This window comes from Sporosarcina cyprini, from assembly GCF_022048975.1.
Classification (GTDB): domain Bacteria; phylum Bacillota; class Bacilli; order Bacillales_A; family Planococcaceae; genus Sporosarcina; species Sporosarcina cyprini.
Genome location: NZ_JAKMHX010000019.1, coordinates 1 through 83,078 on the forward strand (window position 1 = coordinate 1; position 83,078 = coordinate 83,078).

Sequence of the window (83,078 nt, forward strand, 5' to 3'; positions counted from 1 at the left end):
AGAGTAAGAATCAGCAGAAAATCATTCAACGACATATCTGGCAGGATTACCTGGATGTAGCGGAAGAATTGAGACATCACCATGAGATCAAAGAGATATACGGGAAGCGCAAAGAGACGATTGAACGTGTCTTTGCAGACGCCAAAGAAAAGCATGGCATGCGATGGACAACCCTCCGGGGTCTCAAAAAATTGTCCATGCAGGCGATGCTGACTTTTGCTGCCTTAAATCTTAAGAAGTTGGCCAGCTGGACATGGAAAGCACCAGCCGTGGCGTAATTAAAAGGAAAATAGAACAGTGCTAGGACGCATTCTCGCAAAAAAACACTAAAAAAACACGAAAAGGGTTGGAAATCAATTTGATTTCCAACCCTTTTGTCTACAGTCTGAAGCGCCATCCAAATAAATGGATGGCGCTTCTCTATGTTTATTTTTTATTCAATCTGGAAACCTGCAGAATACGGAAACCGTTCTTCTCCAGCTTTTCACGAAGTTTGGCGACTTCCTCATCGCTTCGTGTATCTTCTAGAGTAATGACAACGCGGCGTGCGAGGGCGGAACCATTATCGAGTGTCAGCAAGCCTTCGATATTGTCGTCACGCAGGGTTTTCGTCAGACGGTTGATCATTCCTTTTGCCTCTGTTGAAGCGAGGGTGATGTTAATGCCGCCTGTTTTTAATCCAAACGCATCTTCCAGTACGCTTTCGACTTTATTGTGTGTTAAAATGCCAAATAGCTTCCCGTCTTTTACGACACTGATAAATGGCAATGCCTTAATTTGCAAAAGTGCATTTAAGAAGGACTCGTCTTCTGTAATAAAGATATCCGCATGCTTAACGAGAGAATCGATGGATGATTGCTCATCCCCTTTCTCTTCGTACAGGTATTCGATCAAGTCCACTTTGTATAGCATTCCTTTGTAGGCATCCTGCCGGTCTACAACTGGTATGCAACGGTACCCCGTCTCATTAATTTTTTTCAATGCATCTTTTACAGTCTCTTCAATAGAAACCGTTGCCACTGCTAAACGTTCCAGCGTCAAGTCTCGAATATGCATCGTCATTCCCCCTTATCTACAGTCATTTCAGTTAAATCAAAATATTGATTAAAATTTATTATAAGTGAGAGCTTGATTCTTTGACAAGTGAATTTATACTATTTGTATAGGTTCAGAGGAAAAGGAGTTATCCAAATGGAAACATTGCATCATGCGGCCCTCCTAGATGTCATGGGGGATTTGTTCGCAGACGAGATTTCCATCGTCGTGGCGAATACGAAGGAATATGTCTATTATCGGCCGAGTAAGCGAGTCGATTTAAAAATAAAACCGGGCGATCCGGTAAAAGAAGGTACGATTGCGTACAAGGCGCTTCACGAGGATCAGCGGGTATCCGAGTTTATCCAGCGGGATGTCTTCGGAGTCCCTTACCAGGGGATGGCGGTGCCGTTCCATCAGGAAGGCCAGCTGGCCGGGTGCGTTGTTGCGATTTATCCGGCGTTTACGGAAGGGAAGTCCGTCGTTACAATCCGGACGCAAGATGGCTGGGTCCCTGTTCCGTTCGCTGATGTGCATTATATTGAAGTGAAGGACCGAAAAACATATGTCATTGCGGATCAGCTGACAGGTACGCATAAGAATTCCCTTCAAAACTTCGAGTTCAGTTTGCCGCGTGATTTGTTTGTCCGCTGCCACCGTTCCTTCATTGTGAATGTCCATCACATAAAAGAGATCTATCCCGATACCCATTCTACGTTTGTGCTTGGAATGGCGAACGGGGCAAAGATTCCGGTCAGTCAATCCTATTCCAGCTACTTCCGGAAAATGCTCGGGTTTTAAAAATCCTTAACCCTCCTGCGGCGGTTTTTGAAACGAATACCTACTCAATCCGCCTGCAGGCCATCAAAACAAAAATCTTCTGCTTGACCCTGAAATTGTCCCTTTTCGTCTTCATATTTCCTTAAATGCGCTCCATTCCACTATCGTGAAAGCGGTTGCGGTACGATAGATTTACGATTATCTAAAAGTTACGAAAAGGGGCAAGGCGGTATGGGGCAGCAAATGGATCGGATTCGAATCGATGAATTGAAAAACTTGGTCGTGTCCCCCGAAGAGGCAGCATCATGGATTTCGGACGGGATGACGCTTGGGCTCAGCGGGTTTACACGGGCAGGTGATGCCAAGGCAGTTCCAATGGCGTTAGTAAAACGGGCGGAAACAGAAACATTTAAAGTAAATGTCTACACAGGAGCTTCCCTTGGTTCGGATATTGATAAGCTTTTTGCGGAAGCGGGAATTGTACATAAGCGGTTGCCTTTCCAAGCGGAGCCGGCAATGCGCAGGAGCATTAACGAAGGGGATGTGCTATTCTGCGATCATCATTTATCGCATACGGCTGAATGGATTCGTTCCAATGTTATTGACTCGATTGACTTCGCGATATTGGAAGCGGTTGCAATTACGGAGGACGGAATGGTGATACCATCAACGTCCGTCGGCAATTCTTATTCGTTCGCCAAGCATGCAAAGTCAGTTATCATTGAAATCAATTTAGCGCATGCTGCGGAATTGGAAGGCGTCCACGACCTGTACGATCCGGGCAAGCAAGGCGAACGTCAGCCGATTCCGTTGGCTAAAACAGATGACCGGATCGGTTCAATTGGGATTCCTGTAGCGCTGGAAAAAATCAAAGGCATCGTCTTTACGAATCAGCAGGATTCCCCTTCGCTCATCACGCAGCCTGACGAAGAGACGCAAATGATGGCGGGACATCTTCTCGAATTCCTCCGTTCAGAAATAAAGGCGGGACGATTGACGAATAAGCTGGCACCTTTGCAATCCGGTATTGGGTCACAGGCGAATGCGGTACTTCATGGGATGCTGCACTCTGAATTCGAGGAGCTGGAAGTCTACTCCGAAGTGTTGCAGGATGCTGTATTCGACTTGATAGACGCCGGAAAAGTCCGTTTTGCGTCATGTGCTTCCATTACATTGTCACAAGAGAAGATGGAACAGGTTTTCTCTAATTTTGAAAACTATCGAGACAAACTTGTCATGCGGCCACAGGAAATTTCCAACCATCCGGAAATTATTCGCCGGCTTGGCTTGATCTCGATCAATACAGCGCTTGAACTTGATATTTATGGGAATGTCAATTCAACACATGTGACCGGAACGAAAATGATGAATGGCATCGGTGGCTCCGGCGACTTTGCACGAAATGCCAGACTTGCAATCTTTGTGACGAAGTCAGTCGCTAAAGGCGGCGATATCTCGAGTATCGTGCCGTTCGTTTCACATGTCGACCATACGGAGCATGATGTTGATGTCATCGTAACAGAACACGGCTATGCTGATTTACGTGGGCTTGCCCCGCGGGAGCGAGTCGGGTTGATCATCGAGAACTGTGCGCATCCCGACTATCGTGAACCCCTTTGGGCATATTACGAGGAAGCGCTCGGGCGTGGCGGGCATACGCCGCATGTCCTTGAAAAGGCATTCTCCTGGCATTTGAATCTTATGGAACATGGCACGATGCGTTCGAAAGTGGAAGAAACAGCACAATGAGTGCCTTCAGGTGAAAGCCTGTTGACATATTACCTACCTGTAGATGAAAAGGAGTCCCGTTCGCGGGACTCCTTTTTGCGTGTGCATTCACGATCTCACATCAGTTTTGAAATAAACATCGTAGCGATGCCAAAGTAAATGAGCAATGACAGGATATCGTTGATGGTTGTGATCAACGGTCCGGATGCCACTGCGGGGTCCACTTTGAATTTATTTAAAATAAGTGGAATGACGGTTCCAGCGAGTGTACCGATGATCAGCGTAGCGACGAGGGAAGAACCGACGACGAGGCCGAGAGTGAAGCTGCCTTGCCAAATATAAGCGATGACAGAAATGACGGCACCGCAGACGACCCCGAGAAGAACGCCGACAATCAGTTCTCGGAAGACCAGTTTCAATCCCCTCTTCAAATCCATGTCATCAGAGGCGAGTCCCCGTACCACGACAGCGAGCGACTGGGTTCCTGTATTCCCGGTCATTCCTGCAATCATGGGCATGAAAAAGGCCAATGCGACGACTGCTTCTAATGTATCTTCAAATTTAGAAATGATACTTCCAGAGACGAGGCCAATGAACAATAGAAGTATGAGCCAAGGCAAGCGGCGATACGCAGCGATGAATGGAGGTGTATTAAAATCGATTGACTTACCTGAGGCAAACAGCATCTCGATGTCTTCATTCGCTTCCCGAACGACAATATCAAGTACATCGTCCGCTGTAATAATGCCGACGAGAACGTTTTGATCGTTCACTACCGGAAGGGAAACAAAATCATATCTCCCAATCATTTTTGCAACATCCCGCTGCTGGGTCGTCTCGTGTACACTCATTACATCTGATGTCATGATGTCCTTCACGCAGTCGTCCGGTTTGGCGAGCAATAAATCCCGGTAGGATAAGACGCCGGCCAGTTTTTTATCGTCAGTAATAATATAGACGTAGTTTAAATAGTGGGCGAACTCCTTGAAGTTCTTTAGTTTATCGATGGTCTTTCCCACGGAATAAGATTGATGCACCCAAACATAGCGGCTCGTCATGATTCTTCCGGCCGAACGTTTCGGATACTTCATCATCTTTCGTATATCTCGTTTTTCCTCTTGTCGCAATTCTGCAATCAGATGCTCGATTTCCTTATCGGGCAGGTCAGACAGCAGATAGGACAAATCCTCGCTCTTCATCAAATCGAGCAAATCGTACGAACGTTTCGGGCCAATTATTTTCAGCACATCCAGTTGCTCATTCTTTGTTAAATATCGAAGCAGCGTAACCACATTTTCCGTGCTAATGATTTCAAGAAATAGCGGACGCCGCTTTTTCGGGAGACAGCGGTATTGGGCCGCAACCTCAAACGGAGGCAGCTCTTCAATTGCTTTTTTGAATTTGTCTTTGTTTCCTTCTCTCAGCAGCTGAATGAGCGCTCGTGAGATTTCATCCCGGTTCCCATTCACTGGCATTTGCTCCACCTCACTTTTACTATTCACTCAATGAAACTCTTACAAGCCCTTCTTCCCTAAATATCTGCGAAGAAAACAATCTCAAAAATTATATGTTTAGTCAGAGAACAATAGGGAAAGTGAGTTAGTGACCTAAAAAACGGTGAAATGCCGGAACAAAAAGGGGAGACTCATCATGAGTAAAATGAAGAATTGGGTAGTTATCTTAGCCGCGGTCATGCTGGTGCTGACGGCGTGCGGAACAAAAAAAGAGGATAAGGGGAGCGCAACTACGACAGAAGAAGGCTATGAGCTCGTACATAAAGGGAAGTTGACATATGCCGCAAGTGGACTTTATAAACCTTTTAACTTTGAAGAGAATGGGGAACTGACGGGCTTTGACGTAGAGATCGGTAAAGCGATCGCTGAAAAAATGGGATTGGAGCCGAATCCGGTAACAAATCCATTTGAGACAATCCTGCAAGGCTTGGTCGCCAAAAAATATGATGCCATCATCGGGTCGATGGCCTACACCAAAAAGCGGGCGGAACAAGCCGCATTTACAGAGCCTTACTATTATTCAGGAGGCATGATCTGGGTATCTGCAGACAACACTGACATCACGTCTCCGGAAGACTTGAAAGGTAAGAAGATTGGCGTCGTCGCGCAATCGACTTATGAAGAACCGGCTAAAACTCTTTCCGATGATATTCAATATTACAGCAGTGATGTTGTCGCATTGAAAGACTTAACGGTAAAAGACCGCCTGGATGCCGTCATTACCTCTGACATCGTCGGATTTGAAGCGAAGGATAATGGGTTTGCTATTAAAGAAGTCGGCAATCCGCTTTGGGTCGAACAGCCATCCATTGCCGTTCGCAAAGATAATGATAAATTACGTGATGAAATTGATAAAGCATTGAAGGAAATCATCGATGATGGTACGTACGAAGAGATTTCCCAAAAATGGTTCAAGCGAAATCTGTTGGAACTTGACTTGCAGGATGCGGAACTACTTGAATAACAAAAGACTTGTGAATGGAAAGAGGGTGTGACCCGTGCCAGAAACATTAGTAACTATATATGAAGTATTCATGCGGACGTACGAAGGCTTCTTGAAAGCGGCACTCGTCACGTTAAAATTAACAGCTGTTGCATTAGTATTGGGAACTGTTTTAGGGATTTTATTCGCATTAATGAAAATATCAAAATCGAAAATTTTGCAGGCAATTGCCAATATCTATATTTCGGTCATTCGGGGAACCCCGCTGATCGTTCAGATCATGTTTTTGTACTATGGGATCACATCGATCATCGTCCTATCTAATTTTTGGGCGGGGGCCATCGCGCTTGGCGTCCATAACGGGGCTTACATCGCTGAAATTTTCAGGGGAGCCATCCAAGGAATTGACCGGGGGCAGAGGGAAGCAAGTTTGGCACTTGGCATGAATCGGAGCCAAGCGATGCAGCGGATCATTTTCCCGCAAGCATTGCGCCGTGCCATTCCACCACTTGGCAATCAATTCATTATTACGCTGAAGGATTCATCCCTCGTCTATGTCATTGGCGTTACGGAGCTGTTCGGATTGGCGAACCGCGAAGCGGCATCATCCTTCATGCCATTTGAGACATTCATGGTTGTCGGACTCTACTATCTCGTCCTCGTTCTCATCTTTACCGGATTGCTCCGACTGTACGAGAACAAATTGAATGTCGAGAAATCGTGAAGGAGGGAACAACATGATTAAGACAGAGAATCTCCATAAAAGATTCGGCAAATTGGAAGTGCTGAAAGGAATTGATCTGACGATACACCCAGGCGAAGTGGTCGTACTGGTCGGCGTCAGCGGCTCGGGGAAAAGTACGTTGCTTCGCTGCCTGAACTTCCTTGAAAAGGCGCAAGAGGGCAACATCTTCATCGATGGCCGGAAAATCGACCGGAAGAAGGATAACTTGCCAAAGGTACGCGAGGAAGTCGGAATGGTTTTTCAACATTTCAACCTGTTTCCGCATAAAACCGTACTCGAAAATATTATAGAAGCGCCGATGATCGTCAAAAAGATGGACAAGTCCAAAGCAGAACAGCTTGCGCGCGAACTGCTTGAAAAAGTAGGCTTGTCTGACAAGGCGGATGTCTACCCGAACAAGCTGTCAGGCGGTCAAAAACAACGGGTTGCGATTGCCAGAGCTCTGGCAATGGAACCGAAAGCGCTCTTGTTCGACGAACCGACATCGGCACTCGACCCTGAACTCGTAGGGGAAGTTTTACAAGTCATGCAGGACCTTGCAAATGAAGGCATGACAATGGTCGTCGTGACACATGAAATGAAATTCGCCCGAGAGGTCGCCAGCCGCGTCATCATGCTCGACAAAGGGTGTATCATCGAGGACGCAGATCCCGAAACGTTCTTCAATCACTCATCGAATGAACGGACACGGCAGTTTTTAGAGATGGTAGATGTGAAATAGAGCTATCATATCGGATAAAGAGAGAAGCAGCTTTCCTTTTACATGGGGAGGCTGCTTTTTTGTCAAAGAAGGGTTTCCTGTTTGAATAGAGAAATAAGAGGCAGTAGAAAGGGGGGTAAATCAATAATTTACAGTCAACTTTCTGAAGTGTGAATGCCAGGAGGAGGTGGGTGTGTTCCTATTTGTAAGGCAATAAAGCTATTATGAAAAAGCTATGAAACATCTACTGCCTGCAAAGGGGAGACGGGTACTGACTATTGCGATGAACGCTAACGGTAGTGATATTGAGATCGATCTGTTTATCCTGATTCAAAATGAAAAGGGAGGTGGCTGTCATGAAAACAGTCGTAAAACGAATTGAAACGGTCTACTTGCCTGTCCAAAACCCTGCTGCATCAGCGGAATGGTATCAAACCAACTTGAACCTAACTATTTCAGCACCAACTGCACCGGATGCCGTACAAGCCCGGCTTTCGCTGGAATCTGGCCAATCCCTATTTTTAATAAAGGCCAAAGAACCAATCCATGCTAACTTCACAGAAATTGGTGGACAGGAACAATGTATCCTCACCATGGAAGTGAAGTCACTTTATGAACTGCACAAGCAATTATCGGAGAATGGAGTCAATGTAACAGAGATACAAAATCTGCAGGAATGCGGATCAAACTTTTATTTATACGATTTAGATGGCAATAAACTGGACATTTGGAGCGGTTGGCCAGAAGGCTGAATGATAGGAACAAGCCGCAAAATGTAGTTGAACGAATTTGTGGCTTGTTCTAGAACCAAGTTCATTTAATCTCATTCACCCATTCAGGCACATTACTAATATTGGTCCTAGAGGAATTGACCAAAAAAGCTAACTCGGTATCGGAATAAAAACCGTTTCTAATAAAGAGTTGATAATAATGCCGATCATCCTTCCATTCCACTAGATTTCGAGTAACGAGTGCTTCCACTCCATCATCTAAACGAATGGTCTTAACATCTTCTAGTCCCGAGTCTTCCAAAGAATAGTCGAAAGGTTCCTTACTGATACGATAATAATACATTGCGAACACAAGCATCTTGTCATATTCCCAATTAGCCCCTTTACGGATATCCATTTTAATATCGTCCCGATACTCAACATAATGCGTAAACTGCACCGGTTCCCCATCCGAATATGTCACTTCTCCAAAAGTGCATTGAACAAGATACGGCTCATCTTTTGTCAACGGCACATACTTTCCAAACTCCTTCATCGCTTTTTCCGTCTGTTTAAAACGCTTGTATTCACTTTTATCAACCGCTTCATTACTTACATTTTGACTCACTTCAAAATTACTATTAGGTAGCGGCTGAGTGACGAATAAAAAGGAATTGTAATAGGGGGCATTCCGCATACATGAATTGGTAGAGGAAAAATAATAGATACCCAGCGAACTGCACAAGAGGACGAGAACAATGACCCACTTTTTATGTTTTCTCATAGCGGCCCTTCTTTTCTAATTAATTTACAGTTAGCTAGATTATTTCATTTAATTGGAATAGAGTCCAGGGTTTCTTGTAAAATTAATCACCTTATTTCTACTAGTATGAAAAATGTTAGAGTTTCTCTTCACTTCCTTCCATTTACATGGTAACCTATTGTTAATTATAACCAAAGGTGATTATTATGACGGTAGGAGCATTAATTAAACTTGAACGTCTAAAACAAAATTTGAAGCTTGAGGTGTTGGCGAAAGGGATTTGCTCGACATCCCATTTAAGCAGAATAGAGAATGGAAAAGTACAAGTAAGTGATGATATTAAATCTCTCTTGGAGGCTCGGTTAGGGTTAGTACTAACAGAGGAAAAACATGAAATTAGGGGCATGACAGATTTTGAGAATCGTTGTGCGCGAGCAGTGAATTTTCGAGATGGTGAGAGTGCTTCTATATTAATTTGTGAAATGTCTGAGGTGCTGAGGAATGGTCAATTTGATTTTCATACACGCATAAACTTGGAATTATTGATTTTACGAATGCAATTTGTTGTAAGAAACGGCAATGACATTTTGCATAGCCTATCTGCTTATTTTAATTTGCAACCTGAATTGACTCCTGTTCAAATGTTCCGTATTTATCAAATGCGGGGAATGGCATTGTATACGAATGGTCAATTTCAAGAATGTTTAGAAGTATATGCGGAAGCAACGTTAAGAATGGAGAGATTGCAATTATCATCGTATGAACGTGCGGATTTTGCTTATGCCCAATCAGTGGCATTTATTGCAAATGGGGATCCATATAATGCGTTAGAACAGGCAATGGTAGCTCTCCATTATTTTCAATCCATCATGGCGATAAGGAGAGTTGTAGAATGCCATATTGTTTGCGGCATTGCTCATAAAAAGAATGGAGAGCCTTTAAAAGCGCTTGACACGTTCGAACTCGCTGAACAGATTTGTCTAGAAAATGGTCAGAGATCATTCTTAGGAATTGTACACCAAAACATAGGGGATGTTTTTTCGGAAGTTGGAGAGACAGAGAGAGCTATTTATCATTTTAAAGAAGCCATCAACTATAAGGAGAAGCCGCTTGAATTAATGTATACTATCCTATCATTAATTATTGAATATGAGCGAAGAAAGGAGTATGAGAACACCTCTCGTTGGCTGAACAAAGGTTATCATCTACTATCTAAATTGAGCAAGAAAAAGAGAGAGTATTATGAAACACATTTCAATGTTTTTCATGCCTTATGTAATAATGATGTACAGGCATTGGAACATGCATTAAAGACGGCTATTGATGTCTTTATGAGAAGGTGTAATGAAGCTGAATGGAAAGATTACGCGAAACGACTTGCAAAATTTTATGCTGGTAAGGGGAAGTATAAAAAAGCAGTTTACTATTACGAATTAATTCTAGATGGGAGTTGAATTAAATGAAAAAATGGTTATGGGCAATGCTTATTGTTTTGCTTTGTTTTAGTGGAAATACTGAGTTGAATGCGAGTAGTGAGAGGGAAGAATTGCCCGAAGTACTAGGAGGTAGCAACGGGGAAGGAAGGTAAACATATATTTGTACAATCTTCTCTAGAATTCATTACTAAAACCAGAAGTTCTTCAAGATATTTGTGCAAAAAAAAGATATAGATTTATGCGGTTTTATATGGAATGATTGAATTATAGGAATTATCGGCCGATATTCCGTGTTTTTTCACTGGAAAAACCATATAAAACGGAGGGAATAGCTTTATGAAGAAATTTAAAGTGATTAGTTTAAGTCTAATACTTGCTTTAGGATTTGGTTTTTCGACACAGGGATCAAATGTACAAGCTGCTGAAAATCTTGAACCAGTAGTTTCTCCAGCAGCAGATGAAATTTTTGTTAGTAGAACAGTGCCATTTACTTATTCCAAATCCATGTGGGTAACTGAAACACGAAACGGAAAAACTTATTCGGGATATATTTATAATCGTGGGTTTGCAGATAGTTCTGGGAACTATTCATTTTTCTCTGGATATATTTCTGTAGGTCCTTATGCACCTGTGGAAACAAAATTAGAAGATTAAACAGTGACTCTTTCACATTAATATCTATCTCCTTTAAGTAGACCTCAGCGCTCTGAAGGGATTACTTAAAGGAGATTTTTGTAATTGATAGAGACTAGATAGAAAAATATTAATTTAAATGGTCTTGGGGGTATAGGATGAAGGGAGTTATCGACTTTTTTATAAAGGGAATTATAAAAAGTAAATATATCTATATGCTACCACTTGCAATTATTTTATTCATAGTATCTTTCCAGGCAATTAACGGCATGCAATCTGAGAGTACCCAAAAAGAGCTACAGGAAACTTTTGAGAGTCGGAAAGAAACTGTCAATTTTTTAATTGGCAAAACACTAAATAAGAAACGAAATATCGGCCTGCCTGAAGAGCAACAGAATGCATTAGATAGTCTATTGCTTCAAGAGGAATATCTTAAAAAGATAGTAGATAAACTATCTGATAATGATTTAAACATTTCCTTCGAAAATCTAGCGTACTTAAAGGAATATGAAGAATATGTAAACTATAATTTTATTAACTACAATAATGTTTCTATATTGCAGGTTGAACAAAAAAAAGTAGAAATTTTAAAGGATAAGGAGTTACCTTTTACAGAACAAAAAACACCATCTACAACAGCATTATTTGCAAAGCAAGTTTTCTTTCTCTTATTCAGTCCAATAACCGCCTTCTTATTCCTACTCATCTTTAGCTACAAGTATGTAGCGGATAAACAGAATCGAATATTTGATTTCTTAAAGATCCACTCCTTATCAAACACCACTATCTATTATGGTTACTTATTTCCGTTTCTCCTTATCATATTAGGTTACATAGCTGTGGCAAGTATCTTATCTTTATTGCCGGCATTGTTGACTGGAAATATTGATACCATCCATTTTCCGATCGAAGTTATTAACGGAGCAGAAACAATATTGGTGCCTGTTTGGAAGTGGTTACTGTACCTCCCGATCGCTTGGGGGATTTTTGTTTCATTGCTGGCAGTGCTGGCACTCTGCCTTTTTAAGATGCGATTTCCGCTTGGTGCGGTATTTGCGGCGGTTGGATTGTCACTTACCGTTGCTTATATTGTACAAGCGCAATTGGGATTTTTTATGTGGAACCCAATTCATTTAATCGTTTCGTTCGAGAGCAATTTGCTGCCAGCTCATGGTTTTATAGCCTTTTTACTAGGTATGTTCGTCTTACTCCTTATTCTTCTGGCTGTTTCTTATCCGATTTTCAAAAGTAGGCGACTGGCTTTACGCATAAAGGCATCTTCTTCAACGAAGAAACAATACCAACCGAAAGGCAAGTTGAAGCTTTTACAATTTGAGCATATTAAGAAGAAACGAAAAGGTCATCTGCTTTTTTCATTGATTCTACTGATCGGTATTATGGGTGGAAACTTTATTATTGTGAATCAACAATATGACAAGCTGCCTGTTACCTATTTGAAAGTCATTGAGGACTTGCAGAATATCCTGATTGAACAGCAACTGCATTGGAAAGTCCTTTCAGACGAGTTTGATACAGAAAGAGAAATCAGGTTACAAGAATCCGATGAGGAAGAAACGGAGCTTGAGGAAGAGAATCCTTATGTAGAAATGATTGATAGTTATGTCTATGAATATAACGTGCTGGAAGAGTTAAAGAAAGATATTCATTCCCCCGACTTTTCCGATACGTATCGTGAAACAATGAATAGGCTAAACACATATACATCCTATAAAGAGCTCGATCGTTCCTTCTGGACTGTAACGGTAATGGCTTCCGAAGAACAACGGCATATTTTAGAAGAGAAAGGCATCACACCGTGGCCGATTGGAGATCAGTGGATTTCTCACTTTCAGGATCCTAGCGTTGCAACGGACTTCGATCGTTACAAGTTGTTGAAAGCCTCACAGGAGCGGAACACAAAATATGATAATAGCGGCTTATTTACGTTTTATAAGTTATTCGATTGGAATGTGATGTGGCTTGCGCTTGGCGGGTTTATTCTCTTGCTGTGGACGAGTCTGTCAGAAGAACAGCGACCCACTCCGTCCATTCATTTCTTAAAAACGAAGCCGATTTTATTACGATCCATTTATCTGAATAAGTGGATTTACAATATGATGATCGCTTATGGATTGCTTCTAATAAGCGCCGGGAGCATTTTTTTAATCAGTTCTCTTATTGGTGGAACCGGAGAATCCCAATACCCGATATTGGTTTATGCCAATTCGGGAAATGATAATAGTTTTACTCTTACATTGCAAACAAGTGAGGGTGGGGAAGGCGGAAATTCAACTGATGGTATGTTTTATTCAAACCAAGATAATGTTAATTTTTCCTTCGAAAGTTTGCTCGTGCTTATATTGAAAAGTGGAATCCTTGTCATGGGTCAAGTCTTTTTCCTAAATGGTTTATTTACGTTGGTGGGAAGATGGCTGAAAAATCATTACGCCACGATCATTATTACGTTGCTAGTAAGTTTTCTCGGCTACTTTGTGGCCAATCAATATATAGCTACTCCTTTCATGTATGTAAATCCATTCGTGTACTTCGATACATGGAACATTGTCGATGGCTGGAAGTCGATTGTGGCAAGCTCGACGCAGGTAAACTTCATCAACGGATGCATTAGTCTATTCGCCACTGGGCTTCTTTTGTTCATTGTAGGATGGGTATCAGGAAGGAAGAGGAGGATGAGTTCATGACCGTTTTACAAGTCGACCAACTTACCAAAACGTATGGGAAGCGGAATGTTTTACAAGCCATTACGTTTGAAATGAAGGCAGGGGAGGTCATTGGACTCGTTGGCCCAAATGGAGCGGGAAAGTCCACTTTAATGCGCTCCATCCTCGCATTAGAAGACGTGGAGCGTGGATCAGTCGCAGTCCAAGGCATCTCAAATCAAAACCCGGATTTTTTTAAATATGTTTCTTTTCTACCGAGTGATAACTATCTATATATGCATTTGACGGGTTACGACCATTTGGTTTTTGTGGCAAACATCTATGGATTGGATAAGAAGAAAATCGATGAGGTTGTAGATACAATTGGGATTCGCACCTATGTCAATCAGCCCGTTAAATCTTATTCTTACGGCATGAGACAGCATCTGCTAATTGCGCTGAGCATCTTAACGAAGCCACTCGTCATTTTGATGGATGAACCTTTCAATGGATTGGATCCGACAAGTACCATTGAATTAAAAGAATTGATCCGCAATCTGCAAGCCAAAGGGATCAGTATTCTTGTGTCAACTCACAATTTGGATATCTTGGAGGATCTGACAAGTACAATCTGGTTCATTAAAGACGGAAAACTGTACAAAACCGACATGGAGCTGGATGTGAACGAGCCATATGAAATTGAAGTAAACATTTCTGATGAAACGAAATTGGCTGAAATGATGGCGGAAAGCGGACTACCCTATCAATTGCTCCATAACAGAATCCTGACAGACCCTGAAGAGAATATGGAGAATTACCTGGAGTGGCTCTTAAGGAATGGAGTGGGCATTCAATCCGTTAATCGAAGTAAGCGTAATTTGGAAGAGATGTATAAACAATTCTATGGTGTCAAACCGACAGTATAACTGAACGTTGGGAATCTATCCACTCGCATATTCAATAAAGGAAAAGGGTGATTACTAGTGATTGTAGCGATAAAGAACCTCTCTAAACAATACAAAAAGCAGCAAGTGTTGCGGGATATTTCCCTGACAATCGATTCTCCCGGCATTTGGGCGCTCGTTGGACCGAACGGTGTTGGAAAGACGACATTCTTGAATATCGTGACGAACTTAATCCCTGCCACTTCCGGAAGCGTGGAGCTGGTCGGTAAGTCGAATAAGAATTATAAGGTTTTCAAGGAGGTCTCGTTTCTCCAGGACAATACAGTCTTGTTCGACTATCTGACTGGCTATGATCATTTGAAATATGTTTGTGATATGCATCGAATACCGGCTAAACGTATCCGGGAAGTGGCAAGTTACGTTGGTATGGAAAATTATTTACGCAAAACAGTGGGAAATTATTCACTTGGAATGAAACAGCATCTCTTGCTTGCGATGGCTATTATTAACGAGCCGAAGTTGCTGTTGCTCGATGAACCACTGAATGGTCTGGATCCTACGAGTGCGATTATGATGAGGAGAATTCTGCTAGAGCTGGCTGATAAGGGAACGACCATCATCTTATCTTCTCATAATCTATCGGAAGTCGATCGGGTCACGAAACAAATCCTTTTTCTGAAAGATGGAAAGCTCATTGAGGAAAACATGGATCAATACGAGCAAGTGTATTACCAAGTTACAGTTAAGAAGAAATCCCCTCTGAAGGAACTGCTCACAGAAAAGGCTTTTGTTTTCGATGAGACGGAATCTGGTTTTCGGATACTTCTAGGTTCACATGAATTTCAATCCCTCCTGGATCTTTTTCAACAGTCGGATGTCGATGTGCTTGATATGCAGAAGGAGATTACTGGATCAGAAAAGCGGTATGAAGAAGTATTTGAAGTGGGATCGCTATGAGACAGCTGTTATTCGAGATGAAGAAAATGACCCGGACGAGACTCCTATTCTTCCTTGCAGCAGGAACACTTCTATTAATTGGCGCGATATTCATCCGCAACGTTCTTCAACAGGACATGGTAACTGCTGAAAAAGTTGAGTCATTCTCAAATCATCTGCAAGACGTAAGTAGTCAAAACAGAACGGATCTTATGATGATGGAGGACGAGCCGAGTGAAGAGCTGGAGCTCCGATTAAATAAGGGTCTTGATCTTCAAGACAAGCTGAATGAGCTGATCGATTCTATTAGTAAGGGTCTATGGGAAGACGAACTGCAAGGGGAAATTGAAGTGTCTCGAAGTGCAATGGCTTATAAAGATGCACGAGGGAGATACACGATGAGCCACGCCGATCTGGAGGATACGATCAGGCTTAACGAACAGCTGTTGGCGCTCGGTTTGCCAAAGGAGGATCCTGACCGTTCTAACCAACCGCCATTATTCATGAAGCAGATGATGGTTCTTGTCCTCAATCCGGTTGGCTATACCGTGCTTTTTCTATTGCTGGGCATATCGATTACGCGAGAGTTTGAAGACCGGAATATGCGAATGGTGTACGCGTTCCCCGTGCCTAGATGGAGGCTTGTACTCGTCAAGTTTATCTCTTTGCTGCTGGTGGCTATGTCCTGGCTCGTCTATTTCTTACTTCTTTCCTATCTGCTTCCTAACCTCGTGATGGAAACGAGAGAACAGATCTTTGATTATCCATTATTGCTTACATCAGGGGAATTAATGCGTGTAGGCTCCTATATTAATGAAGCGGTTCTCTACAGTGCTGGTACCCTGTTTTTTGCTACAGCCATGGTGACTTTGATCGGTTTCGGATTCAGGCAGACGATTGTTTCAAGTGTCATCATTACAGCACTCTTTACAGGAGGATGGATGCTGGCGCGTAATGGAATGGATGTATTCCTAAATCCCTTTACATATGTAAGTGGAAATCAGGTAATTCTTTCACAGCCAGCCTTTTATCCTGGCGGTATACTTGTTCTGCTTATTGTTTCGATTGTCCTCTTGTTTGCTGCGATGTGGAGTAATCAAAGGCGGGGGGTTGCAAAATGAGACAATTCACGTTTGAGCTTAAAAAGCTGATGAAGAAAAAGTCGATTTGGATAGCGACATCCTTGTCGTTGCTCTCGATTCTCACTTTTTCGTATTATCATTTCTCGGTAGCTGATAGTATGCGCGCGGGGAATATAAAGAAAAAGGAAACTACGATTAGCCAATATCATTTGTATATAGAGGATGCGGAAGCTGAAAAAGCCGCTGCTGAAAAACAGGGCGATGAAGAGGCGGCAGCTGCTTTGGAAGGCCATATAGAAAGGTTCAAACAATCTATCGAAAATCAGGAACGTTTTATTGTTGATTATACAAACAGGAATTGGGAACCAATTCTTGCTGAAGTGATCGTCGATTTAGATGTCTTTCTTACCGACAGGGGGAGTCTCGGTGTCGAGGATCAGCTCGTTCAGTCATTCACATTGCGGGCGACAATGGAGGAGCTGCAATGGCTGGAGAAAAATAGAGTTGATCCAGTTGTACAAACAACATCATTCTTTTTACTGCATCCAACCATTTACGATCAATTCACCGGAAGAGCACAAACTGCGTGGGAACAGCTAACGGCTCGTTATGGTGACACCGGGTTTACCTATTTTTATAGCCTGGTCCCGAAGTTCCTCATACCTATCATCATATTGTTCGGCTGTTTCCTTTTTGCAAACAGCGTCTCATCAGAAAATGGCAAGAAGAAAAGGAGCATGCAGCTTCACTTCGTCCAGCCGGTGCCAAGGACCACCATTTTTCTAACGAAATACTTTAGCGGTTTGATAATAACAATCGCTTTTGTTGGCATGATGCTTGGCGCTATCATTCTAAGTGGTGAGTTTGGCAATGGAATAGGCAGCGCAAAGTATCCTGTTCTCATTTATGAAGGAGGAGAGCCTAACCCGTACGGCAGTGAATATAACGCACTCAATCCGGATAAAGATCAGTTTCACTTCATCCCGGTCAGCAAATATGTAAAGGAAGTCCTCTTATTGGGCGTTATTCTGACATTCGTCGTCTACTCCCTGTACTTCCTACTTGCGCTCGCTATCCGTAACCCAATCATTACAGCCCTTGTGACAGGGGCTATCCTATTTGGTGGTATGAAAGTAATCCCTACAGTCGCTTATAATCCATTTACGTATGTGGACATGCACCGTGTGCTGAATGGTGAGCTTGCTGCAATTGCTTTCAATCCCGACATTAGTTTGCAAAGTGGTGCGGTAGCATTAGGCATCTTGGGCTGCTTCTTGTTCCTGATGGGTCTCCTTGGATTTTATGCTAAGAGCAAAAGAGTAGCCGCGTAATGAAAAGGCAGCTTCCTGTAGAGGGGCTGCCTTTTTGTGCAAACAATATACTGGAAGCTATCACTTCTGACAAATTGACTCGTATGTCTCCATAATAAAGTCCTTATAACGAGTGTGCGGCATGCTTGAAATATTCTCAACCGCTATTGAAATCAATCGTTTCGCATCCGTTTCATTCCCAAGGGCGACATGACATAGCGCCGCATATGCATCCTTCTCGTATAGGATAGACAAGTCGAAAGGATGATGTGCATAATCAGGGATGCTCACTCTATTTAAACAAGCGAGAGCCTCTTCGTATCTTCCAAGTCCATACAGCGCTTTTCCTTTCTCCTCCATGAAAGAATAGGTCGTATGCCGCTCGTCGACGCCATACTCGGCTTGGTGTGCTTGGACAAGCTCCAGCGCTTTTGCATATGCTTTTTTGTAAGAAGTTAAGTAGTGGATAGTAATGTAATTGATAAAAGGGATTGCGTCTCGATCATCAGCAAGTTCCCCGTACAAAAGAATTTTCTCCTCATAATACTCCATGGAGGCTTTCTCCTCTTTCATTAGCGCATTGAAGATCGCCAGCTGATACAGGTGGGGAAGGCGATAGAAGATCTGCAGTCCTCTTGAAAATTCAATCCCTTCGTTCATGGCCCGCATTGCTTCCTCGGCGTTCCCGACAGCGAATTGAAGAAGTGCCTCTACATAATCAAAATCCAGGCGGGTAAGGGGCTCCGCAAGACCATTCCGCTCTTCCATTTTCAATCGTTCGTCCAATAACTTTGCTAAGGCCATCTCGTATTTATGTTCCCTAAACGTCACCATCGCCTGGAAAATGCCGATGGCTGCCAGGCGGCTTGTTAGATTCAGTTGATCATACAGGTTAGCAGCCTTCTCCATCCATGCTTTCCAGCCGTCCTTCTTTTCGTAATAAAGGGATTGGCTATAGATCTCCAACAGTCTTGAGGCTTCGTATCCATTATGTAATCTGTCTACATACGGTTCGACCAAACCGATAATTTGCCAGTGTTTATCTTCCTCCGTACTATGGAGAAGTTTCTCTACTCTCTTCACTACATCCCGCAATTCCTGCGTACTCACTTCTTCCAATAGCTCGGACACTTCCACACCAAGCCGCCCTGCGATATATGAAAGGCTTTCCATCGAGGGCTTTGCCTTATTGTTCTCAATATAGCTGAGCATTGCCTTTGTCAATTTATCTCCAGCCAACGCCTCCAATGTCAATTTCCGCTGTTTTCGCAGCGACCGGATTCGATCACCTAAAGTACTCAAAGTTAATTCTCCTCTCCTCCGTCTATATAGTTAAATTATATTTAACTTTCGCTTGTAATGGAAGAGGGAACATGCTATTCTTTTGTTAAATTAAATTTAACTTTTGAAAGGAGGGTATTTCGTTGTCTGGTTAATTAATTTGAAATAATGGGGGCTTGAAAATTCAAAAGGGGGGGCTTGGGGAAATGAGGAAGAACTATTTTATTTATATACTGAGCACAGTTGTCGTTTCGTTGGGGGGATCAGTGTACACGTTTGCGATTTCATATTTCATTTTGCAGGAAACGGGGTCAGCACTTTATTTTTCAATTAACACTGCCATTTTAAGTATTGGCGCGATACTTGCTTTGCCTCTATCGGGCGTACTCGTCGACAGTAAAGACCGGAAAACGATTGTCATTACCTTTGAGGCGCTTTCCGCTCTAACCCTGTTGTTCTTGTCCGTTTATATTGGTGTGTTCGGTTTCCATATTTATGTGCTCTTTCTCATCACGGCTATTCGATCGATTATCACCCCGGTTATCGGAAATGCGTTCGACGCAAGCTTGACCCAGCTTTTTGATAAGGAAAACATCCAAAAGACGTTAGGAAAAATTGGGACTTACAGAACGACGATTGGACTGCTGGGACCGATTTTGGCAGGAGTCATCTACGGCTTTCTGTCCTTGCAAGAGATGATTGTCATATTTTTAATCATGCAGCTAATCTCTTTGTTTTCGAATGTCTTTTTGAAATTTGATAAACAAACATATGAAGTCGAACAAGAAGGGGCAGCAAATTGGTTCAAGCGTTTTGGAAATAGAATCACGTTTGGCTATCACTACATTAAGAAAGCAGAGGTTCTGAAAAAAATAGTGATCTTATCAGTAATTATCAACTTTGTCGGTGTCGCCAGTTTTAGTGTATTGCCAGAAACCATTATGATTAAAGAGCTGAAATTTACCCCTTATCAGGTTGGAATTGTAGGTGCCATTTTTGGATTCGGCGCGTTAACCGGGAGCCTTCTCTTATCGAAAGTGAAAATTCATAATCCGCTTAACGTGATCAAATATGCTTTCCTCATCGTAGCGATCTTTTTACTCTCCTTTACACTTCCAGTTTATTATGAGATCAAGACGGCCTTGGCAATGGTATATACGGCATTTGTGGGGTTCATGATGGCAGGGGTCTTTCAATTTATCTCCATTCCTTTGTCGTCCTACATGCAAAAGACCGTTCCGGATGAATATAAAGGCAGGGTTTTTTCCATGAATAGCGCCTTATCCATGGTTCTCATTCCGATAGGCACGATTCTTTATGGACTTTTATATGAAAAAGGTGTCTATTTCCCTGTGAATTTATTTTCCGCTATCGTCATTTTAGTGACTGTAGTTGTTACGTTAAGCAAGCCTGTTATCGAGAGGAGTATGAAGGAATATCAAGAAAGTTGATAAGCTGTCATTGGAGTCAAACTCGTATCCGTCGAGTCTGTCTCTTTTTATTTATGGTCAATGTAATCAAGAGAGGGAACCCTCGGAATCTTATTTTCTTGTATACTCAAAGGAAGAGAATTCAGAAAACCGTATCATTGGAGGTCACCATGTTTATCGGAACTATTTTTATTCAAGTGATTGTGCCCATTTTACTTCTTGTTGTAATTGGCGCAGGTTTACAACGGAAGTTTTCATTCAACTTACGCGGCATTTCTAATTTGATAACATACTGTTTAATGCCGGCTGCTGTTTTTATTAACTTGTATGAGACAGAGATTGATGGCCAAGTACTGCTTGAAATTATCGGTTACCTTGTGGTGTTTAGCGTGTTGCTCATTTTGGTTACTGGCTTCCTGAGCAAGATATTGCGATTAGAAAAAGGAGAAGCGGCCATTTTTAAAAACAGCATTTCGTTAATTAACTCAGGAAATTATGGAATACCAGTCAGCCAGCTACTCTTTCAAGCGACCCCTCTTGGCATATCCATTCAAATTATCGTCATGGTGTTCCAAAATATTTTAACGTATACATATGGTCTCTATAATTTGATCGCTGCAACGAAATCGGGATGGGAAATTATCAAGTCTTTATTGAAAATGCCGGTCCTTCACGCAATGCTTCTCGGCGGGTTGCTGAATGGGCTGCATGTACCCATTCCAGGTTTTCTTTGGACTCCAATCTCTCATCTGTCAGATGCGTTTTTGGCGATTGCTCTCATTTTGTTGGGAGCCCAGTTGGCACAGATTCAAATCCGCACAATATTTAATCGGACCATTATCGTTAGCAGTATTGGGAGGCTGGTCATTGGGCCGGCTGTTTCATTGTTGCTGATTTTTCTCATCGGATTGGATGGCATTGTAGCCCAATCCCTTTTTATAGCAAGTTCATTCCCTACATCCCGTAATAGCTCGAGCCTTGCATTGGAATATGATGTATGTCCGGATTTAGCTGCACAGACTGTTCTTTTTTCAACTATATTAAGTGGGATTACGGTTACTTTTATAGTGTATATATCAACGATTTTATTTGTGTAATCTAACTAATACTTCTTTTAAATGATGAATTATCTAAAAATTCCACCCGTTAACTTCAAAATTATGGTAGGATGGTAGTAACTGATTTGTAAGGGGGATGGAAATGATTTTATCAGTAAAAGATGTGTACAAATCATACGGCAAGGAACAGGTGTTAAAGGGGATCACTTTTGAACTTGCAGAGCCTCAAATTATCGCGCTCGTCGGACCGAATGGGTCGGGGAAATCGACGTTGCTCAATATTATTACAAACTTATTGCCGGCAGACAAAGGGGAAGTGACTGTCTTAGGAAAGAACAACCGGGATCCAAACATCTTCCGTGAGATTTCCTTTATGCAGGACAATACAGTGCTGTATGACTATTTGACGGGTTACGATCATCTGCAGTTCATTTGCGATGTGCAGGGACTTAAAAAGAAACAGCTGCTCAAAACCGCAGAACGGATTGGCATCACAAGTTATTTAAATAAGAAAGTGAAGAACTATTCGCTTGGGATGAAGCAGCATCTTTTGCTGGCAATGGCTGTTGTCAATCAACCGAAATTGATGATTCTCGATGAACCGTTGAATGGCCTGGATCCGACGAGTGCCATCAGAGTCCGGGAGTTGTTGCTGGCGTTGCGTGAGGAGGGAACGACGATTCTATTATCCTCGCATAACTTGGCGGAAATCGATCGAGTAACTTCATCCATTTTGTTCTTGAAGAAGGGGAATTTGATTCAAGAAGATATGTCCGCCTTTGAACAGATCCGCTATCAGATCCAGGTCGATAAGCCGGAAGAGGCGGAACGAGCGTTGCTGGCAGCAGCTATTCCTTTTGAAAACATCAGTGGGAGGTTGCATGTCTATCAAGCTGATGCTGAACTAGATCGGGTGTTGCGCTTATTCGGGTTCCAAGGTGTCACGATAGTCGATATCGACAAGAAAGTGTTCGGTTCCGAGGAACGATACCGGAAAATCTTCACGGAAGAGACGAAGGCCAATGAGCTTGTTGAAGTTTGAGCTGAAGAAGATTTGGCGGCAGAAGAAGCTTATTTGGTTGCTGTTAGTCGTTTTGTTGTGTGCTGGGTGGGTCTTTTATCAAAACTTGTTAGAGCAGGATTTAATGGTCAGAGAAGCGGAAGAAAAAATTTTTCCGATTGTCATGGAGACCGATCAATTATATGCAAAGTTGAGACCGCTTGACCGGGAGAACAGCTTGACGGAAGAACAAAGGGATCAGTTTACTAGTTTGAACAATATGGCGAATGCTATCTTTCATTGGAAAAGCGCGCTTTATGAAAAGCGCTGGGGAGATATTCCTGAGCAGGAGAAGGAGTTTCTGGCGAATTTAGAGACATTCGAGGGGGCTGGCGGCTCCTTTAGTAAGTTGCAAGGTCTGGAACGAGAGAAGGCTATCATGAAAAATGAATATCTGATTGAGCATCAATTGCCGTATGCTAACGAAACATACCCAATTTCTCCGCTCCTGCAACTAAATAAACTGGCAACGCTATTGCTAGGACCTGCCGGGCTGTTGCTGCTTCTACTCTTGTTCGGAAGCGCTTACACGATTGAAAAAGAGCAACAGACTGTACTCACGGTACGAACGCAGCCGGTATTGAGAAGATCATTCCTTTTTTCCAAGTATGCCGGTCTCCTATGGGTCACATTTCTTTACGTGGTGATTGTATTCCTAATAGGGTGGACAGTTCCGTCATTGTTTGCTGACTCATTCAATGATTGGAATTATCCCGTATTCCTGGAAACAGGCGACGCCTTCACCATAATCCCAGCATGGCAATATGCGGGGAGTCTCGCATTGTTGTTCATCGGGGCAAGTGCTTTTCTTTTCGCGTTCTTGCTCATAATGGGCACGCAGCTGAGAAGTTCATTTTCAACTGTGATGTTAACCGGCTTCTTAACGATGCTTGGTGTTGTATTGACAGAAACTGTGAACATGCTCCAAGTACCTTGGAACCCGTTTCAGTTATTTCGCGGCAACCGTTTTTTACCTGAGTATCCTGACCATCCATTGTGGATCTATGCTATATCTGCATTGCTTTGGTGCGCTTTGCTCATTTCAATTGCCATTTTCCTCCGGGAGGGAACACGAGGATTGTTTAAAGCGGCGGAAGAACTAAAGCCTTTCAGGAAAGGAAGGCCGCATCATCTCCTTTCTGCTCTGACAATGAGTGCGTTTGAATGGCGGAAATCCAAACGCAGAGGTTTGCTGGGCCAGATAATGGTTGTGCTCGCCATAGCGGTTGTCGCCGGCTATGTATTCCTTGCAGAGCAGGTGAAGGAGAAGGAGAGCGAAACGATTAGCAAGATCGCTAACACTCCGCTTCAAACTGAAAACGAACTGATACCATTTTTCGAGGAGAGGATTAGGGAGACAGAGAAGTCAATTGAGGAAGCGAATCAAAATGGAGAGAACGGCGAGCTCATCTATGGACATAATATCGATTTATACAATGATATGATTGCAGAGGCGCGTGAAAAAGCGGCGCTTGCAGCCACGGCAGCTGCCGCTTATAAGGAAGAAAAGTGGGCGCCGATGTATGACTATCAGCTATTCGAGGATCAACGAAGGCTGGAGATGGTGGCAGAATCTAAGAAAGGCGTCCAAATTCCCGAGACCTTTTTCGGTTACGAAGCGGCTATCCTTCAAAAGGAATGGATGAAGGAACACAACATCAAGCCGGTTTTTCCGAGTTCGTACATTACGAACATCCATGAACAATGGAAGCCAGAGGACCGAAAAGCGAAGGAATGGAGTAGAAAGTTGTACCGCAATATGGATCACAGCGGCTTATTCTCGCTTTACATGGTGTTCCGGGATTATCTGTTTTTCATTCCAATGTGTCTTCTGATCTTACTCGTTGGCTCAGGATTCTCCGGCGAACGAGGGAAACGGCCAACACTGCATTTGCTGGAAACAATGCCGGTCAGGCGGCGTTCCCTTTTCCTTGGGAAAACAATTCATGCCTCAGTTGTCGCTATGGGCAGCGCTATGGTCGTTTTCCTATTCGTTGTACTCGTCGGAACGTTATTCAACCGGTTCGGTGACTGGATGTACCCAGTCCTCCGCTACCATAGTAATTACGAAAAGCAGTCGTTTGATTTCACCGGCAACCGGGCATTCGAGGGCGGCTATACATTCATGCCGCTTGGTGAGTATTTGCTGAAGGCCTTATTGCTCTATGTATGTGCCACCCTGTTTCTCATCGCACTTGCCAATGTAATTGGTCTGGTTGCACGTCAGCCGCTTGTTGTATATGCTTTGACGGGCTTGATCAGCCTGGCTGGATACTTGGCGAGCTGGAAGCTGGGCGATTTTGCCCAATTTTCTCCGTTTTTGTACTTGAATGTACCGAAAATCGTAAACGGGGAGATCCTGACGTTATTGAATAACACGGCAATCAGTGTCAATATGGCCTGCGCGATGCTGCTTGGAGCCACAGTCATCTTGTTGGTGGTGACTTATGTGGGGATAAGCTTTGAGAAGAGGGGCTTGAAAAAGAGAAAACACTCTGTGGCCGAAGCCTAAGACATAGTGTGTAGCCTGAGCAAAGCAAGTTGATATTTTCGACAATGAATCAGAACTAACGTGCTTGGTATATAAAAGGAGACGCCTCAGTTGGTAACGAGGACGTCTCTTTTTGTCGTTATGATTGTGAAAGAAATTACCGTTTTGGCTCATATTCAAGCATAGAAAACAATTCCCTAAGTTCCTTCTCCGTCAAATCGCGCCATGTTCCGACAGGCAAGTTGCCGAGATGGATGTTCATAATCCGAGTGCGTTGAAGGCGCCGCACATGATAGCCGAGTGCCGAGCACATGCGGCGGATCTGCCGGTTGAGACCTTGCGTCAAGGTAATATTGAATTTCCGCGGCCCCAGCTGTTTGACTTTACAAGGTTTTGTCGTCGTGCCGAGGATATCCACTCCCGTTTCCATCTGGCGAATGAATTCTTTTGTGATGGGACGGTCGACCGTAACGATATACTCTTTCTCGTGTCCATGCTCCTCGCGCAATATTTCATTCACGATGTCGCCGTCGTTCGTCAGGAGCAAGAGGCCGTCTGAATCTTTGTCGAGACGCCCGATATGAAAGACGCGGAGCGGGTGATTGACGAAGTCGACGACATTCCCTTCTACATGGCGTTCTGTCGTACTCGTAATGCCGACGGGTTTGTTAAGCGCGATATAGACGAGCTGCTCTTCGGTTTGGACCGGCTTCCCATCCACCTTGACATCATCCCCCGGTTCCACGCGGCTGCCGAGTTCAGCCGGTTGGCCGTTGATAGTGACACGGCCGTCTTCTATCCATTTATCCGCACCGCGTCGGGAAACGATGCCGGCTTCGCTTAAAAATTTGTTGATTCGCATATGATTTGTCACCTGATTTCGAAATTCTTTCCCTTATTGTATCGCTTCGCTCCTTTCCACGCAAAGTTGATGGAATCAATAAAAGGTCCTGTCCTTCTACTCCCTGTGCTAACATCATATATTATCAAAAGGTTGACAATTGAAAGAAAGAATAGTAAAGTGATTACAACTTTTTTGTTCGGAACGGGTAGAGGAGCCGGGAGCGGCGCCGCCCTAGGACAGAAGAGATGAGTGGAGAAGAGCATAGCTGAGAAATTGTTGAATAAGAGGAGTAGCGCTGAAACCGTGTGTACAGAGAGTCAGTGGATGGTGGGAACTGATCCACGGCCGGCGTGAATGGACTTATGAGAGCCGTCTGGAGTTTTTTCGGATGGACGTCATTCCCACGTTACGGGAAGTGTCGTACTGACACGCCAAGCGGGAGCCAATAATGGCTTCAATAAGAGGTGGCAACGCGGGTAACCCGTCCTCTGCAACTGGACTTTTCTGTCCAGGTGCAGAGGATTTTTTATTTGATTGAAGCACCGCGAAAGCGTGTCGGGCCACTATAAGTCGTCTTATGCAACACCGTTCTTGCTGTTCTTTCCAGAATGAGATGAGGAGAGATGTGTATGGAGAAGACGAGTATACGCATTACGGAGAAGAAGATCGAAGGAGATTCCTTAACGCCGATCTTGATTTTCAGGCGGTTGCACGGGACGCAGCGTTTTTTATTGGAGAGTTCATCCCAGCATGAAGGATCAGGAAGGTATTCCTTTATTGGCGTCAACCCAATTAAAGCGTATCGCGGAAAAGCGGGGAAAGTGGAGGAGTTTGTGTATCAAACGGGTGTGTCCTATACGCATGAGGGAGAGTTGTTTACATTATTGAAACGGCTCATGCCGAGGATTGCCGAAGCAGGACCGTATCCGTTCATGGGAGGGGCCGTTGGGTACGTCGGCTACGGGGCAGCGAAAGTGAATGATGAGGTGACAGATGAAACCGGATTGCCTGATGCTAATTTCAATATTTACGATACTGTCATCATTTTCGACCATCTGCTAAATGAAGTGACACTATTGCATACCAGAATTCATCCTGAAACGGGAAATACGCCCGACCTGGAAGCATTGGCCGACAAAATTACAAACGGGCCAGTAGAAGAAGAGAAACCGGTAGCTCTGTCCGAATTTCGAAGCAATCAAACCAAGCAAACCTTTGAAGCGAATGTCGAGGAGGCACAGCGCTTCATTGCCGAAGGAACAGCGGAGCAGATTGTCCTTTCGAGACGGATGGAAGCTGACATAGAAGGCGATCCATTTGTTCTTTACCGCAAGTTACGCAAGCGAAATCCCTCACCGTATATGTATTACATGGAGTTTGAGGATCATACAGTAATCGGAACTTCTCCAGAAAGTCTGGTCCGCGTATCAGGTGACACCGTCATGACAAATCCAATTGCGGGCACGCGCCGGCGCGGAAAGAACCAAGCTGAAGATATTGCGCTTGAAGAGGAGCTGCGAAACGATCCGAAAGAACTGTCCGAACACCAAATGCTTGTCGAGTTAAGCAAAAGGGAGATGACGGCTGTTTGCGAAGCGGAAACGGTACACGTTTCAAGCTGCATGGAAACAGTACGCTATGAGCACGTCATGCACCTCGTCTCCGAAGTAGAAGGAACCTTATTACCAGGCTTGCATGCGCTCGATGCACTGCAAACAACGTTGCCTGCCGGTACCGTGACCGGCTCGCCGAAGCAGATGGCGATGGATATTATTGCACAACTGGAACCTGATTCCCGCGGCATCTACGGCGGCGCCATTGGCTATATCGGGCTGAACGGCAACATTGATTTCGCTCTCACCATCCGCACAATGCTGATCCAAGACGGAAAAGCCATCGTGCAAGCCGGGGCCGGAATCGTTAAAGAATCAGTGCCGGCACTGGAGTACAAGGAGACAGAGAATAAAGCAAGGTCTTTGCTGATGAATGGACTGGATTGAATGAACGCCAGAATATCAGGCTGAGCGCCAGAAAACCGGGTTGAACGCCAGAAAGCTAGGTCGAACGCCAGAATATCAGGCTGAACGCCAGAATATCGGAATGAACGCCAGAAAGCCAGGCTGAACGCCAGAAAATCGGGCTGAACGCCAGAAAGTCGGGCTGAACGCCAGAAAGTCGGGCTGAACGCCAGAATATCGGGGTGAACGCCAGAAAAACCGTTCCGCACGGCAAATCCAGTCAACCACGCGCCGCATAAAACGGCGAGCGGAATGAAAGAGCGGAGGAGAGATGAGTTATGAAACAGTTTACGAGAAAAGTTGAGGAAGGCCGCCATTTGCTCTATGAAGAAATGGAAGCAGTGGCCAACGAAATGTTTACAGAAGAGGTTGATCCGGACGAGATGGCAGCATTCCTTACGGCGCTTGCCAAGAAAGGGGAGACGGCGTCGGAAGTGGCGGCGCTTGCTTCGGTGATGTCTTCGCATGCCAGTCCGTTCCCAGTCCGGGAAGATCGTTATTTGGATAATTGCGGGACGGGGGGCGACGGATCGAACAGTTTTAATATAAGCACGGCGTCCGCCTTTGTCCTCGCGGGCGCTGGCGTGAAGGTGGCGAAGCATGGAAATCGGAAAGTATCGAGTCAGTCTGGGAGCCATGATGTACTTGATGCGCTCGGGATTCATTCGCACTTGAAGGTGTCCGATATGGGGAAGCTGTTGGAGGAAGAGGGACTCTCCTTTCTGTTTGCTCCGACAGTCCATCCGAAAATGAAACAAATCGGTGCGGTTCGGCGCCGTATTGGGAAGCCGACAATTTTCAATTTGGTCGGTCCTCTGACAAATCCGATTCGCATTAAGTCGCAATTCACCGGCATTAACCGTCCGGATTTTGTGATGGAATATGCTTCCGTTCTTCGGATGCTCGGCAGGGAGCGCGCCATTGTTGTTTCAGGTCCGGGAGGTTTGGATGAGGCTTCGCTTGCTGGACAAAATTCATTTGTCTTGCTCGATAAGGGGGATTTGATTCCTTTCAGCCTGACGCCTGAGGATGTCGGTTTATCGTATTCGCCGCCATCCGCCATACAGGGAGGCAGCCCGAAGGAAAACGCGGAAATGATCCGGTCCATTTTGAAGGGGGAGCGAGGTCCCCGTTTTGATACGGTTGTCCTGAATGCCGGGATTGGCATCTTCGCAAACGGATTCGTGCCGACCATCAAAGCAGGAATTGATGTGGCGAAAGACAGTATTCTTTCAGGCCGCGCGCAACTGAAACTGGAGGCTGTCATCGAATATAGTGAGCAAATCGAGCGGGAGGTTGTAGCCCAATGACCATCTTAGAAACGATTTTGCAGGAGAAACGGCTGGAAGTGAAGCGCATGCTGCTCGATGAACCGAAGGCTTGCGAACAAAATAGGCCAGCACGGCCCTCACTATTCCAAACCTTGAAAAATGCGGATGACTTGCAGGTCATTGCAGAAATCAAACGTGCATCCCCTTCCAAAGGGTTGATTGCGGAAGGGGCAAATCCTGTACTGCAAGCACAGCAGTATGAACAGGCTGGGGCAGCGTGCATTTCCGTCCTGACAGACGGGCCGTTTTTTAAAGGATCCTTCGACGACTTATCAGATGTTGCAAACCATGTGGAAATCCCGATTCTTTGCAAGGATTTTATGATTCATGAAGTACAGATTGACCGGTCAAAACAGGCGGGTGCCTCTGTCATCCTTCTTATTGTGGCGGCGCTCGACGACATGACACTAAAAAGGCTGTACGACTATGCCACGGAACTCGGATTGGAGGTTCTCGTGGAGGTCCATGATCCAAGCGAGCTGCAAAGAGCGCTTTCAATTGATGCCAAGTTGATTGGCGTGAATAACCGGGACTTGCGTACGTTCCATGTGGATCTTGAAAAAACAGAAGAAGTGGCCGCTCATTTTCCTTTTGACGAGAATCGGGTGTTAATTAGCGAAAGTGGAATTGCCGGAGAAGAGGATGCGATTCGGGTGGCAAATGTGGGAGCGAGCGCAGTCCTGGTCGGAGAGACGCTTATGCGGAGTTCGTCTGTACAGGATTCGGTTCGAAGCTTGCGAGTGAAAAAGGCGGGAACGCCATTATGACCAAGGTGAAGATTTGCGGTCTTTTGGAGCCTGAACATGTGCAGGCCGCTGTTCAAGCGGGAGCGGACGCAATCGGTTTTGTATTTGCGCCGAGCCGGAGGCGGATTTCCGTACAACATGCAAAGCAACTGGCACAAAACGTTCCTGAAGGTGTGATGAAAATTGGTGTATTCGTCAATCCAAGCCCGGATGAAGTCAGGCAGGCCTTTCAGGAAGTGTCGCTTGATTTTATTCAATATCATGGAAATGAATCTCTGGAGTTCATTCAAAATATAGGACTTCCTTCTATTAAAGTAATATCTATGCGTAGTAAGAAAGACAAAGAACTTATAAAGTTATGCAATACTCAATATGTCCTTGTGGATACGCCGGGCATTGAATTTAACGGTGGCACAGGGCAGGTATTTGACTGGAGTCTACTGGAAGGTGATCTGCCTAGGAACCAAATGATCCTGGCAGGCGGTTTGACGAGCGAAAATGTACAGGAAGCCATTCGAAAGGTTCGTCCGGCAATGGTCGATGTGTCGAGCGGTGTCGAACGGAATAACCGAAAAGACGAATCATTGATCCGGGCGTTCATCCGTGCGGTCAAAGAAGAGGAGAGATGAGCATGGTACAGATGAGCAGTTCAGCGAAACAGAAAGGAAGATACGGGAAGTTTGGGGGACAATACGTCCCGGAAACGTTAATGTCTGCGCTACTTGAGCTGGAAGCAGCATATGAGGAGGCCAGCCAGGATCCAGAGTTCACCGAGGAACTGGATTATTATTTGCGAGATTTTGTCGGAAGAGAAACACCCCTCTATTTCGCGGAGCGTCTAACGAAGAAGATTGGCGGAGCGAAGATTTACTTGAAGCGAGAAGATCTGAATCATACGGGTGCGCATAAAATTAACAATTCGATCGGCCAGGCGTTACTTGCGATGCGGATGGGAAAACGAAAAATCGTAGCGGAAACCGGTGCAGGACAGCATGGCGTGGCGACAGCAACAGCATGTGCGTTGTTCGGTCTCGATTGTATCATCTTCATGGGCAAAGAAGATGTGCGACGGCAGGAACTGAATGTATTTCGAATGGAACTGCTGGGGGCAAAAGTGGTCCCGGTGGAGAAAGGTTCCGGTACGTTAAAGGATGCTGTTAATGAAGCACTGCGGTATTGGGTGGCCCATGTCGAAGACACGCATTACATTCTAGGTTCCGCACTCGGCCCCCATCCGTTCCCGCGCATTGTCCGCGACTTTCAACGGGTAATCGGAGTGGAGACGAGAAGGCAGATCCTTGAAAAAGAAGGTCGCCTCCCCGACGCGGTTGTCGCCTGTATCGGCGGGGGAAGCAATGCGATCGGTATGTTCCATCCTTTTGTGGAGGATGAAAAGGTGGCCCTTTACGGGGTGGAGGCAGCAGGAAGCGGCATCGGAACGGGGCTTCATGCAGCAGCAATAGCTGGCGGCAAAGAAGGTGTTTTGCATGGGGCGTATATGTATATCCTCCAAGATGAAGACGGATTTATCCAAGAGGCACATTCGATTTCCGCCGGACTGGATTATCCTGCAGTCGGTCCAGAGCATTGCCATTTGTATGACATCGGGCGGGCGGTCTATACATCTGTGACAGACGAAGGCGCTCTCGCCGGATTGCGGCTGCTTTCTGAAACGGAAGGAATCATCCCGGCGTTGGAAAGCGCGCATGCCATCCAGTATGTTGCCGAATTGGCGAAAGGTATGGGGCCGGATGAAGTCGTCGTGGTCTGTTTATCAGGCCGCGGAGACAAAGACGTTCAAACGGTGCGAGATGCTTTAGGGGGTGGCGCAAGATGAATCAAGTCGAAAAAAGTATCCGATCTTGTGTCGAACAGGGAAGAAAAGCGTTTGTCCCGTATATAATGGCGGGAGATGGCGGCCTTGGTTCCTTGCGTGATAAGGTTTTATTCCTCCAAGAAGCAGGAGCGACCGCAATTGAAATCGGCATTCCGTTTTCCGATCCTGTTGCGGATGGGGAGACGATTCAACAAGCAGGAGAGCGGGCTCTGGCTGAAGGGGTGACGCTGCGTGCTGTGTTGCAGTCTCTTCAATCCTTTAAAGAAGAGGTTAAACCGGAAATGCCTCTGCTGATCATGAGCTATTTAAATCCGATACTGGCTTATGGGATAGATGCATTTGTGCAAAGTCTTCGGGAAAGTTGCGTCAGTGGCTTGATTATCCCGGATTTGCCTCTGGAGGAAAGCGGGCACATAAAAGAATTGCTCACCGAGAATGGAATCGCCTTGATACAGCTTGTTTCGCTGACTAGCGATCAAAAAAGGATGGCGGCGATAGCTGAGCAATCGTCAGGATTCATCTATGCTGTTACGGTAAATGGAATTACGGGAGCACGGGAAGGATTTGATGAATCACTGGCTGCTCATCTAAAAAGCCTAAAGTCGATCAGCCCTGTTCCGGTTCTGGCAGGTTTCGGTATTTCGACCCCAGCTCATGTGGAACAATTAAGCATTCATACAGATGGTGTAATTGTTGGAAGCGCCATAGTCGATGCCTTCCATAACGGCTATACAGCAAGGATCAGCGAGCTTATCGAGGCTTCGAAACTGAAAATGATGGCAGATCATTGAAACTTTTTAGGTCCCTCTCTCGTACTTATTAGAAAGGAGAGGTGCGGAATGAGGACAGAAATGATCTTGCAGGAAGTGGAGACGACGTATGAGAAAGTGAAATCGCTGGCTGGCTGGAGTGTCGATAAAAACGTAGTATTGACCATCACATCTTATTATGTGACAGCGGGTACAGAATTTGATGCTTTCACTTTCAATCGGGCGATGGATGAACTGAAGTCAAGGACGGGGTGGTTTTCCCCGTTGCGAGGAAATCTTCTTCCGATGATGGCGGCGTTTTTGTCCCATTCCAAATCGACTGAACAGGCGGCTGAGCGATTGTTTGAAAAACAAAAGGTGCTGCGAAGCCATGGTTTTAAGAATTCGATTCATTCCTACTTGGCCGCTTTGCTAATGTCTGACAATCCGGCCGATGATGAAACGGATGCGCGCCGCGCAAAGGCTTTATTCGATGCCATGAAGAAACAGCACTTCCTTTTAACTTCCGACGATGATTATGCCTACGCCATGCTGCTGGGAAGAAAAGACGAAGATCCGGTAGAGCATGCGCAATCTATGCGAGACTACTACGACGCATTCCGAAAGAAAGGCTTCCGCTCTGGCAATGAACTGCAATGGCTCTCCCAAGTGATGACCTACATGGACATCGAGTTCTCCGCTGAACGTGTCGAAAGGGCAGAGGAAATCTCTATCCTGTTAAAAGACAGAACGAAAGTGAAGCCTGTCCATTATCCGATGATTGGATTTTTGACAGTGTTCCAAATGGATGATGAAGGAGTCATGCAAATCATTAATCTTGCGAAACAGCTGGAGCAATCCAAACTGTTCAGATGGAACCGTGAAATGGCACTTTCAATTGCGATTGGATATATCATGCATCAGCTGACTGAAAGTGCTGATCAGATCAGTGTCAGTCTTGCCACTTCAGTCGAAATGATCTTACGAGCCCAGCAAGCCGTCATGGCGGCAACGGTTGGAGCGGTGGCAGCATCCTCGGCGGCCTCTTCGAGCCAAAGCTAACATTGCTTAAAAGTGAAGAATGATTATGTTAATAAAATAAATTTAGAATATGCTGGTAAAATACAAGGCCAGATACCAAGTAAACTCGAAAGAAATAAGCAGGAAATAATCTAGAAAATACTATATCTGATTTCTATTTTTGGGACTTCGTTATACAACAGTAACGAAGTCTCTTTTCTGTGTTACTAAGAAAAAGCAAAAAAAGGCCGAAAAAAATTGTATACCCGCTTCCATTTAGAAAACGCTTACATATCAAGGTTTGTAATGTGATTGTAACATTTGAAAAGGTTCAATGTTTTGATATTCTAAAAAAATAGTATTGTCAGGACAAGGATTGTGTAGTATATTGAGTCCAATAACTTTTATCAAAATCTGAAAATTAGTTATTCATACATGTGTCAAAATAGTAAGGAGGAAGTTTTCTTGAAGAACCCGGTCTTGGAAATCAATGATCTCCGTACCTCGTTTAATATTAAAGGCAATTATTATGCGGCGGTAGACGGAGTTTCCTTAACAGTCCACGAGAATGAAGTCGTAGCCATCGTAGGGGAATCGGGTTGTGGGAAAAGTGCCCTGGCAAATTCAATTATGGGATTGCACAACTTGAAAAACACGAAACTGGAAGGCGAGATTAATTTCGGAAGTCAGAACCTTCTGGAGTTGCCTCTAGCAAAATTCAATAAAATACGAGGCAAAGATCTAGCGATGATCTTCCAAGATCCTATGACGGCGTTGAATCCGCTTGCAACAATCGGCAGGCAGATCGAAGAGCCGATGGATTATCATTTAAAACTCTCGTCTTCTGAGAAAAAGAACCGTACTTTAGAGTTACTAAGACGAGTCGGCATTAAAAACGAACAACGCGTCTATGAGCAATATCCTCATGAATTGTCGGGTGGGATGAGACAAAGGGTCGTCATCGCTATCGCACTTTCGTGTGATCCCGTTCTATTACTTGCGGATGAGCCAACGACAGCTTTGGACGTTACCATTCAAGCCCAAATCATGGATTTGATGAAAGAACTTCAAAACCAGATGAAGACGGGCATCATCCTCATCACGCATGACCTTGGGGTTGTGGCGGAGATGGCGGACCGTGTTGTAGTTATGTACGCAGGCGAAGTCGTGGAAATGGCAGATGTTAAAGATCTGTTCGAAAACCCATTGCATCCCTATACAAGATCTCTATTGAATTCGATTCCTTCGAATTTAGAAGCGAAAGAGAAACTGCATGTAATTGACGGAATTGTTCCATCTCTTCAAAATCTTGATCGTACCGGATGCCGGTTTGCTCCACGGATCGCTTGGATCCCTGAAGAAGCCCATGAAGAAAGACCGGAAATGCATGAAGCAGAGCCAAATCATTTTGTTCGTTGCTCATGCTACAAAACGTTCTACTTTCCGGAGGACAGAGTAGGAGAGAAAGAATATGTCGCTACTGAAAGTTAATGATCTAAAAATCTATTATCCGATTCGAGGCGGATTTTTCCGCCGTGTTGTGGACCATGTAAGAGCAGTGGATGGAATTAGTTTTGAACTACAGCCAGGTGAGACGTACGGCTTGGTTGGGGAATCCGGTTGTGGAAAAACGACATCCGGACGTGCCATTATCGGACTTAATAATGTCACTTCAGGTGAAATGCTATTTGAAGGAAAAGATTTGGCGAAAATGGGCCGCATGGAAAGACGGAAACATACGAAAGATATTCAAATGATCTTCCAGGACCCATATTCATCCTTAAATGGACGTAAAAACGTATTAAATATTATAGCGGAACCGCTTCGCAACTTTGAAAGACTATCGCCGAAGGAAGAATTGCTGCGTGTGCAGGAACTTGTGGCCAGAGTTGGGTTGAACCCTGAATCTATTTACAAATATCCTCACCAATTTTCAGGCGGGCAGCGTCAGCGGATAGGAATTGCTCGTGCATTGGCACTGAAGCCAAAGCTGATCATAGCGGATGAGCCGGTTTCCGCATTGGACGTTTCCGTTCAAGCGCAAGTGCTGAACTTCATGCAGGAGATCCAAGAGGATTTTGGTCTGACGTATCTTTTCATCTCGCATGACCTTGGAATTATCCAGCATATGTGCGACCGGATTGGTATCATGTACCGGGGGCGTTTTGTTGAAGAAGGAACAGCTTCTGAAATTTATAACAATCCAATGCATGTTTATACGAAGCGCTTGATAGCCGCTATTCCTGAAATGGATCCAGAAAAGCGTTTTGAAAAAATGCACTTGAGACAATCCATTAATCAGGAATACCAAAACGACTATAACAATTACTTTGATAAAGATGGACGGATGTTCGATTTGAAGAAAATTTCAGAATCGCATTCCGTTGCCATGCAGTAAGGGGGATAATGTAAATGTTACAATTTATTCTGCGTCGAACATTGATCATGATCCCACAAATCATCCTAGTCAGTATCATCGTATTCATGCTGGCGAAAGCTATGCCTGGGGATGCTCTCACGGGGGCTTTCCAAGGAAATCCGGATGTATCGCAAGAACAGATCCAGCAAATAAGGGAAAAACTAGGATTGAATGATCCTTGGTATCAGCAATACGGCCGCTGGCTAGCAAATGCAGTGCAAGGCGATTTTGGACAGTCCTACGTCCATAAACAACCAGTTACGCATTTACTGGCAGGTAAAGTGGAAAACACATTGCTGTTATCTTTTTTCACCTTGATTGTCATATATATAATCGCCATTCCGCTTGGTATTATCGCGGGACGATGGACAGATTCTTGGGCGGATAAGGTGATTGTCACTTATAACTATATTGGATTTGCCACGCCGGTATTTGTATTTGCGTTGCTTATGATCTACTTCTTCAGTTTTGTATTGGGCTGGCTCCCATATGGAAGCAGTGTAGATATTAAAATTGAAGTTGGTACATGGGACTACTTTGTCAGCAGGGCGAGACATTTAATTTTGCCTGTCCTTTCTGGGTCACTTATCGCTACTTATGTTACGATTCAATATTTACGAAACGATATTATTGATCAAAAATTAAAGGACTATGTTAAAACAGCTCGTGCAAAAGGGGTGCCGGAAGGAAAGGTCTATACCCGTCATATTTTGCGTAATTCACTGTTGCCGATTGCAGCATTCCTTGGACTTGAAATTACAGGGTTAATCGGTGGTTCTATCTTTATTGAATCTATTTTCAGTTATCCTGGCCTTGGATACCTTTTCATTCAATCCATTCAAACGCGTGACTTCACTGTCGTTACAGCACTTGTATTAATTTCTTCGACTGCTGTTATCGTCGGGACAATGCTATCCGATATTATTTTGAGCATTGTCGATCCGCGTATTCGAATTGAGTAGATGAAAAGAAAGAAAAGGAGGGATAACGATGAAAGAAACAGTCGTCTTAGACGAAAAGCAATTAATTGCACAAGAAAAAGCAAATAATCCATCATTATTGAAGACGATATGGCGGGAAATTATACACGATAAAATGGCTTTAGGTTCCTTAATATTATTGGCGATCATCCTAATTACAGCTTATTCGTCTCCACTTTTTATTGATGAGGTTGCCAACAAACGGGTGAACTTCTTCAACGTTTGGAAGGCGCCTTCCGCAGAGCATTGGCTCGGTACCGATGACGGCGGTCGGGATGTATTCGGACAGCTGATGCTTGGTACGAGAAACTCATTTACGATTGGTATTTGTGTAACGGTACTGGCGGGATTATTTGGTCTCACATACGGTTTAATTTCAGGATTTTATGGCGGTAAAATTGATAATATCATGATGCGGATTTTAGATTTCCTTATGGTTCTTCCTTCCCTTATGTTCATTATCGTATTCGTCACTATTGTCCCTAACTATACAGTATTCACATTTATACTAATTATGGGTGCATTCGCCTGGTTCGGAAAAGCAAGGTTGATCCGTGCAAGGGCAATGCAGGAAAGGGAGCTTGATTATATCAATGCTTCCAGGACGATGGGCACACCAAGTTTGAAGATCATGTTCTTTGAAATGTTCCCTAACTTGAGTTCACTCGTCATCGTTAATATGACACTTACGCTTGCAAGCAATATCGGTTTGGAAACTGGTCTGACATTCCTAGGTTTTGGATTGCCGACTGGTACGGCGTCGCTCGGAACGCTCATTTCGTACGCACGGACTCCGGATATTGTGCAAAATAAGTGGTGGGTTTGGTTACCTGCAGCATTACTGATCCTAGTAATGATGTTGTGTATAAATTATGTCGGCCAAGCGGTTAAACGCGCGTCCGATGCAAGGCAAAGATTAGCCTAAAAAACAAGGGGAGGTAATACAGATGGCAAAAAAGCAATTTTTGCTACTTGCTAGTCTGATGCTTGTACTCAGCGTATTTTTAGCTGCATGTTCAGGCAAAGACGACGAGAAAACTGGCGAAAAAGAGCCAGCAAAAGGCAATGACAATGGTTCCGAACAAACTGAAGGAGACGACACGGATGCGGAGGACGCAAGCAAAGGTCTAGATTTCCCATTCCAAGTTTCCAACAAAGCTGAGCCAATGGAAGACGGAGAAATGACTGTGGCTATGGTTACAGACACTCCGTTTGAAGGTACACTTAACCGTGTATTCTATTCTGGCGTATATGACGGTGAAATTTTAAGCTACTTTGACGAAGGCCTATTAGATACTGATGGTGACTATCTAATCACTAACAACGGTGCTGCAGAGTACGAAATCTCTGATGATAACAAAACGATTACTATCAAAATTAGAGACAACGTGAAATGGCATGATGGCGAGCCAGTTAAAGCTAGCGACTTGCTTTATGCATACCAAATTCTTGGCCATCCAGACTACACAGGTACTCGCTACAATTTCATGATTGAAAACGTAGAAGGCATGCCTGCATACCATGCTGGTGAAACAAAAGAAATCTCTGGTATTAAAGTTTCTGACGATGAGAAAGAAATTTCTATTACGTACACACAAGCAACTCCATCCCTACTTTCAGGAATCTGGGCAGTTCCAGTACCTAGACACCATGTCGGCGATCTTATGACAGGTGAAGTAACTATGGAACAGCTTGAGTCTTCTGATAAAATCCGTGTAAACCCAATCGGTTTTGGTCCTTACAAAGTGGCTAAAATTGTCCCTGGTGAATCAGTTCTTTACGAACGCTATGATGAATACTGGAGAGGGAAACCTGCTCTTAAAACATTGGTACTTAAAGTTGTAAACTCCGCTTCTATTCTTGAAGCATTGAAAAAAGGCGATGTTGATCTAGCTTCCATCCCTACAGATCAATATGAAAACGCTAAAGGCATCGATAACATCGAACTTCTAGCTGACGTTGACCTTGCTTACACTTATATCGGTTTCAAGCTTGGTAAGTGGGATAAAGAAAAGAAAGAAAACGTTACAGATCCAAACTCCAAATTGGCTGACAAGCGTGTACGTCAAGCTATGTGGTATGCAATGGATAACGAAACAGTCGGTAAAGAACTTTACCACGGTCTTCGTTTCCCTGCGACAACTTTGATCATTCCTGTATTTGAGAACTTCCATGATTCCAGCATTGAAGCACCTTCTTATGATCCTGAAAAAGCGAAAGCTCTTCTTGACGAAGCAGGCTTTAAAGATGTTGATGGTGATGGATTCCGTGAAGATGCAAACGGTAAAGAATTTGTATTGAACTTCGCTTCCATGTCTGGTGGCGAAATCGCTGAGCCACTTGCTCAATTCTATATTCAAAACTGGGAAGACGTTGGTATTAAAGTACAACTTACTGACGGCCGTCTACATGAGTTCAACTCCTTCTACGACATGGTAGAAGCAGATGATCCGAAAATCGATATCTACCAAGCGGCTTGGGGAACTGGTTCCGATCCAGACCCAGAAGGTCTCTATGGAAGAACAGCAGCATATAACTACACTCGTTACACAAGCGAAAAGAACGATGAGCTTCTTAAAGCTGGTACATCTGAAGAAGCATTTGACTCAGAAAAACGTAAAAAAATCTATAAAGAGTGGCAAGAGTTAATGGTTGAGGATGCACCGGTTGCTCCTACACTATACCGCTACTACCTAATGGGTGTTAACAAGCGTGTTGTTAACTACTCTATCGATCCAGGCTCTGACCTAGAATTGTACCAAATGGGTGTAAGTGAATAATAACTGATTCCCAACCTATCTTGAGAATCATTTAAAAGCCGCTATCCAGGCAACTGGGTAGCGGTTTTTTTATAAAAAAAATTTTTACAGTATTGAAATTTTCTTAAAAATTTGATACAGTGAAACATACCTACTAATCAATTAATATGATTTATAGTGATATTCTGACAGCAGGGGGAATGCAGGTTGAAGTTGTATGTTTCGGTAGATATGGAAGGGATTACAGGGTTGCCTGATTACACGTTTGTTGATTCGAGCAGGCATAATTATGAGCGGGCGCGGCGTATTATGACAGAGGAAGCCAATGCGATCATCCGGGCTGCTGTTGGGAACGGAGCCAAAGAGGTTCTGGTCAATGATAGCCATTCGAAGATGAATAATTTATTGGTGGAGGAATTGCATCCAGACGCTGATTTAATTACTGGGGATTTGAAAGCGCTTTCGATGGTGCAGAGTTTGGATGAGACATTTGACGGTGCGATTTTTGCAGGCTACCATGCACGGGCTGGACAACCGGGTGTCATGAGCCATTCGATGACGTTTGGCGTTCGCAATATGTATATCAATGATGTTGCGATTGGGGAGCTCGGATTGAATGCATATGTGGCAGGGCATTTTGGCGTACCGGTCATCCTCGTTGCGGGAGATGATTGTGCATGCCGGGAAGCCGAAGCACTTATTCCAGGTGTAGTAACGGCTGCCGTCAAGCAGTCCATCAGCCGCTCGGCAGTAAAGACGCTGCATCCGACGAAGGCACGTGCATTGTTGGAGGAGAAGACAGCGGAGGCAATTGGAAAACGATCGTCTATTCAGCCGCTTGTTCCACCGAAGCAGCCGACTTTGCGCATTGAGTTTACGAATTACGGACAGGCGGAATGGGCTGCATTGATGCCAGGCTGTGAGATTGAACCGGGAACAACCGTTGTGAAGTTTGAAGCCAAGGACATTTTGGAGGCGTATCGCGCAATGCTAGTCATGGTGGAACTGGCCATGCAAACCAAGTTCTGTTAAGGGGGAATGCCGCATGGCCATTTACATAGTGAAACGATTCTTCATGATGATTGCGACCATCCTCATCATTGCGACATTGACGTTTTTCTTAATGCATTCAATTCCTGGTTCGCCATTTGATGAAGAACGGACATCGAATCCGACCATCCAAGCGAACTTGGAGAAGTATTATAAATTAGACCAACCGACGCATATTCAGTATCTCTACTATTTAAAAGCGATCGTGACATTTGATTTCGGTCCTTCGATCAAGAAACCGAATGAGTCCGTCAATACACAGCTGGCCCGGGGATTCCCGATTTCTTTTGAACTGGGGATGGTGACGATACTCGTCGCCGTGCTGTCCGGAATCACATTAGGAACATTTGCCGCATTACGGCATAACGGCATTATTGATTATGGAGCGATGACATTCGCAGTCATCGGGATATCCGTACCAAATTTTGTATTAGCGACTCTTTTAATTCAGCAATTTGCAGTTAATTTACAGTGGCTGCCCCCAGCGACTTGGAGCAGTCCGAAGCATATGATATTACCGACATTGGCGCTGGCCACGGGCCCAACCGCCATTATCGCGAGGCTGACCCGGTCCAGTATGCTGGAAGTGCTGACGCAAGATTATATGAAAATGGCCCGCGCGAAAGGGTTGTCACCGTTTCGTATCGTATTCCGTCACGCCTTGCGCAATGCGCTTATGCCGATTGTCACGATCATGGGAACGATGCTTGCGGGCATTTTGACAGGAACATTTGTCATCGAGCGGATTTTCGCCATTCCGGGGATGGGGAAGTACTTCGTTGAAAGTATCAATAACCGTGATTATCCTGTCATTATGGGTTCGACGGTCTTCTATAGTGCCTTTCTCGTATTCATGCTCTTCCTCGTCGATATCGTGTACGGATTTCTGGATCCGCGCATTAAACTTCATCGGAAGGAGGGCGATGCCTAATGGTCAGCCATCAACCGCCACAAGCACAAGATGATTGGTTCAAACCGGTAGCAAAGGATGCGGAGAAGGCGGAATCAGTTGTCCGCCCTTCGTTATCTTATTGGCAAGACGCATGGCGCCGATTACGGCAAAATAAGCTGGCGATGAGCGGGTTATTCTTTCTTGTCTTGCTTGCTCTGTTTGCAATATTTGCGCCCATGCTATCGCCGCATGATATTACAACGACACAATATGCGAAACAGAATATGCCGCCTTCTTCAGAGCATTGGTTTGGGACAGATGATAAAGGATGGGATGTCTTTACCCGTACATGGTACGGCGCCAGGGTTTCTCTCTTTGTCGGGGTAGCAGCGGCCTTAATCGATTTCTTTATCGGCATTATTTATGGAGGCATCAGCGGCTATAAAGGCGGCCGTACCGATTCGGTCATGATGCGTATTATTGAAGTGCTTTACGGGCTGCCACACTTACTTGTCGTAATCCTGTTAATGGTCATTATGGGTTCAAGTTTGACGACCATTATTGTGGCGCTTACGATTACCGGCTGGGTTGGTATGGCGCGAATTGTCAGGGGACAAGTATTGCAAATTAAAAACTATGAATTTGTCACAGCTTCCAAGTCGTTTGGAGCCAGGACGCCGCGGATTATACGGCGCAATTTATTGCCGAATACGATGGGGCCGATTATCGTTCAAATGACTTTGACAGTACCAAGTGCCATCTTCGCGGAAGCGTTCCTCAGTTTCCTCGGACTTGGGATCTCGGCACCGTTCGCGAGCTGGGGCGTCATGGCGAACGATGCGTTGCCGGTCATTTTGTCCGGTCACTGGTGGAGATTATTCTTCCCTGCGTTTTTCATTTCAATGACGATGTTTGCATTTAACGTCCTCGGAGACGGTATGCAAGATGCACTCGATCCGAAACTGAGGAGGTGAATGGTTTGAATGAACAACAATTGGCGAATGCCAATGCACTTGTGAAAGAGCGACAAGAGGAAGTACCGTCTTTGCCAAAAGCGGTGATGACAGAGAAAAAAGTGGGACAGAAGCGCAAGCGTCAGCCGGATTATTCCGAAAAGGTGCTAGCTGTAGAGGATCTGCATGTTTCATTCAAGACATTCGGCGGTGAGGTCCAAGCGCTTCGTGGTGTTTCGTTTGATTTGTATAAAGGGGAAACGCTTGCTGTGGTCGGAGAATCCGGCTGCGGGAAAAGTGTGACGGCTAATACGATTATGGGTTTGATTCCCCAGCCGCCCGGCCGAATCAAAAGCGGGCGGATCTTGTTTAAAAACAAGGATTTGACGAAGTTGGACAAGGCGGCCATGCGGAAGGTGCAAGGCGTCGATATTTCGATGATATTCCAAGATCCGATGACTGCACTGAATCCCACTTTGAAAATTGGGGAACAGCTCACAGAAGGATTGCGTACACACCAAAACGTGAGCAAGGCGGAAGCGAGAAAGAAAGCGGTTGAATTGCTGGAAATCGTCGGCATTCCAAATCCGGAGGAACGATTGAAGCAATATCCACACCAATTTTCAGGGGGGATGCGGCAACGGATTGTCATTGCAATCGCATTGATCTGTGAACCGGAATTGTTAATTGCGGATGAACCGACAACTGCGCTAGACGTAACCATCCAAGCGCAAATCCTCGAATTATTCGATGAGATTCAGGCGAGGACAGGTGTTTCCATCATCTTGATCACACATGATCTCGGAGTTGTGGCGAAAATTGCAGATCGGATCGCCGTCATGTATGCCGGTAAAGTTATTGAAATCGGTGATAAACGGGAAGTGTTCTACTCTCCGCAGCATCCTTATACGAAAGGGCTGCTGGCCTCTGTCCCACGGCTTGACTTGAAAGAGGAGGAGCTGCAGCCGATTGAAGGAACGCCGCCGGATTTATTTGCACCGCCGATCGGTTGTCCGTTTGCCGCAAGATGTCCGTTCGCTATGGAAGTGTGCGAACGAGTATATCCCGGAACGACAGAGCTGTCGGAAACGCATAAAGTGGATTGCTGGTTGCAGGATGAACGGGCCAAACATGTTTTTCAAATGTAATGGTAGTACGCACGAAAGTGCTTGAATATGCTTAGACATACAAAAGGGGGGCTTTTGAAATGAAAAAGTGGTTAATGTTTTTGGCGATGGCCATGCTTGCGCTTGTTCTGGCGGCTTGTACGGCGAACAAGGAAGCGGGCAAGGAGCCAGAGAAGACGGATGGAAATACGTCTTCGACAGATGAAGGGAAAGACGGTTCAGGGGAAGAAGCATCTTCTGGCGACAAGGTTTTGTATTTGAACAACGGGCAAGAGCCGACATCTTTTGACCCATCCATTGGTTTTGATGCGGTGTCATGGAGTGCATTAAATAATATCATGGAAGGTTTAACACGTTTGGATGAAAATCACAAAGCCGTGGAAGCAACAGCTGAAAAAATTGATATCTCGGAAGATGGATTAACGTATACATTCCATATCCGTGATAATGCAAAATGGTCGAATGGAGATCCAGTCGTAGCGGGAGATTTCGTCTTTGCTTGGAAGCATATGTTGGATCAGGAAACAGCTTCACCAGCAGCGTTCCTTGCTTATTTCATTGAAGGAGCGGAAGCTTACAACAATGGCGAAGGATCTGCGGACGATATCGCGATCAAAGCTGAAGATGACAAAACATTTGTTGTAAAATTGTCTGCACCAAACGAAGCATTCTTGAACATTATTACGAATCCAAGTTTCTTCCCGATCAATGAAAAGGTTGCTACGGAAAATCCAGAGTGGCATACGAATGCAGCTACCTTCGTTGGCAACGGGCCATTCAAATTAACTTCATGGGATCACGATGTCAGCTTCGAATTCGAAAAGAATGAGAACTACTGGGATGCGGATGCTGTGAAATTGGATAAAGTTCACTGGGCAATGGTCAATGATTCCAACACAGAATATCAAATGTATCAATCTGGAGAGCTAGACTTATCTGGTGTTCCATCTGAACTAGCTGAGCAATTGAAAGACAGTGATGAGTTGGTAGTGGAAGACCAAGCAGGTTTGTACTTCTATCGCTTCAATACATCAATGGAGCCATTCACAAATGCGAAGATCCGCCGTGCATTCGCAATGGCAGTTGACCAAGAAGAAATCGTTCAATACGTAACGAAAAATGGTGAAAAACCAGCACACGGTTTTGTTGCATATGGTTTTATCGGTCCAGATGGCAAAGAATTCCGTGATACAGTAGGCGATCTTGTTTCCTATAATCCAGATGAAGCGAAAAAGCTTTTGGAAGAAGGAATGAAAGAGGAAGGCTATACAGAGCTTCCGAAAGTAACATTGACATACTCTACAAGTGAATCACACCAAAACATTGCGATCGCTCTACAGTCTAAATTCAAGGAAGTTTTGGGTGCAGACGTTGAATTGCAAAACGTTGAAGCAAAAGTATTCGCTTCAGAACAAAAAGAATTCAAATACCAATTGTCCCGTTCTTCATTCTTGCATGACTATGCAGATCCTGTGAACGCGCTTGAAAGCTTTATCACAGGTTCTTCTATGAACCGTACGACATGGTCTAATGCTGAGTATGACAAGTTAATCGAAGATATTAAAAACGAAACAGATGAAAACAAACGATGGGAATTATTGCAGGACGCGGATCGTCTTCTAATGGAAGAAATGCCGGTATTCCCACTATACTTCTACAACCAGACAACACTTGAAAAACCGGGCGTTTCCGGTATTCTGCGCCACCCAGTCGGCTACCTCGACTTGAAGTACGCGGATAAGAACTAATGCACAGTCGCGGTGTCCGTCATGGCGCCGCGATTTTGCCTTTTTTACTAAGGCTATTGTTGGGGATGGATGGGAATTAAGCTTACTCACTTTACGCGACTTTATGTACCGAGAGCAACAATTATAATGCCCGGCTGAATGGTAAGAGTAATCGCTGTACCTCCTGTATTTATTTCCGGGGAAATGTTGTTCGTCGGTCTTTAGATCTATGAAAGCAGGAACGGGTAGGAAAACATTCGATTAACAAGTTCATTTGATAGTAAAGCAAAGGAGATGGGATGATGAGAATTCGGCCAGAGAGGCTTCGGCGAGGAGATTTGGTGGGTATTGTGTCGCCATCTAGTCCGCCCAATCAGGAGAGTCTGCAACGTTCGCTCGCATTTTTGGATCATCTTGGCTTGCGGGTGAAGTTTGGCAAGCATGTGAATGATGTCTACGGTTATTTGGCAGGGTCGGATGATGATCGCATGGCCGATTTGCAGGATATGTTCGCAGATCCTGAAGTGAAAGGCATCATTTGCGCAGGCGGTGGATATGGATCCGCTCGGTACACAGATCGTCTGGATCTTCAATTGATCCGCGAAAATCCAAAGGTGTTCTGGGGGTTCAGCGATATTACGTTCCTCCATACGGCGATAGGCCTGTATTCTGATTTGGTGACTTTCCACGGTCCGATGCTCGCTTCTTGTGTCGGAAAGGATTCATTTCATCCGTTGTCTGCAAAAATGTTCGAGCAATTATTCGAGCCGATGGAGCTCCATTATACAGAGGAAATTTCGCCACTGGAGGCACTTCATCCAGGCGTTGCACAAGGTGAATTGGTTGGCGGCAATCTATCGCTTCTCTCCAATACAATCGGAACAAAGTTTGAAATTGATACGGCTGGCAAATTGCTCTTTATAGAAGATATCGGTGAAGAACCGTACCGCGTTGATGGTATGCTCAATCAATTGCGCATGGCCGGGAAGCTGTCGGATGCGGCAGGTATTGTTATTGGTGACTTTGCCGATGCCGAACCGAAAAAGGAGAAACCTTCCCTCTCGCTTGATGAAGTATTCCGCCATTACTTAGGTGGCTTAGGCAAGCCAGTTGTAAAAGGATTCAAAATCGGTCACTGTGAGCCGCATTTTGCGATTCCGCTCGGCACACTTGCAAAATTGGATGCCGACGCCAAAACATTAACTATTCTTCCGGGGGTGGAATAGGCATGAAGATTCAATCCATCGAAACATTTCCCGTCGCCGTTCCACTGACAAAGCCTTTTAAAACAGCTTTGCGCACTGTGACGACGGCACATTCTATCTTTGTGAAAGTAACTTGTGATAATGGCTCGGTCGGCTATGGGGAAGCCCCGCCGACCCATGTCATCACGGGCGATTCCACTGGGAGTGTTACATATGCCATTCAAGAAGTGATTGCCCCGCAGCTGATCGGGCAGGATATTCGCCAACGGGAGGAATTGTTCCTTAAATTGAAAAAGGCAATCGTGCGGAATACAAGTGCGAAGGCTGCCGTCGACATGGCTATTCATGATCTGCTTGGCCAGCTGGCGAATATGCCGCTCTATCAGTTGCTCGGCGGCTTTCGAAATGAAATTGAAACCGATTTTACAGTAAGTGTCAATGATCCAACCGAAATGGCAGAGGATGCTGCGGGGTACGTGGCAGACGGTTTTACTGTCTTGAAGGTGAAAGTTGGGATCGGTGATATTGCCGAGGATATCGAAAGGATCCGTGCTATTCGGGAGCGTGTTGGCCAGAAAGTGAAAATTAGGCTTGATGCCAATCAAGGATGGAAGCCGAAAGAAGCGGTACAGGCAATCGGCAGGATGGAAGACGCGGGGCTTGCAATCGAATTGATTGAACAACCGGTGCTGGCGGATGACGTGGAGGGGCTGCGTTATGTGACGGCGCACACACTGACGCCTATTATGGCGGATGAAAGTGTATTTACAGCAAAAGACGCGCTTCGAGTGTTGCAATTGGGCGCCGCCGATTTAATTAATATCAAGCTGATGAAGTCGGGTGGCATTCAGGAAGCGATGAAAATCAATGCGCTGGCCGAGACATTCGGAGTGGGATGCATGGTCGGCAGTATGATTGAAACGAAGCTTGGCATTACAGCGGCTGCACATTTTGCGGCGAGCCAGCCGAATATTACGCGCTTTGATTTTGATGCGCCGCTTATGCTGTCGAAGGATATTGTAGCAGGCGGCATCGAGTACGATGGAACAGTCATCCGGTTTGCGGAAGCGCCGGGGCTAGGACTGGATCAAGAGGGAATGGAATTGGTCAAGAAAGGGGAGGGTCAGTGATGGAACCGACAGTGAATATGTATCGGTGTGCCGTTCCGGTCGCCACGGTTTGGACAGCTCCGGAATCCGCACGCGAGTTGGATGCACCGGGTTTATCCAATCCAGTGCAATTGAATAAATGGCTGGAGAAGCTCCCGTACGAGGTGCGGCTGGATCTTTGCAACGGAAACCGCGTGCAGACGCAGTTGTTGTATGGCGAACCGGTCATCGTCGATGAAGTGGCGGGCGATTGGGCGAAAGTAATCGCGGTATGGCAGCCGTCCAAAAAAGATGAGAGGGGCTATCCGGGCTGGGTGCCGCTTGCGCAATTATCAAAAGCCGGGCCGCTTGAAGAAGCAGGCGGTTTCATTCGCATCAAGGCCGATAAGGCACAGCTTTGGGACGAAGATGGAACGCCATTTTCACTGATTCCCTTTAATGTGATTTTGCCAATTCTTGACGAAAGTGAAACACTCTATATTGTGGAAACTCCTGATGGAAAGAAGGCGGTCCGGAAAAAGGATGCGGCTCGAGCTGTCTCCGTCCATCAGTTTGAGAAGAAGTCAGCGGACGAGGCAGTGGAACTCGGTATGGGCTTTCTAGACCTTCCTTATTTCTGGGGAGGGATGTCTTCCTATGGCTATGACTGTTCAGGCTATACGTACAATATGTTGAAGGCGTGCGGCCATTTCATTCCTCGGGATGCAAGCGACCAAGCGAAGTCGGGCATCGAAGTGGCGATGGGAGAACCGGACAGCTGGAGAAAAGGCGATTTGCTGTTTTTTGCTAATGACGAAGGGACCGGCCCGGTTCGGCATGTCGGGTTTTATTACGGAGATGGCTTGCTGCTGCATTCCCCGTCTACCGGACAGTCCATTGAAGTGCTGCGGCTAAAAGGATCCAAATTAGAGCATGAGTTATGTGCAGTACGCCGGTATGGAACAAAAGAGGGGGACGTCCTATGAACAAAGAAGTGATTTTATCGGTTAATGATCTAAAGCGGCATTTTGATATGGGACGCGGCCAAACTTTAAAGGCTGTAGATGGAATTAGCTTTGATATTTATAAAGGCGAAACGTTCGGATTGGTCGGTGAGTCAGGTTGCGGTAAATCGACCGCGGGACGGACGATTCTTGGCTTGTACAATAAAACAGGCGGGGATGTGCTGTATGAAGGGCGAAGCGTCCATGACATGACCGAAAAGGAACGGTATCAATTTCTAAAGAAGGCACAGATGGTCTTCCAAGATCCTTATGCGTCATTGAATCCCCGCTCGACTGTATTTGAAATCATCGCCGAGCCGATGGAAATCCACGGGAAATATAAGACGAAGGCGGAAATGCGGGCACGTGTGAATGAATTGCTGGAAGACGTCGGATTAAATGCGGATCACGCTAACCGTTATCCGCATGAGTTCTCCGGCGGACAGCGCCAGCGTATCGGGATTGCCCGCTCCCTTGCCCTTGATCCGGAATTTATTATTGCGGACGAGCCGATATCTGCACTCGATGTATCTGTTCAGGCCCAAGTGGTAAAGCTGTTGCAGCGATTGCAGCGAGAAAAAGGGTTAACGTATTTATTTATCGCCCACGACCTGTCCATGGTTAAATATATTTCCAACCGGATCGGCGTCATGTATTTGGGGCATATGGTGGAACTGACGACAAGTGCGAGATTGTATGAGAAGCCGCTTCATCCGTACACTGAAGCGCTGCTGTCGGCCATCCCGATTCCGGATCCCGATATTGAGGAATCCCGGGAACGGATCATTTTGCAAGGGGAATTGCCAAGTCCCATTGATCCGCCATCCGGCTGTGTATTCCGGACAAGATGTCCATATGCTATGCCGGTTTGCGCTGAACTAAAACCGAAATGGCTGGAAAAAGAAGACGACCACTTCGTTGCTTGCCATTTACATGACGAGGAAGTGATGAAGCGTCCGGATGCAGTTCCAGGTGCTTTAGAGGTTACTACGTAAGAAAGCATATACAAGAAGGCGGGGAGATACATTTCCCCCGCTTTTTTGCGTTTCTATCAGCCGTCTGTTTTTTCAAAATGCGCAGTTGATTGAAAAATGGGAAGCGCGCGGATTATTGCGTATGCATTAAAATAGCGAGTAGGGAAGAGTATACTATATAGATGAGTAAGTAGAGAGAGGAAGAGGTATGATGTTAGATGCTAGACCAATGAGCCACTCGCGCACGATCCAGACAAAACTGGTGCTGCCTCCCGATACAAATCACCTGCAGACGATCTTTGGCGGACAAGTTCTAGCCTATATTGATGAAATTGCAGCGATTACCGCTATGAAGCATGCCAATTCGGCCGTTGTAACAGCTTCCATCGACTCTGTCGATTTTGTTTCTTCCGCTACAGTCGGCGATGTCCTTGAACTGGAGGCGGTCGTCAGCTCCACTGGCCGTACGTCAATGGAAGTATTTGTTTCCGTGCATTCCGTTGATTTATTGTCAGGCGAACGGAAATTGACGACGGAATCGTTTTTAACGATGGTGGCAATGGATGCAGATAATGAACCGACCCCTGTGCAGGGCGTTTATCCGGAAACCGAAGCAGAAAAACGGCTATTTGAAACGGGCCCGGCCCGCCGCGAGCACCGTAAATTGCGCCGCGAAATCAAACACTAATGAAAAGACAGCCTTTGCGGCTGTCTTTTTTGTATGATGTTATCGCCTCAGGTGGTTGACCTCTTTACATAGCATGCGCTTCGATATCTTTTTTCTTCTTGTCTTTCTTCGGCTTCACTTGCCCATTCCAAGAGAAATTTGTCCACATGCGGAGAATGAATTCCAATGGCCCACGTTGGAAACGTTTTAAATAGAAAGAACTTGCTGTACATTGCAATACAAACACACCGAGCCCTAGCAATAAACCGCCCGCTGTTCCAAGTTTGCCGAAAAGCCCAAGGCCGTAACCATAAAATATTGTTGTACATATGACCGTCTGCATCATGTAGTTGGTTAACGATAGTTTGCCGACACTTTCAAAAGCACGCATGGCGACAGATTCCATGAATTTCGTGTAGAGCCAAGCGAATGCGAAAATATAACCGACGGCCAGAAGCGGCGCTCCTGCTCCAATTAAGAAGTCAGTCCATCCAGTAGAAGGGGCCAGTTCGAAGATCGCCTTCATGGCAATGCCGATTGGCACTAAGATCACCGTACCTATGCGATACAGCTTCTTCTCCTGCACAGGATTGGAAAAGAAGTTGATGCGAGCTGCATACATTCCAAACAGAAAAAGAGGGGCAGTTGCAATCGGTGCTAATACAAGCATCACTATAACGAGTGCATCCGGCATGTTTTCAAAAGGATCGGCATTGTTCCGGTGGTGCTTGATTTCCGAGTAAGTACCATTCGCATACACATCATTTGTTTTTTTAATATACGCAGGGGACGCCATGAATTCTTCTTCTGGTGCGCTTTCCCCGCTAAAGCCGGCGCCGATCAGCATGAATGACGTTGTTAAGACAGTCAGTAAAATAGCCCATACCAAAATCGTTTTCGTCTTACGGTTCACAAACAAGAGAAGGAAAAAGCCCATGAGCCCGTAGAATAATAAAATATCCCCTTCCCAAAGGAAAGTAGCGTGAGCCCAGCCGATAACCGCTAACAACAGGAAGCGTCGCGCAAAATAACGTTTCACTTTCAAACCTCTTTGGCGAAGCCCTTCCGCCATTTTTATCATGGAATAGCCAAAGAGAAAGGTGAAGATGGGCATGAAGCTTCCTTCGATGAATACTTTCGTAAAGAAGTGGGCTCCTTGATTGATGCCTGTGAGATCCAACTCCTCTTTTCCCCACATCCCATATTGGAAGATAAGCAAGTTGGCTAATAATATGCCAAAGAGGCTGAGACCCCTCATCCCATCAATTAACTGGATTCTCTTTTGATTCATTTGATTCGACACCTTTCCTAATTTGTCTCTAGTCATACCTGGGATTGTCATCGTAACGCAGTTCCGATATGGTAGAATCATGAATTCTTAGTCTAGTATGTTCTATGAAACTTAATTACATATAAAAGGAACCTTATCGGAATCTTAATTTTTAGGGGGATGGCAATGGAAGAGGCGAAAATTCTTGTTGTCGATGATGAACAGGCAATCGGGGATATGGTGGAAATCATTTTGCGGAAAGAAGGTTTTGCTTTCATTGATGTATGTACGTCATACAGGGAAGCGGAGCTGCAGCTGTTGAAAGAGGACTATGATTTCTTCATTTTAGATATAATGTTGCCGGATGGCACAGGGCTGGAACTTGCGTCAACGATCAGAAAGCGTTCGACTGCCCCCATCTTCTTCTTGACTGCCAAAGCGGCAGATGCGGATATTTTACGGGGCTTTATGCACGGAGCAGACGATTACATTACAAAACCGTTTAATCCGATGGAACTGGCGGCGCGGGTTAAAGTCCAAACGGCTCGATATATGGCCACTCTCCATGCTAAGAGGAAAGTATTTGAAGTTGGGGAGTTCCTATTGGATGTGGAAGGAGCGGCTTTGATGGTACGAGGCGAGGCAGTCACCTTAACGCAGAAGCAATTTCAGTTGCTTGAACTGTTTTGCCAGCACCCGAACCAAGTCCTTTCCAAGGAGCAATTGTATGAACACGTTTGGGGATATGACGGGTTTGTAGATGACAACACCATTATGGTTCATATCCGTAAGTTGCGAGAGAAGCTGGAAGTGGATCCGAGCCGTCCCAAGTATATTGTGACTGTCCGCGGTATCGGCTACAAGCTGCAAGTATGAGGGGGCTCTAAGATGAAATTATCGAATAAGATGACATTCCGCTTCATAATTTACTTTCTTGCGTTTTATGGAATACTGTTTATCGGCACTGCCATCATGTTTGGCGTTTTCATTTTTCAAATGATGAAAGGGTTTTATTACCATGACATACGGGTGCTGGAGCGAAGTGAAATGGAGTGGGCGGTGATCCATGATGAAAAGGGCATCAGTCCATCGGATGCTCTGTTAGACATTGCAGAACGGAGCGGAGGCATCGTCCAGATTCTCGATCCAGACGGAACTGTTTTGGCGTCATCGAAAGACGGAATTCTACCAGATTCTTATGGAATAAATGAACTGAAGACGTTGGCGGAGCAAAAGGGAATCCGCACGTGGACGTTGGAAGATGGACATATTTTGTTGTTTGAAGAATACACGGAAACGGATGTCCTGTTGGCAGAGTTGGAGAGGAAACCTCATTTTCCTGATTTGACCGAAACAGACCTACAAATGTTGGAGAGGAAAGGAGCTGTTTTTGAACTGTTCTCCGAAACGGGAGAATTGTTGAATTCCACATCTACCTCCGGCTCGAAACCTTTACAGGCAACGGATTTACTGAAATCCAACTCATCTGTGAATGAAAGAAAGGAACTGTTATCATCGACGCCCGTACAAGGTGGAAACATAGCCGTCATCCGGATGGACAACCCTTATTATCAAGCACTCGATTCGCTCGATAAGCAGCTATTAATATCTTTCTCGAAGTGGTTTGTTCTCTACCATTTGATTTTGCTCTTCGTAACTCTCGGGTTCTCCTTATGGATTGGCCGCAGGTTCGGAAAGCCGGTTTTTTATTTCCTGAGATGGATGGAACGCTTATCGAAGAAGGATTATAAGCGGCCAGAAGACCGTAAAATCCGTCGGCAGAAGGACGATAGGCTGAAAAGGAAGTATCGGATTTACGAGGATGTGGATTTGTCACTTACCCGATTGGCTTCAAATTTAAAGGAAAACGAACGGACGATCAACCGGACGGAAAAGCTGCGGGAAGATTGGATTACGGGCCTTTCCCACGATTTGAAAACGCCGTTAAGCTCTATTTACGGGTATGCGATCATGCTGGAATCCAATCATCAATGGTCCTCAGAAGAGGTAAGAGGATTTGCCAAAACGATGATGGAGAAGGCAGGCTATATGGATGCTCTCATCAATGATTTGACCTATACCTACCAGCTGAAAAATGATGGCGTCCAATTGGAGCTGAAAAACATGGAGCTGCATGAATATATTAGCCGGTATGTGGAGCGGCGGGATTGGCAAAACCCAATTGTCATTGAGGGAGAGAAGAAAGGGCATGTACTCATTGATCCCTCCCGCTTCGAGAGGGTATTGGATAATCTTATCGGCAATGCGAGTAAGCATAATCCGCCGGAAACAACCATTCATCTCCAACTCGCAACTCAACAGGAGTGGATGGAATTAGTGATTCGGGATGAAGGATCTGGAATTCCCCCAGAAGTGATCGATCATTTGTTTAACCGCTATTACCGAGGAACGAATACGACGACAGACGAATCCGGTACGGGTCTCGGGTTAACGATCGCGAAGCAATTGATTGAAGCACATGGAGGAGAGGTGCAGGTGTTTTCTTCGTCAAAGGGGACGGAAATCGTCATTCGGCTGCCGCTGCAAAAAATGCAGCAAATGTAGCTGTGGAATGGCAGCAGCCGAAACTTCTAATTGTGAAACTTTTCCTTTATTCTTTCGTAAATAGGAGAAAGGAGTGTGCGGGCTATGCGAAATTCAATACAAGAGCGGCAAATGGAGCTAACGATGCGCCGGAACGAGCGAAACCGGGTGGTCAGAAGGCTGGATAGTGCGGAATCACAGCTGAAAGAGGCCATCCGGCTACGAGACCGATTGCAACGGCAGTTGTCGAAGGAGCAACAGGACGTCATCAAGCTTGGGAAGTTCTCGTTTGCGAATAAAATAAAAGAATGGTCGGGCAAATGGGATGCCCAAATGGAGAAAGAAATTAATGAAGTGGCGGAGGCGGAGCTGAAATACAATGAAGCTGTGAAAACAGTGACGGATTTGGAAGCCGAAGTGGCCCGGCTCCGGGAGCAGGCGAATCAATCGAATTTTGCTTTTGTCGAAGAAGACTGGGCTGATTTTATTAAGGAAAAAGAAACATGGATCCGTCAAAATGATACGAATGCCAACCGGACGCTTCAAAAAATAGCAGATGATCGGGTGCGTGTCCGTTCCATGATCCGGGAAATTGATGAGGCGCATGAGGCGGGAGAGAAAGCTCTGCGTGCACTCGACAAAGCGCTGGATAAACTGGGCAACGCAGAGGGCCTGTCCATGTGGGATACGTTCTTGGGCGGCGGCCTGATCGTCAGCGCTTTGAAATACTCTGAAATGGATGGCTCGGATGATTTAGTGCACCGCGCTCAACGGGCTTTGCGCCACTATGAAACGGAGCTGATGGACGTCCAGAACATCGCAACAGAATCATTCAAAGTGAATCAAAATGATATCTTTACCTTCACAGATATTTTCTTTGATAATATCTTTTCGGACTGGATGGTGCATTCACGCATTTCTGACGCGAAAAGCAAGCTGAATGCTGTATTGCAGGATGTGCGCCGCGTGCAAACCCAGTTAGGGAGAAAGCGTGACGAATCAGCTGAAGAACTACGCCGCCTGGACGAACAGGAGAGAGCCATCATCGAAGCATAAAGGAGGCCGCCTGATGTAGGGCGGCCTGTTCATTAATCAAACTCTAGAAATTCAATGCGGTTACCGAACGGATCCTCCGTGAAGAAACGGGAACGCCCTTCAATGGGCGGCTCCTCCTTTACAGGACAACCGGCTTCCTGTAAGCGGGCACGCAACTCATCCAGCGCACGGACGGTAAAACCGGGATGCGCTTTTTGTGCCGGCATAAAATTCTCCTGTATGCCAACATGAACTTCCTGCGAACCGCAGCGGAACCAACACCCGCCCCGCCCTTGCAAATTAGAAGGCTTCGGAATTTCCTCCATGCCAAGCAGGTTGCCATAAAAGTGACGCGCCTTCTCCTCTGACTGGGGCGGAGCCGCCAGCTGCACATGATCAATCCCCAACAAAAACGAACGCATTTCCATCCACTCCTCTCTTCCTATCCTCAGTGTACGAGAGCCGACAAGGGAATGCCATGTCCGGTTTCGAATGGTTGTTCATAAGTAAAATGAATGATGATTTTTGATTCTTATAAGGGTGAAGAACAGGTAGAGAGGAGTGACCGATCCCTTTCTCTAGGTCATCGGTCAGTTTTCGTGAGTTATCGATCAACTCGTTTTTTATCAATTACTTGGGGGAGGTTCATCGGTCATTTCAATAAGTTTATCGATTACAATCACCTAGTTATCGGTCATCCGCATCAGTATCAGTTACTTCCCCGAAGGCTTTGTTATCCTCCTCTCAAACTTCTTTCGTTCAATTCGCCATTTCTAAAATAAATTTATGGTATCTCTTTACATATCAAATACATATAGTGTACTATGTAACTAATACACCGGTACAGAAGGAGAGAAAGGTATGAAGCAGTGGAATGGTTTGTTGCTGAGAGAGTGGTTGCCCATTAAGTGGCAGATGATTGGGAGTTTTATTCTATTCGGCCTGGGGCTTGTCGGCTTGCCGCTGTTTGTCAGTACTTTTGTAGAGGGCTTCAAGGTCAACTCATTTGAGATTGCGACCGTTCTTTGTTTTGTATGGGCGGCGTTTAGTGTGTTCGTTCCACTTTTCACTTTTTTCATGTTGTTTTATCGTGACATGAAGAAACCGGATTTGTGGCTTCATTCCACCGCCTCCATTTATCAGCTGGTCGGTGTGAAGATGGTGGTTGCTATACTGGTTGGACTCGCCAGTTTGCTTTTGTCGGTCGTTGTTGTGGCCATATGGTATGTATTGACCAATCAGCCGTTTATTGTGTTTGATGAGCTGTTATTTTACGGCAGTCTTTTCATCTCAGCTGTCTTTCTCGGTTCAATTTGTCTGTTGCTTGTCGGGTTTTTCTTCGTTGTGCTGGATCAATTGATGAAGCCGTTTGTCAAAGGATTTTCCATTGTGATTACGCTATTGCTGTTCATTTTGTCCGTGCGTCTTCATTCCATTTTTGTTTCTTCCCGGTTTTATGAGATGTTTATTCTTCAAGGAAAGCTGGACATGATGGATTTCAAAAATCAACAGATTGACTTGCAGGAATCCTATTTTGAAATAACCGGCACGACGTTTTACATCGGGGAATGGGTGTTTGACTTCGCTTGTCTACTTGTATTCTTCATCGTCGGAGCCATGTTGCTTGAAAAGAAAGTGAGGCGATGAGCATGGGCGTGTCAGCAGGTCTGCTGTATAAAGAATGGATGCAGTCCCGGTGGATTGCCATCAGTTTCCTTGTCGTCAATATCGCCATTGGCGCGTTCAGCTACGCACCTCTCTATAGCAATCCTCGATTGGATACGGTGCTAGAGATTAAGGATATGACCGGTATGTGGTTTGCCATTCATATGTTTATCATGGCCTTTTTATTAATTAGCAGTGTGAATCAAGAATTTCTTCATCTGGATTTATGGCTTCATACCAAGATGTCTCTTTTCAGGCTCGTTGGAATGAAGGCGGTGCTCGCCATTCTCATTACACTCTGTTCGCTCATCTTGTGCTCCCTGATGACGGGGCTTGTATATTACATGAGTCATCCATCTGAATCAATTTCGATTGGAACAGCATTGTATGTTGCGGCGGGTGTCATTGTAACACTCTTGATCAATGCGGTGTTCATCATGGCGGTCAGCTTCTTTTTCTGGTCGTTCTTCCAGATGGTGAAGAGCGAGTTGGTATCCGGAGTGGTTGCCTCTGTGATGACCGCTTTTCTGGGGGTCGGGGCCATTCTTTCGTGGGGAGCAATTTATTTTAGTACACCTTTCCAACGGCTCCGTGAGGCAATGCCCCTTATGGATTCGAAGTTTGGCATAAATAATCTGACGTTCATGGAGTACCGTCATTTCATTTTAACGGCACTAATACCGGAAAGTGCGTTTGTCACAGGCGGGGGTTTGCTGCTATATGGCTTCTTTTCATTGTTATTATTTATGGCTGCAGTTTTCATGCTTAGCCGGAAAGTGAGGAACGGACGATGAGCATTGAATTTACACCGGATAAGCCGATCTACCAACAGCTCATCGATCGCATTTTAGGGGACATCATTCGGGGCGATTTGGCAACAGGCGAGAAGCTGCCATCCGTTCGGGAATACGCTGTTGAGGCGGGTGTAAACGCGAATACGATGCAACGTGTGTATAAGGAGTTGGAGCAGATGGAAATCACGGAAACGAGAAGGGGGCAGGGTTCGTTCGTGACAGAAAATGAAGAGAGGATTGCAGCTCTCCGCCATGAGATGAAGGAGCAGCTGGTCACGACCTTCCTTATAAGCGTGGAGGCGTTTGGGTTTACGAGAGATGAGATGGTGAAAGTACTGATAGAACGGAGTGGCTCCAATGATTAAGTTACAGGGCATTTCGAAAAAGTATGGCGGCAAACGGGTACTCGATCAAGTGTCATTGGAACTGCCGCAAGGAAAAATTATCGGCCTCGTCGGGGAAAATGGGAGCGGCAAGTCGACGATGTTAAAAGTGATTGCGGGATTGCTGACTCCCGATGAGGGAAAGGCGACGTTTAATGGGGAACCGATTACGAGAAATATTGCCGCTCATTTAGCGTATATGTCGGATACGGATGCGTTTTATCCCTATTTTAAAGTCGGCCAGCTGTTTGACTATTACGCTTCCCAGTTCGAGGATTTTGATTTGATCAAAGCAAAAGAGATCGCGCAGTTTTTGAATATTTCTTTGGATGCCCGAATGAAAAACTTGTCCAAGGGGAATCGAGGGCGAGTGAAGATTGCGGTGACTCTTGGAAGGGATGCGGACTATTATTTGCTCGACGAACCGTTTTCGGGGCTCGATCCAATGGTGCGGGAAGATATTGCAAAAGGGCTAATCCGTTTTACAGATCCGGAGCGCCAAACCGTGTTGATGTCCACGCATGAAATAAAAGAAGTGGAACCGCTGCTAGACGAAATTATCGTGCTGCGCCATGGAAAAATCATTGCTCAGGAGCCAATCGACGATATCCGTGATATTCATGGAGTGGATGCGACAAGCTGGATGGTGTCCTTGTTTAAAGAAAAAGCGTAAGGAAAGGAAGTGGATATTGAAATGAAACCAATCGTGGAATTGAAAAACCTATCCAAATCGATCGGCGGTAAGCTGTTGATTGATAATTTGAATCTATCATTATATCCGGGCCAAATCACGGGGTTTCTCGGCCCGAATGGAGCGGGGAAAACAACGACAATCCGGATGATGGTAGGACTCATGAAGCCGTCGGGCGGCGATGTTATCATTGACGGCGTCTCGCTTCGGGACAATTTTGAAGAAGGCATGTCCAAAGTGGGGGTCATTGTTGAAAATCCGGAGATGTACAAATACATGACCGGCTATAAGAATCTGTTGCACTTCGCCCGTATGCATAAAGGAGTGACGAAGGAGCGCATCGACGAAGTCGTCCGGCAAGTAGGAATGCAAAACCGGATTCATGAGAAGGTGGGTACGTATTCACTCGGAATGCGGCAGCGGCTTGGACTTGCGCAGGCGTTGTTACACCGGCCAAAGTTTTTGATTTTGGATGAACCGACAAACGGTCTGGACCCGGCAGGCATCCGGGAATTCCGTACGTATTTGCGACGGATAGCGGAAACAGAAGGCGTCTCGGTCTTCGTATCGAGCCATATGTTGTCGGAAATTGAACTGATGTGTGATCGGATTGCGGTCATTCAAAATGGTAAACTGATCGATATTCGCGAAATGTCAGAGACACAGGGATCGTTTTATTATGTGGAAGCGTCGCCAGCCGAGCGGGTGGACACTTTGCTTGCCGCTCAAGACTTTACGGTCGAACGGTTTAAGGATGGGTTCATTGTCAATGCGGAGCAAGCGCAAATTCCGGGCCTCGTCCGGTCAATGATTGCGGAAGGCTTAGAGATATTTGCTATCCAGCCGCATAAGAGAACGCTCGAAGATGAGTTTTTGGAAATGACGGGAGGTGGCCAAATTGCTGAAACTCTTACAAAATGAATGGATGAAATTGTGGCATAAAAAAGGGACGTGGGTTATGGTCGCCCTGTTGGTTGTATTAACGGCAGGAATGATGGGGCTGACGAAATGGATTGATACGCAGCGGACGGATTCAATGAAACAAGTTGGCAATGCTTCCGTTGAAGTATCAGTCGGCGAGCAAGCAGATTGGAAGGCCAGTATGGAAGGTGAGCTGGCGGGAGTCCGTGCACAACTGGCAGATACGTCATTGACGAAATCCGAAAGAAAAGAATTGGAAGGCGAAGAAAAAGTGCTGGATTACCGCCTGTCCAACTCGATTGAACCATTGGATCAGTTTAGCCGGGAGGCCATGATCATGGATCCGTCTGGCATTTCAGGAACAGTTCTATTGCTGGCGGTTATCGTGGCTGCGGGTATAGTGGCTGCCGAGTTTTCTCAGGGAACCGTCAAAATGTTGTTGACGCGTCCAGTGAAACGGTGGAAAATCCTTACTTCGAAGTTCATCGCGGTCAACTTATTCGGAATTCTGCTTATGTTGATTGGCTATATCGTGCTCGTCGCGTTGGCGTTCATCTTATTCAAGTCGGGTGACGGCCAATATCTCGTTTGGAATGGTAAAGAAGTGGTGGAAGGCTCTATTTGGGGTAAAAGCTTTTACATGTTGCTCTTATCGTTCGGCAGTGTGTTTGTAACGTCGGCATTTGCCTTTACGATTGGCAGTGTGTTCCGTTCCAGTTCACTCGCAATCGGGTTGTCGCTGTTCATTTATTTCATGGGTTCAACCGTTACGATGCTGCTTTCTCGCTATGAAGTAGCCAAATATATTTTATTCACCCATATGGATTTGACGCAGTACGAAACAGGCTATCAGATGGTAGAGGGCATCTCACTGCCATTCTCGCTGGCTGTCCTCGCAGTGTACGTTGTTGTATTCCTTGTTATCAGTTACACGACGTTTGTCCAGCGGGACGTGAAAGCTTAACAGGTAACGCACCGGCAACCAGTTTGCCGGTGTTTTTTGCGCTCGCGGGGGCAATTAGACCTGCAACAGACGACATGCCTTGCCGAATTTCGTGGGGATTTTCCCAATTTCGCAAACGCTCATTGTTTGGTACAGTGAAAGAGCAAGGAAGGCAGCAAGCACCTCGATAAATTTTACAGCGGATTCACGTCCATGGTGGGTTAGCCTAAACAATTGTCGCCATCGGACATACTATAGGAATCATGAGCAGAACAGTCCTCACTCCCCTGGGACTGTTTTCTCATGTATATCCCCTATATTCTGTGTTAGGTTTGATTAAAAAGCGAGGGGTGTGTCGAATGAATGTCGGGTCCATTGTGAAGTACTACCGCATGAAGAATAATTTGACCCAGGCGGAGCTATGCGAGGGAATTTGTTCGATTTCCCATCTGAGCAAGATTGAATCAAACAAATACGTTCCGCACGAAGAGACATTGGACGAGCTGTTTGCCCGGATGAATGTCGAATGGAATCAAGAACTAGATGTCTACCATACATATCGAGAAAAACTGGAGAAGTTCATTACCTATTCGGTGTACTATGATTTGAAATCAATGGAAGTGCTTTATGAGGAGCTGGAGCAGAAGAAGGATTATTTGCAGTCGACCGATCTCGTCAACCGCTATGAGTTGTACAAGCTTCGGTTTTATTTGATTCAGCAGGATCGCCAAAAAGCGACGCAGCAAATGCAAATATTGTCCAGGCTCGATCAGACGTTTGATGAATATGAGCGGGGCGCAGCAAAAGTCTTTTACTTTATTTATTATGTGTTTGTTCAGGAAGAAGCGAAAGCACGGGAAATTGCAGGGCGGCTTGAGGATCGGAATGGGCGAGTTCCGCAATTGTTCGAAGGTGAGTTTTATTATCAGAATGCCTGGCTCATGCAACGGAACACCGAATACGGCCAATCGTCCTACTTTGCCGAACTGGCCATCAATCAATTCCAGAAGGACTGCAATTACTTGCGTCTCATGCATGCCCAAATGCTTCAGGCTGTCAATTTTGCAAATCGTGATTTGTTTTTGCAGGCAGAGGAATTGTTTAAGACGCTTTTGCGGAACGCCCGTCTTATGGATGAAGCCTCTTTGTATGAAGGGGTGCTCTATAATTATTCAATGCTCCAGAATAGAAGAGGGCATCATAATTCGGCCTATATGCTGTTGAAGGAATTAAAATCCTTGATGACACCGGAAGAACCGCTTTATACATCCGTCCTCATTCATATGCTGCAGACAGCCTCCGAGGAAGGGCTTGAAATGGATCACCTGCTTGAGGAATTAGAGGTGCTCGCGCGGGGGAAGGATGACCCATATATAGCGATACAGCTGACGTACTTTCGAAAGAAGAAATTTTCCCAACATGATCTTTTTGACTATTGTGAACAAATAGCATTCCCTTTTTTAAAAGAACATGGTTACATAGGAGAAGCAAGACGGTTTGCTTGGCGGCTCGCCAACTACCACCGCTCCATCGGCAACTTTGAAAAGGCCGATGCGTATGCGATTTACTTTTACGAGAAAGGAGAGAAGATGACATGAAACGGAAATGGTATGTAGCGTTCTTGGCAGTATTGTTTTTAGCATTTGTCGGCGCTGGAAACGCATCTGCGGCGATTCAAGTGAACGATGAAATGTCTACCTTTGCAAAGGGGAATGAAAATCTGCATCCGCCCGATGTAATGCCGCCACAATGATGATAGAGGATAAACCCTGCTGCTCTTCCGTCAAAATGGGATGGAGCAAAAAGCAGCCAGTCAGCAAAGTGATAGGCGGGAGCTTGGTTGCCCGCCTGTCACTTTCTTTGTAACTGCCACTTCAGCAGTCCATTCTTGCTTGCGGCCCGTTCCATTTGTAACTTCTCCAGCACACGGATGGAAGCCAAATTCTCGGCATGGCATTCGGCGATGATTTGCTTGACGGCTGGCGATGAAAAAGCCCACTGGATCACAGCTTGAACTGCTTCCGTTGCAAAGCCTTTCCCTTGTGCTGTCGGCACAATACCATAACCTGCCTCCACGCACCCCTTTACGTCAGGGCTTCCTTTGAAGCCAATATCCCCGATGACCTCGCCCGTCTTTTTGCACGTGACAAACCACGCGCCCCATCCCAACAGAGAAGGATCCTCGCGTAACGCTGTTAGATGCTCATAGATATGCAGCCTCATATCATATCCGGCAAGTGACGCCTCTGCAACCGACTCTTCGGTACAAGCCGCCAGAAGCAATCGCTCCGTTTCAATCTGCATTTCATTCCCTCCCCAATAAAAAAGTCATTACACGCAAGCATGTAACGACCGGTCTCTTCTTATTTATGATTAGCAAACGTCCGCACAAGACCGAACAACGTACCTGCTAAGATGAAAGCAAACAGCGTGTACATAATAAATAGGAACCACATGAAGACTCACTCCTTTTCATCAATATCCTACTGACCATTGTACCATTCCCTGTCAGGCGTGGCAACGCCATCCCTAGGGGAGTTGTGGCGGAAGTGTGGAGGAGAACTATCCGGTGAAATTGACGTGGATGGGTTGATTATCCTAGGTGATGGGTTACGTCAGGAAGTGAGCGATAAACTTTTTGAAAAAGAATTTTTCCCAAATGTCGATAATTGCTTTACACGTCAATTGTTTTTAATGTTTGGCTAGCCAGAAGAAGACAAAACGTAAGTTTTACGTCTATCTTTTTGGAATAACACGTAAAGGTGAAACTTTTGCTTCTACGACCCGTATGTTCGAGAAGGAGGTGTGGAGCTGGTGGTGAATTGGAGAGCTGTTTTTCTAATAGGTTTGATAATTGTGTTATTTCAGCCTGGCAACGCGCATGCGAAATCATATTCCATTGACCGGGTGCAAATCAAAGGGTGGGTCCAGCCAAATGGGGATATGGTTGTGAATGAAGTATTCACCTATACGTTAGACGGTTCATTTTCAACGTTGGAACGATCCTTTCCAGATCGCCATGTCCATCAGATAGAGTCATTTGAGGCCTACTGGATTAAAGGCAATAACCCGGCGGTAGGAGAAATTGACAAAACGACGCTGGTTCCAATGGAAACGACAAAGAAAAATGAAACGATGGTCACCTCCTTAGAGAATCAAAAGGATACGATGAATGTCCTTTATGTATACATAATGAAAAAAGCCGTTGTTTCGTATGAGAGCTACAGTTCATTAGATATCACATACTTTGAAAATGGAAAAAATCATAATAAAGACTTGCACGATGTGTCCATAACATATGTTTTGCCGGAAGCAGTCGGCGACCGAGATATCCATGGCGCCCTAACAGCCGTAACGATCAACACACCCAAAGTATATGAAGATGGCATCATTTTTAGTGTTCCTGTCTCCAAGGCACGCACGCTGACGGAAACGAAGGTTCTTTATGCATCTGCCATTATGACGGAGCAATTTAAGCTACCGGACCCGCAATCTTTCAAATCAGCTATTCAGTCTCAAACGAAGTGGCAGGCAAACATCGAACAACGGGAGGAGTCCATCTCATCACTTATCACGATAGCCAATTGGATGATGATCTTGCTCGTTCTAGCCTCTCTTGTCATTCTGATGATGCGCCAGAAGGTGATTGGATGGAAAATGGACTGGGAAAAGCTGCTACACGTGGATCCACTGTATCTCTTCTTTATTCATACGAACGGAAATCCGCAGCGAAAAAGTATTTTGGCTGGTCTGTTTTCACTTGTAGAGAAGGGCAGGGTGCAGATGGTGACAGAGCCTTCGGCAGAAAGATTCAGGGAACGCAAGGATATGCCGTCTGAAACTCTCGCTTTTTATGTAAATCCAACCACCGAGCCGATTGCGCCAGTTGAACAACGGCTCATCAATTTTTTATTCAAGACGGGCATGAGCCGGAGGAAATTCCACTTGCATGACATAGGTTCGTTAAGCGCTATAAAAGGAAAGCGACACAGCAATCAATCTATAATACGTTTTGATGCAAAAAGGAGAGAGTGGGAGTGGGAAGTGGTTAAGTTGTTGGAAGAGGCAGGTGCCCTGACGACAAAATGGCCGAATTACCTGAAACGGAGTTTGCTCATTTGCGGCGGCCTGTTTTTCAGCTTAGTAAGCTGGATGGCGCTTGATAGCTATTGGTATACAATCATTGCTATCGTCCTAACAGCCATTCCTCTTTGGACATTCTGGAAAAGCCCATTAGAGCGCATACCGCCAATCTTCTATTTTGCCACAATGGCTATTTTCATTTACACGCTGCCGTTTTATCACATGCGCATGGCCTGTTTTGCTTTGCTAGCCGCAATGGCACTCCTTTTTTACATGACACCATTCCACATAGTGGGTTCGTGGAGAGCGCTGCGGTATAAATGGGGAGTCAACTATTTCAGGTATTGGTCAATGAATCCTCCTCCCAATTGGTCAAATGACGATATCGAACGATATGAACGGCGTATGTATTTGGTAAAGCCGATCATTTCCCGCGTTCGCCCTTTTACGACTTGGCCGATATTATCAACTGATCCGCTCTCGTTCCTGCCGATCGAGCACCATGCATGGGGGCAGGATGAAAGCTGGTTGGGTGGGGGAAGCAACCATAGTTCTGTGGGGGATACTTCCACAAGTGGTGGCAGTGGTGGCGGAGACGGGGGAGGAGCGGGAGCAGAGTAAAGTTACGCCAACTCGTGACGGACTCCCTCGTGATAATGGAGACGCCAATTGCATTATCGCCACTGTTCGCATATAATGAGAACAAATGTTCCTTTCGGGAGGTTGTTGTATGCGAAATGAATTGCTCAAATTGTGCGAGCGCCACGAATTGGCGGATATGATTTACATGCGTGCGGATGGTCAGCTCACAAAGCGCCGTGTTGAAATCCTTTCAATCGGGGTGAATACGTTCATCGCCTATTGTTTTTTGCGCAAGGAGAGGCGCATGTTCAAAATTGATCGTGTGCTCTCGGTACAGCGTGTGCTCTATAGGGAGTCTGCGGCAATGTAAACTGGTCCGTCATTTGCCTGTTAAAGAAGGCCGGCAGAACAGGGCTAGCATTCCTTTACCGCCATTCCTCTTCTTCGATTTCAGGAAACCAGCGATAGATTGACAGGTCGATTTTACCGTTCTCATTGAACTGGACGCCTTCCGATTGAAGCAGCTCCTGTTGCCTGTTGCCTTTATCTTCCCGGTCTGTCGGCGTTGAAATGCCGCCTTGTGCGTTGATGACTCGATGCCAGGGCAATTGGTGTTTTGCACTCATGGAATGCAGCACCCGAACCACTTGCCTGGCGCCCCTTGGATTTCCGGCACAGGCGGCTACTTGTCCGTATGACATCACCCGCCCTGCCGGTATGCCCGATATGATGGTGACGACTTTCTCTGTAAAAGGATTCATCTGAATTCCCTCCATTCTGAAACTATTTTCTTTTCTGTATCGTACAGTAGGTAAGAAATAAAACACAAGAGGTGGAACAGATGGGATCCTTTTTCAAACAGCGCAGCATTATTGGGAATATGATTAAAATTGCTGGTATCGTCGTCATGGGATGGGGTGTCATACAAGCAATCGTCTTCCTGGCAACTTCCTCAGGAATGGGAGACCAGTTCTTCAATGAATTTGGGGAAGCTGTTTATGTAGGCAGTTCAATCAGCGGCATAGCCCTTTACGGTTTCATCGGCATTATTGCGACGCATGTCCTTTATGGCCTTCTGATTATCGGGTTCGGGGAAGTGATAGATCTATTACAGGATATCTATTTCAGACTAGACCCTCAAGCGAAGCAGGCGTGGGATCAAAAGCAGGAAGAGCGACAAAAATTACGAAACGAAGTCCCTCTTTGGGTAGAAAAGGATATTACAGCTTACTATAAGAAGAAAGAGGAAACTGTCGAGTCGGTTCAAAGCACGAGCAATCGGGATGTCTATGAAGTGAAAGTGAACGGCCGAGTGGATTACGTGGAGATGAGTGGATTTGATCCGCGCGTGCTGTCGGAAGAAGAAGCGAAGAAGTATGAAGGCTAAAAGGCAGTTTTGCTAGATCAAACCTTGGCGGCATTCCATATACTAGCAAGACGAAAGAATTTCTGCCGCCCATAAAAAAAGTAACCGCCCACTTTATGCAGTGGACGGTTTCGAACTTTTTGCTGTACGGTCCTGATAGTAGCCGTAGACGGAAATGGATACAATGAGCCAAAATGCGCTTGCTGCCATCCCGCCTGCCACATCACTCGGATAGTGGACGCCGAGATAGATGCGGCTGATTGCGATCGATAACGCCATGATGATGGCGAATAGAATGGATGCTATTCTGCTAAAGGCCGATTTGGTATGGCGCCAGACAATGTACGCAATAATGGCGTATAAGCTGAACGACATCATCGTGTGGCCGCTCGGAAAACTATAGCCTCCAATTTCGATCAGTCGATGGATCTCTGGCCGCTCCCGCTTAAATATCATTTTCAGCACTTGATTCAGTACACCGGTACCGAGCATAACGGTGAGGTAAAGATAGGCCTGCATGCGCTCTTTCATGATGTAAAAGAGGAGAATAAAGCCTGCAGCAATCAGGAGCAGAACGACGGTAGTGGAGCCTATCCATGTAAATGCCTTCATGATGGGTGTTAGCCAACTATTTTCCCATCCCTGTACGATTGAAATGATCGTATCATCGAATTGGAAGATGGTCGCCTTACTAATCCCCCGGGCAATGAATGCAAATATGCCTCCGAATACTAGGCAGAGCAAAAAGGCTGCTGCCATTCGGGTAAAGAGTATTTTCAAGGGGTTACACCTCAGTTCCATAACGTATTGTTCATACATAATAACAAACGCATCTGACAATGAAAAGTTCGAAAGAAGGTCTGTCATGATTGTTGTAATTCTGATCATTGGCGCGTATTTGCTTGGCACCATACTTACCGCAACATGGATTGGCAAGATATTTGGCCGCAATATTCGGATCGAAGGAAGTGGCAATCCGGGAGCTCGTAATGCGGGCCGTGTGCTTGGGAAGCGGGCCTTTGTCCTTGTTTTCCTCGGGGATGCCTTAAAAGGGGCCATTCCCGTTGCAGCCGCCAAGTGGCTGGATTGCGGAACGGCCGTTGAATTAGCAGTTCTTCTCGCGGCCATGCTAGGACATATATTACCGGTATTTTATAAATTTCGCGGCGGGCAGGGGATCTCCACATACATTGGCGGTCTGCTCATGTTCTACCCGCCTTTGTTCGCCGGTTTCGCAATCGTGTTTCTGCTAGTGTATCCATTTATCCGCAGCTTTACCTTGGCAGGATTCGCCGCGATAGTAGCCGTGCCGTTTCTATCCTGCTTGTTTCCGTTTAGCTATGTAGTGCCCGTATTGTTAGGCTGCCTTTCCGCGCTTCTTATTTTAGCGCATCAGAAAGATCTAATGTTTAGAATGGCCAATAGGACGGGAAAAAATAATTAATTGAAGAGATGGAGGAGAGGAAGAAAATGAAAGAAATTCATTCGACTGATGAATGGGCCGACGTGAGGGATGCCTCTAAAGGAGGAGCCGTGTTCCTTCTTAAGCATAGCTCTACATGTCCAGTCAGTGCAGCTGGTTTCAGGGAATTCGAGAGATTCGATACCTCTATTCCGAAATACTTTGTCACCGTTCAAACAGCCCGTTCTGTATCCAATGACATTGAATTGGCTACTGGCATACGTCACGAAACCCCTCAGCTTTTATTGTTCGTCGATGGCCAAGCGGTTTGGAATGCCAGTCATTATTCAATTACCCGTTCGAAAATCCAGTCGGCGGTTGAAGCATACGTGTAAGGGTGAGATAGAAGCAGGCGCTCATTTGAGACCTGCTTTTTTTCATAGGAAAACTACATAGTAAAGGGAATAGGCTTGGGTTTCATGTGTGGGTTAGCTTTGCAATATGATAGAATATGAATAAATAAAAAATAATAATTGGGGAAAGAGGGATTTAATGGAGCGTTTAAAGGGGAAAACGGCTGTCCTGACGGGAGGGGCAAAAGGAATCGGCGCAGTTGCTGCCCGCCTGTTTGGTAAAGAAGGAGCCCAAGTGGCTATTTTGGATTATGACGAGAAAGCCGGAGAAGAGAGGGCCCGTCAATTGCATGGCGAAGGAATTGAAGTGGCCTTCTTTCCAGTGGACGTGGCGGATGGGGAAGCTGTACAGGCTGTGGCCGCACAGGTGCTGTCTCACTTTGGCAAAGTAGATATTCTCGTGAATAACGCCGGCATCACAAAAGATGCATTACTGGTCAAAATGGATCCTGCAGACTTTCAGCGTGTTCTCGATGTGAATATGACAGGCGTTTTTCATTGCACACAAGCTTTCTTGCCTCCTATGCTGGCGCAAGGAAAAGGCAAGATCATTAATACATCCTCCATCGCAGGGACAGGCGGCAATGTCGGTCAGACAAATTACGCTGCGTCGAAAGCCGGCGTCATTGGCATGACGAGGACATGGGCGAAAGAATACGGGCGGAAGGGCATTAATGTAAATGCCGTTGCACCGGGTTTTATTGAAACGGAAATGATTCATACGATCCCGGAGAAGGTAATGGAACAAATTCGACTGATGACACCATTTACCCGTTTAGGAAAGCCTGAAGATATTGCAAATGCCTATCTATTCTTAGCTTCGGACGAGGCGGATTTTGTGAATGGAACTGTGCTGGAAGTAGACGGCGGCATGTTGAAATAAGAATTAGTTTGTGAATTAATTCACAAAAAATGATAGTTGTCATATGAAAAGTCATTACATTTATGTCTTCTGCCAATGCTCATTTCATTTTACGATGGTAGTATCAAAAAACTTCCGATTTGAGGAGGATACGTACTATGAGTAAAGAGAAGACTAAGCAGTTGCATAAAGATGTGGCTCCTTTTGCTAAATCAGACTTGAAGAAAAGTGTCATTCAGTTGATCAATACCGTTCCGCCAATATTTATCCTTTGGTTTCTTGCCTACCAAAGCTTATCTGTTTCCATCTGGCTTACCTTTGCGATTGCCGTCGTAGCTGCTGGATTTGTTGTGCGAACGTTCATCATCTTCCACGATTGCACGCACGGTTCATTTTTCAGGAATAAAAAAGCGAATGATATCGTCGGCACGATTACAGGCGTGCTCACTTTATTTCCTTATGAACAATGGAAGCGCGAGCATGCGATCCACCATGCTTCCAGCTCGAATTTGGATAAGCGCGGAGTCGGCGACATCTGGGTGCTGACAATTCAGGAATACTTGGAAGCATCTAAATGGACCCGTTTTGCGTATCGGTTTTATCGCAATCCATTAGTTATGTTCGGTTTGGGGCCACTTTATTTAGTCTTAATTTCAAGCCGCTTCAACCGGAAGGACGCACGCCGGAAAGAACGAATGAATACGTATTTGACAAACGCAATTCTTGTGGCTGTTTATGCATTGATGATTTGGCTTGTCGGGTGGCAAGCGTTTCTAATCGTGCAAGGTTCGATTATGTTTGTTGCGGCAGCACTCGGCATTTGGCTGTTCTATATTCAGCATACATTCGAGGATTCCTATTTCGAGGAAGAATCGGAATGGGATTATGTGAAAGCGGCTGTTGAAGGAAGCTCGTATTATAAACTTCCAAAAGTGTTGCAATGGGCAACAGGAAATATCGGTTTCCACCATGTGCATCACTTGGCGCCGCGCGTGCCGAATTACAACTTGGAATTGGCGCACGAATCCACACCGCCACTTCAAAGGGCGACGACCATTACGATTCGAACGAGCTTAGAATCATTACGCTATAAGTTATATGACCCTGAGAATAAAACGTTCGTCACTTTCAAAGAAGTGAAAGATCGGGTGAAGCGTACAGCGATGTCACTTGATTTAAAACCGAAACGCACGAGTTTCGACAGCAAGTAAAGAGCCGCCGCCTCCTCATAGGGGCGGTTGTTTTCATAAGGACGCCAGTATCTTTCAGTGTTTTTGTGGACGGACAGGTTCGTGCGGTATACTGAAGTTACAAATGAAGTGAGGTGCAGCTTATGCAGAAATGGTATACGATCTTTCCGAGAAACCCGTGGCTCAGTATTTACGCATGGGTCATCTTTTGCCTGCTGCCGTTCTTCTTCATCTTCCGCGTCACGAATCTGCTCAGTGTGATTATCGGAATCAGCCTATTGTTGCTGTTTTTCTTGTCCTATTTCTTTTCCTTTAAATCAAAATCCGGACTGGTCTACATGTGGCTCAGCTTTGAAATGGTGATCAATATTGTGATGACGCTGCTTTTTGGCTACGTGTACTTCTCCATTTTCACTGCGTTTTTCATAGGCAATATCCGCCGGCCGGTCGGATTTTTCATCATGTACGGCCTACATATCTTTTTCACAATTGGTGCGATTGTCGCTGGATTCTTCATTGACATCCATTTGTTTTTGCCGCAAGTGCATTTCATAATCGTCACGGTGATCGGAGTTATTTTATTACCATTCAATTTGTATCACAGAGGAAAAAAAGAGAACTTAGAAGATCAGCTGGAGGATGCGAAAGAGCGAATTTCCGAATTGGTTTTATTGGAAGAGAGAGAAAGAATTGCGCGCGATTTGCATGATACTCTCGGTCAGAAACTGTCCATGATCGGTTTGAAAAGTGATTTGGCTCGAAGGCTGATCACCCGAAATCCGGAAGAGGCCGAAAAGGAATTGAATGACATCCGGCATACGGCAAGCATTGCACTAAAAGAAGTGCGTGAATTGGTGGCGGGCATCCGGGCAACTAAGCTGCAGGACGAATTAATCCGAGTCAGACAAATCATCAAAGCCGCTGAAATGGAGTGTCGGATTGAGGGCGAGAATCAGCTGGGCGAACTTCCGGTCATCTTGGAAAACGTTTTGAGCATGTGCTTGAAGGAAGCGGTGACAAACATCGTGAAGCATAGTGGCGCTACGGCGTGTCTCATACTTTTTGAACGGCGCCTGAATGAATTTCGGATAATCGTCCAGGACAACGGAACTGGGCTGAACCGGAAGACAGGAGAAATGACTGGCAGCGGGCTACGCGGCATGGCGGAACGCTTGGAATTCGTAAATGGAAGTTTGTCTGTGGAAGTGGAAGAGGGCACGACGTTGACGATCCGTGTGCCGCTTGTCATCACTCATCAGGAAGGGGAGAAATCGGAATGATACGTATTGTCATTGCGGAGGACCAGGGAATGATGTTAGGGGCGCTCGGTTCCCTGCTGAACATGGAAGAGGATATGGAAGTGGTCGGCATGGCGAAAAACGGGGAAGAGGCAGTCGCTCTCGTCAACGCTCACGATCCGGACATCTGCATTATGGATATTGAAATGCCGGTGCAAACAGGGTTGGACGCCGCAGAGATGCTGCGCGGGAAAGATTGTAAAATTATCATTTTGACGACCTTCGCGCGCGCCGGCTATTTTGAGCGGGCCCGAAAAGCTGAAGTGCGGGGCTATTTGCTGAAAGACAGCCCGATCGAAGAACTTGTCTCTTCCATCCATGCCATCATGGCCGGCCGTCGGATCTATGCCCCCGAGCTCGTCGACATTGCTTATGGCGATGACGACGACACAGAAAATCCGCTTACCGAACGCGAAAGCCAAGTGCTCGGCCTTGTGGCGGAGGGCAAAACGACAAAAGAAATTGCCGGCGAACTGTACTTGACGCCAGGCACTGTCCGCAACTACATCTCGACCATTCTCGATAAACTCGGTGTCGGTAACCGAATCGAAGCCATTTCCCGCTTCAAGGAAAAAGGCTGGTTCAAATGACTGACTAGACTGAGAAGACCCCATCACCACTCCAGCCTGTAGGCAAGGGAGTGGTTTTTTGTTTGTGGTAATGCTGTAGTCTGGAGAATGGCGCTGCTTCCTATTGTTGCAATACTAGTGCCTTGAGCTTTGCTACTTGCCACAATAAATGAATTGAGCACTCTTTCGATGGATACGAGCACTTCCCACATACAATCGAGGACTCTTTTAAATATACGAGCACTATCCTGGCTTTACGAGCACTTGTCCCGCACTTATGAGCAGTTATCTGGATATACGAGCAGTCTTTGTAATATATGAGCACTCGTGCTAATAAGGTACTGGTCGCCTTTCAATCAATTGCTCCCAGCTCGTCAACAACCCATCATGTCTGACCTGCTATCCAATATGATTTTCAACTTGCCTTTCCCTCTACCGTGCCGGATATGCTATTCTTCTAGTAAGGTGAGAAAGGGGATTGGGTATGGAGACAATGACTTTAGCTTATGCGAGAACGTTAGATGAGCAAGACGGTCTTGCTGCTTATAAAGAGGAGTTTTATTTGCTGCCGCATGCGATTTACATGGATGGGAATTCGCTTGGTTTGCTGTCCAAGCGGGCGGAGCGGACGTTGCATGCGCTGCTGGATTCGTGGAAAACGCTCGGGATTGATGGCTGGACGGAGGGGGGGCATCCGTGGTTTTATTTGTCTGAACAGGTGGGTGCAAAGATGGCGCCGCTTGTAGGCGGGAAGCCGGAGGAGACGGTTGCGACGGGCTCGACGACAACCAATCTGCATCAGCTGGTTTCGACGTTTTACAAGCCTGCAGGCAAGAAGACGAAGATTCTTGCGGATGAGTTGAATTTTCCTTCTGATATTTATGCGCTTCAGAGTCAATTGCGGCTGAAGGGGTATGACCCGGATGTGCATTTGATCCGGGTGAAGAGTCCGGACGGCAGGATGCTGCGGGAAGAGGATATTATCGCTGCTATGACGGAAGAAGTAGCGCTCGTTGTTCTCCCTGCGGTGCTGTATCGCAGCGGCCAGATTCTCGATATGGAAAAGCTGATGAAAGCAGCCCATGAGCGAAGCATTCCAATTGGTTTTGATCTGTGCCACTCCGTCGGTTCGGTCGAGCATGCTCTTCATGAGTGGGGAACGGATTTCGCTTTCTGGTGTACATACAAACATTTAAACGGCGGTCCGGGATCCGTTGGTGGCCTGTTCATTCATGAAAAGCATTTTGGCACGCTGCCGGGATTAGCGGGTTGGTTCGGTTCCAAAAAGGAATCGCAATTCGACATGGAGCATACGATGGATCCCGCGGAGCATGCAGGCGCTTTTCAAATCGGCACACCCCATGTGCTTAGCCTCGCTCCGCTGCTCGGTTCTCTTACGCTATTTGAGGAAGTGGGCATGCCTGCGATCCGCCAGAAATCGCTTCAATTGACGTCTTATATGCTGGAATTAATTCGGCATGAACTGGCGCCATATGAATTCACCATCGGCAATCCGACTGATAATTCGCGGGGAGGCCATGTATTGCTGGAACATGCCGAAGCAGCCCGCATTTGCAAGGCACTTAAAAAGGATGGCGTCATTCCGGACTTCAGGGCGCCAAATGGCATCCGCCTTGCACCAGTGGCGCTTTACAATTCGTTTGAAGATGTTTGGCATACGGTGCAAAAGCTGAAAGTCATCATGGAAGAAAAACAATACGAACAATTTGAGAATAAAAGGGGAGTCGTTGCATGACAGAGAAATGGATCGATATTTCGCAACCGCTTCATAATGGCATTGCAGAATGGCCGGGAGACACGCCGTTCACCTATGAAGTGCGTTTTATTAAAGAGTTTACTGGTTCCGTCAACATTGGCAAGTTGACTACGAGTACTCATATGGGGACGCATATTGACGCCCCTTTCCATTACGATGATGAGGGGGCAAAGGTGGATGAGCTCCCGATCGATGTGTATATCGGGAAAGCCAGGGTTATTGATGTGACCGGCCTTGAAAGCGTCGGCCGTTCGGATCTTGAGGCCATCGACTTTGGCGGTGCAAGTCGGATTTTATTGAAAACGGGAAGCCGTCCGAGTCCGGATGTGTTTCCGGATACCTACACAATATTGCGTGCGGATATCGGCCCGTTGCTGCAAGAGCGGGGCGTCAAGCTGATCGGTGTCGACACGCCATCTGTCGATCCGGAACCGAGCAAGACGCTGGACGCTCATCATTCTCTCCATGCTAACGGCGTTTTGATTTTAGAGAACATTGTGCTGGACGAAGTGGAGCCAGGTGATTATGAATTAATCGCTTTGCCCCTCCCGCTTCAAGGTGCCGATGGAAGCCCGGTCCGTGCTGTCGTAAGGAAGTGGCGCGCATGACGGAAAAAGGGATTCATACCGATTTTAAAGAAAATATGACGTATGGAGAGTACCTTCGTCTCGATAAAGTGTTATCGAGTCAGGAGCGCTTATCCGGCCATCATGATGAAATGCTGTTCATCGTCATTCACCAAGTGAGCGAACTTTGGATGAAGCTTATACTGCATGAGTTGAATACGGCGATTGAATCGATTGAGCGTGATGAGCTGCCGGAAGCGTTCAAAATGCTGGCGCGCGTCTCCCGCGTCCAATCGCAAATTATTCAAGCATGGGACGTACTGGCGACATTGACGCCTGCTGAATATATGGAATTTCGCGAAAGTCTCGGCCGTGCATCAGGCTTCCAGTCCTATCAGAATCGGCTGATCGAATTCGCATTGGGCTTCAAACAGCCACATATCTTGAAAATCTATGAGAAGGATCCAGAACTCGCCCGAGAGTTAACGGCAGCTTACCAGGCTCCAGGGATTTACGACGTGGCCATCCGAGCTTTGGCGCGCGCCGGTTTCTCAATCAATCCAGAATTGCTGGATCGCGATTACTCGGTTACTTATCAAGGGGATCCGACCGTAGCGGATGCCTGGCTGCAAGTGTACCGGGACGTGGACACTCACTGGGATCTGTACCAGTTAGCTGAAAAGCTCGTTGATATTGAAGACAGCCACCAGCAATGGCGTTTCCGCCACATGAAAACCGTAGAGCGGATTATCGGTTTCAAGACAGGAACTGGCGGTTCGTCGGGTGTCAGTTATTTAAAGCAGATGCTGGAACACCAATTCTTCCCCGAACTCTGGGATGTGCGGACCAAACTTTAATGAAAAAAGCTGTCTCCCCGTTATCGAGGAGGCAGCTTTTTTATTATAGAAATTCGTAAAGGTGCTAGCCTTTCATTACTTTTTCAAACTGCCCTTCCTAGTTCTTATAAGAGGACGAGCTGGCAATGAACTTGCCGAATTTTAAGAGCTTCGACCGTAGGAACCCCTCCTCGAACCGTTTCAGCTCATTGCCCCACTCTGGGAATACCATTAATGCATGAGATTTGCCTGTTCCTGGACAGGTATCGGCAATCCTTCGTATTCATTGAGCTGAGCATCCTTCCTTTCTGTCTGATTTCCTTTCAAGAAAGAACATCTGTATACAATGAAATATGCATCACCTTCCCACAGTAGACCAAAAACGGTCGTACGAGTTTGTCCTCAGGGTTCCCTGAGTTTGAAGTGTCATTACTCTTACAGTATTCCGAGGCGATCTTTGAGGTGTGTGCGGTTGATAGAGGGGGAATTTGCTTATCTTAAGAAATTCTTCAGAATGGCGATGCATAATTCTTCATGATTAGCAGGGATGATAGAAGTAAATGAACATGGGGGATGTCTTATGAAAAAATTACTGGCGCTGGTAACGATCATTTTACTGGCTTTCCTTTACTTCCAAAAAGAACAAACGGCGAAAGAAGAGAGGCCTGGTGTCGGGGCGAAAGCGGCCATTGTAGTAGATGTCGAGACAAATAAGATTTTATTTGAAATGAATAGCAAAGAGTCTTTACCGATCGCGAGCATGTCTAAGATGATGACACAATATATCGTGCTGGATGCCATTAAAAGCGGGCGCATTAATTGGGACACGCTTTATCAACCATCTGTGGAAGTCTTCCAAAAGACTGCGGATCCGCAAATGGTGACGCTTGGCATGTCTTCATCTAATACATATTCCGTTCAAGAGTTATTTACGGCGATGACCGTCCTTTCGGCTAATGATGCGGCGATTGCTCTGGCGGAAGCGGTAAGCGGATCTGAAGATGCGTTTGTTGAGGTGATGAATGCCAAGGCCGAAGAATTTGGTTTGCGATCCGCTCATTTCGTTAACGCAACCGGTCTGGATGAAGAGGAGACGAATAGAGCATCGGCGAGAGATGTGGCTGCGCTCGCACAGTTATTGATTAAAGATCATCCAGAAGTGCTGGACTATTCAAACATGACTGATTTCACGACGAGAGATGGAGTCGTGCGCTGGAATACGAATATTATGCTTCCGGGGATGCCGCTTGCGATGAATGGAATCGATGGGTTGAAAACAGGTTACACAGAAGGAGCAGGCTCCTGTTTTGCGAGTACGGGCGTATTTGACGGCAGACGAATTGTTACCGTCGTAATGGGGGCTGTGGAGGATCGGGATGAAAGCGGCCCGTCCCGGTTCGATGTGACACGGCAATTAATTGATGAGTACGTCTTGAAATAAGCCATGCTATACTAGGGAAAAATAATCTAGCAGGCGGTGTTAGGATGAACGAAATACAACGTGCACAATTAATAAAAACGTATCCACTGATTCAGGAACTAATCGGGGAAAAAGAAGTGTTATGGCTAAATCCGGAGAACGGCCCGGCTCAACAAGGGATCACGCAATCCGGTATCTCTGACGCTGCAGTGCAGGAAGCGAGCGACCGTTTAAAGCGATTTGCTCCGTATATTGCGAAGGTGTTTCCAGAAACAGCTCCCGCTCAAGGAATCATTGAGTCCCCGTTAACCGAGATTTCAGCGATGGCAAAATCACTTGGAGATGCCTACGGGTGTAGCATTCCAGGCAAGCTGTATTTGAAAGAAGACAATGCATTGCCTATTTCAGGATCAATCAAGGCACGTGGCGGTATTTATGAAGTGCTGAAGCATGCGGAAACAATTGCGCTTGATAAAGGATTGATTACAGAAGGAGACAGCTATAGTAAATTTGATGAACCAGAACTGCGTAATGAGCTGGCCAAACATAAGATTGCGGTCGGATCAACAGGTAATCTCGGTCTCAGTATCGGAATTATGAGTGCGAAGCTTGGGTTCAATGTTACGGTCCATATGTCAGCGGATGCGAAGCAGTGGAAGAAGGATATGCTGAGGGAAAAGGGAGTATCGGTAGTCGAGTATGCTGACGATTACAGCAAGGCGGTTGAGGAAGGGCGCAAGCAGGCGGAAGCCGATCCGCTATGTCATTTTGTCGATGATGAGAATTCCATTGATCTATTCCTCGGGTATGCAGTAGCTGGAGAACGGGTAGCCGCTCAACTGAAAGAGCAAGGCATTCAAGTGGACAAGGATCACCCGCTATTCGTCTATTTGCCGTGCGGTGTCGGCGGGGGTCCGGGCGGTGTCGCGTTTGGATTGAAAAAGGCATTCGGAGACCATGTCCATTGCTTCTTTGCCGAGCCGACCCATTCCCCTTGCATGCTGCTCGGCATGATGACTGGATTGCATGAGGAAATTGCTGTGAATGATATCGGGCTAGATAATAAAACAGTAGCAGATGGCCTTGCAGTAGGAAGACCATCCGGTTTTGTCGGGAAGACGATGGCACCTCTTATCGAAGGGTGCTACACAATAGCAGATCAGACGATGTTCCGGCTCCTCACCGTGCTTGCCGATTCGGAAGGAATCCGTCTTGAGCCTTCTGCATTGGCCGGCATGACAGGTCCAATGCAAACGATTTCCGATGCAGTACAAGATGCCGATCATCCCAATGCAACACATCTCGTTTGGGCAACGGGCGGCGGCATGGTGCCAGAAAGCGAAATGGCTCATTACTATGGGATTGGTAAAGAACTATAGGCAGAGAGAAGGGAACTCCGGGAAATGGAGTTCCCTTTCGATTTATTTCCCGGGAAATCGACAGAGAAATGCAATTATTTCCCTTCGTTATTAGTTGGGAAAGCTTGTTAAATCAATATTTCAGCGGTATATTGCCGTGGAATCTCAATTGCGGGAAATAAATAATTTCCACGATAAAGAGTGAATGCTCCCTAAATACATCGAATGATGAGGTATGGGAAATCTACTTATTAAACTTCGCTGTCTCCAGGTATTTTCGACTGGCAATAAATCACCTTAATATTCCGCTTCAATACAAAAACCGCCACAAATAGAACGTGGCATAGGATTCCCAATCAGCCCACGGTACAGCGAGACGCAATAGCTCCTCGCGGCTTGGCTTTTCATCCAAGTTATCAAGATACTTAATGGCATTTAGCAGTCCGACATCTGCGAGCGGAAACGCATTCGGCGAGCGAAGGCAGCGCATGAGCACGTAATTCGCGGTCCAAGGACCAATTCCACGCACAGAAGTTAACATTTTCTCAGCTTCCTTATAAGAACCCGCCGCTTGCACAACTTCTTTGGAAAGTGTCCCTTCGACAATCAGTCGGGCCACCCCAATTAGATATTCACTTTTCCGCTGTGTCATTTGTAAAGGGACCAACTCTTCTACTGACAGTGCTGCAATCGTTTCGGGTGTAGGAAAAAGCCAATAGCGCTTGCCTTCCCATTCGATAGAAGATCCGAAAGTCTCGACGAATCGGCGTTTGAGTGTAAAAGCGAAAGCCAGATTGATTTGCTGGCCGATTATGCCCCAGCTGACCGCTTCAAAAAAATCAGGGATGCCCATATTGCGCAAGCCGTAAAATTGCTCTATGGCCTTTGACAAATAGCGATCTTCCTGTGCCATCGCATAGAATGGACGCAAATCGGTTTCTAAGTCGAACCAGTCTGTTACATAATGCTGCACTTTCTGAAGTGTCGCATCGTCCGCTGCTCCCCATATTTGGACGAGCAAGCCATCAGCTCCAGCATCGCTGATGTCAATGAAAACCGGTGCTTCTCCAGGAATAGAAAGTGCCCGCCGAATATGGCTATCTTCCACTTCATACATGCATTCATTTCCCGCATCGATCAAGTACTTCATATTTTGATCGAAACTGAATTCTGATGGAACCGGGATTTGAATTTTGTCATATCGCTCCATGCCCATTCCTCCTCTTTATTTATTTGTAACATAGATAGGACAGGATGTATTAGATATAATGAAAAAAGAGCGGAGGAGGAAGCGGGATGGATATTTATTGGACAGACTTCAGGCATCGAGACTGGCAATTGATAATAGCGGCTACGGATAAAGGGATTTGTTATATCAGTCCCAATCAATCAACGTTTGGGGAGCTGAACGAATGGCAGAAGAAGAGGCTGCCACAAGCAGTTTTACATGAAAACCCGGAGAAGCTCGCCCCCTGGACGCAGGAGCTTGCCGCCTACATGGACGGTTCCTTGAAAAAGTTTTCTATGCCTGTTGATCTTCATGGAACGGCCTTTCAGCAAGATGTCTGGAATGCATTACAGCAAATTCCTTACGGATCCACGAAGAATTATGCTGAAATTGCAGAGTTGATTGGAAAGCCAAATGCAGTGAGAGCTGTTGGCGGAGCAATCGGCGCCAATCCGATCTTGATTGCTGTTCCGTGCCATCGCGTGATCGGCAAAAACGGCAAATTGACTGGATTTCGCGGAGGACTGGAGATGAAAGAATGCCTGCTAACACTAGAGGAAGCGAGCGGATTGCCGAGTATGGCCGAGGCATGACTTGGCAACGATGAAAGGGAGGAGGGAGATGGATGGATCAATGGAAGGGGAATGCCCCGAAATTTTCACCTCAGCGAATCATACGGTCCAATGATACATTCGCGGTCACATTGAGCGAAGAAATGTTAGATTATTTGCAGGTGATCTTGGGTGAAACGGTAGAAGTGGAAATGAAGGATTCTGAATTAGTCATCCGGAAAATACGGAATTCAGGCACATCCGGTTTGGCTTCAAGCGAGCTGATGCCGCCATTTGCAGAACCTATTTCAGATTATCCGCTCATGTCCGACCAGGAAAAGGGTTCTTAACCATGTTTGCTGCCAGTAACGAAAGGGAAAGGAAAGAAAGACTTTAGTTACTGGAGGCATATGTAGTGGAAGCTCATGTAAATAAACAAATTCAAACGAAATGTGATACAGAATATGATCGATTATGCCGAGTGATCCTTTGCCAGCCAAAATTTATGGCAATTGAAGAGGCTATCAACGAAGTACAAAAGGTATACGAAGCAGAAGAAATCAATCAACATCGTGCCATGAGGCAGCATGCCGAGTTTGAAAAGCTACTGAAGGAACATGGAGTGGATGTGATCAAGCTTCCTGCTTCTCCTGAATATCCAGAACAAGTATTTACACGTGATATCGGTTTTACAATAGGAGAAACGATATTTGTAGCAGAACTTGCAACGGACATCCGTAAAGGTGAAGAAACCATTCTGGAAGATTGGCTGACAGCGCAAAACATTCCATATCAGGTAACAACGAGCCGTGTAGAAGGCGGAGATGTCATTGTCGATCGGGATACCGTTTACATTGGCATAAGCAGCCGGACATCCGAAGAAGCGGTCAAGCAATTGGAGCAGAAACTGTCTGGCTACGACATAAAAAAGATTCCGTTCAATGAGAAGTATTTGCACCTCGATTGTGTATTCAATATTGTATCACCTGAAAAAGCTCTTATTTTTCCTCCGGCATTTGATCCGGAGACGGTGAAGGAACTTGCGGCTTCGTATGAACTGATCGAAGTGAATGCGGAGGAACAGTTCACAATGGGGACGAACGTGCTCTCCATTGGAAACGGAAAAGTGTTCAGCTTGCCCCAGAATAAAGAGGTAAATGCCGCTTTGCGGAAACACGGATTTAACGTCATCGAAATCGATTTTTCGGAGATCATCAAATCGGGTGGTTCCTTTAGATGCTGCTCGATGCCAGTGGAACGAAAGTAATATATCGATTTTTGACAGAACCTCACATGTGAACTGCACCCCAATTGTTAGACACCATCTAATAATTGGAGGTGCAGTTTTTCTATGGCTAAATTTACTGTAGAAGATAAGTTACATGCAGTTAATCGTTATTTAAATGGCAGGGAAAGTTCACATGAAATAGCCAAGTCTTTGCAGACAGATAATAAAGCAATCCTTAAGTGGGTCAAACAATACGAATATCATGGTGCCGAAGCTTTTATTAAGTCTTGTACAACTTACACACAACAGTTTAAACTGGACGTACTCAATTACATGATTGAACAGGGCACATCCTTAAATGAAACTGCGGCTATTTTTAAGATCCCTTCCCCTTCTACAATTTTAGTTTGGAGGAAACAGTTGGAGACACAAGGAGTGGATGCCCTTCAATCAAAGAAAAAGGGGCGTCCATCCGTGAAAAAGGAATCCAATCAACAACATAAACCTGCACCGGTTAAAGGGTCTACTGAGGCGCTTGAAGCTCGTATTAAACAACTAGAAATGGAAAACACGTATTTAAAAAAGTTGAATGCCTTAGTTCAAAACAAGGAAAAATCACCAAAAAAGACAAAGCGCAAGTAGTCTTTGAACTAAGGCATGCATATCCGGTAAAGTTACTCGTGAAGCTCGCTGGTATTCCACGGAGTACGTATTATCATTTGGTGGCACGTCTGAATCAGCCAGATCCAGACGCAGATATAAAGGCAGAAATTAAGTCGATTTATGAAGAACACGAAGGACGTTATGGCTATCGTCGTATCCGTGATGAGCTTGCCAATCGTGGACGAAAGGTGAATCATAAGAAGGTTCAGCGCATCATGAGAGAGTTAGGTTTAAAGTGCTTGGTCCGTATGAAAAAATATAAATCTTATAAAGGGACGGTTGGTAAAATCGCGCCTAATAATTTAGAACGCAACTTTACTGCAGATGCCCCAAACGAAAAATGGGTCACCGACATTACGGAATTTAAGCTGTTTGGGGAAAAACTTTATTTATCACCTGTATTGGATTTGTTTAACGGTGAGATCATTACCTATACCATTGGTTCAAGACCAACGTATTCACTTGTTTCCGATATGTTGGAGAAGGCTTTGGAACGCTTGCCGGAGGACCACCAGCTACTAATGCATTCGGATCAAGGTTGGCATTATCAAATGAAGCAATATCGTCACGCACTTGAGTCTAGGGGGATTGTGCAAAGTATGTCCCGCAAGGGAAACTGTTACGACAATTCTGTGATGGAAAATTTCTTTGGCATTATGAAATCCGAGTTCCTCTATTTAAAGGAATTTGAAAGTGTAGAACATTTCAAAATAGAACTGGAAAGATACATCAATTACTATAATACAAAACGGTTGAAGGCAAAATTAAAAATGAGTCCGGTGCAATACCGAACTCATTTTACCCAAGCTGCCTGAAGTAATACCGTGTCTAACTTTTAGGGGTCACTTCA

At 45.6% G+C, this 83,078-nt stretch carries 82 protein-coding genes and 1 other annotated feature; of the genes, 70 read left to right on the top strand and 12 right to left on the bottom strand.

The window, feature by feature from the left end; all coding sequences use genetic code 11:
* Window positions 1–278: transposase (locus L7D49_RS06655; protein ID WP_238079837.1), on the top strand; the 278-nt coding region annotated here is incomplete at its 5' end.
* A 148-nt stretch (window positions 279–426) separates the two neighbouring features.
* On the opposite strand, the gene L7D49_RS06660 is transcribed toward L7D49_RS06655, so the two are convergent.
* The gene (locus L7D49_RS06660; protein ID WP_238080064.1) at window positions 427–1,056 is read right to left on the bottom strand and encodes a CBS domain-containing protein; all 630 of its coding nucleotides are present in this window, start codon (window positions 1,054–1,056) and stop codon (window positions 427–429) included.
* 135 nt (window positions 1,057–1,191) lie between these two features.
* Between L7D49_RS06660 and L7D49_RS06665 the strand changes: the two genes are divergently transcribed.
* Window positions 1,192–1,836 carry a LytTR family DNA-binding domain-containing protein gene (locus L7D49_RS06665; RefSeq protein ID WP_238080065.1) on the top strand — a complete coding sequence of 215 codons (645 nt, stop codon included), beginning with the start codon at window positions 1,192–1,194 and terminating at the stop codon, window positions 1,834–1,836.
* Between the two features lie 210 nt (window positions 1,837–2,046).
* Window positions 2,047–3,564, top strand: coding sequence for an acetyl-CoA hydrolase/transferase family protein (locus L7D49_RS06670; protein ID WP_238080066.1), 1,518 nt, complete (start codon window positions 2,047–2,049; stop codon window positions 3,562–3,564).
* 95 nt (window positions 3,565–3,659) lie between these two features.
* Here the strand turns inward: L7D49_RS06670 and mgtE are convergent, their stop codons facing one another.
* Window positions 3,660–5,018, bottom strand: a complete 1,359-nt coding sequence (gene mgtE, locus L7D49_RS06675) for a magnesium transporter (RefSeq protein ID WP_238080141.1) — start codon at window positions 5,016–5,018, stop codon at window positions 3,660–3,662.
* A gap of 175 nt (window positions 5,019–5,193) precedes the next feature.
* Here mgtE and L7D49_RS06680 point away from each other — a divergent pair, with 175 nt between their 5' ends.
* From L7D49_RS06680 to L7D49_RS06695, 4 genes are all read left to right on the top strand, one after another.
* On the top strand, window positions 5,194–6,021 hold the full coding sequence (locus L7D49_RS06680) for a transporter substrate-binding domain-containing protein (protein ID WP_238080067.1): 828 nt from the start codon (window positions 5,194–5,196) through the stop codon (window positions 6,019–6,021).
* A 70-nt stretch (window positions 6,022–6,091) separates the two neighbouring features.
* On the top strand, window positions 6,092–6,724 hold the full coding sequence (locus L7D49_RS06685; RefSeq protein WP_238080142.1) for an amino acid ABC transporter permease: 633 nt from the start codon (window positions 6,092–6,094) through the stop codon (window positions 6,722–6,724).
* A 13-nt stretch (window positions 6,725–6,737) separates the two neighbouring features.
* Window positions 6,738–7,466 (top strand): amino acid ABC transporter ATP-binding protein, encoded by a 729-nt coding sequence (locus L7D49_RS06690; protein ID WP_238080068.1) that lies wholly within the window; start codon window positions 6,738–6,740, stop codon window positions 7,464–7,466.
* Between the two features lie 335 nt (window positions 7,467–7,801).
* Complete coding sequence (locus L7D49_RS06695; protein ID WP_238080069.1) at window positions 7,802–8,197, top strand: VOC family protein; 396 nt, start codon at window positions 7,802–7,804, stop codon at window positions 8,195–8,197.
* A gap of 61 nt (window positions 8,198–8,258) precedes the next feature.
* Here L7D49_RS06695 and L7D49_RS06700 read toward each other — a convergent pair whose 3' ends face one another.
* Window positions 8,259–8,939 carry a hypothetical protein gene (locus tag L7D49_RS06700; RefSeq protein WP_238080070.1) on the bottom strand — a complete coding sequence of 227 codons (681 nt, stop codon included), beginning with the start codon at window positions 8,937–8,939 and terminating at the stop codon, window positions 8,259–8,261.
* A gap of 185 nt (window positions 8,940–9,124) precedes the next feature.
* Here L7D49_RS06700 and L7D49_RS06705 point away from each other — a divergent pair, with 185 nt between their 5' ends.
* The 8 genes from L7D49_RS06705 (at window position 9,125) to L7D49_RS06735 (ending at window position 17,901) form a co-directional block, all read left to right on the top strand.
* Entirely contained in the window at window positions 9,125–10,372 is a 1,248-nt protein-coding gene (locus tag L7D49_RS06705; RefSeq protein ID WP_238080071.1) for a helix-turn-helix domain-containing protein, read from the top strand.
* A gap of 5 nt (window positions 10,373–10,377) precedes the next feature.
* Complete coding sequence (locus L7D49_RS20195; protein WP_269135887.1) at window positions 10,378–10,506, top strand: hypothetical protein; 129 nt, start codon at window positions 10,378–10,380, stop codon at window positions 10,504–10,506.
* 184 nt (window positions 10,507–10,690) lie between these two features.
* Entirely contained in the window at window positions 10,691–11,008 is a 318-nt protein-coding gene (locus L7D49_RS06710; RefSeq protein WP_238080072.1) for a hypothetical protein, read from the top strand.
* Window positions 11,009–11,145: 137 nt separating this feature from the next.
* Window positions 11,146–13,689 carry a cytochrome b/b6 domain-containing protein gene (locus L7D49_RS06715; RefSeq protein ID WP_238080073.1) on the top strand — a complete coding sequence of 848 codons (2,544 nt, stop codon included), beginning with the start codon at window positions 11,146–11,148 and terminating at the stop codon, window positions 13,687–13,689.
* Window positions 13,686–14,573 (top strand): ABC transporter ATP-binding protein, encoded by an 888-nt coding sequence (locus L7D49_RS06720; RefSeq protein WP_238080074.1) that lies wholly within the window; start codon window positions 13,686–13,688, stop codon window positions 14,571–14,573. Before L7D49_RS06715 ends, L7D49_RS06720 begins: the two co-directional genes overlap by 4 nt.
* A 57-nt stretch (window positions 14,574–14,630) precedes the next feature.
* A complete protein-coding gene (locus tag L7D49_RS06725) occupies window positions 14,631–15,509 on the top strand; it encodes an ABC transporter ATP-binding protein (protein WP_238080075.1) in 879 nt (292 codons plus the stop codon).
* Window positions 15,506–16,609 carry an ABC transporter permease subunit gene (locus tag L7D49_RS06730; RefSeq protein WP_238080076.1) on the top strand — a complete coding sequence of 368 codons (1,104 nt, stop codon included), beginning with the start codon at window positions 15,506–15,508 and terminating at the stop codon, window positions 16,607–16,609. The genes L7D49_RS06725 and L7D49_RS06730 overlap by 4 nt, the downstream gene beginning before the upstream one ends.
* A complete protein-coding gene (locus L7D49_RS06735) occupies window positions 16,606–17,901 on the top strand; it encodes an ABC-2 family transporter permease (RefSeq protein WP_238080077.1) in 1,296 nt (431 codons plus the stop codon). Before L7D49_RS06730 ends, L7D49_RS06735 begins: the two co-directional genes overlap by 4 nt.
* A 60-nt stretch (window positions 17,902–17,961) precedes the next feature.
* Here the strand turns inward: L7D49_RS06735 and L7D49_RS06740 are convergent, their stop codons facing one another.
* A complete protein-coding gene (locus L7D49_RS06740) occupies window positions 17,962–19,182 on the bottom strand; it encodes a helix-turn-helix domain-containing protein (protein WP_238080078.1) in 1,221 nt (406 codons plus the stop codon).
* A gap of 185 nt (window positions 19,183–19,367) precedes the next feature.
* Here L7D49_RS06740 and L7D49_RS06745 point away from each other — a divergent pair, with 185 nt between their 5' ends.
* From L7D49_RS06745 to L7D49_RS06760, 4 genes are all read left to right on the top strand, one after another.
* Window positions 19,368–20,612, top strand: a complete 1,245-nt coding sequence (locus L7D49_RS06745) for an MFS transporter (RefSeq protein ID WP_238080079.1) — start codon at window positions 19,368–19,370, stop codon at window positions 20,610–20,612.
* 149 nt (window positions 20,613–20,761) lie between these two features.
* Window positions 20,762–21,688 (top strand): AEC family transporter, encoded by a 927-nt coding sequence (locus tag L7D49_RS06750; RefSeq protein WP_238080080.1) that lies wholly within the window; start codon window positions 20,762–20,764, stop codon window positions 21,686–21,688.
* A gap of 103 nt (window positions 21,689–21,791) precedes the next feature.
* Window positions 21,792–22,691, top strand: a complete 900-nt coding sequence (locus L7D49_RS06755; protein WP_238080081.1) for an ABC transporter ATP-binding protein — start codon at window positions 21,792–21,794, stop codon at window positions 22,689–22,691.
* Window positions 22,672–25,221: an ABC transporter permease subunit gene (locus L7D49_RS06760; RefSeq protein WP_238080082.1), complete on the top strand. Its 2,550-nt coding sequence runs from the start codon at window positions 22,672–22,674 to the stop codon at window positions 25,219–25,221. Before L7D49_RS06755 ends, L7D49_RS06760 begins: the two co-directional genes overlap by 20 nt.
* 136 nt (window positions 25,222–25,357) lie before the next feature.
* On the opposite strand, the gene rluF is transcribed toward L7D49_RS06760, so the two are convergent.
* A complete protein-coding gene (gene rluF / locus L7D49_RS06765) occupies window positions 25,358–26,062 on the bottom strand; it encodes a 23S rRNA pseudouridine(2604) synthase RluF (protein ID WP_238080083.1) in 705 nt (234 codons plus the stop codon).
* 249 nt (window positions 26,063–26,311) lie between these two features.
* Window positions 26,312–26,536, top strand: a binding site (T-box leader).
* A 137-nt stretch (window positions 26,537–26,673) separates the two neighbouring features.
* On the opposite strand from rluF, the gene L7D49_RS06770 reads away from it, so the two are divergent.
* On the top strand, window positions 26,674–28,044 hold the full coding sequence (locus tag L7D49_RS06770) for an anthranilate synthase component I family protein (protein ID WP_238080084.1): 1,371 nt from the start codon (window positions 26,674–26,676) through the stop codon (window positions 28,042–28,044).
* Between the two features lie 55 nt (window positions 28,045–28,099).
* On the opposite strand, the gene L7D49_RS06775 is transcribed toward L7D49_RS06770, so the two are convergent.
* A complete protein-coding gene (locus tag L7D49_RS06775) occupies window positions 28,100–28,276 on the bottom strand; it encodes a hypothetical protein (protein ID WP_238080085.1) in 177 nt (58 codons plus the stop codon).
* A gap of 64 nt (window positions 28,277–28,340) precedes the next feature.
* Here L7D49_RS06775 and trpD point away from each other — a divergent pair, with 64 nt between their 5' ends.
* The 21 genes from trpD to L7D49_RS06880 all read left to right on the top strand — a co-directional run bounded on the left by trpD (window position 28,341) and on the right by L7D49_RS06880 (window position 50,611).
* Window positions 28,341–29,372 (top strand): anthranilate phosphoribosyltransferase, encoded by a 1,032-nt coding sequence (trpD, locus tag L7D49_RS06780; RefSeq protein WP_238080086.1) that lies wholly within the window; start codon window positions 28,341–28,343, stop codon window positions 29,370–29,372.
* Complete coding sequence (gene trpC / locus L7D49_RS06785; protein ID WP_238080087.1) at window positions 29,369–30,160, top strand: indole-3-glycerol phosphate synthase TrpC; 792 nt, start codon at window positions 29,369–29,371, stop codon at window positions 30,158–30,160. Before trpD ends, trpC begins: the two co-directional genes overlap by 4 nt.
* Window positions 30,157–30,768 carry a phosphoribosylanthranilate isomerase gene (locus L7D49_RS06790; protein WP_238080088.1) on the top strand — a complete coding sequence of 204 codons (612 nt, stop codon included), beginning with the start codon at window positions 30,157–30,159 and terminating at the stop codon, window positions 30,766–30,768. The genes trpC and L7D49_RS06790 overlap by 4 nt, the downstream gene beginning before the upstream one ends.
* Window positions 30,765–31,976, top strand: coding sequence for a tryptophan synthase subunit beta (gene trpB / locus L7D49_RS06795; protein ID WP_238080089.1), 1,212 nt, complete (start codon window positions 30,765–30,767; stop codon window positions 31,974–31,976). Before L7D49_RS06790 ends, trpB begins: the two co-directional genes overlap by 4 nt.
* Window positions 31,973–32,767, top strand: coding sequence for a tryptophan synthase subunit alpha (gene trpA / locus L7D49_RS06800; RefSeq protein WP_238080090.1), 795 nt, complete (start codon window positions 31,973–31,975; stop codon window positions 32,765–32,767). Before trpB ends, trpA begins: the two co-directional genes overlap by 4 nt.
* A gap of 48 nt (window positions 32,768–32,815) precedes the next feature.
* Entirely contained in the window at window positions 32,816–33,787 is a 972-nt protein-coding gene (locus L7D49_RS06805) for a DUF4003 family protein (protein WP_238080091.1), read from the top strand.
* 393 nt (window positions 33,788–34,180) lie between these two features.
* Window positions 34,181–35,236: an ABC transporter ATP-binding protein gene (locus L7D49_RS06810; protein ID WP_418895857.1), complete on the top strand. Its 1,056-nt coding sequence runs from the start codon at window positions 34,181–34,183 to the stop codon at window positions 35,234–35,236.
* Window positions 35,217–36,143, top strand: a complete 927-nt coding sequence (locus L7D49_RS06815) for an ABC transporter ATP-binding protein (protein WP_238080093.1) — start codon at window positions 35,217–35,219, stop codon at window positions 36,141–36,143. The genes L7D49_RS06810 and L7D49_RS06815 overlap by 20 nt, the downstream gene beginning before the upstream one ends.
* Before the next feature lie 14 nt (window positions 36,144–36,157).
* Window positions 36,158–37,126 (top strand): oligopeptide ABC transporter permease, encoded by a 969-nt coding sequence (gene opp4B / locus L7D49_RS06820; RefSeq protein WP_238080094.1) that lies wholly within the window; start codon window positions 36,158–36,160, stop codon window positions 37,124–37,126.
* A gap of 28 nt (window positions 37,127–37,154) precedes the next feature.
* Window positions 37,155–38,069, top strand: coding sequence for an ABC transporter permease (locus L7D49_RS06825; protein WP_238080095.1), 915 nt, complete (start codon window positions 37,155–37,157; stop codon window positions 38,067–38,069).
* Between the two features lie 22 nt (window positions 38,070–38,091).
* On the top strand, window positions 38,092–39,924 hold the full coding sequence (gene opp4A / locus L7D49_RS06830) for an oligopeptide ABC transporter substrate-binding protein (protein ID WP_238080096.1): 1,833 nt from the start codon (window positions 38,092–38,094) through the stop codon (window positions 39,922–39,924).
* Window positions 39,925–40,110: 186 nt separating this feature from the next.
* A complete protein-coding gene (locus L7D49_RS06835) occupies window positions 40,111–40,935 on the top strand; it encodes a M55 family metallopeptidase (RefSeq protein WP_238080097.1) in 825 nt (274 codons plus the stop codon).
* A gap of 13 nt (window positions 40,936–40,948) precedes the next feature.
* On the top strand, window positions 40,949–41,884 hold the full coding sequence (locus L7D49_RS06840) for an ABC transporter permease (RefSeq protein WP_238080098.1): 936 nt from the start codon (window positions 40,949–40,951) through the stop codon (window positions 41,882–41,884).
* Window positions 41,884–42,819 (top strand): ABC transporter permease, encoded by a 936-nt coding sequence (locus L7D49_RS06845; RefSeq protein ID WP_238080099.1) that lies wholly within the window; start codon window positions 41,884–41,886, stop codon window positions 42,817–42,819. Before L7D49_RS06840 ends, L7D49_RS06845 begins: the two co-directional genes overlap by 1 nt.
* Before the next feature lie 86 nt (window positions 42,820–42,905).
* On the top strand, window positions 42,906–43,946 hold the full coding sequence (locus L7D49_RS06850; protein WP_238080143.1) for an ABC transporter ATP-binding protein: 1,041 nt from the start codon (window positions 42,906–42,908) through the stop codon (window positions 43,944–43,946).
* Window positions 43,947–44,005: 59 nt separating this feature from the next.
* A complete protein-coding gene (locus tag L7D49_RS06855) occupies window positions 44,006–45,673 on the top strand; it encodes a peptide ABC transporter substrate-binding protein (RefSeq protein WP_238080100.1) in 1,668 nt (555 codons plus the stop codon).
* 281 nt (window positions 45,674–45,954) lie between these two features.
* Window positions 45,955–46,878 carry a S66 peptidase family protein gene (locus tag L7D49_RS06860; protein ID WP_238080101.1) on the top strand — a complete coding sequence of 308 codons (924 nt, stop codon included), beginning with the start codon at window positions 45,955–45,957 and terminating at the stop codon, window positions 46,876–46,878.
* A gap of 2 nt (window positions 46,879–46,880) precedes the next feature.
* Entirely contained in the window at window positions 46,881–47,987 is a 1,107-nt protein-coding gene (locus L7D49_RS06865; RefSeq protein WP_238080102.1) for a mandelate racemase/muconate lactonizing enzyme family protein, read from the top strand.
* Complete coding sequence (locus L7D49_RS06870; protein WP_238080103.1) at window positions 47,987–48,931, top strand: C40 family peptidase; 945 nt, start codon at window positions 47,987–47,989, stop codon at window positions 48,929–48,931. Before L7D49_RS06865 ends, L7D49_RS06870 begins: the two co-directional genes overlap by 1 nt.
* Entirely contained in the window at window positions 48,928–49,944 is a 1,017-nt protein-coding gene (locus L7D49_RS06875) for an ABC transporter ATP-binding protein (RefSeq protein ID WP_238080104.1), read from the top strand. Before L7D49_RS06870 ends, L7D49_RS06875 begins: the two co-directional genes overlap by 4 nt.
* Before the next feature lie 190 nt (window positions 49,945–50,134).
* A complete protein-coding gene (locus L7D49_RS06880) occupies window positions 50,135–50,611 on the top strand; it encodes an acyl-CoA thioesterase (protein ID WP_418895858.1) in 477 nt (158 codons plus the stop codon).
* A gap of 64 nt (window positions 50,612–50,675) precedes the next feature.
* Here L7D49_RS06880 and L7D49_RS06885 read toward each other — a convergent pair whose 3' ends face one another.
* Window positions 50,676–51,881, bottom strand: coding sequence for a DUF418 domain-containing protein (locus L7D49_RS06885; protein WP_238080106.1), 1,206 nt, complete (start codon window positions 51,879–51,881; stop codon window positions 50,676–50,678).
* Between the two features lie 165 nt (window positions 51,882–52,046).
* Between L7D49_RS06885 and L7D49_RS06890 the strand changes: the two genes are divergently transcribed.
* From L7D49_RS06890 to L7D49_RS06900, 3 genes are all read left to right on the top strand, one after another.
* The gene (locus L7D49_RS06890) at window positions 52,047–52,736 is read left to right on the top strand and encodes a response regulator transcription factor (protein WP_238080107.1); all 690 of its coding nucleotides are present in this window, start codon (window positions 52,047–52,049) and stop codon (window positions 52,734–52,736) included.
* A 12-nt stretch (window positions 52,737–52,748) separates the two neighbouring features.
* Window positions 52,749–54,425 carry a sensor histidine kinase gene (locus tag L7D49_RS06895; protein WP_238080108.1) on the top strand — a complete coding sequence of 559 codons (1,677 nt, stop codon included), beginning with the start codon at window positions 52,749–52,751 and terminating at the stop codon, window positions 54,423–54,425.
* Window positions 54,426–54,509: 84 nt separating this feature from the next.
* Window positions 54,510–55,460, top strand: coding sequence for a hypothetical protein (locus L7D49_RS06900; protein WP_238080109.1), 951 nt, complete (start codon window positions 54,510–54,512; stop codon window positions 55,458–55,460).
* Window positions 55,461–55,492: 32 nt separating this feature from the next.
* Here L7D49_RS06900 and L7D49_RS06905 read toward each other — a convergent pair whose 3' ends face one another.
* Entirely contained in the window at window positions 55,493–55,861 is a 369-nt protein-coding gene (locus L7D49_RS06905) for a VOC family protein (protein ID WP_238080110.1), read from the bottom strand.
* 439 nt (window positions 55,862–56,300) lie between these two features.
* Here L7D49_RS06905 and L7D49_RS06910 point away from each other — a divergent pair, with 439 nt between their 5' ends.
* The 8 genes from L7D49_RS06910 to L7D49_RS06945 all read left to right on the top strand — a co-directional run bounded on the left by L7D49_RS06910 (window position 56,301) and on the right by L7D49_RS06945 (window position 62,589).
* Window positions 56,301–57,086 (top strand): hypothetical protein, encoded by a 786-nt coding sequence (locus L7D49_RS06910; RefSeq protein ID WP_238080111.1) that lies wholly within the window; start codon window positions 56,301–56,303, stop codon window positions 57,084–57,086.
* Window positions 57,087–57,088: 2 nt separating this feature from the next.
* Complete coding sequence (locus tag L7D49_RS06915; protein ID WP_238080112.1) at window positions 57,089–57,898, top strand: hypothetical protein; 810 nt, start codon at window positions 57,089–57,091, stop codon at window positions 57,896–57,898.
* The gene (locus tag L7D49_RS06920; protein WP_238080113.1) at window positions 57,895–58,263 is read left to right on the top strand and encodes a GntR family transcriptional regulator; all 369 of its coding nucleotides are present in this window, start codon (window positions 57,895–57,897) and stop codon (window positions 58,261–58,263) included. Before L7D49_RS06915 ends, L7D49_RS06920 begins: the two co-directional genes overlap by 4 nt.
* Window positions 58,256–58,954 (top strand): ABC transporter ATP-binding protein, encoded by a 699-nt coding sequence (locus L7D49_RS06925; RefSeq protein WP_238080114.1) that lies wholly within the window; start codon window positions 58,256–58,258, stop codon window positions 58,952–58,954. Before L7D49_RS06920 ends, L7D49_RS06925 begins: the two co-directional genes overlap by 8 nt.
* Window positions 58,955–58,975: 21 nt before the next feature.
* Window positions 58,976–59,893 carry an ABC transporter ATP-binding protein gene (locus L7D49_RS06930; RefSeq protein WP_238080115.1) on the top strand — a complete coding sequence of 306 codons (918 nt, stop codon included), beginning with the start codon at window positions 58,976–58,978 and terminating at the stop codon, window positions 59,891–59,893.
* Window positions 59,862–60,857 (top strand): ABC transporter permease, encoded by a 996-nt coding sequence (locus L7D49_RS06935; RefSeq protein ID WP_238080116.1) that lies wholly within the window; start codon window positions 59,862–59,864, stop codon window positions 60,855–60,857. The genes L7D49_RS06930 and L7D49_RS06935 overlap by 32 nt, the downstream gene beginning before the upstream one ends.
* A 338-nt stretch (window positions 60,858–61,195) precedes the next feature.
* The gene (locus tag L7D49_RS06940; protein ID WP_238080117.1) at window positions 61,196–62,434 is read left to right on the top strand and encodes a helix-turn-helix domain-containing protein; all 1,239 of its coding nucleotides are present in this window, start codon (window positions 61,196–61,198) and stop codon (window positions 62,432–62,434) included.
* Window positions 62,431–62,589 carry a hypothetical protein gene (locus tag L7D49_RS06945; protein WP_238080118.1) on the top strand — a complete coding sequence of 53 codons (159 nt, stop codon included), beginning with the start codon at window positions 62,431–62,433 and terminating at the stop codon, window positions 62,587–62,589. The genes L7D49_RS06940 and L7D49_RS06945 overlap by 4 nt, the downstream gene beginning before the upstream one ends.
* 98 nt (window positions 62,590–62,687) lie before the next feature.
* Here L7D49_RS06945 and L7D49_RS06950 read toward each other — a convergent pair whose 3' ends face one another.
* Window positions 62,688–63,140, bottom strand: a complete 453-nt coding sequence (locus L7D49_RS06950) for a GNAT family N-acetyltransferase (protein WP_238080119.1) — start codon at window positions 63,138–63,140, stop codon at window positions 62,688–62,690.
* Between the two features lie 510 nt (window positions 63,141–63,650).
* On the opposite strand from L7D49_RS06950, the gene L7D49_RS06955 reads away from it, so the two are divergent.
* Together L7D49_RS06955 and L7D49_RS06960 are read left to right on the top strand one after the other, a co-directional pair.
* Window positions 63,651–65,540: a DUF2207 domain-containing protein gene (locus tag L7D49_RS06955; protein ID WP_238080120.1), complete on the top strand. Its 1,890-nt coding sequence runs from the start codon at window positions 63,651–63,653 to the stop codon at window positions 65,538–65,540.
* A 109-nt stretch (window positions 65,541–65,649) separates the two neighbouring features.
* Window positions 65,650–65,871, top strand: coding sequence for a WYL domain-containing protein (locus tag L7D49_RS06960; protein ID WP_238080121.1), 222 nt, complete (start codon window positions 65,650–65,652; stop codon window positions 65,869–65,871).
* Window positions 65,872–65,926: 55 nt separating this feature from the next.
* On the opposite strand, the gene L7D49_RS06965 is transcribed toward L7D49_RS06960, so the two are convergent.
* The gene (locus L7D49_RS06965) at window positions 65,927–66,262 is read right to left on the bottom strand and encodes an MGMT family protein (RefSeq protein ID WP_238080122.1); all 336 of its coding nucleotides are present in this window, start codon (window positions 66,260–66,262) and stop codon (window positions 65,927–65,929) included.
* 80 nt (window positions 66,263–66,342) lie between these two features.
* Between L7D49_RS06965 and L7D49_RS06970 the strand changes: the two genes are divergently transcribed.
* Window positions 66,343–66,888, top strand: coding sequence for a hypothetical protein (locus tag L7D49_RS06970; protein ID WP_238080123.1), 546 nt, complete (start codon window positions 66,343–66,345; stop codon window positions 66,886–66,888).
* Window positions 66,889–66,981: 93 nt separating this feature from the next.
* Here L7D49_RS06970 and L7D49_RS06975 read toward each other — a convergent pair whose 3' ends face one another.
* A complete protein-coding gene (locus L7D49_RS06975; RefSeq protein ID WP_238080124.1) occupies window positions 66,982–67,647 on the bottom strand; it encodes a phosphatase PAP2 family protein in 666 nt (221 codons plus the stop codon).
* 85 nt (window positions 67,648–67,732) lie between these two features.
* Here L7D49_RS06975 and L7D49_RS06980 point away from each other — a divergent pair, with 85 nt between their 5' ends.
* The 11 genes from L7D49_RS06980 (at window position 67,733) to L7D49_RS07030 (ending at window position 78,579) form a co-directional block, all read left to right on the top strand.
* On the top strand, window positions 67,733–68,311 hold the full coding sequence (locus tag L7D49_RS06980) for a glycerol-3-phosphate acyltransferase (RefSeq protein WP_238080125.1): 579 nt from the start codon (window positions 67,733–67,735) through the stop codon (window positions 68,309–68,311).
* 26 nt (window positions 68,312–68,337) lie between these two features.
* The gene (gene ytxJ / locus L7D49_RS06985; RefSeq protein WP_238080126.1) at window positions 68,338–68,664 is read left to right on the top strand and encodes a bacillithiol system redox-active protein YtxJ; all 327 of its coding nucleotides are present in this window, start codon (window positions 68,338–68,340) and stop codon (window positions 68,662–68,664) included.
* Window positions 68,665–68,821: 157 nt separating this feature from the next.
* A complete protein-coding gene (gene fabG, locus L7D49_RS06990) occupies window positions 68,822–69,565 on the top strand; it encodes a 3-oxoacyl-ACP reductase FabG (protein WP_238080127.1) in 744 nt (247 codons plus the stop codon).
* A gap of 137 nt (window positions 69,566–69,702) precedes the next feature.
* Entirely contained in the window at window positions 69,703–70,755 is a 1,053-nt protein-coding gene (desA, locus tag L7D49_RS06995) for a Delta(5) desaturase DesA (protein WP_238080128.1), read from the top strand.
* Between the two features lie 122 nt (window positions 70,756–70,877).
* A complete protein-coding gene (locus L7D49_RS07000; protein WP_238080129.1) occupies window positions 70,878–72,014 on the top strand; it encodes a sensor histidine kinase in 1,137 nt (378 codons plus the stop codon).
* Complete coding sequence (locus L7D49_RS07005; RefSeq protein ID WP_238080130.1) at window positions 72,011–72,622, top strand: response regulator transcription factor; 612 nt, start codon at window positions 72,011–72,013, stop codon at window positions 72,620–72,622. The genes L7D49_RS07000 and L7D49_RS07005 overlap by 4 nt, the downstream gene beginning before the upstream one ends.
* Window positions 72,623–73,085: 463 nt before the next feature.
* Window positions 73,086–74,357, top strand: a complete 1,272-nt coding sequence (gene kynU, locus L7D49_RS07010; RefSeq protein WP_238080131.1) for a kynureninase — start codon at window positions 73,086–73,088, stop codon at window positions 74,355–74,357.
* Entirely contained in the window at window positions 74,354–74,986 is a 633-nt protein-coding gene (kynB, locus tag L7D49_RS07015) for an arylformamidase (protein WP_238080132.1), read from the top strand. The genes kynU and kynB overlap by 4 nt, the downstream gene beginning before the upstream one ends.
* Entirely contained in the window at window positions 74,983–75,801 is an 819-nt protein-coding gene (kynA, locus tag L7D49_RS07020) for a tryptophan 2,3-dioxygenase (RefSeq protein WP_238080133.1), read from the top strand. The genes kynB and kynA overlap by 4 nt, the downstream gene beginning before the upstream one ends.
* 559 nt (window positions 75,802–76,360) lie before the next feature.
* Entirely contained in the window at window positions 76,361–77,221 is an 861-nt protein-coding gene (locus L7D49_RS07025) for a D-alanyl-D-alanine carboxypeptidase family protein (protein ID WP_238080134.1), read from the top strand.
* Window positions 77,222–77,265: 44 nt separating this feature from the next.
* A complete protein-coding gene (locus tag L7D49_RS07030) occupies window positions 77,266–78,579 on the top strand; it encodes a D-serine ammonia-lyase (RefSeq protein ID WP_238080135.1) in 1,314 nt (437 codons plus the stop codon).
* A 289-nt stretch (window positions 78,580–78,868) separates the two neighbouring features.
* Here L7D49_RS07030 and L7D49_RS07035 read toward each other — a convergent pair whose 3' ends face one another.
* On the bottom strand, window positions 78,869–79,768 hold the full coding sequence (locus tag L7D49_RS07035) for a DNA-3-methyladenine glycosylase family protein (RefSeq protein WP_272493171.1): 900 nt from the start codon (window positions 79,766–79,768) through the stop codon (window positions 78,869–78,871).
* An 86-nt stretch (window positions 79,769–79,854) separates the two neighbouring features.
* Here L7D49_RS07035 and L7D49_RS07040 point away from each other — a divergent pair, with 86 nt between their 5' ends.
* From L7D49_RS07040 to L7D49_RS07055, 4 genes are all read left to right on the top strand, one after another.
* Window positions 79,855–80,379, top strand: coding sequence for a methylated-DNA--[protein]-cysteine S-methyltransferase (locus tag L7D49_RS07040; RefSeq protein ID WP_238080137.1), 525 nt, complete (start codon window positions 79,855–79,857; stop codon window positions 80,377–80,379).
* A 32-nt stretch (window positions 80,380–80,411) separates the two neighbouring features.
* The gene (locus tag L7D49_RS07045) at window positions 80,412–80,687 is read left to right on the top strand and encodes a hypothetical protein (RefSeq protein WP_238080138.1); all 276 of its coding nucleotides are present in this window, start codon (window positions 80,412–80,414) and stop codon (window positions 80,685–80,687) included.
* Window positions 80,688–80,752: 65 nt separating this feature from the next.
* Complete coding sequence (locus tag L7D49_RS07050; RefSeq protein WP_238080139.1) at window positions 80,753–81,604, top strand: dimethylarginine dimethylaminohydrolase family protein; 852 nt, start codon at window positions 80,753–80,755, stop codon at window positions 81,602–81,604.
* An 84-nt stretch (window positions 81,605–81,688) separates the two neighbouring features.
* Window positions 81,689–83,043, top strand: a protein-coding gene (locus L7D49_RS07055) for an IS3 family transposase (RefSeq protein ID WP_238080140.1) whose coding sequence is annotated in 2 segments (ribosomal slippage) — window positions 81,689–82,142 and window positions 82,142–83,043 — 1,356 coding nt in all. Because the reading frame shifts where the segments join, the coding sequence is not laid out codon by codon here.
* The last annotated feature ends 35 nt before the right edge of the window (window positions 83,044–83,078 follow it).

Excerpts from the sequence above, each read along its gene's own strand:
- L7D49_RS06980 (WP_238080125.1), top strand. The coding sequence starts at position 67,733 with ATGATTGTTGTAATTCTGATCATTGGCGCGTATTTGCTTGGCACCATA.
- L7D49_RS06900 (WP_238080109.1), top strand. The coding sequence starts at position 54,510 with ATGCGAAATTCAATACAAGAGCGGCAAATGGAGCTAACGATGCGCCGG.
- L7D49_RS06695 (WP_238080069.1), top strand. The coding sequence starts at position 7,802 with ATGAAAACAGTCGTAAAACGAATTGAAACGGTCTACTTGCCTGTCCAA.
- L7D49_RS07005 (WP_238080130.1), top strand. The coding sequence starts at position 72,011 with ATGATACGTATTGTCATTGCGGAGGACCAGGGAATGATGTTAGGGGCG.
- L7D49_RS07045 (WP_238080138.1), top strand. The coding sequence starts at position 80,412 with ATGGATCAATGGAAGGGGAATGCCCCGAAATTTTCACCTCAGCGAATC.
- L7D49_RS06670 (WP_238080066.1), top strand. The coding sequence starts at position 2,047 with ATGGGGCAGCAAATGGATCGGATTCGAATCGATGAATTGAAAAACTTG.
- L7D49_RS06735 (WP_238080077.1), top strand. The coding sequence starts at position 16,606 with ATGAGACAATTCACGTTTGAGCTTAAAAAGCTGATGAAGAAAAAGTCG.
- L7D49_RS06880 (WP_418895858.1), top strand. The coding sequence starts at position 50,135 with ATGTTAGATGCTAGACCAATGAGCCACTCGCGCACGATCCAGACAAAA.
- L7D49_RS06905 (WP_238080110.1), bottom strand. The coding sequence starts at position 55,861 with ATGCGTTCGTTTTTGTTGGGGATTGATCATGTGCAGCTGGCGGCTCCG.
- desA (WP_238080128.1), top strand. The coding sequence starts at position 69,703 with ATGAGTAAAGAGAAGACTAAGCAGTTGCATAAAGATGTGGCTCCTTTT.
- L7D49_RS06690 (WP_238080068.1), top strand. The coding sequence starts at position 6,738 with ATGATTAAGACAGAGAATCTCCATAAAAGATTCGGCAAATTGGAAGTG.
- L7D49_RS07000 (WP_238080129.1), top strand. The coding sequence starts at position 70,878 with ATGCAGAAATGGTATACGATCTTTCCGAGAAACCCGTGGCTCAGTATT.
- L7D49_RS06925 (WP_238080114.1), top strand. The coding sequence starts at position 58,256 with ATGATTAAGTTACAGGGCATTTCGAAAAAGTATGGCGGCAAACGGGTA.
- L7D49_RS06750 (WP_238080080.1), top strand. The coding sequence starts at position 20,762 with ATGTTTATCGGAACTATTTTTATTCAAGTGATTGTGCCCATTTTACTT.
- L7D49_RS06950 (WP_238080119.1), bottom strand. The coding sequence starts at position 63,140 with ATGCAGATTGAAACGGAGCGATTGCTTCTGGCGGCTTGTACCGAAGAG.
- L7D49_RS06810 (WP_418895857.1), top strand. The coding sequence starts at position 34,181 with ATGTGTCAAAATAGTAAGGAGGAAGTTTTCTTGAAGAACCCGGTCTTG.
- L7D49_RS06890 (WP_238080107.1), top strand. The coding sequence starts at position 52,047 with ATGGAAGAGGCGAAAATTCTTGTTGTCGATGATGAACAGGCAATCGGG.
- L7D49_RS07025 (WP_238080134.1), top strand. The coding sequence starts at position 76,361 with ATGAAAAAATTACTGGCGCTGGTAACGATCATTTTACTGGCTTTCCTT.
- trpB (WP_238080089.1), top strand. The coding sequence starts at position 30,765 with ATGAGCATGGTACAGATGAGCAGTTCAGCGAAACAGAAAGGAAGATAC.
- L7D49_RS06710 (WP_238080072.1), top strand. The coding sequence starts at position 10,691 with ATGAAGAAATTTAAAGTGATTAGTTTAAGTCTAATACTTGCTTTAGGA.
- L7D49_RS06720 (WP_238080074.1), top strand. The coding sequence starts at position 13,686 with ATGACCGTTTTACAAGTCGACCAACTTACCAAAACGTATGGGAAGCGG.
- trpD (WP_238080086.1), top strand. The coding sequence starts at position 28,341 with ATGAAACAGTTTACGAGAAAAGTTGAGGAAGGCCGCCATTTGCTCTAT.
- L7D49_RS06970 (WP_238080123.1), top strand. The coding sequence starts at position 66,343 with ATGGGATCCTTTTTCAAACAGCGCAGCATTATTGGGAATATGATTAAA.
- L7D49_RS06760 (WP_238080082.1), top strand. The coding sequence starts at position 22,672 with ATGAGCTTGTTGAAGTTTGAGCTGAAGAAGATTTGGCGGCAGAAGAAG.
- L7D49_RS06790 (WP_238080088.1), top strand. The coding sequence starts at position 30,157 with ATGACCAAGGTGAAGATTTGCGGTCTTTTGGAGCCTGAACATGTGCAG.
- L7D49_RS07035 (WP_272493171.1), bottom strand. The coding sequence starts at position 79,768 with ATGGAGCGATATGACAAAATTCAAATCCCGGTTCCATCAGAATTCAGT.
- L7D49_RS06870 (WP_238080103.1), top strand. The coding sequence starts at position 47,987 with ATGGAACCGACAGTGAATATGTATCGGTGTGCCGTTCCGGTCGCCACG.
- fabG (WP_238080127.1), top strand. The coding sequence starts at position 68,822 with ATGGAGCGTTTAAAGGGGAAAACGGCTGTCCTGACGGGAGGGGCAAAA.
- L7D49_RS06770 (WP_238080084.1), top strand. The coding sequence starts at position 26,674 with ATGGAGAAGACGAGTATACGCATTACGGAGAAGAAGATCGAAGGAGAT.
- L7D49_RS06965 (WP_238080122.1), bottom strand. The coding sequence starts at position 66,262 with ATGAATCCTTTTACAGAGAAAGTCGTCACCATCATATCGGGCATACCG.
- L7D49_RS06945 (WP_238080118.1), top strand. The coding sequence starts at position 62,431 with ATGAAACGGAAATGGTATGTAGCGTTCTTGGCAGTATTGTTTTTAGCA.
- L7D49_RS06915 (WP_238080112.1), top strand. The coding sequence starts at position 57,089 with ATGGGCGTGTCAGCAGGTCTGCTGTATAAAGAATGGATGCAGTCCCGG.
- L7D49_RS06860 (WP_238080101.1), top strand. The coding sequence starts at position 45,955 with ATGAGAATTCGGCCAGAGAGGCTTCGGCGAGGAGATTTGGTGGGTATT.
- L7D49_RS06705 (WP_238080071.1), top strand. The coding sequence starts at position 9,125 with ATGACGGTAGGAGCATTAATTAAACTTGAACGTCTAAAACAAAATTTG.
- L7D49_RS06920 (WP_238080113.1), top strand. The coding sequence starts at position 57,895 with ATGAGCATTGAATTTACACCGGATAAGCCGATCTACCAACAGCTCATC.
- L7D49_RS06895 (WP_238080108.1), top strand. The coding sequence starts at position 52,749 with ATGAAATTATCGAATAAGATGACATTCCGCTTCATAATTTACTTTCTT.
- ytxJ (WP_238080126.1), top strand. The coding sequence starts at position 68,338 with ATGAAAGAAATTCATTCGACTGATGAATGGGCCGACGTGAGGGATGCC.
- L7D49_RS06755 (WP_238080081.1), top strand. The coding sequence starts at position 21,792 with ATGATTTTATCAGTAAAAGATGTGTACAAATCATACGGCAAGGAACAG.
- L7D49_RS20195 (WP_269135887.1), top strand. The coding sequence starts at position 10,378 with ATGAAAAAATGGTTATGGGCAATGCTTATTGTTTTGCTTTGTTTTAGT.
- L7D49_RS07040 (WP_238080137.1), top strand. The coding sequence starts at position 79,855 with ATGGATATTTATTGGACAGACTTCAGGCATCGAGACTGGCAATTGATA.
- kynU (WP_238080131.1), top strand. The coding sequence starts at position 73,086 with ATGGAGACAATGACTTTAGCTTATGCGAGAACGTTAGATGAGCAAGAC.
- L7D49_RS06865 (WP_238080102.1), top strand. The coding sequence starts at position 46,881 with ATGAAGATTCAATCCATCGAAACATTTCCCGTCGCCGTTCCACTGACA.
- L7D49_RS06805 (WP_238080091.1), top strand. The coding sequence starts at position 32,816 with ATGAGGACAGAAATGATCTTGCAGGAAGTGGAGACGACGTATGAGAAA.
- L7D49_RS07030 (WP_238080135.1), top strand. The coding sequence starts at position 77,266 with ATGAACGAAATACAACGTGCACAATTAATAAAAACGTATCCACTGATT.
- L7D49_RS06910 (WP_238080111.1), top strand. The coding sequence starts at position 56,301 with ATGAAGCAGTGGAATGGTTTGTTGCTGAGAGAGTGGTTGCCCATTAAG.
- L7D49_RS06700 (WP_238080070.1), bottom strand. The coding sequence starts at position 8,939 with ATGAGAAAACATAAAAAGTGGGTCATTGTTCTCGTCCTCTTGTGCAGT.
- trpC (WP_238080087.1), top strand. The coding sequence starts at position 29,369 with ATGACCATCTTAGAAACGATTTTGCAGGAGAAACGGCTGGAAGTGAAG.
- L7D49_RS06715 (WP_238080073.1), top strand. The coding sequence starts at position 11,146 with ATGAAGGGAGTTATCGACTTTTTTATAAAGGGAATTATAAAAAGTAAA.
- L7D49_RS06930 (WP_238080115.1), top strand. The coding sequence starts at position 58,976 with ATGAAACCAATCGTGGAATTGAAAAACCTATCCAAATCGATCGGCGGT.
- L7D49_RS06815 (WP_238080093.1), top strand. The coding sequence starts at position 35,217 with ATGTCGCTACTGAAAGTTAATGATCTAAAAATCTATTATCCGATTCGA.
- L7D49_RS06875 (WP_238080104.1), top strand. The coding sequence starts at position 48,928 with ATGAACAAAGAAGTGATTTTATCGGTTAATGATCTAAAGCGGCATTTT.
- mgtE (WP_238080141.1), bottom strand. The coding sequence starts at position 5,018 with ATGCCAGTGAATGGGAACCGGGATGAAATCTCACGAGCGCTCATTCAG.
- L7D49_RS06730 (WP_238080076.1), top strand. The coding sequence starts at position 15,506 with ATGAGACAGCTGTTATTCGAGATGAAGAAAATGACCCGGACGAGACTC.
- L7D49_RS06660 (WP_238080064.1), bottom strand. The coding sequence starts at position 1,056 with ATGCATATTCGAGACTTGACGCTGGAACGTTTAGCAGTGGCAACGGTT.
- L7D49_RS06665 (WP_238080065.1), top strand. The coding sequence starts at position 1,192 with ATGGAAACATTGCATCATGCGGCCCTCCTAGATGTCATGGGGGATTTG.
- L7D49_RS06745 (WP_238080079.1), top strand. The coding sequence starts at position 19,368 with ATGAGGAAGAACTATTTTATTTATATACTGAGCACAGTTGTCGTTTCG.
- L7D49_RS06855 (WP_238080100.1), top strand. The coding sequence starts at position 44,006 with ATGAAAAAGTGGTTAATGTTTTTGGCGATGGCCATGCTTGCGCTTGTT.
- L7D49_RS06885 (WP_238080106.1), bottom strand. The coding sequence starts at position 51,881 with ATGAATCAAAAGAGAATCCAGTTAATTGATGGGATGAGGGGTCTCAGC.
- rluF (WP_238080083.1), bottom strand. The coding sequence starts at position 26,062 with ATGCGAATCAACAAATTTTTAAGCGAAGCCGGCATCGTTTCCCGACGC.
- opp4B (WP_238080094.1), top strand. The coding sequence starts at position 36,158 with ATGTTACAATTTATTCTGCGTCGAACATTGATCATGATCCCACAAATC.
- L7D49_RS06840 (WP_238080098.1), top strand. The coding sequence starts at position 40,949 with ATGGCCATTTACATAGTGAAACGATTCTTCATGATGATTGCGACCATC.
- kynB (WP_238080132.1), top strand. The coding sequence starts at position 74,354 with ATGACAGAGAAATGGATCGATATTTCGCAACCGCTTCATAATGGCATT.
- L7D49_RS06845 (WP_238080099.1), top strand. The coding sequence starts at position 41,884 with ATGGTCAGCCATCAACCGCCACAAGCACAAGATGATTGGTTCAAACCG.
- L7D49_RS06940 (WP_238080117.1), top strand. The coding sequence starts at position 61,196 with ATGAATGTCGGGTCCATTGTGAAGTACTACCGCATGAAGAATAATTTG.
- L7D49_RS06680 (WP_238080067.1), top strand. The coding sequence starts at position 5,194 with ATGAGTAAAATGAAGAATTGGGTAGTTATCTTAGCCGCGGTCATGCTG.
- L7D49_RS06825 (WP_238080095.1), top strand. The coding sequence starts at position 37,155 with ATGAAAGAAACAGTCGTCTTAGACGAAAAGCAATTAATTGCACAAGAA.
- kynA (WP_238080133.1), top strand. The coding sequence starts at position 74,983 with ATGACGGAAAAAGGGATTCATACCGATTTTAAAGAAAATATGACGTAT.
- L7D49_RS06685 (WP_238080142.1), top strand. The coding sequence starts at position 6,092 with ATGCGGACGTACGAAGGCTTCTTGAAAGCGGCACTCGTCACGTTAAAA.
- L7D49_RS06850 (WP_238080143.1), top strand. The coding sequence starts at position 42,906 with ATGACAGAGAAAAAAGTGGGACAGAAGCGCAAGCGTCAGCCGGATTAT.
- opp4A (WP_238080096.1), top strand. The coding sequence starts at position 38,092 with ATGGCAAAAAAGCAATTTTTGCTACTTGCTAGTCTGATGCTTGTACTC.
- trpA (WP_238080090.1), top strand. The coding sequence starts at position 31,973 with ATGAATCAAGTCGAAAAAAGTATCCGATCTTGTGTCGAACAGGGAAGA.
- L7D49_RS06960 (WP_238080121.1), top strand. The coding sequence starts at position 65,650 with ATGCGAAATGAATTGCTCAAATTGTGCGAGCGCCACGAATTGGCGGAT.